The organism is Lactococcus formosensis, assembly GCF_018403745.1.
GTDB lineage: Bacteria > Bacillota > Bacilli > Lactobacillales > Streptococcaceae > Lactococcus > Lactococcus formosensis.
On the sequence record NZ_BOVP01000001.1, the window covers coordinates 173,015 to 288,357 of the forward strand.

General features: G+C 37.9%; 112 protein-coding genes, 2 pseudogenes and 1 riboswitch (2 of these 115 running past the window's edge). Of the genes and pseudogenes, 12 read left to right on the plus strand and 102 right to left on the minus strand.

All coding sequences use genetic code 11. The annotated features are described in order from the left end of the window. The 18 genes from recD2 to KJS37_RS00945 form a co-directional block, all read right to left on the minus strand. A protein-coding gene (gene recD2, locus KJS37_RS00860; RefSeq protein WP_213495457.1) for an SF1B family DNA helicase RecD2 crosses the window boundary here: on the minus strand, nt 1-2,427 show its 5' portion. The gene continues 15 nt to the left of window position 1, outside the view; the window shows 2,427 of its 2,442 coding nt (coding positions 1-2,427); it begins with the start codon at nt 2,425-2,427; the stop codon falls past the left edge of the window. Next, entirely contained in the window at nt 2,424-3,020 is a 597-nt protein-coding gene (locus KJS37_RS00865; protein WP_165711388.1) for a histidine phosphatase family protein, read from the minus strand. Before KJS37_RS00865 ends, recD2 begins: the two co-directional genes overlap by 4 nt. Next, entirely contained in the window at nt 3,017-3,502 is a 486-nt protein-coding gene (locus KJS37_RS00870; RefSeq protein WP_213495459.1) for a shikimate kinase, read from the minus strand. The genes KJS37_RS00865 and KJS37_RS00870 overlap by 4 nt, the downstream gene beginning before the upstream one ends. Then, the gene (aroA, locus tag KJS37_RS00875) at nt 3,493-4,803 is read right to left on the minus strand and encodes a 3-phosphoshikimate 1-carboxyvinyltransferase (protein ID WP_213495461.1); all 1,311 of its coding nucleotides are present in this window, start codon (nt 4,801-4,803) and stop codon (nt 3,493-3,495) included. Before aroA ends, KJS37_RS00870 begins: the two co-directional genes overlap by 10 nt. A gap of 119 nt (nt 4,804-4,922) precedes the next feature. Continuing rightward, nucleotides 4,923-5,480, minus strand: coding sequence for a GNAT family N-acetyltransferase (locus KJS37_RS00880; RefSeq protein WP_213495462.1), 558 nt, complete (start codon nt 5,478-5,480; stop codon nt 4,923-4,925). Beyond that, the gene (locus tag KJS37_RS00885; RefSeq protein WP_096368596.1) at nt 5,473-6,360 is read right to left on the minus strand and encodes a sensor histidine kinase; all 888 of its coding nucleotides are present in this window, start codon (nt 6,358-6,360) and stop codon (nt 5,473-5,475) included. The genes KJS37_RS00880 and KJS37_RS00885 overlap by 8 nt, the downstream gene beginning before the upstream one ends. Beyond that, a complete protein-coding gene (locus KJS37_RS00890; RefSeq protein ID WP_026063776.1) occupies nt 6,347-7,003 on the minus strand; it encodes a response regulator transcription factor in 657 nt (218 codons plus the stop codon). The genes KJS37_RS00885 and KJS37_RS00890 overlap by 14 nt, the downstream gene beginning before the upstream one ends. Nucleotides 7,004-7,111: 108 nt before the next feature. Then, the gene (locus KJS37_RS00895) at nt 7,112-7,330 is read right to left on the minus strand and encodes a hypothetical protein (protein ID WP_165713182.1); all 219 of its coding nucleotides are present in this window, start codon (nt 7,328-7,330) and stop codon (nt 7,112-7,114) included. Further along, a complete protein-coding gene (locus tag KJS37_RS00900) occupies nt 7,331-9,304 on the minus strand; it encodes an FtsX-like permease family protein (RefSeq protein ID WP_213495464.1) in 1,974 nt (657 codons plus the stop codon). After that, the gene (locus KJS37_RS00905) at nt 9,297-10,085 is read right to left on the minus strand and encodes an ABC transporter ATP-binding protein (protein ID WP_213495466.1); all 789 of its coding nucleotides are present in this window, start codon (nt 10,083-10,085) and stop codon (nt 9,297-9,299) included. The genes KJS37_RS00900 and KJS37_RS00905 overlap by 8 nt, the downstream gene beginning before the upstream one ends. Before the next feature lie 27 nt (nt 10,086-10,112). Further along, nucleotides 10,113-10,463, minus strand: a complete 351-nt coding sequence (locus KJS37_RS00910; RefSeq protein ID WP_096368600.1) for a YxeA family protein — start codon at nt 10,461-10,463, stop codon at nt 10,113-10,115. A gap of 131 nt (nt 10,464-10,594) precedes the next feature. Then, nucleotides 10,595-11,764: a chorismate synthase gene (gene aroC, locus KJS37_RS00915; RefSeq protein WP_213495468.1), complete on the minus strand. Its 1,170-nt coding sequence runs from the start codon at nt 11,762-11,764 to the stop codon at nt 10,595-10,597. A 1-nt stretch (nt 11,765) separates the two neighbouring features. After that, nucleotides 11,766-12,356, minus strand: a complete 591-nt coding sequence (locus KJS37_RS00920; RefSeq protein ID WP_213495470.1) for a DUF1054 domain-containing protein — start codon at nt 12,354-12,356, stop codon at nt 11,766-11,768. Between the two features lie 6 nt (nt 12,357-12,362). Continuing rightward, a complete protein-coding gene (locus KJS37_RS00925) occupies nt 12,363-13,289 on the minus strand; it encodes a DMT family transporter (protein ID WP_165714356.1) in 927 nt (308 codons plus the stop codon). Further along, nucleotides 13,289-13,774: a DUF1697 domain-containing protein gene (locus tag KJS37_RS00930; protein WP_213495472.1), complete on the minus strand. Its 486-nt coding sequence runs from the start codon at nt 13,772-13,774 to the stop codon at nt 13,289-13,291. Before KJS37_RS00930 ends, KJS37_RS00925 begins: the two co-directional genes overlap by 1 nt. Continuing rightward, nucleotides 13,771-14,832: a 3-dehydroquinate synthase gene (aroB, locus tag KJS37_RS00935; RefSeq protein ID WP_213495474.1), complete on the minus strand. Its 1,062-nt coding sequence runs from the start codon at nt 14,830-14,832 to the stop codon at nt 13,771-13,773. Before aroB ends, KJS37_RS00930 begins: the two co-directional genes overlap by 4 nt. After that, complete coding sequence (locus KJS37_RS00940) at nt 14,816-15,682, minus strand: shikimate dehydrogenase (RefSeq protein ID WP_165713177.1); 867 nt, start codon at nt 15,680-15,682, stop codon at nt 14,816-14,818. The genes aroB and KJS37_RS00940 overlap by 17 nt, the downstream gene beginning before the upstream one ends. A 68-nt stretch (nt 15,683-15,750) precedes the next feature. Continuing rightward, entirely contained in the window at nt 15,751-16,407 is a 657-nt protein-coding gene (locus KJS37_RS00945) for a VTT domain-containing protein (protein ID WP_014024359.1), read from the minus strand. A gap of 238 nt (nt 16,408-16,645) precedes the next feature. Between KJS37_RS00945 and KJS37_RS00950 the strand changes: the two genes are divergently transcribed. Together KJS37_RS00950 and KJS37_RS00955 are read left to right on the plus strand one after the other, a co-directional pair. Beyond that, nucleotides 16,646-18,790 carry an amino acid ABC transporter substrate-binding protein/permease gene (locus KJS37_RS00950; protein ID WP_017368877.1) on the plus strand — a complete coding sequence of 715 codons (2,145 nt, stop codon included), beginning with the start codon at nt 16,646-16,648 and terminating at the stop codon, nt 18,788-18,790. 13 nt (nt 18,791-18,803) lie between these two features. Then, the gene (locus KJS37_RS00955) at nt 18,804-19,541 is read left to right on the plus strand and encodes an amino acid ABC transporter ATP-binding protein (RefSeq protein ID WP_004259074.1); all 738 of its coding nucleotides are present in this window, start codon (nt 18,804-18,806) and stop codon (nt 19,539-19,541) included. Between the two features lie 87 nt (nt 19,542-19,628). Here KJS37_RS00955 and KJS37_RS00960 read toward each other — a convergent pair whose 3' ends face one another. The 37 genes from KJS37_RS00960 to KJS37_RS01140 all read right to left on the minus strand — a co-directional run bounded on the left by KJS37_RS00960 (nt 19,629) and on the right by KJS37_RS01140 (nt 58,627). After that, nucleotides 19,629-20,669: a cell division protein FtsQ/DivIB gene (locus tag KJS37_RS00960; protein WP_213495475.1), complete on the minus strand. Its 1,041-nt coding sequence runs from the start codon at nt 20,667-20,669 to the stop codon at nt 19,629-19,631. Beyond that, entirely contained in the window at nt 20,669-21,763 is a 1,095-nt protein-coding gene (gene murG / locus KJS37_RS00965) for an undecaprenyldiphospho-muramoylpentapeptide beta-N-acetylglucosaminyltransferase (RefSeq protein WP_165711400.1), read from the minus strand. Before murG ends, KJS37_RS00960 begins: the two co-directional genes overlap by 1 nt. Nucleotide 21,764: 1 nt before the next feature. Next, nucleotides 21,765-23,126, minus strand: coding sequence for a UDP-N-acetylmuramoyl-L-alanine--D-glutamate ligase (gene murD, locus KJS37_RS00970; protein ID WP_165711401.1), 1,362 nt, complete (start codon nt 23,124-23,126; stop codon nt 21,765-21,767). A 138-nt stretch (nt 23,127-23,264) separates the two neighbouring features. After that, a complete protein-coding gene (locus tag KJS37_RS00975; RefSeq protein WP_165714351.1) occupies nt 23,265-24,002 on the minus strand; it encodes an amino acid ABC transporter ATP-binding protein in 738 nt (245 codons plus the stop codon). Beyond that, nucleotides 24,003-25,574 (minus strand): ABC transporter permease subunit, encoded by a 1,572-nt coding sequence (locus KJS37_RS00980; protein WP_213495476.1) that lies wholly within the window; start codon nt 25,572-25,574, stop codon nt 24,003-24,005. Nucleotides 25,575-25,662: 88 nt separating this feature from the next. After that, nucleotides 25,663-25,830, minus strand: a riboswitch (Lysine riboswitch). A gap of 139 nt (nt 25,831-25,969) precedes the next feature. Further along, on the minus strand, nt 25,970-27,460 hold the full coding sequence (locus KJS37_RS00985) for a HAMP domain-containing sensor histidine kinase (protein WP_213495477.1): 1,491 nt from the start codon (nt 27,458-27,460) through the stop codon (nt 25,970-25,972). Between the two features lie 87 nt (nt 27,461-27,547). Continuing rightward, nucleotides 27,548-28,243 carry a response regulator transcription factor gene (locus KJS37_RS00990; protein WP_017368870.1) on the minus strand — a complete coding sequence of 232 codons (696 nt, stop codon included), beginning with the start codon at nt 28,241-28,243 and terminating at the stop codon, nt 27,548-27,550. Nucleotides 28,244-28,343: 100 nt separating this feature from the next. After that, nucleotides 28,344-28,895, minus strand: coding sequence for a YceD family protein (locus tag KJS37_RS00995; RefSeq protein WP_213495478.1), 552 nt, complete (start codon nt 28,893-28,895; stop codon nt 28,344-28,346). Between the two features lie 217 nt (nt 28,896-29,112). Further along, complete coding sequence (locus tag KJS37_RS01000) at nt 29,113-29,355, minus strand: type B 50S ribosomal protein L31 (protein ID WP_003135050.1); 243 nt, start codon at nt 29,353-29,355, stop codon at nt 29,113-29,115. 111 nt (nt 29,356-29,466) lie between these two features. Further along, nucleotides 29,467-31,371, minus strand: coding sequence for a PTS fructose transporter subunit IIABC (locus KJS37_RS01005; RefSeq protein ID WP_019292079.1), 1,905 nt, complete (start codon nt 31,369-31,371; stop codon nt 29,467-29,469). Between the two features lie 14 nt (nt 31,372-31,385). Then, nucleotides 31,386-32,312, minus strand: coding sequence for a 1-phosphofructokinase (gene pfkB, locus KJS37_RS01010; RefSeq protein WP_213495479.1), 927 nt, complete (start codon nt 32,310-32,312; stop codon nt 31,386-31,388). Beyond that, entirely contained in the window at nt 32,309-33,010 is a 702-nt protein-coding gene (locus tag KJS37_RS01015; protein WP_213495481.1) for a DeoR/GlpR family DNA-binding transcription regulator, read from the minus strand. The genes pfkB and KJS37_RS01015 overlap by 4 nt, the downstream gene beginning before the upstream one ends. A gap of 166 nt (nt 33,011-33,176) precedes the next feature. After that, on the minus strand, nt 33,177-33,575 hold the full coding sequence (locus KJS37_RS01020; RefSeq protein WP_213495483.1) for a Spx/MgsR family RNA polymerase-binding regulatory protein: 399 nt from the start codon (nt 33,573-33,575) through the stop codon (nt 33,177-33,179). Between the two features lie 148 nt (nt 33,576-33,723). Then, entirely contained in the window at nt 33,724-35,550 is a 1,827-nt protein-coding gene (dnaK, locus tag KJS37_RS01025) for a molecular chaperone DnaK (protein WP_213495485.1), read from the minus strand. Between the two features lie 77 nt (nt 35,551-35,627). Next, nucleotides 35,628-36,200, minus strand: coding sequence for a nucleotide exchange factor GrpE (grpE, locus tag KJS37_RS01030; RefSeq protein WP_269457347.1), 573 nt, complete (start codon nt 36,198-36,200; stop codon nt 35,628-35,630). Nucleotides 36,201-36,203: 3 nt separating this feature from the next. Further along, the gene (hrcA, locus tag KJS37_RS01035; protein ID WP_213495487.1) at nt 36,204-37,241 is read right to left on the minus strand and encodes a heat-inducible transcriptional repressor HrcA; all 1,038 of its coding nucleotides are present in this window, start codon (nt 37,239-37,241) and stop codon (nt 36,204-36,206) included. A gap of 138 nt (nt 37,242-37,379) precedes the next feature. Then, nucleotides 37,380-37,784 carry a hypothetical protein gene (locus KJS37_RS01040; protein WP_096368618.1) on the minus strand — a complete coding sequence of 135 codons (405 nt, stop codon included), beginning with the start codon at nt 37,782-37,784 and terminating at the stop codon, nt 37,380-37,382. A 33-nt stretch (nt 37,785-37,817) separates the two neighbouring features. Beyond that, entirely contained in the window at nt 37,818-38,603 is a 786-nt protein-coding gene (locus KJS37_RS01045) for a M15 family metallopeptidase (RefSeq protein ID WP_213495489.1), read from the minus strand. Beyond that, nucleotides 38,587-39,291: a histidine phosphatase family protein gene (locus tag KJS37_RS01050; protein ID WP_165713165.1), complete on the minus strand. Its 705-nt coding sequence runs from the start codon at nt 39,289-39,291 to the stop codon at nt 38,587-38,589. Before KJS37_RS01050 ends, KJS37_RS01045 begins: the two co-directional genes overlap by 17 nt. Before the next feature lie 113 nt (nt 39,292-39,404). Then, nucleotides 39,405-40,322: a lactate/malate family dehydrogenase gene (locus KJS37_RS01055; protein ID WP_213495491.1), complete on the minus strand. Its 918-nt coding sequence runs from the start codon at nt 40,320-40,322 to the stop codon at nt 39,405-39,407. 87 nt (nt 40,323-40,409) lie between these two features. Further along, complete coding sequence (locus KJS37_RS01060) at nt 40,410-41,198, minus strand: hypothetical protein (RefSeq protein WP_213495493.1); 789 nt, start codon at nt 41,196-41,198, stop codon at nt 40,410-40,412. A 29-nt stretch (nt 41,199-41,227) separates the two neighbouring features. After that, nucleotides 41,228-41,899: a hypothetical protein gene (locus KJS37_RS01065; RefSeq protein WP_213495738.1), complete on the minus strand. Its 672-nt coding sequence runs from the start codon at nt 41,897-41,899 to the stop codon at nt 41,228-41,230. A gap of 184 nt (nt 41,900-42,083) precedes the next feature. Further along, on the minus strand, nt 42,084-42,509 hold the full coding sequence (locus KJS37_RS01070; protein ID WP_017368857.1) for a F0F1 ATP synthase subunit epsilon: 426 nt from the start codon (nt 42,507-42,509) through the stop codon (nt 42,084-42,086). Nucleotides 42,510-42,526: 17 nt separating this feature from the next. Continuing rightward, nucleotides 42,527-43,936 (minus strand): F0F1 ATP synthase subunit beta, encoded by a 1,410-nt coding sequence (gene atpD / locus KJS37_RS01075; protein WP_004259151.1) that lies wholly within the window; start codon nt 43,934-43,936, stop codon nt 42,527-42,529. A gap of 59 nt (nt 43,937-43,995) precedes the next feature. Further along, a complete protein-coding gene (locus KJS37_RS01080) occupies nt 43,996-44,877 on the minus strand; it encodes a F0F1 ATP synthase subunit gamma (RefSeq protein WP_017368856.1) in 882 nt (293 codons plus the stop codon). A gap of 11 nt (nt 44,878-44,888) precedes the next feature. Next, nucleotides 44,889-46,397, minus strand: coding sequence for a F0F1 ATP synthase subunit alpha (atpA, locus tag KJS37_RS01085; protein ID WP_213495495.1), 1,509 nt, complete (start codon nt 46,395-46,397; stop codon nt 44,889-44,891). A 65-nt stretch (nt 46,398-46,462) separates the two neighbouring features. Further along, the gene (locus KJS37_RS01090; protein WP_213495498.1) at nt 46,463-46,990 is read right to left on the minus strand and encodes a F0F1 ATP synthase subunit delta; all 528 of its coding nucleotides are present in this window, start codon (nt 46,988-46,990) and stop codon (nt 46,463-46,465) included. A 14-nt stretch (nt 46,991-47,004) separates the two neighbouring features. Continuing rightward, nucleotides 47,005-47,511 (minus strand): F0F1 ATP synthase subunit B, encoded by a 507-nt coding sequence (gene atpF, locus KJS37_RS01095; RefSeq protein ID WP_017368854.1) that lies wholly within the window; start codon nt 47,509-47,511, stop codon nt 47,005-47,007. Between the two features lie 13 nt (nt 47,512-47,524). Beyond that, nucleotides 47,525-48,238: a F0F1 ATP synthase subunit A gene (atpB, locus tag KJS37_RS01100; protein ID WP_017368853.1), complete on the minus strand. Its 714-nt coding sequence runs from the start codon at nt 48,236-48,238 to the stop codon at nt 47,525-47,527. A gap of 54 nt (nt 48,239-48,292) precedes the next feature. Next, nucleotides 48,293-48,508, minus strand: coding sequence for a F0F1 ATP synthase subunit C (locus tag KJS37_RS01105; protein WP_003135074.1), 216 nt, complete (start codon nt 48,506-48,508; stop codon nt 48,293-48,295). A gap of 195 nt (nt 48,509-48,703) precedes the next feature. Beyond that, complete coding sequence (locus KJS37_RS01110; RefSeq protein WP_185767510.1) at nt 48,704-49,480, minus strand: alpha/beta hydrolase; 777 nt, start codon at nt 49,478-49,480, stop codon at nt 48,704-48,706. Nucleotides 49,481-49,634: 154 nt separating this feature from the next. Continuing rightward, entirely contained in the window at nt 49,635-51,845 is a 2,211-nt protein-coding gene (locus KJS37_RS01115) for a DNA internalization-related competence protein ComEC/Rec2 (protein ID WP_213495500.1), read from the minus strand. 19 nt (nt 51,846-51,864) lie between these two features. Further along, nucleotides 51,865-52,506 carry a helix-hairpin-helix domain-containing protein gene (locus KJS37_RS01120; RefSeq protein ID WP_213495502.1) on the minus strand — a complete coding sequence of 214 codons (642 nt, stop codon included), beginning with the start codon at nt 52,504-52,506 and terminating at the stop codon, nt 51,865-51,867. 57 nt (nt 52,507-52,563) lie between these two features. Beyond that, nucleotides 52,564-53,739 carry an SLC13 family permease gene (locus KJS37_RS01125; protein WP_213495504.1) on the minus strand — a complete coding sequence of 392 codons (1,176 nt, stop codon included), beginning with the start codon at nt 53,737-53,739 and terminating at the stop codon, nt 52,564-52,566. Nucleotides 53,740-53,903: 164 nt separating this feature from the next. After that, nucleotides 53,904-55,460 (minus strand): ABC-F family ATP-binding cassette domain-containing protein, encoded by a 1,557-nt coding sequence (locus KJS37_RS01130; protein WP_017368848.1) that lies wholly within the window; start codon nt 55,458-55,460, stop codon nt 53,904-53,906. 1,822 nt (nt 55,461-57,282) lie between these two features. Further along, entirely contained in the window at nt 57,283-57,786 is a 504-nt protein-coding gene (locus KJS37_RS01135) for a hypothetical protein (protein ID WP_213495506.1), read from the minus strand. 247 nt (nt 57,787-58,033) lie between these two features. Further along, nucleotides 58,034-58,627 carry a PBECR4 domain-containing protein gene (locus KJS37_RS01140; protein WP_213495508.1) on the minus strand — a complete coding sequence of 198 codons (594 nt, stop codon included), beginning with the start codon at nt 58,625-58,627 and terminating at the stop codon, nt 58,034-58,036. Nucleotides 58,628-59,163: 536 nt separating this feature from the next. On the opposite strand from KJS37_RS01140, the gene KJS37_RS01145 reads away from it, so the two are divergent. Beyond that, nucleotides 59,164-59,505 (plus strand): MmcQ/YjbR family DNA-binding protein, encoded by a 342-nt coding sequence (locus KJS37_RS01145; RefSeq protein WP_213495510.1) that lies wholly within the window; start codon nt 59,164-59,166, stop codon nt 59,503-59,505. A 41-nt stretch (nt 59,506-59,546) separates the two neighbouring features. Here the strand turns inward: KJS37_RS01145 and KJS37_RS01150 are convergent, their stop codons facing one another. From KJS37_RS01150 to KJS37_RS01185, 8 genes and pseudogenes are all read right to left on the minus strand, one after another. Continuing rightward, a complete protein-coding gene (locus KJS37_RS01150) occupies nt 59,547-60,614 on the minus strand; it encodes a LysM peptidoglycan-binding domain-containing protein (protein ID WP_213495512.1) in 1,068 nt (355 codons plus the stop codon). Further along, complete coding sequence (locus KJS37_RS01155; RefSeq protein WP_213495514.1) at nt 60,598-60,960, minus strand: holin; 363 nt, start codon at nt 60,958-60,960, stop codon at nt 60,598-60,600. Before KJS37_RS01155 ends, KJS37_RS01150 begins: the two co-directional genes overlap by 17 nt. 16 nt (nt 60,961-60,976) lie before the next feature. Next, entirely contained in the window at nt 60,977-61,507 is a 531-nt protein-coding gene (locus tag KJS37_RS01160; protein ID WP_213495516.1) for a hypothetical protein, read from the minus strand. Between the two features lie 134 nt (nt 61,508-61,641). Next, a pseudogene (locus KJS37_RS01165) lies at nt 61,642-62,958 on the minus strand (phage portal protein). A 24-nt stretch (nt 62,959-62,982) separates the two neighbouring features. Then, nucleotides 62,983-64,203, minus strand: a complete 1,221-nt coding sequence (locus tag KJS37_RS01170) for a PBSX family phage terminase large subunit (RefSeq protein WP_213495518.1) — start codon at nt 64,201-64,203, stop codon at nt 62,983-62,985. After that, nucleotides 64,196-64,701: pseudogene (locus tag KJS37_RS01175) on the minus strand (terminase small subunit). The gene KJS37_RS01170 and the pseudogene KJS37_RS01175 overlap by 8 nt, the downstream one beginning before the upstream one ends. A 160-nt stretch (nt 64,702-64,861) precedes the next feature. Next, the gene (locus tag KJS37_RS01180) at nt 64,862-66,052 is read right to left on the minus strand and encodes a glucosaminidase domain-containing protein (protein ID WP_244851278.1); all 1,191 of its coding nucleotides are present in this window, start codon (nt 66,050-66,052) and stop codon (nt 64,862-64,864) included. A gap of 395 nt (nt 66,053-66,447) precedes the next feature. Continuing rightward, complete coding sequence (locus KJS37_RS01185) at nt 66,448-66,843, minus strand: DUF722 domain-containing protein (RefSeq protein ID WP_213495520.1); 396 nt, start codon at nt 66,841-66,843, stop codon at nt 66,448-66,450. 165 nt (nt 66,844-67,008) lie between these two features. Between KJS37_RS01185 and KJS37_RS01190 the strand changes: the two genes are divergently transcribed. Beyond that, on the plus strand, nt 67,009-67,398 hold the full coding sequence (locus KJS37_RS01190; RefSeq protein WP_213495522.1) for a DUF805 domain-containing protein: 390 nt from the start codon (nt 67,009-67,011) through the stop codon (nt 67,396-67,398). A 103-nt stretch (nt 67,399-67,501) separates the two neighbouring features. Here the strand turns inward: KJS37_RS01190 and KJS37_RS01195 are convergent, their stop codons facing one another. The 12 genes from KJS37_RS01195 to KJS37_RS01250 form a co-directional block, all read right to left on the minus strand. Then, a complete protein-coding gene (locus KJS37_RS01195) occupies nt 67,502-67,783 on the minus strand; it encodes a hypothetical protein (RefSeq protein ID WP_213495524.1) in 282 nt (93 codons plus the stop codon). Nucleotides 67,784-67,891: 108 nt separating this feature from the next. Beyond that, nucleotides 67,892-68,296, minus strand: a complete 405-nt coding sequence (locus KJS37_RS01200; RefSeq protein WP_213495526.1) for a RusA family crossover junction endodeoxyribonuclease — start codon at nt 68,294-68,296, stop codon at nt 67,892-67,894. Continuing rightward, entirely contained in the window at nt 68,293-68,442 is a 150-nt protein-coding gene (locus KJS37_RS01205; RefSeq protein WP_213495529.1) for a hypothetical protein, read from the minus strand. Before KJS37_RS01205 ends, KJS37_RS01200 begins: the two co-directional genes overlap by 4 nt. Nucleotides 68,443-68,455: 13 nt before the next feature. Then, nucleotides 68,456-68,740 (minus strand): hypothetical protein, encoded by a 285-nt coding sequence (locus KJS37_RS01210; protein ID WP_213495530.1) that lies wholly within the window; start codon nt 68,738-68,740, stop codon nt 68,456-68,458. Next, nucleotides 68,724-69,530, minus strand: coding sequence for an LvrA C-terminal domain-related protein (locus KJS37_RS10380; protein WP_244851280.1), 807 nt, complete (start codon nt 69,528-69,530; stop codon nt 68,724-68,726). Before KJS37_RS10380 ends, KJS37_RS01210 begins: the two co-directional genes overlap by 17 nt. Further along, on the minus strand, nt 69,530-69,856 hold the full coding sequence (locus tag KJS37_RS01220; RefSeq protein ID WP_213495532.1) for an HNH endonuclease: 327 nt from the start codon (nt 69,854-69,856) through the stop codon (nt 69,530-69,532). Before KJS37_RS01220 ends, KJS37_RS10380 begins: the two co-directional genes overlap by 1 nt. Before the next feature lie 98 nt (nt 69,857-69,954). Continuing rightward, on the minus strand, nt 69,955-70,371 hold the full coding sequence (ssb, locus tag KJS37_RS01225) for a single-stranded DNA-binding protein (protein WP_213495534.1): 417 nt from the start codon (nt 70,369-70,371) through the stop codon (nt 69,955-69,957). Further along, nucleotides 70,361-71,041: a Sak single strand annealing protein gene (locus KJS37_RS01230; RefSeq protein ID WP_213495536.1), complete on the minus strand. Its 681-nt coding sequence runs from the start codon at nt 71,039-71,041 to the stop codon at nt 70,361-70,363. Before KJS37_RS01230 ends, ssb begins: the two co-directional genes overlap by 11 nt. Before the next feature lie 11 nt (nt 71,042-71,052). After that, nucleotides 71,053-71,451, minus strand: a complete 399-nt coding sequence (locus KJS37_RS01235) for a DUF2800 domain-containing protein (protein WP_017370187.1) — start codon at nt 71,449-71,451, stop codon at nt 71,053-71,055. 81 nt (nt 71,452-71,532) lie between these two features. Beyond that, nucleotides 71,533-71,730: a hypothetical protein gene (locus tag KJS37_RS01240; protein WP_213495538.1), complete on the minus strand. Its 198-nt coding sequence runs from the start codon at nt 71,728-71,730 to the stop codon at nt 71,533-71,535. Nucleotides 71,731-71,739: 9 nt separating this feature from the next. After that, nucleotides 71,740-72,000 (minus strand): hypothetical protein, encoded by a 261-nt coding sequence (locus KJS37_RS01245; protein ID WP_019299080.1) that lies wholly within the window; start codon nt 71,998-72,000, stop codon nt 71,740-71,742. Between the two features lie 14 nt (nt 72,001-72,014). Then, complete coding sequence (locus KJS37_RS01250; RefSeq protein WP_019335592.1) at nt 72,015-72,233, minus strand: hypothetical protein; 219 nt, start codon at nt 72,231-72,233, stop codon at nt 72,015-72,017. Nucleotides 72,234-72,532: 299 nt separating this feature from the next. On the opposite strand from KJS37_RS01250, the gene KJS37_RS01255 reads away from it, so the two are divergent. The 4 genes from KJS37_RS01255 to KJS37_RS01270 all read left to right on the plus strand — a co-directional run bounded on the left by KJS37_RS01255 (nt 72,533) and on the right by KJS37_RS01270 (nt 76,357). Continuing rightward, complete coding sequence (locus KJS37_RS01255) at nt 72,533-72,877, plus strand: helix-turn-helix domain-containing protein (RefSeq protein WP_213495540.1); 345 nt, start codon at nt 72,533-72,535, stop codon at nt 72,875-72,877. Nucleotides 72,878-72,888: 11 nt separating this feature from the next. After that, nucleotides 72,889-73,479, plus strand: coding sequence for a hypothetical protein (locus tag KJS37_RS01260; protein WP_213495541.1), 591 nt, complete (start codon nt 72,889-72,891; stop codon nt 73,477-73,479). Between the two features lie 119 nt (nt 73,480-73,598). Next, nucleotides 73,599-75,095 (plus strand): GIY-YIG nuclease family protein, encoded by a 1,497-nt coding sequence (locus KJS37_RS01265; RefSeq protein ID WP_213495542.1) that lies wholly within the window; start codon nt 73,599-73,601, stop codon nt 75,093-75,095. Nucleotides 75,096-75,217: 122 nt separating this feature from the next. Continuing rightward, on the plus strand, nt 75,218-76,357 hold the full coding sequence (locus tag KJS37_RS01270; protein ID WP_213495543.1) for a tyrosine-type recombinase/integrase: 1,140 nt from the start codon (nt 75,218-75,220) through the stop codon (nt 76,355-76,357). Between the two features lie 164 nt (nt 76,358-76,521). On the opposite strand, the gene sufB is transcribed toward KJS37_RS01270, so the two are convergent. From sufB to KJS37_RS01305, 7 genes are all read right to left on the minus strand, one after another. After that, a complete protein-coding gene (sufB, locus tag KJS37_RS01275) occupies nt 76,522-77,919 on the minus strand; it encodes a Fe-S cluster assembly protein SufB (protein WP_165711421.1) in 1,398 nt (465 codons plus the stop codon). A gap of 24 nt (nt 77,920-77,943) precedes the next feature. Next, a complete protein-coding gene (gene sufU, locus KJS37_RS01280; protein WP_096368628.1) occupies nt 77,944-78,399 on the minus strand; it encodes a Fe-S cluster assembly sulfur transfer protein SufU in 456 nt (151 codons plus the stop codon). Nucleotides 78,400-78,423: 24 nt separating this feature from the next. Further along, nucleotides 78,424-79,635: a cysteine desulfurase gene (locus tag KJS37_RS01285; protein ID WP_213495544.1), complete on the minus strand. Its 1,212-nt coding sequence runs from the start codon at nt 79,633-79,635 to the stop codon at nt 78,424-78,426. Beyond that, nucleotides 79,635-80,891: a Fe-S cluster assembly protein SufD gene (sufD, locus tag KJS37_RS01290; RefSeq protein ID WP_213495545.1), complete on the minus strand. Its 1,257-nt coding sequence runs from the start codon at nt 80,889-80,891 to the stop codon at nt 79,635-79,637. Before sufD ends, KJS37_RS01285 begins: the two co-directional genes overlap by 1 nt. A gap of 69 nt (nt 80,892-80,960) precedes the next feature. Next, nucleotides 80,961-81,731 carry a Fe-S cluster assembly ATPase SufC gene (sufC, locus tag KJS37_RS01295; RefSeq protein ID WP_213495546.1) on the minus strand — a complete coding sequence of 257 codons (771 nt, stop codon included), beginning with the start codon at nt 81,729-81,731 and terminating at the stop codon, nt 80,961-80,963. 77 nt (nt 81,732-81,808) lie between these two features. Beyond that, on the minus strand, nt 81,809-83,065 hold the full coding sequence (locus tag KJS37_RS01300) for a glycosyltransferase family 4 protein (protein ID WP_213495548.1): 1,257 nt from the start codon (nt 83,063-83,065) through the stop codon (nt 81,809-81,811). 3 nt (nt 83,066-83,068) lie between these two features. Continuing rightward, a complete protein-coding gene (locus KJS37_RS01305; RefSeq protein WP_165713158.1) occupies nt 83,069-83,752 on the minus strand; it encodes an adaptor protein MecA in 684 nt (227 codons plus the stop codon). A 247-nt stretch (nt 83,753-83,999) separates the two neighbouring features. Here KJS37_RS01305 and KJS37_RS01310 point away from each other — a divergent pair, with 247 nt between their 5' ends. Then, nucleotides 84,000-84,908, plus strand: a complete 909-nt coding sequence (locus KJS37_RS01310; RefSeq protein ID WP_213495550.1) for a diacylglycerol/lipid kinase family protein — start codon at nt 84,000-84,002, stop codon at nt 84,906-84,908. A 90-nt stretch (nt 84,909-84,998) separates the two neighbouring features. Here the strand turns inward: KJS37_RS01310 and rpoC are convergent, their stop codons facing one another. The 7 genes from rpoC to KJS37_RS01345 all read right to left on the minus strand — a co-directional run bounded on the left by rpoC (nt 84,999) and on the right by KJS37_RS01345 (nt 98,020). Further along, on the minus strand, nt 84,999-88,646 hold the full coding sequence (gene rpoC / locus KJS37_RS01315; RefSeq protein ID WP_017368839.1) for a DNA-directed RNA polymerase subunit beta': 3,648 nt from the start codon (nt 88,644-88,646) through the stop codon (nt 84,999-85,001). A 319-nt stretch (nt 88,647-88,965) separates the two neighbouring features. Further along, nucleotides 88,966-92,556 (minus strand): DNA-directed RNA polymerase subunit beta, encoded by a 3,591-nt coding sequence (rpoB, locus tag KJS37_RS01320; RefSeq protein WP_017368838.1) that lies wholly within the window; start codon nt 92,554-92,556, stop codon nt 88,966-88,968. Between the two features lie 268 nt (nt 92,557-92,824). Beyond that, nucleotides 92,825-93,151 carry an MGMT family protein gene (locus KJS37_RS01325; RefSeq protein WP_165711426.1) on the minus strand — a complete coding sequence of 109 codons (327 nt, stop codon included), beginning with the start codon at nt 93,149-93,151 and terminating at the stop codon, nt 92,825-92,827. After that, a complete protein-coding gene (gene pepO / locus KJS37_RS01330) occupies nt 93,145-95,028 on the minus strand; it encodes an endopeptidase PepO (RefSeq protein ID WP_213495552.1) in 1,884 nt (627 codons plus the stop codon). The genes KJS37_RS01325 and pepO overlap by 7 nt, the downstream gene beginning before the upstream one ends. A gap of 98 nt (nt 95,029-95,126) precedes the next feature. Then, a complete protein-coding gene (locus KJS37_RS01335) occupies nt 95,127-96,845 on the minus strand; it encodes a putative polysaccharide biosynthesis protein (RefSeq protein ID WP_017368835.1) in 1,719 nt (572 codons plus the stop codon). 111 nt (nt 96,846-96,956) lie between these two features. After that, complete coding sequence (locus KJS37_RS01340; protein ID WP_244851285.1) at nt 96,957-97,325, minus strand: hypothetical protein; 369 nt, start codon at nt 97,323-97,325, stop codon at nt 96,957-96,959. Between the two features lie 194 nt (nt 97,326-97,519). After that, nucleotides 97,520-98,020, minus strand: a complete 501-nt coding sequence (locus KJS37_RS01345) for a hypothetical protein (protein WP_165711430.1) — start codon at nt 98,018-98,020, stop codon at nt 97,520-97,522. Nucleotides 98,021-98,300: 280 nt separating this feature from the next. Here KJS37_RS01345 and KJS37_RS01350 point away from each other — a divergent pair, with 280 nt between their 5' ends. Together KJS37_RS01350 and KJS37_RS01355 are read left to right on the plus strand one after the other, a co-directional pair. Continuing rightward, nucleotides 98,301-99,188 carry a helix-turn-helix domain-containing protein gene (locus KJS37_RS01350; protein ID WP_165711431.1) on the plus strand — a complete coding sequence of 296 codons (888 nt, stop codon included), beginning with the start codon at nt 98,301-98,303 and terminating at the stop codon, nt 99,186-99,188. Between the two features lie 194 nt (nt 99,189-99,382). Further along, nucleotides 99,383-100,834, plus strand: coding sequence for a UDP-N-acetylmuramoyl-L-alanyl-D-glutamate--L-lysine ligase (locus KJS37_RS01355; protein ID WP_213495554.1), 1,452 nt, complete (start codon nt 99,383-99,385; stop codon nt 100,832-100,834). Nucleotides 100,835-100,896: 62 nt separating this feature from the next. On the opposite strand, the gene yjeM is transcribed toward KJS37_RS01355, so the two are convergent. The 8 genes from yjeM to KJS37_RS01395 all read right to left on the minus strand — a co-directional run bounded on the left by yjeM (nt 100,897) and on the right by KJS37_RS01395 (nt 110,864). Continuing rightward, a complete protein-coding gene (yjeM, locus tag KJS37_RS01360) occupies nt 100,897-102,498 on the minus strand; it encodes a glutamate/gamma-aminobutyrate family transporter YjeM (protein WP_165711433.1) in 1,602 nt (533 codons plus the stop codon). Nucleotides 102,499-102,835: 337 nt separating this feature from the next. Next, the gene (gene pepT / locus KJS37_RS01365) at nt 102,836-104,077 is read right to left on the minus strand and encodes a peptidase T (RefSeq protein WP_019292420.1); all 1,242 of its coding nucleotides are present in this window, start codon (nt 104,075-104,077) and stop codon (nt 102,836-102,838) included. A gap of 2 nt (nt 104,078-104,079) precedes the next feature. Further along, entirely contained in the window at nt 104,080-104,844 is a 765-nt protein-coding gene (locus KJS37_RS01370; RefSeq protein ID WP_213495556.1) for a DUF1803 domain-containing protein, read from the minus strand. Then, a complete protein-coding gene (locus tag KJS37_RS01375; protein ID WP_014024319.1) occupies nt 104,844-105,788 on the minus strand; it encodes a manganese-dependent inorganic pyrophosphatase in 945 nt (314 codons plus the stop codon). Before KJS37_RS01375 ends, KJS37_RS01370 begins: the two co-directional genes overlap by 1 nt. Before the next feature lie 145 nt (nt 105,789-105,933). Next, complete coding sequence (gene pflA / locus KJS37_RS01380; RefSeq protein WP_017368825.1) at nt 105,934-106,728, minus strand: pyruvate formate-lyase-activating protein; 795 nt, start codon at nt 106,726-106,728, stop codon at nt 105,934-105,936. Nucleotides 106,729-106,794: 66 nt separating this feature from the next. Continuing rightward, nucleotides 106,795-108,255 (minus strand): MFS transporter, encoded by a 1,461-nt coding sequence (locus KJS37_RS01385; protein WP_213495558.1) that lies wholly within the window; start codon nt 108,253-108,255, stop codon nt 106,795-106,797. A gap of 113 nt (nt 108,256-108,368) precedes the next feature. Continuing rightward, nucleotides 108,369-109,697 carry a hemolysin family protein gene (locus KJS37_RS01390; protein ID WP_017368823.1) on the minus strand — a complete coding sequence of 443 codons (1,329 nt, stop codon included), beginning with the start codon at nt 109,695-109,697 and terminating at the stop codon, nt 108,369-108,371. Nucleotides 109,698-109,742: 45 nt separating this feature from the next. Then, entirely contained in the window at nt 109,743-110,864 is a 1,122-nt protein-coding gene (locus tag KJS37_RS01395; protein WP_213495560.1) for an AI-2E family transporter, read from the minus strand. 109 nt (nt 110,865-110,973) lie between these two features. Here KJS37_RS01395 and KJS37_RS01400 point away from each other — a divergent pair, with 109 nt between their 5' ends. Beyond that, nucleotides 110,974-111,420 (plus strand): GNAT family N-acetyltransferase, encoded by a 447-nt coding sequence (locus tag KJS37_RS01400; RefSeq protein ID WP_096368645.1) that lies wholly within the window; start codon nt 110,974-110,976, stop codon nt 111,418-111,420. Between the two features lie 96 nt (nt 111,421-111,516). Here KJS37_RS01400 and KJS37_RS01405 read toward each other — a convergent pair whose 3' ends face one another. From KJS37_RS01405 to rnmV, 5 genes are all read right to left on the minus strand, one after another. After that, nucleotides 111,517-112,098 carry a uracil-DNA glycosylase family protein gene (locus KJS37_RS01405; RefSeq protein WP_165713143.1) on the minus strand — a complete coding sequence of 194 codons (582 nt, stop codon included), beginning with the start codon at nt 112,096-112,098 and terminating at the stop codon, nt 111,517-111,519. Between the two features lie 5 nt (nt 112,099-112,103). Then, nucleotides 112,104-112,994, minus strand: a complete 891-nt coding sequence (gene rsmA / locus KJS37_RS01410; RefSeq protein WP_213495562.1) for a 16S rRNA (adenine(1518)-N(6)/adenine(1519)-N(6))-dimethyltransferase RsmA — start codon at nt 112,992-112,994, stop codon at nt 112,104-112,106. A gap of 170 nt (nt 112,995-113,164) precedes the next feature. Further along, a complete protein-coding gene (locus KJS37_RS01415; protein WP_003134031.1) occupies nt 113,165-113,935 on the minus strand; it encodes an ABC transporter permease in 771 nt (256 codons plus the stop codon). Next, a complete protein-coding gene (locus KJS37_RS01420; RefSeq protein WP_213495564.1) occupies nt 113,928-114,851 on the minus strand; it encodes an ABC transporter ATP-binding protein in 924 nt (307 codons plus the stop codon). Before KJS37_RS01420 ends, KJS37_RS01415 begins: the two co-directional genes overlap by 8 nt. Beyond that, nucleotides 114,848-115,343, minus strand: the 3' portion of a protein-coding gene (gene rnmV / locus KJS37_RS01425) for a ribonuclease M5 (protein ID WP_213495566.1). Its footprint extends 50 nt past the window's final position; only the last 496 of its 546 coding nucleotides appear in the window; its start codon lies off the right edge, out of view; its stop codon occupies nt 114,848-114,850. The genes KJS37_RS01420 and rnmV overlap by 4 nt, the downstream gene beginning before the upstream one ends.

The following is a 115,343-nucleotide window of genomic DNA, read 5'->3' on the forward strand; positions in this document are numbered from 1 at the left end:
AAAATCTTCTTCTGTTAACCCAATCAACGGGTCAAAAGATCCAGAATTAACTAAATCTGTTGTTAAAAAAGGATTGTTCTCATATGAGGTTAATGCGAGATTTTCTTCAGGAAAAAGCGAAATTTCCTTCGCTTGGGGCTGATTGACTCGTCCAGATACCTTGCTCTTGGACTCTTCCAAAGTATTCTTCACTTTTTCGATAGACTCTGATTTACCAGAGAATCGCTCCTTCAAGTAAGTTTTCCGGTTGGCACTTTCCTTTTGCACAGCTTGTGCGAAAGCCTTTTGCTCCCCAATAAGAATCAAACTTTGTCTAGCTCGCGTAATCGCTGTATACAAAAGGTTGCGCTCAAGCATTCTGGAGTAAGATGAAACCATCGGAACCACAACTGTTGAGAATTCACTCCCTTGTGATTTATGAATAGACATTGCGTAAGCCAAAGTTATTTTATACCACTCTGCTCGAGGATAGCAGACTTCCTGGCCATCAAAATCCATTACAATTTCATCTTGCTTACTTTCTGTGTGTTTTGCTGGGATAAGTTCAACAATTTTCCCTAAGTCACCATTAAAAACATTATTTTCTGCATCATTGACCAGATGGAGAACTTTATCCTCCTCTCGAAAATGGATATCCTGATAATTAAACTCCTGACGCTGCTCAAGAGGATTGAACAATTCTTGCAACAAACCATTTAAGGTGTTTATACCAGCTACACCTTTATACATAGGGGCTAGAATCTGTAACTCGAAAGGATTATTTCCTCTTTTTTTCCACGCAGTTGCCACTTGTGTCACGAGATTAGCAACTTGTCCTGTTCCAGCTTCAAAATAGGAACGATCAGGATGACGACTTGTAAAGTCTTGAGGCAAATGTCCTTCCTTAATCTCATGAGCAAGATCAATAATCGTTGATTCTGCGCCTTGGCGGAAAATTTTATCTAATCTGACTGAAGGTACATCGGGAAGCTTAAGTAAATCTGCAAAGACTTGCCCAGGCCCAACTGATGGCAATTGGTCAGCATCCCCTACAAAGAGGACCTTCATCGACGGTGGAATAGCTTGTAAAAGTTTATTTGCCAGCCATGTGTCTACCATTGAAAATTCATCTACAATCAGGAGAGAACCTGCCAAATCATTGCTTTCCATATCTATCGCTTCATCCGTATTTAAGCCTAAATGGCGATGAAGTGTTGCTGCTGGTAAACCAGTGAGTTCATTCATACGGCGACTTGCTCTGCCTGTGGGTGCAGCAAGAAGAATGGGAAAGACATCATCATGATAATGCCCAGGATCTAAATCAATATCGTGAAGCTGTGCATAAGTTTCGATAAAACCATTGATAATCGTAGTTTTGCCTGTTCCTGGTCCACCAGTTAAAATAAAGAACTGACTGTTTAAGGCCTGAAAAATAGCTTCTTTCTGCAGCTTATCATATTGAATACCTAGCTTAGTTTCCACTTGTTCAATATTTTTCAATATCTTCTCATCTGAAAAAGATTGCGCACTGCGTCCAATAAGTTTTTTGAGGTATTCACTGATGCCTTGTTCAGCAAAATAAAGAGAATTTTCAAATATTTTGGTTTCTTCTTGTTGCATTTTACCATCTTCAAGAAGATGGTTGATTTCTTCAGCCACAATTTCTGGATTAACTTCTATCTGACGTGCTTCTTCCAAAAGTTGAATCGTTTGCTGCAAAAGGTCACGCGCTTCAATATAGGTATCACCCGTAACTAAAGGTTGTGTTTTCACTATATGCATCAATCCTGCTCTAAAACGGTCGCTACTATCGGCCGCAATACCCAATTCTTGAGCGATTTGATCCGCTGTTTTAAAGCCAATACCTTTGATATCTTCAACCAATTGGTAAGGGTTTTTAGCAATAATCTCTAAAGTTTGATCTTTATAAAGCTCATGAATTTGAAATTGAAGCTTGCTGGGAATACCATATTCTGCAAGCTTCGATAAAATCTTTTCCACGCCATGGTTGTCACGCAGTCTTTTAATAAAGGAATTTTTCTTTGCTAAGGGAAGAATGTCATCCAATTCTTCTGGCTTACTTAAGATACTATCAACTGTTTCGTCAGGAAAAAGAGCCACTATTCTTTCTGCAGTCTTTTTACCAATCCCAGGAAATTTATCAGAAGAAAAGTATTTGATTAGTCCCGCAGCACTGGTCGGCACAGCTTTTTCATAAGTTTCAACTTGAAGTTGTTCCCCATATTTAGGGTGTGTGGTGAGCTTGCCATAGAAAGTATAGCTATCGCCTTCTATTAACTCTCCAATTGTTCCGGTCACAACAATTTCGTAATCTTCATAATCACTATTGGTATCATCTACTTCTAGTAAAAGTACTTTATAAAAATTACTGGGATTACTAAAAAAAATAGCTTCAATTGTTCCGGTAAAATATATTTTTTCCGTCATAACACTTTATTCCAGTGCGTCATCTCAAAACTTTGGCCATTCGTTTCTAAAACCGTCACACTATTATTAGATAAGCCCCCAGCTGTACGTAGCTCTTGTACCGGAAAGCCAGCTAAGTGTCGCATCCCAGCTGTACCTGAGGCACCATGACCGACCAATAAAATATTTTCAGCCTCCTGATTTTTGAGGTCACTTGCTAAACTATCAAAACGTGCTAAAACATTAGCAACTGTTTCGGCTCCAAAATGGCGCCCATCAAAATTTTGCAATTCATTACGAGAAGCAAACATTTCATCTGGGTACTTCAAGAGTGCATCTGCAACCAGTTGTCCTTCCAACTGACCAAAGTTCCATTCAGAAAGACGAATATCTGTATTTACAGGCAAAGCAGTTAACAATTTTGCGGTCGTCACTGCTCGCGGTTGTGGACTAGAAATGACTTTATCAAATTGCACCATTTGTCCCAGTCTTTCATTTACCCGAGCTATTGCCTCATAGGATTCCGGCAAAAGAGGCGAGTCGCCTTTTTGCCCTTGGAGTCTTTTTTCAAGGTTCCATTGTGTTTTACCATGTCTTACAAAATAGATTTTCATTTTAATTCCTGAATTTCTTTAATTATTTCTTCTGGTTTTTTACCCTTAGTTTCAATGATAATATCCGCTACTTCCTCGTAGAATTTTTCGCGCTGTATAAACAATTGCTCTACGGCTTGCATTGGTTTCAGAGCCAATGGGCGCTTATTCTTTTGATCGGAAAGAATACGTTCGTAGAGCGTTTCAAAATCCGCCTTGAGATAGACAACATTTTTCAGCTTTTTCAAACAATCACGATTTTCTGCAAGTTGAACAATGCCTCCACCAGTAGCAACGTTAAATCCTGAAAGTACGGCTGCTTCAAGTGTTTCTCTTTCAATTTGTCGAAATTTAGCTTCGCCATAATCCTGAAAAAATTGCAAAATGGGCATTCTAATCTCTTGTTCAATGACTTGATCAAGGTCAATAAAATTTTCCTGATCAAGAGCCCTTGCGATCGTCGATTTTCCTGCGCCCATAAACCCAATCAACACTACTGCCATTGTCCTTCCTCCTTGTTTGTTCCAAGTAAATCTTTCAGATCATCAAAGAAAGTTGGATAACTTGTTTGAATGGCTTGACTTCCTTCTAAAACAACTTCTCCTTCGTGTACAAGAAGCGCTGCAATTGCTGTCATCATACCGATACGATGGTCTCCGTGCGTATCGATGACCTTATGAGGCGCGTGAAGGTTTGTCTTTCCTCTAATCCTCATCCCATCCGCTGTGGGGGTAACTTCAGCTCCCATCGCTTTTAAGATATCCGATACTACTGAGATGCGGTCCGTTTCCTTGACACGGAGTTCTTCCGCATCTGCAATAACCGTTTCGCCCTCAGCTTGTGTAGCCAAAAGAGCAATAATCGGCAGTTCATCAATCAATCTTGGAATCAAATCCCCCGATATTCGGGTTGATTTTAATGTACTATAACGAATCTTGAGCGTAGCAGCTATTGCAGTTTGATTATAAATTTCAACTTTTCCACCCATAGCTGTCACAACATCAAGTATTCCTGTTCGTGTGACATTGATACCGACATTTTGCAGCTCAACATTGCTTCCTGGAATGATTAAAGCAGCAACAATCCAAAAAGCTGCTGAGGAGATATCTCCAGGCACTGTAACTTCTCGACCTTCTAACTTTTGTCCCCCTCTTATTCGGATACGCTTTCCCGATACTGTAAGTTTTCCACCAAACTGCTGAAGCATTTCTTCGGTATGGTTTCGTGTCAACTCTTTTTCCACAATTTCTGATACTTGATTGCTCTTTGTTTGGAGTGCGGCAAAAATCAAAGCTGACTTCACTTGTGCAGAGGCTACAGGCAGCTGATAGTTAATAGCCTGAAGATGTCCTCCTTGTATCTTTAAAGGCGGTAAGCAAGCTTCTCCTTGACCAGATATTTTTGCACCCATTAATTTTAATGGGTCCGCAACCCGATCCATCGGACGACGAGAAAGTGAAGCGTCACCAATCAATTTTGTTTCAAATTCTAAACCAGCGAGAATCCCCGACATTAAACGCATTGATGTCCCTGAATTTCCCATGTCTAAGGGCTTATTCGCAGGTTTTAAGCCCTCAAAACCTTGACCCTGAATATAGATTATCCCATCCTTATCGTCAATTTTGACACCCAAGGATTGGAAAGCCTGTATCGTAGCTGTAACATCCTCAGCACGTAAAATACGGTTTACCTTCGTCTGACCATGTGAAATCGCCCCAAACATTATGGAGCGGTGAGAAATTGATTTATCCCCAGGAACAGTAAGTTTACCTGTGAGTGATTTTGCCTTTGTTTCGAGTTTCATTGTGATTCAAACTTTCTTCTCTACGATTTATCTTCTATTATAGCACAAGTCAAGCAGTACAATATTGTATTGTTTTTCTTAATCCGCTAACAAAAAAACCACTGCGCACAGGTGGTTTTTCAGTTTTTAGCTTTTAAATATTCCTCTTTCGTCAATGTCCAATAGTCACACAGGACTGAATGTTCCACTTTTGCCATGTATGTATAAACTTGGCCCATTTTTCGCATCCCTATCTTTTCCATTACACGTCCTGATTTTGGATTCTCTGCATCATGTTCTGCAATAATCACCTTTACATCAAGCACGTTAAAAGCTAGATCCCTGAGCGAAGCTGCAGCCTCTGGCATTAGCCCTCTTCCCCAAAAGTTACGGTTAAGTACCCAGCCAAATATAGCTTGATCTCCGTCTAGCCTTAAATCAATGGTACCAATCATTTTTTGGCTCCGCTTGTCCACTATCGCCCAGCAAAATAAACGCTGTGGAATAAAGTAGTCTACAATGCTTTCCTCTGTCATAGATAAATCTTTGTGCACAGGAAATGAAACATAGCGTGCAACTTCTGGATCGCTCGCGTATTCGAAAAGGTCTTCTTTATCCGCAAGTTCCACTTTTCTAAAAATTAAACGTTCGGTTTCAAATTTTTGATGTTGTGCAAGCAGCACCAGTTTATTATTCATTTTTTTCCACCTCAACGGATGTTCCTACGCCTAACTCTGAGCTTATCTTAATACTAAAGTCAAGACGATCTAAAATAAGTTTTGTTAAGTACAGTCCTAGACCAGACGCTTTATAATGTCCGCGACCATTATAGCCTGTAAAACCATGCTCAAATATTCGTGGCAAATCTTCGGGTAAAATCCCTATTCCTGTATCGCTTAACACAATTTTATCTTCTTCGATACTAATTGTTAAACTGCCTTCATCTGTATATTTTATAGCATTATTGAGTAATTGCTCTATTGCCAAACTAAACCATTTGCGATCTGTGGTAATTTCCCAATCCCCTGAAATAGTGACGGATAAATTCTTCTGAATGAAGAAGCTACTGTATTTTTTAAGTAGTTCTCGCAAAAGCTGGGCAACAGAAAATTTTTCAAAATGAAAATCTGTTGAAATATTAGATATTCGTTGGTATTCCAATAACATCTTCAAATAATTATCCAAAGCGAAAGTTTGATTTTTTAATTCGATCGGATTTATCTCTGTTTGTGCCATTAAATCAATCGCTGCCAAAGGTATTTTCATTTGGTGAGACCAAACCTTGATAATATCTTCTGTTTCCTTAATGTGCTTTTCTTTTGCTCGTAGATTCTCTTCCAAATCCCAAAGCTCATGTTTCAAATCGCATAAGATTGCTTCTCTATTCGCCCATCTAAAATATGAAGAAACCAAGTAAATCACAAAGACAATCAAAGCAAGGATAGTTGCATTGATGAGAGATTCAATCGGAAGATGCCAGAGTAAAAAGTTACTCACAAAGATAAAAAGCATCACCAGAAACACACCGATTTGGGCAATTTTTGTCTGTAAAAAGCGTTTTATTTTACTCCAAGGCATAGCCTACACCTCGCTTCGTTACCAAATGTGCAAATCCAATTTCTGCCAGTTTTTTACGTAAACGTGTCATTTTTACATTTAATGTATTACTATCGATAAACTCATCTGTTTGCCATAGCTCTTGGAGAATGGCTTCCTTGCTTACAACAGCTCCATTGGCCCTAAAAAGAACACTCAGAATCTTGTTTTCGGAAGGTGTGAGATCAATCTGACTTTCTCCTGATTTTACCATGTTGTCAGATAAAATGAAGCCAGCAAATTCTAATTTCTCAGGACCAGAAAAGTTATAAGAACGACGCAGCAATGCCTTAATTTTAGCCTGTAAGATATCCAAGGAAAAAGGTTTTGTTACAAAATCATCAGCCCCTTGATTCATAGCTGTTACTTGGTTCATATCATCACTCATAGACGAGATAAAAATAATCGGAATTTGTGAAACTTTGCGTAACTCTGTTGTCCAATAAAAACCGTTATAAAATGGTAAACCGATATCCATCAGTACTAAGTCCGGATCTGCTTCCAATATTTCCTGCTTAACTGCCCGAAAATTTAAAACAGAATAGACCTGAAATTCACTTTTTAAGACATTAGTCAACATTTTAACAATTGTTTTATCATCTTCCACAATAAAAATTTTGGGCATTTTTTCCTCCCGAACTTTCGAATCAGCTATTTTTTGTTCGTTTTTTACTATCAAATTTTCTTTCTCCTATTATAACATATAAAAAAACCAGATGATTCCATCTGATTTTTAGTAAAATGTTGTAAAGCCATAATAGCCTAAACCAACAATGATAAGAAGCGAGAGGATATGTAAACCTATGGCTAAGGACTGTAAAAGTCTGATGTCCTTGCACGACTTAATCTTTCTTTGAACAAATTGAATGATTCCCCAGACATACCAGGCACAGAAAGTAAGAACAGTAAGTGAGCCACCAAGGACTAGTAAGTAATAGGGTATTTTTTCCATTTATTTTTTCTCCACGATATTGTAGTACACGCGGCTTGTTCCTTTGTAGATTAACCAATAAACAAAGGCTAAAGCAGCAATGGTTCCTAAGCTGACCCATAGAATTAATTGGCTATCCATGATTCCGAATATTTCAATAAGCTTACTGATCATGATGTAAGCAAAGCTGAAATGTACGATTGTCATAGCAATTGGTAATAAGAAAATCATGCTTACTTGTGACTTGATTGTCTTAGAGACTTGTTCTTTTGACAAACCTACTTCTTGTAGGATCTTGAACGAACGTTTATCTTGTACACCTTCTGATAACTGTTTGTAATAGATAATTAGAGCAGCACCTAAGATAAAGCTAATACCAAGAACTAAGCCAATAAAGACAAAGGCACCAATACCAGTTTTAACTTCTTTTAGCTCATCCGAGCGGAAACTAATCGTATGATCGCCATCATTATTTTGGAAGATTTTTGTTAATTTTTCTTGATCTTTTTCGGCAATATCAAAGTTAACTGTCACAGATGGTGTCGCTTGATAAGATTGGTCTCCATCATTGTTAGCTTTATTATAAGCATTAAGAGCTTGATGTAGGGCTTCATCATTTGGGAAGATAAGAAGGAGCGGTGTTGCTATATTCATCATAATAGGATAATTTTTCAAATCCTGACTAGCCATGATGTCATTCACTTCATACTTAGTTCCAAACCAGTTAAATTCTTTTAGTTTTGGATAAGCGCCTAAGTAATCAACTATATTAATTTGATTATCAGAAAGCTCCGCAACGTTTTCATTCAAGTTTTTCAATGTTTGTAACGTTGTCATTGAAAACTGAACGGCTGTTTTTTGGTCACCTGTTGGAGAAATATTTAAAGTATTTTCTCCTGCTTTTTGACCATCACCCATTAAAAATTCAACACTTAAAGCTGTTGAAATATTTGATACATCTACGCCAGCTTGGTCCGCTTTTTCTTGTAAGTTTTGAGCCAGCTGATTGCCTGTTTGTGCTTGCGAATAAACTGTATATTGGCCCTCTTTTGGAAACGAACGTTCTACAGTTTGCGTTGTTCCAAAGAAAATACCAATTGTAACCACCAATGTCACTAAAGTCATTGACAAAAGAATGGTGATATTCGCTAAACCAACGGCATTTGCTTTCATACGGTAAAGCATTGAACTAATCGTGATAAAGTTTTGAGGCTTATAATAAGAATTACGTTTTTTACGCCATTTTAAATACCAAACAGTAAAGCTAATATAGAAAAAGTATGTTCCCAAAATTACAGAAAGGACTGCAAGGAAGAAAGTTGACAAAGCTTTAACTGGATTGTCAACATTTAGAGCTAGACCATAACCAACAACAAGTAAAACAATACCAATCAAGGCCATGAAAATATTTGACTTAGGTTCTTTCTCACCTTTAGATGCTTCTCTTAATAAGTCAAGACTTGATGACTTCCAAATGATAAATGTACCAATAACAAGAAGAACGGCAAAGAAGAGTAAGAAAATTGCTGCCACCGTTAAAATAGAAGCTGGGGTAATTGCCAAGTTAAAATTACTTTCACCAATCATATTGATAAAAATGAGGAAAAGAAACTTAGAGAAAGCAATTCCAACGATTGTACCAATAATAACGGTCGCAATATAGCTCATCACAAGTTCAAAGAAAGAAACAAGAGCAATTTTCTTCTTACCCAGCCCTAAAATATCGTAAAGGCCGAATTCACGTGACCGTTGCAACTGTAGGAAACGATAACTATAAATGAGAATTATCCCGCCAAAGATAGCCAAAATCCACATCGCAAAAGACATCATCTGCCCTACTGCTGCACCACCCTTCATTTTTTCCAAGGAAGGAGATTGCGCAATTGATGCAGTAACAAAGAGTAAAACAAACATCGTCACACTCGCCACAAGGAAAGGCGCAAATGATTTCAACCCTTTTTTCAGATTTTGGACTGCCAGTTTAAAACTAAGCATTATTCGCTACCTCCGTTTCACTTGGATCTGATGAAGCACCCAAGAATGAAGTCATGGACAAAGTAATTTCTTTTGCAAACTCTGTTGATGATTTATCACCACGGTAAAGCTGATGATAGAGCATTCCGTCTTTAATGAAAAGAACACGTTTTGCGTGACTTGCAGCTAAGCTTGAGTGAGTAACCATGATAATTGTTTGACCAGCATCATTGATATTTTCGAAAAGTTCGAGCAGACTCTCTGAGTTTTTATAGTCCAAAGCAGCTGTTGGCTCATCTGCCAAAACGAGATCTGGCTGAGAAATCAAAGCACGCGCCACAGCCACACGTTGTTTTTGTCCCCCAGATAATTCAAAAGGTTGTTTTTCTAAAAGGGTCTCGATATTTAACTTAGGCGCTAAGCTTTCCAGACGTGCTTTCATTTTTTTTACCGGTGCCTTAGAAAGTACCATCGGAAGATAAATATTATCCCTTACAGATAATGTATCCAAGAGGTTGAAATCTTGGAAGACAAAGCCAAGATGCTCACGACGGAAAGCTGAGATATCTTTGTCTTTAATGGCTGTAATGTCACGGCCTGAAAGTAAAACTTGACCTGCTGTTGGTTTTTCCAAGGTTGATAAGATATTCAAGAGCGTTGTTTTACCTGAACCTGATTCACCCATAATAGCAATGTATTCACCTTCTTCAACAGAAAAATAAATATCAGCAAGAGCAGTTGTTTCTTCCTTTGAAAAGCGTGTTTTGAAAACTTTTTTGATATGTTTAACTTCTAATAGCATTTTTTCTCCCTTATAACATTTGAATGATTAATTTAATTTATCTTTTGCTTTACTTGGCAAGTCATTTTTTTGAACTTCTTCCCAATTTGTTATGCCTTTTGTTTTATTGTCTGTCACTTTAAGATAAGCCTCTTTACGTAAGTTATGGGTTGCTGTGAATGAAACATCTTTAGCTTCACCATTTTTGTCATAAGAAGGGAGTTTGTATTCATAGGACACTGTACGATCACCTGAATCACTTTTCCCAACTTTTTTCGAGCCGTCTTGTGTGATTTTCACGTAACGTTCTGTTCCTCCGTAGCTTGATTTGTACCATCCATACCCCAGACCACCAATAACTACTGCAAGAGCAAGTAAGCCAAATAATACTTTTTTCATATTTTTACCTCTTTCCTACTAGGTTTTTTCTTAACCCTACACTTTTATTCTAACAAATTATATTTTCTGCAAACTTACACTTTTGTAATAAAAAAAACTAGTCCTTATTTTTAGGACTAGTTTTTATTTCATCAGTAGTTTTTTATGCGTTCCTTATAATTTTGAAAAGCCTCATGTAACTCTCGAAAACTATCGCTTGAAAATTTATCACAGATTTCTTGTGCTAATATTGTAGCAACAACATTTTCCATTACTACTCCTGCCGCTGGCAGAGCGGTCGGATCAGAACGTTCGACATTCGCTTTATAAGGTTCATGCGTTTGAGTGTTGACAGACATGAGAGGCTTATATAGGGTCGGTATCGGTTTCATGACACCACGAATAATAAGATCCTCACCATTCGTCATGCCCCCTTCAAAGCCACCAAGATTATTACTTTTTCGGCTATAGCCTGTTTGCTCTGACCAAAGGATTTCGTCCATGACCTTACTCCCTTGACGTCGACCTGCTTCAAAACCAAGACCAAATTCTACACCCTTAAAGGCATTAATAGAAACAACAGCAGCTGCAATTTTCGCATCTAATTTACGATCAAAATGTACATAAGAACCTAGACCTGCTGGTACATTTGTGGCACGCACCTCTACAATTCCGCCTATCGTATCACCAGCTCTCTTTATTTCATCAATATAAGAACGGATTTCCTCAGCTCTCGAAGTATCGACAATGGATAAATCATTTGCACCAGCTTTTGCTTTGATTTCGCTCACAGAGAGCTCTGGAAGTTGTGCGACGACATCTTTGCCTCCAAAGTTAACCACATGATAAGCCAAATCGATATCAAGCTGTTTCAATAATATTTTAGCAACAGCGCCTACAGCTACCCGCATCGTAGTTTCACGTGCAGACGAGCGTTCTAGCGTATTCCGTAAATCCTCAAATTCGTACTTCATACCTCCTACTAAGTCGGCATGACCCGGTCGAGGTTTTGTCAATTTTCTTTGTCTCTTCACTGAATCATCGACTTCTTCTGAAGCCATAATTTCTGTCCAATGTGAAAAGTCACGATTGGTCACATTGAGTGTAAGCGGACTGCCCAAAGTTTTTCCATGACGTAGCCCACTGGTAATTTCTACTTGATCAGACTCTATTTTCATGCGACCACCGCGTCCATATCCCCCTTGACGACGCTTCAACTCAATATTAATATCAGAAGCTTGAAGCGGAAGCCCCGCTGGCAAGCCTTCAATAATGGCAGTCAAACGTGGACCGTGTGATTCACCTGCTGTAAAAAAGCGCATCTTAAGCCTCCATTATTTTTTCATAGATTGGTAGTAAGTCATCGATGGTTTCAAGCATTTCTTGTAATATTACATCGTCTTGCTGCCCATCAAAACGTTCAGCTTGCCAAACTCTACCAATCTCTAACTCTGATTTTTTTACATTTTTCAAACGGGTAACGAATTCTTCAAAATGATTATTTTCATAAAATTCAGGCTTGGTGTGATCTTTAGATAGAACAAAATCCTTGGGTAAAGCAATCTTCGAACTCATTTTTTGAGCATAGATTGCTTGTCTTTTGGGTTGATCGATGATCGAAAGGTAGATAAAGACATAATCTTTCCAGATACCTAATTGGAAATGGGGCTCCATTTTATAACCACGTTTTTGTGTTCCAATAGCTGACCATGTATTCTCAGGAGCATTGCTTGTCCGACGACGATGCTGTGCAATGTGCAAGTAAAACTCCTGTTCTGGGAAAGATTGGTTCACTCTTTCTTTTAGCTGTTCTCCTATATCCATAAAAATAGGTTGAATTTCAGCACGCACTCCTTGCATACGCATTTCTAATCCTTCTATATCGAAGATTTCAAACGATTCTTTTCTAAACATATTTCCTCACAAAAATTTTATACAAATAATCCCTAGCAACATTATAGCAACGCCAACAACTTGGATAAGACGTATCGGATACCGATCTGAGCGCCACCATCCAAATTGTTGCACCAACATTGAACCAACGATTTGTCCAAGTAGTGCCATCATTATATTTAAGCCAGCCCCTATTTTTGGCACTGCTAAAACGGCGCCAAGAACAAAGAAGGCTCCCCAGATACCTCCCAATATATTCCATTTTTTTATCTTACCTAATTCAACTTTTGTAATTAAGCGACGTTCAATCACTAAAGTCACGCAGACAATAGCAATCAGACCAATGAAGAAAGACATAAACGAGGCCTGAAATGGTCGATGAAGTAATGTCCCCAAATGTCCATTAATAGCTTGTTGAACCGCAGTAAATGCGCCAGATATTATCGCCCAAAGACGCCACAGTATCAAATTTGGCTCGGCGTCAACTTGTCTCGTTTTTTCACGTAGGCTGGGTAAGACAACAGCAACAAAGAGTCCAAGTATAGTGACAATAATTCCCAATACACGAATAGGACTCATCGGTATTTGGACCGCATAAAACCAACCACAACTGTCAATTACAACTCCGGTCAAAATTTGTCCCAGAATGGGTAAGATAACAGTCTGCACAGCACCCAACCTTGGAAATAGAAAGACATTAGATGTGACATAGACAGGGCCCAGTAAACCACCAATCCATATCCAGGCCGGATGAGACTGGACAAATTCAGCAGAGGGGAACAAATCACCGGTCAAAAGTAATGAGATTGTACCTAAGAAAACAACCCCAATAATTTGAGAAATTGTTGACGCCCAAAAAGGGGAATTAACATTTTTGCGAAGATCGGCATTAATCGGGTTTTGGTTTGCTAGTAAAAAACCCGCAAAAAGTGCTATTCCAAGATAGACAAACATTATAATTTTTTAATTATTCTCTCCATTGTATTGATATTACGGCTTGTAAAAAGATCCTTATAGGCTTTTTTTCCTAAAATTCTACCAAAAGCTGTTGTTAGAGTCGATTCCTTTGGTACCTTCCAATAAAAGCTATCCGCTCTAACGAGCCCCTCTTCTCCACCTGTTTTCACTGAATTAAACTCGCTTTGAGCAATTTGCGCAAAAGCTTTTTCTGCAACAAAGACATAAAGATGATAATTTTCATCTGGTTGAAAAGGATTATTTTTAATAATTTCTCTTACTTGTTGCTCAGTTTTTATAAAACTTTGCACAGGCAAAAAAGATAAATCAGGCAAGGTTTCGCTACTAAAAATGACATTTCCTGTTGCTAAAACAGTGACAACGTCTGTAAAACCAGCTGTTTCAAACTCTTTTTTTAAGTCTGCCATTTTGATTTTAATTCCACCCACATTTATTCCGCGAAGAAAGGCACAGTATCTCATTTCAAATACTCCTTCATTTCTTGAAGGCTTATCTCATGAATTTTGGCCTGTCCAATTTCGGGAACAAGTACGGTCTTAATCCTCTTGCCACGCGCTTTTTTATCATGGGTTAGAATTTCAAACAAGGCTGTCTCGTCCCATGGCTCATAAGTTTGGGGAAGTTGAAACTTTTGGAGTACTGCTTTGATTTGAGTGACTAGTCCTTTAGGCATCAAGCCTTTACTTTCAGCCACTTTACTTATTTGGACCATTCCAATTGCTACAGCCTCTCCATGCATGACCTGCCCATAGCCAGCATAAGCTTCGACAGCATGTCCAATTGTATGACCAAAATTCAAATAAAGGCGAGTCCCCTGATCAAACTGATCTTCCACAACAAGTTTACGTTTGACATCACAAGCCGCCCGAATAAAATACTCCGCTTCTTGTAGAAGTTCATCGGCGTCCTTGATTTCATTCAAACGGATCCAGAGCTGTTTATCGGCAATCAAGGCACACTTGACGATTTCACCAATGCCCTCACGGAAATCCCGTTTCTCTAGGGTTTTCAGTACCTCAGGATCGATTAGAACGCCATCTGGCTGGGCAAAAGTCCCAATCATATTTTTAGCATAATGACTGTTCACTCCCGTTTTTCCACCGATAGAACTGTCGACTTGCGCCGTTAAACTTGTAGGTATTTGAAGGAAGTGAATACCTCTCATGTATGTGCTGGCAGCAAAAGCTGCTAAGTCGCCAACAACGCCTCCACCTAGAGCAATAATCCCATCGGAGCGCGTCAAACCTTCTTGAGCACAAAAATCCCATAGTCTCTCTACGGTAGATAAGTTTTTACTTGCCTCTCCTGCTGGAAAAGTAAAAGTAAAAACTTCAAATCCTACATTTCTTAACTGGGAAGCTACCTCTCGCCCATAAAGAGAGTCAACGTTGTCATCGGTAACGAGCACAACTTTTTGTTGGTGCCAGAGTTGTGAAATCCATTGTCCCACTTGCGACAAGCTCCCCTTCTTGATAATGATATCATAAGGGTGCTCTGGAAGATTAACATTTAACCTCATCTTTTCCCTCCAATTCCTGACTTATCTGTTCAATAGGCATCTTCTTTCCTGTCCACAACTCAAAAGAAGCTGCGGCTTGATGTATAAGCATGCCAACACCATTCATCGTTGTTATCCCCTGTTTTTTTGCCCATTTCATCAGCGGTGTTTCTCGCACTTTGTAAATCGTGTCTACCACCAGAATTCCTGAAGGCAAAAGAATCGAAGAAGGGAGGGGCATTGCTTCGCCAGACATTCCTACAGGTGTCGCATTAACCAGTAAGTCTGAGGCCGTGATTTCTTTTTGCAATCGTGAAATATCAGCTAAATCGTAAAGTTTTATTCTAGCTTTTGTTTGATGTGATAACTTCTCCAAACGTTGCTCTAAACGTGCATAAGAGGGTGATTGTCTAGCAAAAATCGTGATTTCGCTCATTTCAAGCAAAGCAGCCTGAACAATTATCGAAATCGCAGCGCCTCCGCCACCGATGAGCGTTATTTTTTTATGGTGTGGTTTAAAATTTAAGGCGTTGAAGAAGCCTTGACCATCCGTATTGTAACCTAATAACTTTCCGTTTTTATTGACAATCGTATTGATTGCTCCAATTAACTGTGCCTCCTCGGATAATTCATCAATAAATGCCACCGCTTTTTGCTTATAGGGCATTGAGATGTTGAGCCCAAACATGTTCAAGGTTCTGACATTGTTAATCGTTTGTCCGAGTTTGTTTTCATCCCCCAAATCCCAAGCTAGATAAACAGCATTTTCATTGGTCAGCTCAAAAGCTCGATTATGAATAAAAGGAGAAAGACTATGCTTAATGGGAGTGGCTAACACAGCAGCCATCCGAGTGTATCCATTTATTTCCATCGTTCACCTGTCTTCGTTTTTTTATATAAAAAAATAGTATTAGTTTTCTAATACTATTATAACTTATTTTAAGCTGCTTTGCGCCCTGCGAAATACCGCTTAGCAACGCCGATTACTGCTGGAAGTAGAGATACGGCAACGATTGCAAGCATAACTAGCTCAAAGTTTTTCTTGATGAAAGGCACTTGTCCAAAAAGGAAACCTGCACCTAAAGCTACGATGACCCAAGCAAAACCACCTAAGAAATTATAAAGAACAAATTTTTTATGTGGCATACGACTTGTCCCTGCTGTAAAAGGAACAACCGTACGAATGATTGGCATAAAACGTCCAAGGAAGATTGCCCAAGAGCCCCATTTAGCAAAGAATTGCTCTGCTTCTTCAATGTACTCTGGCTTTAAAAATTTAGACAGCGTTTTATGTTTTGGAATAACATCTCCAAATTTACGACCAATTTCATAATTGAGAAGATTGGCCAGAAAAGCTAAACTTCCCATAATCAAAATAAGAAGAGGCATTGATAATTTATCTGGATACATGGCGGCCATTGATCCTACAAAAAAGAGAATTGAATCCCCTGGTAAGAACGGAAAAATAACCAGCCCTGTTTCAATGAAGATGATGGCTCCTAAGAGGACATAGACCCAAACATGTGCGCCTGGCGCATTCAAGAAACCAGAAATCCAGTCATTGAAGAAGCCAAACATCGAAAGTGTTGTAAACATATTTTTATATTTTCCTTTTGCTATGCTAATACTGCATTTTTCATTTTACACTAAAAACTTGTCTTTATCAAATTCTCATTAGCCTATTTTTTTAGACAAAACTATTATTTTTATTTATTGGAGTCGTTTTCCATGTCACATTTTATAACACAATTTATTTTTTTCATCCCCGTTTTATGGTATACTGACAAGTATATAATTGTTTATATAATTAATGAAACTTAGGAGAAATAATGAAATGAAGAAATTATTCCTTACATTATCTTTAATATTCGCCACGATTACTGGAATGTCCTTTGCGACTGCTCATAATGTTAGCGCTCAGGAAACCGTACGTATCGCGAGTGATAATGCTTATGCCCCTTTTGAATTCCAAGATTCAGATAAAAATTGGGTAGGTATCGATGTCGATATCATGAAGGAAGTCGCTAAAATCAATGACTGGAAACTTGAAATGACTTTCCCTGGATTTGATGCTGCTCTTCAAAACTTAAAAGCTGGAAAAGCTGATGCAGTCATCGCGGGGATGACAATCACAGACGAACGTAAACAAGTTTTTGATGTTTCAGATCCTTATTATACTTCAGCTATCACTTTAGCTACAACCAAGTCTTCTACACTTAAGAGCTATGATGAACTTAAAGGTAAAGCTGTTGGTGCTAAAAAAGGGACAGCTTCTTATGACTGGTTGCAAAAAAACCAAGATAAATACGGCTACACAATCAAAACTTACTCTGACGGTGTACATATGTTTGCATCATTGGCAGCTGGAAACATTGTAGGTGCAATGGATGAAGCTCCTGTCATTTCTTATGCCATCAATCAGGGGCAAGACTTGGCAATCAACCTTCCTTCATTCTCACTTCCTGGAGGTTATGGTTTTGCTGTAATGAAAGGTGAGAACTCTAAACTCATCGATGGCTTCAACAAAGCTTTGACTCAAATGAAAGCCAATGGCGAATACGACAAAATCGTACAAAAATACACTGGTGGTAAGAAAGCAACTCCTAAAAAAGATGTTTACACTATTGCCTCAGATAATAGCTTCGCCCCATTTGAATTCCAAAACACAGATAAAAAATTCACAGGTATTGATGTAGACTTGCTTAATGCTATCGCTAAGCAACAAGGCTTCAAAATCAAATGGAACCACGTTGGTTTCCAACCTGCGGTAGATGCAGTTCAAGCAGGACATGCTGACGCTATGATGGCGGGTATGTCAATCACTGACGCACGTAAAAAAGTCTTTGACTTTGGTGATGCTTATTACGATTCCAATCTAACACTTGCTGTTTCTAAGTCAAATGACGACATCAAGAAATGGGAAGATTTAAAAGGTAAGCAAGTAGGTGCCAAAAATGGGACAGCTTCTTATGATTACTTAACAAAAAACGAAAGCAAATACGGTTACACTTTAAAAACCTTTACCGACGCTACTTCAATGTATTCTTCATTGAACAATGGTTCAATTCAAGCCTTTATGGACGATGAGCCTGTAGTAAAATATGCCATTAAACAAGGGCAAGAATTTAAGACACCTTTTGAAGGTATCCCAACTGGTCAATACGGGTTCGCAGTGAAAAAAGGAACTAATCCTGAGCTTATCGAAATGTTCAACAACGGCCTTTCTTCACTACGTGCCAGCGGTCAATATCAAGAAATTATTGATAAATATTTAGCTTCAAAAACTGAATCCTCAACGGAATCAGAGACAGAAAGCACAATGCTTGGTATCTTGAAAAACAACTGGAAACAATTAGGTAAAGGACTTTGGATCACTATCCAACTCGCTTTAGTTTCCTTTGTTTTAGCAATGATTGTTGGTGTCATCTTCGGTCTCTTCTCAGCTAGCCCATCGCCAGCTCTACGTACAATTTCACGTATTTACGTCGACCTTAACCGTTCAATTCCACTTTTGGTATTAACAATTTTCATTTTTTATGGTATCCCAAATATGTTGCAACTCCTCACAGGTCATCAAAGTCCTCTTAATGAGTTTACAGCCGGTGTTATTGCCTTAACTCTTAACGAATCAGCCTATATCGCTGAAATCGTTCGCGGTGGTATTGCTGCTGTTCCAACTGGCCAAATGGAGGCCAGCCGCTCTCTTGGTATCCCTTATGTGAAAACAATGCGGAAAGTAATCTTGCCACAAGCTGTTAAGATCACCATTCCTAGCTTGATTAACCAATTTATCATTACTCTTAAAGATACAACCTTGGTATCTGTTATCGGATTGGTTGAACTCTTACAAGCAGGTCAAATCATCGTTGCACGTAACTTCCAAGCCTTCCGTGTCTACGGTTTGATTGGTCTGATTTACATGGTTGTTTTGCTTCTCTTGATGTGGGCAGGACGTCGCATCGAACAAAAAATGAAATAAGGAGATTAAAGATATGTCTGTACAAATCGAAGTTACTGATCTTCACAAAACATATGGTAAAAATGAGGTCCTCAAAGGTATCTCTGCAAAATTCAACAAAGGAGATGTTGTTTGTATTATCGGCCCCTCAGGTTCTGGTAAATCAACATTCCTTCGTACATTAAACGGTTTAGAAGACGCAACAAGTGGTGATGTCATTATCAACGGGTACAACCTTACAGATAAAAACACTGATATCAATTTAGTTCGCCAACATGTCGGCATGGTTTTCCAGCACTTCAACCTTTTCCCTAATATGACTGTTTTAGAAAATATCATGTATGCTCCTGTTGAGCTTAAAAAGCTTACAAAAACAGAAGCAAAAGAAAAAGCATTGCGTCTGCTTGAAGCTGTGGGGCTAGAAGAGAAAAAAGATACAATGCCTGAGATGCTTTCAGGTGGACAAAAACAACGTGTAGCTATTGCCCGTGCCTTAGCTATGGATCCTGATGTTATGCTCTTCGATGAGCCAACTTCAGCACTTGACCCTGAGATGGTTGGGGATGTCCTTGACCTTATGCGCCGTATCGCGGATGATGGTATGACCATGCTTATTGTCACACACGAGATGGGCTTTGCACGTAAAGTTGCCAACCGTGTCATGTTTACAGATGCAGGTGTTATCCTTGAGGATGGCAAACCAGAAGACATCTTTGAAAACCCTCAACATCCACGTCTGCAAGACTTCTTGTCTAAAGTATTGAATGCGTAAAAAGAAAACGTTTGTCTCTTTGAAAGAAACAAACGTTTTTTTAGTAAGATAATATAACAAAACTGAAAGGCTATCCTTTCAGTTTTGTTATTGGGTTGCTGTAATTTCAGTTGTATTTTCTGAGGATTTTTTATTTCCTTCAGGATTTTTTAGATCAGCCAGATAATCTTCTTTTGGCTTTGCATAAATTCCTGCTTCCATATCAATCACTTGTGGCGCTTGAAGTTGCTTCGCAATGCTTGGATAGTAAGGAACCTTTTCTGTAATTTGACTGAGAGAAACCCGTACCTGATTTCCATCTGACATATCCAAAGCAATGAAGTCTTTGGTTACTTTAGTCGGCGTCTTTGTAACTGTCGTAATCAATCGACGTATCTCAGACTTCAGTTTCATATAGGCTGTAATAAACTTCTCTACCTCTTCATCGGAAAAGTTTTTGAGCACCGGAAGGCTAGAAATTTTATCCTTAGCTACTTCTTGGTCTTTGAGGATATAACCACTTTCTAGTACTTGATAAGTTTTACCTTTTTGTTCCACATAAGCAACTTTTTCGAACTCTGTGACCTTTGCTTCGATATTATTGGGGAAGCTTACGTGTAAATTAACGGCTTTGACACGAGGAAATTGCTGAACAATACTATTTTCAATAGCTCGTCTATTTCTAAGTACTCCATAAATCCTATCTGTTGGCTTCAAACGTGAAGCCTGTACGATAGATTCAAAAGACTCATTTTTGTTACCTGATACCGAAAATGTTCCAATTTTACTTATCGGAGATACCGCATAGATCGAAGTTAAAAACAATACGATTGCCAAGAGTAAGACGGGCCACATCTTCTTAAAAACTTCGAAACTCCCTTCAAAAAAAGAAGGCTCCGGTTCTTGCTCTTCACCAAAATCCTCCACAAAATCATTTGAGTATCCTTGCTCAAATTCTTCTGCTTCTATAAAAGATTCTTGATGCTCAATTTTTTCCTGAGCTTCGGTAGAATCATCTTCATTATCTTCTTTTTTCTTTAAAAACTTCCGTTTTTTGGGTTCTTCAGACTTTTCTTGATTTTCAGCTGCTTTACGGCGCTGGTATTCAAGATTTTTCTTTTGCCAAGGCGTAAGGTTTTCTTCACTCATTATTTTTTTATTTCTTTCACAAGTTGATAGAGTCGGTCACTAGCATCAGGTACACCTGCTTTTTTGCTGGCTATAGACATAGCTTGATAAAGCTCTTCGTCAGAAAAGATTTCAGAAATACTCGCAAGCATTGTATCTGCTGTAAGTTCCGCATCTTTAATCATCTTAGCAGCACCAATGTCCACAAGGGCTTGGGCATTCTTTGTTTGATGATCTGCTGTAACGTTTGGACTAGGTACAAAAATCGTCGGCAAGCCAAGTGCAGTAATTTCAGCAATTGTCGTCGCACCTGCACGACACAATATTAAATCTGATGATGCAAGAACTTCGAGCATATTCGAAATATAAGGACGAATCGCAATATTTGTAGCATCGGCATATTTTGCAAACTCTTCATGGTCTTCATCAAAATAGATTTGTCCTGAAGCATAGACAATTTGATAATCTGCTCCCGCAAACTTTGGTAGAGCAGCTTTTACTGCCTCATTAATTGTTTGGGCACCGCGTGACCCACCAAAAATAACTACCGTTTTCTTATCTTTTTGGAGCTGATATTCTGTTTCCAAAATATCGGTAGCTTTTAAAGTTGCAACTTCCTGAGCGCGTGGGTTACCAGCAAAAACTGTTTTGGCTTCTGGGAAGAAAGGCTTGGCTGCTTCAAAAGCAACCGCAACTTTATCCACATATTTACTCAAGAACTTATTTGTTATCCCTGGAATTGAGTTTTGTTCATGAACAATAGTTGGAACATTGAGCTTAGCTGCTGCGTAAAGTACCGGTCCAGCCACATAGCCTCCTGTTCCAATAACCACATCAGGTTTAAAATCCTTAACAATTTTCTTCGCATCTGATGTAGATTTCAGGAACTTGTAGATTGTCTTAAAGTTATTTAAAGAAAGGCTACGACGAAAACCTTGTACATCTACGGTTTTAAAAGGCACACCTGCTGCAGGTACAATCTTGCTCTCCAAGCCACGTTCGGTACCTACATAAAGGATCTCTGAATTCGGCTCTATAGTCTTCAGATGATTTATAAAGGCTAGTGCAGGATAGATATGACCTCCCGTTCCGCCTCCTGTTACAATAATTCTCATACTATTTCCATTCACCTTTCAATTCTTCGAAAGCTTTGATAAACATGTCTCCTCGTTCTTCAAAGGTCTTATACTGATCCCAGCTGGCACAAGCAGGACTAAGTAAAATCGTATCTCCATCCGCTGTTTTTTCAAAAATTTCTTTCAGTGCAGTTGCAACATTTTCACTGTGGAGCGTTGGAATTTGTAATTGGTCAGCAAGCTCTTGCAGCTTCGGTGCAGTTTCCCCAAAGAGAACCATACCTTTAATTCCTGTTACAGAATCCGCGAGTTCTTCAAAGCCATTTCCGCGGTCTAATCCGCCAGCTAAGAGCCATAAGCGACTGTTTTCAAAACCTGACAATGCTTTTTCTGTAGCCAGTATATTCGTGGCTTTACTGTCATTGTAAACTTTACGTCCTGCAAGTTCACCGAGATACTGCAAACGGTGCTTCACACCTGAAAAACTGGTTAATACTTCAATAATTGCCTCATTTTTAGCACCCGAAAGCTTAGCAACTGCTATTGCAGCCAATGCATTTTCAAGATTATGCTCTCCAGGTAAAGCCAAGTCTACTGCTTCCATGATGAATTCATCACGGAAATAAAGTTTACCTTCCAGCGAATAAGCGCCATTAACTTTATTTTCCGTCGCAAATGGCACAACTTGAGCTGCTGTATGCTCTGCTAGAGTACGACATTTATCCTGATTAAAGTTGAGAATAAGGTATTGCTCAGAAGTTAAGTTTTCTTGAATCCGCCATTTTGCAGCTTCATAAGCTTCCTGTGAGCCATGGTAATCTAAATGCGATGAAAAGATATTAGTAATGAGAGCGATTTGAGGCTTGAAGTCTACAATTCCCATCAGTTGAAAACTTGAGAGTTCCATCACCAAAGTATCTTGAGCAGTCGCATGGGCAGCTACTTCAGAGGCAGGAAAACCAATATTTCCTGCTAATTTTGCAGATTGCCCGTCTGCATTTAAAATATCTGCTATCAGCGTTGTTGTTGTTGTTTTACCATTGGTTCCAGTAATCCCAATAATTGGGGCTTCCGAAACAAGATAAGCAAGTTCTACTTCCGTAATAACTGGAATCTTTTTATCCAATGCTTTATTTATCATTGGGTTATCATAACGAATACCTGGATTTTTTACCATAAAATCAAAATCTTCGTCTAAAAGTTCAAGGGGATGGCTACCACAGATAACTTCAATGCCTTCTTCCAAAAGGGCTTGTGCGGCAGGGTTTTCTTCAAAAGCCTTTCCGTCATTTACAGTTACGTGTGCACCTAGAGTATGAAGCAAGCGGGCTGCAGCTTCTCCTGATTTTGCTAATCCGAGGATGAGTACTTTTTTTTCTTCAAAAGTTTTGATTTTTTTCATTGTTCCTATTCTTTCTACTTCCCTCTATTTTACCGCTATTTACCTATTTTTTCAATATAGAGTTTGTATTTGAAAGTTTTACTATGAAAATAAGATATCTTTTGCAAAGAAAAAAGAGCAAGTTTATGCTCTCTTTATTTAATCTTTCAAGAAGCGTGAAAGAAATGCACGCGTCCGTTCTTCTTTCGGAGCTCCGAAGATTTCCGCTGGTCGTCCTTCTTCAGCGATAACCCCTTTATCCATGAAAATTACACGATCACTTACATCACGCGCGAATTCCATTTCATGAGTAACGATAACCATTGTTAAGCCTGTTTCAGCCAGTCCTTTCATTGTCTGTAAGACTTCGCCTACCATTTCAGGATCAAGTGCTGAAGTCGGCTCGTCAAATAAAATCACGTCTGGATTCATGGAAATCGCCCGAGCAATTGCCACACGTTGTTTTTGTCCGCCGGAGAGTTGTGCAGGTTTGGCATTAGCAAAGCTTGCCATCCCCACTTTTTCTAGATTGTCGAGTGCAACAGATCGAGCTTCTTCTTGGCTTTTTTTCAATACTGTAACTTGCCCAGCCATAACATTTTCGATAACATTCATATTGTTAAACAAGTTGAAACTTTGGAACACCATACCAAGATGCGTGCGATACTTTGGAATATCAAAGCCTTTTTCTAAAACATTTTCACCTTTATAAATTATTTCTCCACCAGAAGGTTTCTCCAATAAATTAATCGAACGAAGTAATGTTGATTTACCACTTCCAGATGAGCCAATAATCGAAATAACTTCGCCCTGATTTACCGTCAAGTGAATATCTTTCAACACTTCATTACTACCAAATGATTTTTTTAAATGATTGATTTCTAAGATTGCTGTCATTTAAGCGTCCCCCGGTTCTTGTACTTGCATTTGATTTTGGATTGGGACATATGCATCTGGTCCATCCATTTTTCTTTCTACGAAGCGTAGAATACGTGTCACTGTAAATGTTAAGACAAAGTAAATTGCACAGATTACAGCAAAGGTTTGGAAATACATAAAGTTTTGTTGCGCCACTGTTGTCCCTTGGAAAAAGAGCTCTGTTACTGAAATTACAGACAAGACTGATGTATCTTTAATATTAATGACAAATTCATTTCCTGTTGCGGGAAGAATATTTCGTAAGACTTGTGGCAGAACAACTTTACGCATAGTTTGTCCATGAGTCATACCAATAGCTTGTGCAGCTTCGAATTGCCCTTGATCAACAGAGAAAATTCCGCCCCGTACAATCTCAGACATATAAGCACCCGTATTGATGGACACAATAATGAGTGCAGCTAAAGTCCGATCTAAGCTCAATCCGAAAGCTAGAGCGGTTCCGTAGTAAAGCACCATTGCTTGAACAATCATTGGTGTTCCACGGAAAATTTCAATATAAGCTGAAATGAGCCAGCCGAATACTTTATGTAAAAAGGCTAAAAATTTATTACTGATTTCTGGAATAGTACGATAAACACCAATAAGAAGACCTAATATCGTACCAATAATCGTACCAATCAGAGAGATGAATAAAGTCATCCCTGTACCATTAAGAAACTGTTTACCGTTATCTCTTACAATACTGATAATTTGATCATACCAAGCGCCTTGTGTTTTGGCTTCTGGCTGGGCAGCAATCATTTCATCCATCAGATCTTTTTGATCTTGAGGCGTAAAACTTGTCAAAAAGCTGTTAATCACAGGCAAGTTGGGGTCATTTTTACGTAAACCTACTGCGACTGTTGTATCATCAGAGTTTGTAACAAAACCTTTTCCTTCGCTAAATTCAATCATTTTGAAGTCTGGGTTTGCTTTTTCTGCTGTCACTCCTTCTGGACGTTCAGCCACATAACCATCGATAGCTCCACTCTGTAAAGCCACTCGCATGCTTGAAAAATCTTTCATTGCTGTTTGCTTATTAACACTTTCAATCTGGTCAATCATGTTATAGTGGAATGTCCCCAGCTGGGCAGTAATTTTTGCACCAGAGAAGTCTGCTAAGCTCGATGCTTGAGCAAAGGGGCCGCCACTTTTGACCATCATTACAAGGTTAGATGTATAATACGGCTCTGAAAAGGCAATTTGTTCTCTGCGTTCAGCAGTTGGTGACATCCCTGCGATAATGCCATCAATCTTCTCAGATTTCAGTGCAGGAAGCAAACCATCCCAGCTTGATTTTACAATCACCAATTCTTTATTTAACTTGTCTGCAAGTTTTTTTGCTACTTGTACATCGTAACCATTTGCCCATTGACCATCCACACCATCAATAGGGACAGCACCGTTGCTATCATCATATTGTGTCCAGTTAAAAGGGGCATACGCAGCCTCCATTCCGACACGGAACTGATCTGCACTCACTTTTGAACTCCCGATAAATAATGCCGTAAACAACGTCGCGACAAGTAAGAATAAGTTTTTTCTTCTCATAATACTCTCTCTTTCATTTTTCCAAATAAAAAGCAACCTTTACACAGAGAGGTTGCTAAACGTTGTACGTGATTCATATTATCAGTAAGTAACGAATAGCACTCCGCAAAACTGCGACAGTTCAGCAAGTATCCCTTGCTGCCCCAACGAACTCACCTGGACGAGTGAATTCATTTCGGCAATGTCTCCTCCGTTTTACTTCAACGCTTGTCCAGCTCAGTAAAACTTCCTATTCATTGCGACCTCTATCATTTTATTTGTATATTGTAATTTAAATCTTAACCTTTTTTTAAATGAATGTCAACAATTTTCTCTAATTATCAAAAAACTCGAAAAATAAGAGCAAGATTAAAAGCCTAACAAGTACTTTTAGATACCCACTAGACTTTTTAAGTTTATTTAATCTTAGGAATTTTTAAAGTAAATTTTGAACCCTCTCCTACAACGGAAGTCACGCTAACATCCCCCTCATAGTTCTCCACTATACGTTGAATAATAGATAGCCCAAGCCCAGTGCCTCCTATATCTCGATTTCGTGCTTTATCCGCACGGAAGAAACGTTCAAATACATGTTTTAAATCTTCTTGGCTAATACCATAACCACGGTCCTCCACAGTTGTAATGATATATTCATCATCTTCTTCAAGATGTATCTTGACTTCTTGACGATCTTCAGGCGAGTATTTTATCGCATTATCAATCAATATTTTCAAACCTTGCTCATAATGGTTGGGATATATATGTGCTAATCTTCCTGATGGCAAGTCATTTTCAACAGTTAACTTTAAATCAGGATGGATGAGTAGAAAATTTTTCTTAAGAAAATTCGAAACTTCTGTCGGATCACAGATTAGGTCTTCATCTTGAAAATCAATGCTTTCAAGACGCGCCAATGCGAGCATCTCTTCCAACATCGTTCTCATCGTACTAACTTCTTCTATACTGGCCTGTAAAGACTCCTCAAGCACTTCAGGATCATTTTTCCCCCAACGATTCAAGAGATTCAAATGCCCATCCAAAACTGCAAGTGGCGTCCGTAACTCATGACTGACATCGGAAACAAAACGTTTCTGCTGATCAACGTAATCATTAAGCTTGATCATCATATCATTATAAACTGTTGCAAGTTCCTCAATTTCATCCCCTGTCTGAATAACGACAGGTTTGAAATCTGCCTTCAAATTATTGGCACGTGTAGTGATTGCATCGTGCAAATGTTCCAAAGGCTTGATATAGCGACTCGCCATAAAGTAACCAACAAACTGAGCTATAAAGAGAGCTATAATTTCTAAGATAATCAAGGCAACAAGTAGCTTTGTACGCACACTATAATAATAGCTCATATCATAAAAAGCCTGTACATAGCCGATCAGTTCACCCGTTTTTTTGGAGTGCACAGGTCGCTCAACCAAATAACCAGAATATTCGCCAAATGTACGTACAGCTTGCGATGAATCACCCACATCTTTCCTTAGAGGAAAACCATACGAATTGGTCGAGTAAATCAGGTTCTCACCTACATCGAAGACATAAAAGGATTTTCTTGAACCAATCATACTTCCTAGTGTTTCAAGTTCATTTTCTCTTCCCTGACTGGAGGCTGTGTAGTCTTTGGCATAAGCCAAATAATTCGCAAGATTTTCTTCTGACAGTTTGTTTACCGATTGGGACAGACTTTGTTCAACATTATTTAAAGCCCTCATCATATCCTCTTTTTCAGAATTGATGAAAGTAGTTATCGTTAGTTGATAAACCAATACTGTAAAAATAGTGAAAGTAATAAAACAAAAAATCGTATTTGCAAATGCCCAACGTAGCATGATGCTCCGCTTACGCTCGGGAAGACTTTCTGTTTTTTTCTTCTTAGAATCAAAAAATTTTACCATGTCGCATTTTTCTATTTCTTTTCAGCGCCATAAAAGGAATAAATCTAGTGGCAAAACCACTAGAAATCTTCTTATGTATTCTCTATGTTATTTGCGGTCACGCATGACATATCCCATGCCACGAACAGTTTGGATATAACTTTCACGGCCTTCGACATCAATCTTGTTACGTAGGTAACGGATATAAACGTCAACAACGTTTGTTTCTGTACCTTCTTCGTAACCCCATACTTCAGAAACCAAGTATTCGCGTGTTACGACGTCCCCCACATTTTGCATCAAAGTCAAGAGTAAGTCGTACTCACGACGTGTAAGGTCAATGACTTTTTTACCACGGTGTACTGTGCGGTTTGTTTTATCAATTACCAAGTCACGGAATGAAGTGTTGTCTGACTTTTCAACAGTATGGATATGATCTTCACGACGGAAGAGTGAACGCACACGTGCTAACAACTCTTCAATTGCGAATGGTTTTGTAATATAATCATCCGCTCCAATATCAAGACCAGCAACACGGTCCATTGTTGAATCACGTGCAGTCATCATGATAATGTGTGTATCTTTTTCACGGCGTAAGCGTCGTGCAACTTCAAAGCCATCCAGCTCTGGGAGCATTAAGTCAAGCAAAATCAAATCATAATCTTTTGACATCGCTTCTTCAAGACCTTTACGACCATTGTCTTGAACCGCAGTTTGATACCCTTCGTGTTCAAGCTCAAGTGAAACAAATCTCGCAATGTTTTTATCGTCCTCGATAATTAAAATACGTTTAGATGAATTCATAGTTTAGCCTCATTAATATCTTTTCTTTTAATTTTATTTTCTCTATAATGAAATTATAATATAATTGTAATTTTGTTGCAAGTGTTTTATGAGATTTTTATTAATTCTTTTCTTCAGAAAAGAGATCTGCCAACCCTGCAAAAGGGGATTTATTTTCTTTGTCTGCCTCTTCTTCTTTTTGCTTCTGATAGTCTGCTTCAGACAAGACAGCCCAGTTCTTACCAGAGGGCAAACTTGCTGCACCAACTTTCTCATCTTCTGCTAAAATCTGTAGCGGAATTTCTAAAAGAATATTATCAGCAACTGATTCTGACAGACTAATCCAATCTGCTTCCAATGTAAATATCATGTCACTATCCAGTAAATCTTCATTCTTTTTAAGAAATTCTTCAGTTGTGAAAGCTTCATTAACGGCGATTGACATGAGGTACTCTACGGGCTTTAAACTGCGTGATGAGGGCAAAGTCAAATACACTTCCAGAGTATAATCCAAGTAATAGATGCCGTCATCATAGGCGATTTGCCCTTGAACCTTTACAGGCTTTGCATCAAGGATCTCTTCTGAGCGTTGCTTAAGCTCTTGTGTTAAATCAAGTTCTTCCTCAAATTTAATTGTTTTCTTTTTTGATACTTCTAAAATAGACCATTTCATATTTCATTTTTCCTTTATCTTTATAGTAAGTTTAAAATAAGGCATATTCAAGCATGCCTTTAATTTTATATGTGTGTACTATCTGTTTCTATTATATGATATTTTTTTTAATTTTTATAGCCCAATGAACTAAAAGACATTTAGAATTTACTCCTTATTCTCCTTGATTGAATTTAGAAAATTAAAACGATAATAAAAAAGCGCCGAAGCACTTTTTTTATTTTCCATATTTCTTGTTGAAACGAGCGATACGTCCGTCCGCTGCTTGGAATTTTTGACGGCCAGTGTAGAATGGATGTGAGTCAGAAGAGATTTCCACACGAATCAATGGATAAGTGTTTCCGTCTTCCCATTCAACAGTTTCTTTCGAACCTTTAGTTGAACCGCTCAAGAATTTAAAACCAGTAGTTGTATCCAAGAACACAACAGGTTGGTAATTAGGATGGATGTCTTTTTTCATTTTGCAAAATTTCCTTTCTGCCTTGGACTGTTTGCCAGACCAAAGTTTGTTAGACCTTAATATTCTAACAGATTTGTTGCTGAAATTCAAGCTTTTTTGTTATTTAAAATACTATTTTTCTTTTTTCAAATAACCGAACATCAAACCAGAAACAAGAGCACCAATCAAAACAAAGAGAAGGTATAAAAGTGGGCCATTTGTTAGAGCTAAGACGAAGATACCCCCGTGTGGTGCCATCAATTTAAGACCTGCCGCACCAACGAGTCCACCTGCTAAGGCTGAACCAACAACAAATGAAGGAATAGCACGTGCTGGGTCAGCAGCACCAAATGGGATGGAACCTTCTGTAATAAATGAAAGTCCCATAACAATATTTGTTAAACCTGATTGACGTTCTTCTTTTGTAAATTTATTTTTGAAGAAGAGGACGGCAACTGTAGTTGCAAGAGGTGGAACCATACCACCAGCCATAACCGCTGCCATAACGACTGAGCCACCAGTAGCAACACTTGCGGCCAATGTTCCTGTACCGAAGATATAAGCAGCTTTGTTAATTGGTCCACCAAGGTCAACTGCCATCATACCACCAACGATAATACCAAGAACTAAAGCTGATGCTCCATTAAGGCTGTTCAAGAAGTTTGAAAGGCCTGTATTGATTGCTGCCATCGGAATATTGATGAAAAGCATGAGCAATCCTGTGATGAATGTCCCTAAAAGTGGGAAAATCAAGATTGCTTTAATCCCATCTAACGATTTAGGCAAGACAGTCAAGAGCTTACGCAAGAGGATAATAACACCACCAGCAATGAAACCACCAACTAAAGCGCCAAGGAAACCTGATGGAATCATTGTAGCTGGATCAAGTTTACCAAAGGCAAGACCAGAGGCAGCCATTGAACCCGCAACGAAACCTGCAACTAAACCAGGTTTATCTGCAATTGAGTTGGCGATAAAACCAGCTAGGACTGGAAGCATGAAAGCAAAGGCTGCGCCCCCGATATTTTTAAAGTAAGCCGCAATCGGATGATAAGAACCAAGGTTGGCCAATTGATCTTTAGGAACACCCATTGATTGGTCTATCAAGAAGGCAAGAGCAATCAAGATACCACCACCAACAACGAATGGTAACATTGCAGATACACCACCCATAAGGTGTTTGTAGAAGGCTTTACCAATACCGCCAGAGCTTTCTTCTTTTGCCTCATCAGCGGCATCAGCTTCAAATTTTGGTGCATTACCAGAAACTGCCTTATTAATGAGTTCTTCGGGTTGACGAATAGCGGCAGCGACAGGAACTTGCACCATCGGTTTCCCTGCAAAACGATTCATTTCCACTTTCTTATCCGCTGCAACGATGATACCGTCAGCTTTTTGAATATCTTCAGCAGTCAGCTTGTGGTCAATCCCACGCGCCCCATTTGTTTCAACTTTGATGGCGATGCCCATTTCAGCAGCTTGTTTTTTAAGTGCTTCTTCAGCCATATAAGTGTGTGCAATACCTGTCGTACATGCTGTTACGGCTAAAACATAATGCTCGCTATCAGTGACTTGCTCAATTTCTTCTGTATCTTCAGAGAAAAGCTCTAACACTTGACGCGGATATTTTGCTTCTTTTACTTTGTCTGTAAATCCAGCTTGCAAGAGGAACTTAGAAAGTTGTGCTAAAGCTTCCAAGTGTGTGTCATTTGCGCCTTCTGGTGCTGCAATCATGAAGAAAAGATTGACAGGTTGTCCGTCTAGGGCTGCATAATCCACACCTGCATTTGATTTTGCAAACAGGACAACAGCTTCGTTAACTGCTTTGTTCTTGCTGTGTGGCATGGCAATACCATCGCCCAAACCAGTTGAAGTTTGTGCTTCACGAGCCATAATTCCAGCTTTAAATGTATCAAAATCACTGACGTAACCTTCTGCGACTAACTTGTTTACCATTTCATCCACGGCAGCTTCTTTAGTCGTTGCTTGAAGGTCCAAAATCATGACTTCTGTTTTGAGTAAATCTTTGATTTCCATAATCTTCCTCTTTTCTAATCTTCGTTTATTTTTTCGATTGTTACTTTTTCAAAGCATTCTTTTAAGAAGCTTTCACTCGGCATGTCTTCTGAGAAGACCTTAGCTGTACCACAGGCAACACCTTGTTTAAAGGCAGCTAAAGTATCCTGGCTGCGGCTCCATTCCGCAAGGAAACCTGCAACTGTTGAATCTCCTGCACCGATAGAGTTTTTCAACTCTCCTTTGATTGGAGCGGCAAAATAAGTTTCCTTACCTGTGAAGAGTAAAGCACCATCACCTGCCATAGAAATCATGACATTTTGTGCCCCTTCTGCTAAAAGTTTTTGACCATAAGGGATAATATCTTCTTTGGATTTAAACTTAACAGAATAGATTTCTTCCAATTCTTCACGATTAGGTTTAATGACGAGTGGCTCATGTTTCAATGTTTTCAGCAACTTTTGTCCGTCAACATCAATAGCAAACTGTGCGCCTCTGGCTTTTACTTTCTCAATCAAGACTTCATAGAAATCTTCCCCTAAAGCTTTAGGGATAGTACCAGCAAAAACGACAATGTCATCACTTTGCAAGGCGTCAAATTTACTTAGGAAGGCCTGAATTTCAGCATCTGATAAGTCTGGTCCAGCAGCATCAAAGGAGGTTTCCTCTTGCGCATTGACTTTGATTTTTGTATTAATACGTGTTGTTCCTGCAATTGGAGTGAAATCGGACTGACTTCCGATATTTTCAAGATAATCTTGAATGAATTTCCCAGGGAAACCACCAAGAAAACCAAGAGCCGTATTTTCTACCTTTAAAAGGGACATCATGCGACTTTCAACAATCCCTTTACCACCAGGAAGCATACGCGTTTCTGTCGCTCGGTTGACTTGTCCAAGTTCAGCCTGATCAAAATCCATGAAATAATCTAATGCTGGATTTAGTGTTACTGTGTATATCATAATTTCTCCGTTATAAGTTTTATTTGGTCACTTTCTGCAAACTTAACAAAGCTTGTTTGACCGATTTTACTACTGTCCAGGAGGAGATAGCTTGTCCGGCTTTGACGAATGGCCTGTGTCTTAATCGCAGCTTCTTCACTGTCCGGTGTCATAGCCCCCAGCTCTTCATCAAAAGCATTGGCTCCGATAAATGCAAGATTAAAACGGTAAGTACTAAGTTGAGCGATGGCCGAACTGCCAATGATGGCATCAGTTTGACGTTTCACTCGACCACCAAGCAAATAAACGATGAGGTTTTCACTGGTTAATTTTGGTAAATGGCTAATCGAATTGGTCACGATAGTGACACGTTTGCCCGACTGATTAAGCAAATGGCAAAGTGGCGCAACTGTAGTTCCAGCATCCAAGTAAATAATGTCGCCTTCTTTTATCTTTTCAAAAGCTATAGCTGCGATTTTTTCTTTTTCTTGAACGTTTTTGGAAGATTTCTCAAAGATAGATAACTCTTCTGAAAGATCTTGTTGGAGTTCTGCGCCTCCATGAACACGACGTAAGGCATTTTCTTCTTCAAGCTCATTGAGATCTCTTCTTAAAGTCGACACAGAAGCTTGAGTTATTGTTGAAAGTTCTTCTAAAGTCGCTGTTCTTTGCTCTTTGAGCAAGCCCATTATTTTTTCCTTGCGTTCTGTCGCGAGCATATGATCCTCCTCCTGAATTCGTTTACATTTATATTATACACCATTTTCTTTCAAAGTCAATCAAAAACTTCCAAAAACTACAAAAAAATTTATATAGATTTCCTTCATATACTATTCTTAAATAAAAAAGAGCCAGGAATTGCGATTCCTTTGCTCTTTAGAGAACCTAGCCTGTTTGCATTTCTTGCTGTTCTATGTCAGTAACTTTTTTACTTGGCTTTTCTAAAAACCTTTGCATCTTTTCTTCATCAAAACCGATTTGAAGTTGTTTTTCATCCAACATAAGTGGAACTTTCAATAGAGTAGCATTTTCTTCTAACAGCTCCATAAAATCTTCTAACTTCAAGTCATTGAAATTAAGGTTCAAACGTGTGTAAGCCCGAGTTTCTGTTGCGATAATCTCTTCAACTCCATGTTCAGTTAAAGAAACAATTCGGAGAATTTCCTCAGTCGAAACCAGTTCTTTGAGAAGATCAACTTCGACAAACTTGACTTTATGGGCATAGAGCCAGCTCTCTACTGCTTTCGTCTCCTGATTAGAGGAGATGGTATAAATCTTAAGCATGCCAACCTCCTTTCTATCACGTCCAGGTTCTCTTTCTTATTTTTATTATCCTATTTTATGAGATTGAAAACAAATGAAATGGTTTTCAGAAAAAATAAAAAAGCCGAGCATCAATATCTCGAACTTTTTTATTTTATGAACTACGGTTTTATTTAACTTCTTCAAAGTCACCATCAACAGTATTGTCATCTTTAGGACCTTCTTCTGATCCAGCTTCTTGTCCTTCTGCTGCTGCTTGTTCAGCACTGGCTTGTTCGTAAAGTTTTACTGCGAGATTTTGCGCAATTTCGCTAAGTGCTTCTGATTTAGCTTTGATATCGGCAATGTCTTCACCTTCAAGAGCTTTCTTCAACTCTTCTTTAGCATCTTCTGCTTTTTTAACTTCTGCTTCGTCAACTTTACCTTCAAGTTCTTTGATTGTTTTTTCAGTTTGGAAAACAAGAGCATCCGCTTCGTTACGTGTGTCTACTTCTTCTTTACGTTTTGCGTCAGCATCAGCATTTGCTTCAGCATCTTTCATCATTTTATCGATTTCTTCGTCAGAAAGACCTGAGTTAGATTTGATAACGATTGTTTGTTCTTTTTGCGTACCCAAATCTTTTGCTTTAACAGATACGATACCGTTTTTGTCGATGTCGAATGTGACTTCGATTTGTGGCACACCACGTGGTGCGGCAGGGATATCTGTCAATTGGAAGCGACCCAATGATTTGTTATCTGCTGCCATTGGACGCTCACCTTGAAGGACGTGGATATCTACTGCTGGTTGGTTATCTGCTGCAGTTGAGAAGACTTGTGATTTAGATGTTGGAATTGTTGTATTACGTTCGATAAGTTTTGTAAATACAGAACCCATTGTTTCAATACCAAGTGAAAGTGGAGTTACGTCAAGAAGGACAACGTCTTTAACGTCACCAGTGATGACACCACCTTGGATTGCTGCACCCATAGCAACAACTTCGTCTGGGTTAACAGATTTGTTTGGTGTTTTACCTGTTTCTTTTTGAACAAGATCAACAACTGCTGGGATACGAGTTGAACCACCAACAAGAAGAACTTCATCGATATCAGAAGTTGAAAGACCAGCATCAGAAAGGGCTTGACGTACAGGTTCGCGTGTTGCTTCAACCAATGAAGCAGTCAATTCGTCAAATTTAGCACGTGTAAGTGTCATTTCCAAGTGAAGTGGGCCAGCAGCGCCTGCTGTGATGAACGGCAATGAAATTTGAGTAGAAGTTACACCTGAAAGGTCTTTTTTCGCTTTTTCAGCTGCATCTTTCAAACGTTGAAGGGCCATTTTATCTTGTGAAAGATCAATGCCGTTTTCTTTCTTGAATTCTGCGACCATGTAATCAATGATGGCTTGGTCAAAGTCATCACCACCAAGTTTGTTGTTACCTGCTGTTGACAATACATCGAAGACACCATCACCTAATTCAAGGATTGAAACGTCAAATGTACCACCACCAAGGTCAAAGACAAGAATTTTTTCATCTTTGTCTTGTTTATCCATACCGTAAGCAAGAGCTGCTGCTGTTGGTTCGTTAACGATACGTTCTACTTCAAGACCAGCGATTTTACCAGCATCTTTTGTGGCTTGTCGTTGTGCGTCGTTGAAGTAAGCTGGAACAGTGATAACTGCTTTGTCAACTTTTTCACCCAAGTATGCTTCTGCTGTTGCTTTCAAGTTTTGAAGAATCATTGCTGAAATTTCTTGAGGTGTGTATTCTTTCCCACCGGCAGAAACTTTTTCACTTGTACCCATTTTAGATTTGATAGAGATGATTGTATCTGGGTTTGTTACTGCTTGACGTTTTGCGGCATCACCGACTTGAATTTCACCATTTTTAAAAGCGACAACAGATGGTGTTGTACGGTTTCCTTCTGGATTTGGAATAATTTTTGCTTCAGTTCCTTCAAGGACTGCTACTGCTGAGTTTGTTGTACCAAGGTCAATACCAATAATTTTAGACATATGCTTTACCTCTTTTTTTATTTTATTGTTTTTATCTATTCTTATAGTTTAAGGACATTTCGGTCACTTCTTGTTTCTTATTGTGCAACAACGACCATTGCTGGACGAAGGATACGATCATGGATCTGATAGCCTTTTTGGAAGACTTGAACGACATGATCTGCAGGATGTTCATCATCAGCTGGAACTGTTTGTACAGCCATATGGAAGTTTGGATCAAAGGCACCGTCTGCTTTGACTTCTGTAACGCCTTCTTCTTTAAGTGCGTTAATCAAGCTCTCGCGTGTCATCTCCAAACCTTTTTTAACATCTTCTGTCAACCCTTCAACTGCAAGAGCACGCTCCAAGTTATCCAAGCTTGGCAAAATCTTTTTCGCCAAATCTTGTGAACGGTATTTCAGGATGCTTGTACGTTCTTCGTTGGCACGGCGTTGAATATTTTGGATTTCTGCACTAATGCGGAGAAATTTATTTTCCCATTCTTCAGCCTTTGCTACAGCTGCATCAAGCTCAGAAACTTCTTCTTCGACGATATCTTCAAGTGCTTCTTCAGTAAGCTCTTCGACAACTTCTTCTTCCTGATCTTTTTTCTTCAATTCTTCTTTATTTTCTTCAGCCATATTGTTTCCTTTTCTTTTAAATAATTTCATATATTAACTTATCTCGTAATGGTTACCATCAAGGTAACGGTAGTAGTCCATGAGTTTCATACTTAGGACTTTTGCAAGTAAGTCTAGTGTACTCAAGGTTTTTTGATAATCTTGTTCTACAGGACCAATGACTGTCAGCGTTCCTAAACCACGATATGGAATAGCAAACTTTTGACTTATCAACGTCAGGTTGGCAAAATAAGACATATTATCAATGACAACCGAACGCATCTCATCTGTACTTGTTAATTCTCGTATTTCTTGAGCCATACGTGTGTCGTCGCTTAAAATTTTATAAAGCTCAGAAAGATTGTCTGTTGCAAAGTCAAAGACATACTCACGTCCGCTACTTGTCAAATGCTCTGTGAATAAGTCTGCAAAGACTGATTCAAAGAGTTCCAAGACATCGCCTGTTGTTTTAAAGTAACGCTGTACTATCTGCGGGATGTCCGTTCTCAATGCATAATGTACATCGAGAACTTTCTTACCTACTAGGCGTTCTTTAATCAACTTTGTAAAGACTTGCAGGTCATGTTCACTCATGCTTTTTGGAAGTACAAACTGATTTGTCCTAAGTTCACCTGTCGCTAAGGTCATCACTGTCAACATCGAATGATTATCTAAAGTGACAAGTTCAAAGGACTGCAAGACTTGCTCTTTCTGGGGAACATTAAGCACGAAGGAAGTTAAGCCCGTCAATCTTGAGAGAACCTCGCTTGCTCTTTCAAATAAATCAGATAAACGATAAAACTCACCGTCAAAAGATTTCATAATCTGAAAAAGATCATTTTGTGTAAATTCTTCCAGGCGTAATACATTTTCTACAAAGTATTTGTAACCTGAAATACTAGGAACACGTCCACTTGATGTATGTTCTTTTTGAATGAGTCCAAGATTTTCCAATGCTTTCATATCATTTCTGATTGTCGCACTCGAAGCTTTAATCTGTTCTAATAAAGCTTTAGAACCTACAGGTGTATGCTCTTTCGCGTAAAGTGAGACAATCAAATCCAAAATCTGCTGTTGCCGTTCTGTAATCATTTTGTCTCCTTTCTCCACCTTTAGCACTCAACACCCTCAAGTGCTAACAATATTATTATAACCCTTATCTCCTATCTTGTCAAGCAAAAAAACCAAAAATTAGCACTCTTTTTTATAGAGTGCTAATTTTTGATCCTTTTAAATAAATCCCACTTCTTTTGCAATGAAACGAATGCTAAAGAGGCTAACAAGCATGACCGCTAGGGGAAATAATAGTGTTAAATTTTGCTGATGTATGAGATATTGATAACCCCAATCAATGAATACCAAGACAGCTGCTATCTCTAAAACCCACAACCCCACATTGAAAAAGCGAAGTATGAGTAAGATAAGGAGGAACACTAAGAGTATTTCTATTATATTCTGCCATTGGGCTACGGGAGCCAGAGTTTTATTGATAAAACCTGTTACTGTACGGCTTGTATTTTGAAAAACAGTCGTAAAAGTATTGGGTGATGCTAAAAGTCGCTGTGTAGTAATCATCAAAGTGTAGAGAAACAAGGCAATATTAGCATATAAAATCAAGTAAGCTTTATTCAACATTTGTGTGTGACTCCTTTTAAGTCCCTTTATTTTTTACTGGGGTAATAACTTCAAGTATTCTTCGAGGGTAAGGTTATGTTTCGCCATATACTTGGCATTATCCACACCTACATAGCGAAAATGCCAATCCTCATAATCGACACCGGTGGATGATTTTCCACCTTCTGGGAAACGAAGTACAAAACCATATTCGGGCGCGATTTTCTTCACTTGTGCAACTATGTCTTCAGGACTTTGATTTAAAGCGTCCACTGTCGACATATCCACAGCTAACCCTGTTTGGTGTTCTGAGCTACCCGCGGGCTGTGAATAAGTTTTAACATTAGTTTCAGCTTCTTCACGAGATATGGGTTGCCCAGTGTTATTCACTGATCCTGCAGCTCCAATCATTTCATTTTCCACATAAGTGTTAAAAAGTTGCTCTTGATAAGCTACAGAGCGATACGCTGAAATCAAGTGTTCTGAGGGATCAATAGCTTGCGCTGCTGCCAAAAATTTAACAAGAGCATCTGCAATACGTTGATCAACCTGTACACTGCCAACAGTCGTAAGTTCTGGGGAGAGTTCCTCTTTTGGATTTTCCCTATTTACTAGAACCAAATTCCAGTCAGAACGATGAGCCTTAGGTAAATCGGTGGTTTTACTTTCAGCTGTCGAACTTGAAGATGAAGTCTGGCTTGATTCAGCTGTTTGCTTCGTCCCTTGTGGTTTAAGCTTACTCACAGCAAATACACATAGTCCAATGAGAGCCATGAGAATGATAAAACTTCCAATGACTCTTCCTTTTTTTAGTTTTCTTTTTTTAGTTCTTCTTTGCATGTTCTACAATCTCTGCTCCAAGTTTACGATACTCCATTGACCCGATATCTCCCACTTCAAAATTGCCATTTTCAAAAGTAAGATGTGTCACGGAACCATTATCCAAATTATGAGGGCGTTCTTTATCTGGTTGAAGCATCTTGATATAGCTTGCGATAGTCATACCATGACTGACTATGACGATATTCTTAGCTCCAGCAGCTTCTGCTTCAGTGGCCATATCAGAAAAGCCATTCATAATGCGGCCAGAGAGCTCTTCCCATGTCTCTGCCCATCCAGCTGTATCTACTTCATAGATTGCACGCGCCAGTTCTTCATCTGAAGGAAATTTCCCTGACTCTTGCATACCTTTTTCAGCAAATATAATAGGAAGAACGCCATCAAAAAGTTCTCCATCATAGCCCCCATCAAAAGAACCAAAGCACCATTCCCGAATACGTTTATCCATCTTATAAGGAATATCCTTATTCTCAGAGTATTCCAAGATAAAGCCCATCGTTTGTATCGTTCTCCCAGAGTCAGAAGAATATGCACGATCAAACTTCAAACCTTTGGATTTGAAACCCAGTCCCAACTCCATAGCGCCGCGCTCACCTTCTGCAGTGAGGGGCGTATCCGACCAACCTTGGGCTCTACCGATTGTATTAAACATTGTTTTTCCGTGTCTTACCAAATAAATCTCAACCATGAACTCACCTTGTCTTCTATTATATATATCCTTAATTATACTTTATTTCAAAGCAATTGAACAGAGAAAAAAACCTCTTCCTACGGAAGAGATTTTCTATCTATGTAGTATTCTTAGCTAAATTTTTTAATCTTCTCTTGAATCTCACGTGCTGAGTCTTTCAACTTATCAGCTTCTTCTTTGGTGATACTATCAATAAATCCTGGGTAAGCTTGTGCTCCATCACGCCCAACAAGTGCTGGCGTTGACAAATACGCATCCAATTCAGCATCGTAGTGTGAGCAGACTACAGCTGCTTTAGCATCAGATAAAATGAGATTCATCAGACTCACTGAAGCTGCAGCAATAGCGAAGTTCGTATAGCCTTTTCCTTCATAAACAATGAAGCCGCCATGACGTGCTGAATTTTCAATTTTTTCAAGGTCAAAATTGTTTGTTGCTGCAGTTTTTTCAAAGGGTACACCGCCAATGTTTACTGTTGACCATGCTGCAAATTGTGAATCCCCATGCTCACCGAGCATATAACCATTCACACTTCTCGCATCTACGCCAGCTTCTTCAGCAATATAGCGGTGTAAACGTGCAGAGTCCAGATATGTTCCTGTTCCAAAAACTTGGTTTTTTGGTAAGTTAAGAGCTTGTGAATAAAGCTGTGCAATCACGTCGTTAGGGTTAGTTACGATTAAGAAAACACCATTAAAGCCTGAAGCATTGATTTCATCTGCAACTGCTTTAACCATGGGTGTATTAATTTTCAACTCTTGGAAACGATCTTGAGCATCGAGAGCTTTGATGTGACCCAAGGCAGAAATAACGACTTCTGCATCAGAGAGATCTGGATAATCACCGACTGTAATCTTAGTATGACTGTTGAGTAGACTAGCTGCATCAAGCATATCAAAAGCTTCAGCTTTAGACTTGGCAGTATTTTTATCAATAAGGACTAATTCATCAACATAGCCTGCTTGAACAATCATTTGAGCGATCATTGCTCCGACATTCCCTAACCCAATTATACCTACTTTACGCATCTGAATCTCCTTTAAATTATAGAGGGTTCTCCTCATTGTTTGTTTCATTGTATCAAAAAAAATCCCTTTTTTCAGAGATTTTTTCTTTTATTTACCCAAGAACTGTTTTAGCCAACTTGCTTTTTTTAGGATTCCTAAAAGTAATACAGATGTTCCAACTCCTGTTACTACACCTCCCGTCCCAGCTGCATGCACAGCTATAGTATGTTTACGCTCTTCGGCCTCTTTATCAGCATTTACTGCTGAATTAGTAGAAAAATACTGTGGTGTCCATGAAACATTAGTTTCTATCCCTGTCTGCGGAAGGCGAAGAACTTCCTCTTGAGTAGAAGTTTTAACTACTGTATCTTTAGCCTCTGTCGTGGCAGTTTCTGTTTCCACCTTTTTATCATGGCTATTTGTTTTCCGATTATTTGTATCCTGAGATTTTGCTGAAGTCTCTTCTGTTTCTGGTGTTGGGAGTGACACTGTAGGAAGGCTAATATCCGGCTGCTCTGGTATTATTGGTGGTGCTGTAGGGATAATAGGAACGGGTTCGCCCACAGTTACCAAGGGAAGAGTATTGTCTGGCTTAATTGGCACTGTCGGCGTAATAGGAACAGGCTCGCCTATCGTTACTGGCGGAAGTGTGATATCTGGTTTTTCTGGCACAAGCGGAGGCATCGTTGGCGTAATGGGCTGTGGATTTTCAGGCGTTGTTGGTACTACATCTGTATTTGATCCTTCAGTTATAGAACTCCCAATATTATTATCCTGCAGCATCTGAGATTGCACACGTGCCACTGAAGCAGAATATACTTTACTCGGATTAGGAATGATGATTTGCCCTAATAATATCATGGTTGCTAAGAGCATGCAATATCTTTTCTTTCTCATTATCTTTTCCTCCTCTCTCATTATTTTTGTTAAACACCCTTTTCAAACTCCTGCTGATTTGCAATCGCTTTTTGCGCTCGAAGGGTGCTTGGTTCAGCAAGCAAGCTCTGCTCCACACGAGCATTTTTTATCTCTAACTCCAACAGCTTAACTGCTTCATATAAAGTTCGAGCATCCTCTACACTTAAAGCTTCAATAATATACCCCAAGCTCTTGGCGTTCAGATACTTTTCAGGAACATCAGTACTTGTTAATGTCTCACATGCTAACGCCTCTTTTAAGCTTTCAATCAATAATTGCCTTTTTTCATTGTATTTAGGGAAAAGTTGCTTAACTAAAGCTTTTCGACCGATAGGAAGAGTATTACTTCCGAATATTTTTTTAAAAATATCATTTAAGAAAATCCCAAGTGCACACAATGCAAAGCTTAGCATGAATGTGATTAAAAACGTCTCTAAAACCGAACGTCCTAACTGTTCATGCCCCTGTACAAATGAGAAATCATTTATAATATAAAAAGCCAAGATAAGGACAGGGAAGCTAAAAGACAATAATGCCGAGCGATGATTAATTTTGTTCTGAATTTCTTGATGAAATTCAATGTTTATAACTTCAAGCTGATGGAGCTTTTCTTCGATTGTTTCGATTGTTTCCATCAATTCTTGACAATGATCCAGCGCCACACTCTCCTCCTTTCCCATAGTTTCCTTTCTCTCTATCATTAGATTTCCAAAACATTCCAATTTTCTATCTCATGTAACCTTTTGTACACCAAAAAGTAAAAAAAGACTTATTGTTTACATTTTAACATTTTAATTTGCTGTTTTTTGTTACATTTATGTTAAATAAACAAAAAAAAACATCCAAAGGATGTTTTTTGATTTATTAATTATGTTTCGATACATTCAATCGGTTAATCGCACGATGAAGCGCAACTTCTGCACGTTTAGCTTCATCAGTCCTATGGGCTGCTTTAGCTTCTTCAAGCTCTTTTTCAGCTCGAAGTTTTGCACGTTCCGCACGTGGAACATCGATATCACGATTACGCTCAGCAGAATCTGCAATCACTGTAATCATGCTATCTTTTACTTCGATGATACCGCCATTGACAGCAATATAATCAACGTGCTTCACATCATCAGGACGGCGCACTTTAAGTTCACTAATTTGTAAACCAGCAATTGTAGAAATCATGTTGGGTAAAATCCCCATGTCCCCACCAATCGTATGCGCAAGAATGTAGGTTGCATGGTGATCATAAATAACACCCGCAGGAGTGATGACTTGAATAGCCATGACATTTTCACTCATTTCAGCAACCTCCTATCTTAGTAACCCATTTTTTTAGCTTTTTCGAGAACATCTTCGATTGGGCCTACACCACGGAAAGCATCTTCTGGGATTGAATCGTATTTACCATCAAGAATCGCTTTGAAATCTTCAACAGTTTTTTCGATTGGTACATATGATCCAGGTACACCAGTAAATGTTTCAGCAACGTTAAAGTTTTGTGAGAGGAAGAATTGGATACGACGTGCGCGATTAACCAATACTTTTTCATCATCAGATAATTCATCCATACCAAGGATAGCAATGATATCTTGTAATTCTTTATAACGTTGGAGCACACGTTGTACTTCCATAGCTACTGCATAGTGTTCTTCACCAACAATTTCAGGTGTAAGAGCACGAGATGAAGAAGCCAATGGGTCAACGGCTGGATAGATACCCATTTGTGTCAAACGACGTTCCAAGTTTGTTGTTGCATCCAAGTGAGCGAAGGCTGTTGCTGGCGCAGGGTCAGTATAGTCATCGGCTGGGACATAAATCGCTTGGATAGATGTTACAGAACCTTGTTTTGTAGAAGTGATACGTTCTTGAAGTTGACCCATTTCAGTTGCCAATGTAGGTTGGTAACCAACAGCTGATGGCATACGTCCTAAGAGGGCAGATACTTCTGAACCAGCTTGGGTGAAACGGAAGATATTATCAATGAAAAGCAAAACGTCTTGTTTTTCCACATCACGGAAGTATTCAGCAATTGTCAAACCAGTAAGAGCAACACGCATACGTGCTCCAGGTGGTTCATTCATTTGACCAAAGACCATGGCTGTTTTTTCAATAACGCCTGATTCTTTCATTTCCCAATAAAGGTCATTACCTTCACGTGTACGTTCCCCAACACCAGTAAATACTGAAATACCACCGTGTTCTTGGGCAATGTTGTGAATCAATTCTTGGATAAGGACGGTTTTACCAACTCCGGCACCACCGAACAATCCAATCTTACCACCTTTAAGGTATGGAGCAAGCAAATCAATGACTTTAATCCCTGTAACGAGGATTTCATTTGCTGTTGAAAGTTCATCAAAAGATGGGGCTTTTTTATGGATCGGGCTACGTTCTGCATTTTCAGCAAATGCTTCGCCTCCATCAATAGCATCTCCAAGTACATTGAAGACACGTCCAAGTGTTTCTTGACCTACAGGAACGCTGATAGCTTTACCTGTATCGAGAACTTCAAGTCCACGTGTCAAGCCATCAGTTGATTCCATAGCGATAGTACGTACAGCACCATCACCAAGTTCCAAAGCAACTTCAAGGACGATTTTAGTTTTAACGCCGTCTACATCTTTGTAAACGATAAGTGCGTTATTAATCTCAGGAAGAGTCGCGCCTGACGCAAATTCAACGTCGACAACGGGCCCAATGACCTGAGTAATTTTACCAGAACTCAATGTTTTTCCTCCTAGTTTATTTTTCTGTCTTTAATTCTTTAAGAAAGGTTACCGTGTGTTTAAAGCGCTGAGGCTCCTGCAACAATTTCTGTAATTTCTTGTGTAATTGCTGCTTGACGCGCACGGTTATATTGTATTGTCAGATCGTTAATCACTGTCTTAGCATTATCTGTAGCTGTACGCATTGCCGACATACCTGCAGCATGTTCAGCTGTTTTAGCGTCAACAATCGCACCGTAAATCATGCTTTCGGCATACTGAGGTAAAAGCTGATCTAAAATAGCTTCACGGCTTGGTTCCAGTTCGAAACTCACCAATGATACTGGTGTTTCTTCTTCTGGTTCCTCTGATTCATCAAAAGTAATCGGAAGCATTTTTTGCATGCGAGCTTCACTTGTCAATGAATTGATATGGTGATTGTAGCAAACATAGAGCTGATCAAATTCTTCATTTTGATAGCGAGATACAGCCTGACGTACAATTTCACGAACTTCTTCAAAACTTGGTTGGTCAGTCAAACCACGTAATTCATAAGATAATTCTACATTACGTGAGCGGAAAAAATCAGCTCCTGTTCCACCTAGGGCAAGAATACAATATTCATCTGGCCCTTGGTGTTTTTCACGTAATTTATTCATGACTGACTTCAAGATATTGGAGTTGTAACCTCCCACAAGGCCACGATCCGAAGTGATAACTAAATATCCTGTTTTCTTAACTGGACGTTTTGTCATCATTGGATTTTTAGAGGGGCCACGATCTGCAGCAACCAAGTCGGTTGTCACTTGACGCACCTTATCTGCATAAACCTGATAAGTTTTCGCAATCTTTTCTGATTTTTGCAATTTCGCTGCGGATACCATTTGCATGGCGCCAGTGATATGACTTGTTTTTTCTGTTGAAGCAATTTTTGATTTAATTTCGCTAAGTGAAGCGCCCATAATGAACCTCCTTATTTAACGTAATTTGTAGTTTTCTTGAAGGCTTTGATTGCATCGTCAAGTTTTGCTTCATCTGGCAAATCTTTAGTATCTGTGATGACTTGTAAAAGTTCAGCATAGTTGATATCGAAGAAATCAAACATTTTTTCTTCAAAATCAAGAATATCTTCTACAGGAACATCATCAAGGTGACCATGTGTCAATGCATAAAGAATAAGAACTTGTTTTTCAACTGCCAATGGCTTATGTAATGGCTGTTTCAAAACTTCAACTGTACGACGTCCACGGTTCAGTTTAGCTTGTGTTGCTTCGTCAAGGTCAGAACCAAATTGTGTAAATGCTTCAAGTTCACGGAATGAAGCCAAGTCCAAACGAAGAGTACCAGCAACTTTTTTCATTGCCTTGATTTGCGCTGCACCACCAACACGGGATACAGAAGATCCGGCATCAATGGCTGGACGAATACCTGAATAGAAAAGATCGTTTTCGAGGAAGATTTGTCCATCTGTGATTGAGATAACGTTTGTCGCGATATAGGCAGAGATATCTCCGGCTTGTGTTTCAATGAAAGGCAAAGCTGTCATTGAACCACCACCTAGGTCATCGCTCAATTGCGCTGCACGTTCCAAAAGACGTGAGTGGAGATAGAAGACATCCCCTGGGTAAGCTTCACGACCTGGTGGACGACGGAGCAAGAGTGAAAGTTCACGGTAAGCCACGGCTTGTTTAGATAAATCATCGTAAACAACAAGAACGTGTTTTCCGTTGTACATAAACTCTTCACCCATAGCTGCACCCGCATAAGGTGCGATATAAAGCAAAGGTGATGGCTGTGATGCTGAAGCTGTTACAACGATTGTATAATCCATAGCTCCAAGTTTACGGAGTGCTTCAACTTGTGTACGAACTGTAGATTCTTTTTGACCAATTGCAACATAAATACAGATGATGTCTTTACCTTTTTGGTTAAGAATTGCATCGATAGCTACGGATGTTTTACCTGTTTGGCGGTCACCGATGATCAACTCACGTTGACCACGACCGATTGGTACAAGTGCATCAATGGCTTTTAGTCCAGTTTGAAGAGGTTCTGAAACTGATTTACGTTGCATAACACCTGAAGCTGGAGCCTCTACAGGACGTGTTTTACCTGTATTGATGTCGCCTAAGCCATCAACGGGTTGTCCGAGTGCATTTACAACACGGCCGATGAGTTCTTCACCGACTTGGATTTCCATGATTTTACCTGTACGTTTTACTGTGTCTCCTTCGCGGATGCTAAGGAAATCACCAAGTACGATAATACCAACGTCTGTACTGTCTAAGTTTTGCGCCATACCATATACGCCGTTATCAAACTCGACAAGCTCACCGCTCATCGCATTTTCAAGGCCGTAAGCACGGGCGATACCGTCACCAACATAAGTGACGACACCAGTTTCAGCAACTTCAAAATCTGGTGTAAAATTTTCAATTTGTTGTTTAATCAGTGAGCTGATTTCATTCGCTTTGATTGCCAAATGTATTTTGCTCCTTTCTGAGTTTTCATGTTAAATGGCTGAGAATTATTTCTCAAAGGAGATTCTTAGAGAATCTCTTTGGCAATTTTTGCCAATTGTGATTTGACAGAAGCATCAATGATTTTTCCACGTGAATTTACAATAAATCCACCGACAATCTTTTCATCTACTGTGTTCACGATTGTTACTTCGTTCAAATCAAATTTTGATTTAGCGAGAGCAACAAATTTTTCGATTTGTGTTTCGGTTAATTTCACGCTTGAAATGACCTCTACGTCAGCAATCCTAAACATATCGTCTGCCGTATTTTTAATTTCAGCAAGAATTTCTGATAAATCAGCTAATCGTCCGTTTGCACGAACAGTATCAAGGAAATTTTTCATCAGTGGTGATGAATTTTCTTTGATACTGTCAATAACTTCAGATTTTGCTGTTGTAGAGTATACTTCTGTTCCGAAGAAAGAAGCAAGATCATCTTCTTTAAAAAGTTGTGTCAGTTCGTTAACCTCAGAAAGAATAACTTCCAATTGAGATTGTTCTTCTGCAACTTCAAGCAAGGCTTTACTGTATTTTTGAGAATTGACTGTTGTCATTTACAACCAACCTCCTATTCGCCAAGCTTAGCAATATAGCTGTCAATAAGTTCTGATTGTGCTTGTGAATCCAAAGATTGACCGATGAGTTTTTCAGCAATTTGTACTGAAATATCAGCAACGTCCCCTTTAACTGAACTAAGCGCTTCTTTTCGTTCTTGTTCAATATCTTCTTGGGCGCGTTTTTTAACATTCGCTGCTTCTTCGTTGGCTGTGGCCAAGATGTTTGCACGATTTTGTTTAGCTGTATCATTGGCTGTTTGGATAATGCTTGCAGCTTCTTCTTTAGAACCTGCAAGTTCATTTTCACGTTGCGCTAATAATGTTTCTGCTTCTTTTTTTGACAGTTCTGCAGTTGTAATATCGTTATTGATTTTATTTGCACGTTCTTCAAAGATACCTGTAATGGCACCCCACGCAAATTTACGAACCAAGATCAGCAAGATGATGAATGCACCGCTGACAACGATAATGTTACCAAGAACTGTATTCGGAGCAGTTTCTAATAATGTAGTAAGCATTTCTACTCCTTTCCTAGTGTTCTGCTAAAATTTTGTGGCTAATGTAAAGATTTGTCAAAAGAACAAAAACATAAGCCTGAAGAGATGAAATAAAGATTGAGAATGCTATCCAAGCCATTGCTAAAATCCATGTCACAGGAAGAATAAACCAGCCAGAATCAATCATTCCAGCAATAATTCCCAGAAGAACTTCACCAGCAAAGATATTACCATAAAGACGAAGTCCCATAGAAAGGGCATTTGTAAATTCTTCCATAATAGTCATCGGAAGCATTGCTTTAGGTTCTTTCCAAAAGGCATTTTTAAGATAGCCTTTAAAGCCAAACTGTTTCACACCAAGAGTATTGGCGAGTACAATGACCAAGACTGCTAAAGTCAAGTCAACTGTTGAGTTTGCTGTTGGAGAACGCCATAAGCTGATGTCACCCGGTGCAGTGATTTTAGTAACTAGCCCAATAATATTCGAAATCAAAAGGAAAGAAAAGAGTGTAAAACTCATGAGGGCATACTTTGGTGACTCTTTAGCACCTAGATTTTCACGTCCGATGCCGTTAATAAAGTCAACTACCCACTCAAGGACGTTTTGCTTACCTGTAGGCTTAAGCTGCATATTGCGACTTGCCCAATAAATCAAACCAAAGACAATTAAAACGGTCAATGCCGTCATATATAGGATGACACCGTCAAAAGTCACTGGTCCAACATTAAAAGTCCATGTTGATTCCATAGCTAGTCTTCCTTTCTAAATAATTGTTGAGTATAAAAGTTAAATCAACGATTTTTAGAACAAGAAAGCCATAGCTAAGGCGATGAAGAATGTACCTTCGGCAAAGGCAACACCAAGGAACATACTTCCGCGAAGTTTTCCTTCCATTTCTGGTTGGCGTGCAACAGCATTAATAAATGCTGAAACAATAAGTCCATCACCGATAGCGGCACCAAGTGCACTAATACCAATAGCTACTGCTTTAAGAGCTTCAATTGAGATTGTTGTCATTTAATGACCTCTTTCTATGTGCGATTTTTCGCAAATTTTTATTACTATGAAATTATAGTCCTATTCAATCCGTTTGTCAAAACTTAACCTAAGATTATCAAACATTTTTCTCTAAATCGTTCGGCCTTTTTAAAGCAAACGTTTTCTTTAGGATTTATTTAAGTTTCAAGGTTTTATATTTTAATTTTAAGCTGTTTAACTTAGGCGTTCTTCTTCCTTATAATCAATAGGAAGCCATTTTAAAACGGTCTCGATTTGTTTTGTCCAATAGTACCACTCATGTGTACCTGGTGCATTCTCATAGCGCAGCTCAAAGCCTTTTTCCTCAAGAAATTGAGCCGCTCTATTATTTCCGGAAATAAGATAATCCTGTTCACCACACCAGCTGTAGAGCTTTGGCTTTTCACCTGTATGGTGTTCTGCAAGATAGAGGATACTGTTTTCGCTGTCGTTAAAGTGATCAAGATCGCCAAAAATTCCTGTCCAATAGGCTTCGTTCTCAGCGCTCTGTTCTTTTAGGTCAGTCATATCCAATGCTCCTGATAAGCTTGCTGCATAACTAAATTTTTCAGTCGCCAAGGCCAGCTTAAATGCGCCATAACCTCCCATAGATAAGCCTGCGATGAAGTTCTTTTCCCTCTTAGTACTTAAGTTAGGAAAGAAATTATGAACCACCTGTGGCAGTTCCTTGGCGATCGCATCAAAATATCTCATCCCGTAATTGGTATTCGTATAGAAGCCCAAATCGGTTGAGGGCATAACAATCGCAAGTTGGGTATGACGAATTAAACGATCAATCCCTGTTCTTATAAGCCATGAATCTTCATTTCCAGACATCCCATGCAACAAATAAAGCACTGGAATGTCATTTCCATCTTTTACTCCCGTCTTGCTGGCTTCTGGGTAAATCACGTTAAACTTACGATTCATCCCCAGTACTTCGGAGTAATATTCAATATTTATAATAGCCATCTTTCCTCCCATCCCGTTTACTTTTATGATTCAAGTAAACGTTTCCTACTATTATAACATAAGAATTATTACATATCGCCTTATTCTCATTGCTATTCAATCAAAAAGCCAGACTGTTTTGTCATATAGTATGTAACATTTTTGTACCCCAAACTTACTTTACTGTTTGAATTTGCCAGCTGCCTTTTTTATATAGGAGACGGATCGCTCCTTGCTGGTCTGTCCGATAAATTTTTATTCCTCGTGCAGTTAATTGGTGAAGCGTCTCTTGACTCGGATGTTTATATCGATTATTTTTTCCAGCAGAAATAAGAGCAATCTTAGGCTTAATCGCTTCTAAAAAACCTTCCTTTGTAGAAGTCTTACTGCCGTGATGTCCAACTTTTAGGATATCAACCTCTAAATGTGGATATCCTTTCTGGAGTTTAGCCTCTCCCTCTTCTTCTAAGTCACCTGTAAAAAGAAATTTCTTCCCATAAAATTCACCAAATGTCACTAAAGAATTATCATTATCGCTTTTTCCTTCACCTCCTGTCGTTAAAAATCGGAGATAGCTGTTAAATATGGGAATCTTGTCTCCCTCTTGCACAATGTGAATCTGACTTTTTAAGCTGCTTAGTTTTTTCACAAAAATTTGCTTCTCTAATGCACTAGCTGAGACATAAATATTTTTTATTGGTACTTTCTGAGCTACACTCTTCAAGTCTCCAATATGATCCTCATCTGGATGTGTCACTATCAGGGCATCTATCTTACTCACTCCACGCGCTCTCAGATAAGGGAGAAGTGTACGCTCCGCATTACTTTTATAGCTTCCTTCCCTCCAGTGCTCATCAGTTCTTATCTTTAATCTACCGCCAGTATCTATTAGGATATTTTTACTGTTCCAGCTGTCCTGCAAGAGAATACTGTCTCCTTGTCCCACATCCACCATTGTAATACTTGGGTGTTTAGGATTCTTAACCAGAAAAAAAATACAGAAAAGAACAAGTATTATGACTAAATTCCAATTTCTTTTTTTATAAAAATCCAGTATAAGTCCACTCAGAATAAAAAGTAAAAGTAAAAATATAACATCTGGTTTTCCAAACACAATTGGTTTGTCGAATAAATTACCAACCAGCTTTACTACTGATTCTAAAACAACAAAAAAAGGATTAAGTAATGTCAGATTAATACCAAGTAAAGAAAGGAGAAAAACAAAAAGCAAACCAGGTAAGAGTAAAAAATCAAAGATCATACTGAATAGTAAAGTCAATATTATCGATAATGGCTGAAAACTATGGAAATGAAAAATCAAAAGCGGAAGGACTCCTACAGCTAAAACAGTAGAATCAAGTAAAGACTTTTTTAGCCCTTTCACTTCTTTGAATTTTCGCGATATGAACGTGATTAAGAAAGAATAGAGCATCGTCAATTGTCCCCCTGTAGTCAGTAGAAAATATGGACTGAACACTATTAAAAGAAGAAAAGTGATAGAAAATCTATCGCTTGGATTTTTAAAAGGGATATTTTTTTGTAGGAGCGCACGTAAGATTGAAAGAGATAAGCCTGTAAGAAATGCATAAAATATCGAAAAGGGAATCTGGATAAAAAAGACTAACTTTCGTGATAAGCCTAGTCTTAGTAAAACATTTCGAAGGAGTTCAATAAAAAAATTCACTTGCATACCTGACAAAGCAAATAAATGGATAATACCGAGACTAGTGTAGAGCTCCTCCATTTCTTCAAAGTCTTTATCTAGCCAACCAAACAGAAGTCCTGTCATATAGGAGGACATCGGTGCTGGAAAATGTTCCTGTGTCCAAAGGATAGCTCTTCTACGTATAAGACGTAAATCAAATTCATATGTTTGTTCAAAGCCATGAATTTTTTCTATTTCGAGAAGTCGATAAATACCTTGAGTTCTTAAATACTTTCTATAATCAAAGCCAGTAAAGTTTCGCTGTCCCTCTGGAATCTCCAAAGTACCTTCAAGATATAATGTCCCCTTTACGGCAAGATTTTTAAAGTATTCTTTCTCTTTTTCAGAAGACAACGTGTAAAAAGCTTGATAATCTCTTCCATCTACTTCACCTCTAAAACTGAGCCTACTTCCATTCACTTGAAGAGTATCCATGTAGGGTGTGATTTTAGAAATCTTTGCTGGTTGTTTATTTTCTTGTAATTCATCTTCTTTTTTAACCATGTGTAAGAACAAGCTAAAGCATAGTAAAAGAGCTAACAAACCATAATATTGACGATATAAAGCAACAATAATACTGAAAAGGCTAAAAACAATGATAGGCCATGAAAAACTAAAAATAAGAAAATAAACCAAAACCAAGAGATAAACTAAATAGATAAGCGAAAATTTTTGTTTCATCTGACTAACTGTCTCTCTCCTAATCTACTGTGATTGCTTCTTTCAATTTTTCTAATGTTTTAGGGCCAAATCCGCTCACCTTAGTCAATTCTTCCACTGTCTGAAAGGAACCATTTTCAGAACGGTAATCCAGTATATCTTGTGCTTTTTTTGCTCCCACACCACTAAGTTGCTGCAATTCAGTTAAATCTGCTGTATTAATATTAATTTTTGCTTTTTCGGCGGTTTTGTTGGTATTTTCTGTGTTTTCTAACAAGTGATTTGTATCTGCTTCCCCTCGCAAAGGAACATAAACTTCAGCTTCATCTTGCAACTTTTTTGCCAGATTTATTCCTTTTCTCTCCGCTTCTTCCGTAAAACCACCAGCACTTGCTACTGCATCGGATACACGGTTTTTTGAAGACAATTTGTAGATACCAGGTTTTTTAACAGCGCCTTTAACATCAACAATGATTTCATCCTCATCTACCTTTTCAGTATTTTTCTTCTCTGAACCGTCTTTTTCCTTGCTTCCCTCTACCCACTCAGGTAAACCTTCTTCTTTCTTAGGCAGATCAGGAACTTTTTTATTCCAGTAAAATATACCTAAAATAGTCAATGCTAAAACAACTCCAACAATAGTTTTTAAATTTTCATTTATATATTCTGTTATTTTTTTCATAATTCTAAGTACGAAAAAACATGCAGTTTTTCACTACATGTTTTTACAAAACTATTTTTAAATTCCAAAACTCACAATGATTAAGCCCACAACTACTAAAACAGCTAGGAAACCTGCATTTACGAGAGCAAAGTATTTTACAAATCCTGCCGTTTCACCACGTGCTTGAACGCGAATGATTTTATAGGCAATCAATGTTGCCATTGAAGCAACCATTGTGCCTATACCACCAATATCTGCACCTATAACAACAGAAACAGCATGGGGTGTAAAAGGTGATATAAGAATTGGTGCTGCGATATTAGAAATAATTTGACTCATAAATACCGTTCCTAAGAAGGACATCTGTGGGTCAACAAAGGTATTGCTAATAAAGTCCGTAAGTACTTGAATATTTGCGATATTTCCTACAATTAAGAAGAAGAAAACAAAGGTAAGAAGCAAATGGTAATCTACACCCTTAAAGAGTTCTGGACGATAGAAAAGAACAATTACAGCTACGATAGCCACAGCAAGATAAAAATTAACATAACCAAAAACAGCTGCTGCCATTAAAATCATCAAGGCAATAAAAATTGAGGTTTCTAATCGATTAAACTTATTCACCTTTGTTTCAATTACCAAAGGTTCATTGTCAATAAATTGGCAAGCCAAGTTTAAGAGTAGAAAGCCTGCAAGCCAGAGTAATCCTGTTCCTTTAAAGAATTCCAAATTTGTCAATGATTGACCCAAATGATGCACTGGATTTTGATAAAAAGAATACAAATAAAGATTGTGTGGATTTCCTTGAGGCAAAAGACTCGAACCTGTATGGCAGGCAGGTACAATCATCGCCGCTCCAATATAAACAGACTTACGATTTTTTATTTCTCGAGTAATCGTCAAGTAGAGTGGTAAAATCGTCAATATGGTGAGGTCATTAGTAAAAAATACGGCAAAAAAGAAGGCCAGCATTGTGGTAAATCGTACAAGCTGACGCGTTGTCTTACTTCTTTTAACTAATGTTTGACCCATGTAGGACAAAATACCAGTAGATCGAAAACCAGCAATAACTAACATTAAACCAAAAACGGTCACTATGACTTTGTTATCAAAAAATTCAGTTTGTATGCCGCCCATGCTCACTGAAATAACGGCGATAATAAACGATACAAGAAAGACCTTATCAACAATAAAAAACTGGGTCAACTTTTTGAAAGCAGTATCTGGCTTTCTTGTGATTTGCTGTTCCATGTTTTCTCCTTAAAAAACTGATTAATTGCACTCCTACAATTATACAACTTTTTTCCATGAAATTACGAAAAAGATTATAAAAAAAACGATTTTTTTTTGGAAGTATAAATACAGCAAGGAATATCGGTTCTAAAAACTTACTTTAAACAAATAAAAAGTACTGTTTACAGTACTTTTGTAGTCCAAGATTCACAATTCCAAGTCTCAGTTGCAACATCTTGGTAGAATTCTGGTTCATGGGAAATTAAAAGAATCGTTCCCTTGTATTCTTGCAAGGCACGTTTGAGTTCATCCTTGGCATCCACATCCAAATGGTTGGTTGGTTCATCAAGGACAAGAACATTGCTTTCAGCATTCATTAATTTGCACAAACGGACCTTGGCCTTTTCGCCACCACTTAGCACAGCAACCTTACTTTCGATGTGTTTTTTAGTTAAGCCACAACGTGCCAACGCAGCACGAACTTCCGCTTGGTTCATTGCTGGAAAAGTATCCCATATCTCTTCCAAACAGGTTTTTCCATTATCGCTTTTGACTTCTTGCTCAAAGTAGCCAATCTCTAACTTTTCACCTTTTTGAACCTCACCATCAAGTGCTTGTATTTCGCCTAGGATACTCCGCAATAGTGTTGTTTTACCGATTCCGTTTGCACCAGTGAAAACAATCTTCTGTCCACGTTCAGCTCGCAAGTTAAGCGGGCGAGATAAAGGTTCAGTATAACCAATAACTAAATCCTTCGTCTCAAAAATAAGTTTGCTTGAAGTTGGACCTTTTTTAAAGTCAAATTGCGGTTTTGGTCGTTCTGCACTTAACTCAATCATATCCATTTTATCTAGCTTTTTCTGACGAGACATTGCCATGTTACGTGTAGCTACACGTGCTTTATTTCGTGCCACAAAATCTTTAAGGTCTGCAATTTCTGATTGCTGACGCTTGTAAGCAGCCAACTCTTGTTTTTTCTTCATCTCATAGACAGATTGAAAGGCCTCATAATTACCAACATAGCGATCTAAAGAGCCATTTTCCATATGATAAATGATGTTGATAACCGAGCTTAAGAAAGGTATGTCATGCGAAATCAAGATAAAGGCATTTTCATAGTCTAAGAGATACTGCTTAAGCCATGCAATATGTTCTTCATCCAAATAGTTTGTTGGTTCATCCAGCATCAGGATTTCGGGTTTTGTCAGCAAGAGTTTTGCTAAGAGGACTTTCGTACGTTGTCCGCCCGAAAGGTCTTCAACATCTCGCTCAAAACCGATTTCATGAAGACCAAGCCCACGTCCGATTTCTTCCACTTTAGAGTTAATTTGATAAAAGTCACTTTGTTCCAGAATATCTTGCAGTTCACCGACTTCTTCCAAAAGTTGATCCATTTCTTCTGGAGTCACATCTCCCATTTTCAAATACAGATCATTAATTTCCGCTTCAATATCAAAAAGATACTGAAAGGCACTTGAGAGAACGTCACGAATCGTTTGTCCTTTTTGTAAGACTGCATGTTGATCCAGATAACCAACACGAACTTTTTTAGACCATTCCACTTTTCCTTCATCAGGTTGCAAGGCTCCTGTCACGATATTCATAAAGGTTGATTTTCCTTCACCATTCGCGCCGACAAGTCCAACGTGTTCTCCTTTAAGGAGGCGGAAAGATACATTTTCAAAAATCACGCGCTCACCAAAGCCATGGGATAAATTTTTTACATTGATAATACTCATATTACTGCTCTTTCTTTTACATACTGTTTAATAGTTTAACACAAAAAGTTAAAAGTAGGAAGTTGTGTTATTTGTTCAGGAAATCTGATACATATCTGAGTTTCTGGTTAGAATAGCCCCTTGTAATTTAAAAAGTATAAAATAAATATGCCCCTCATAAATCACAAAGGGCATATTTACACTTATAATATTTTTTCATCGGAAAACCTGTGCCATATTTATTACCCGATACAAGCGAAGATTTTCTTACGAAAATCTCCGTTTGCTGATTCAATCGGGAAAAAGCCTTGCTTTTTCTTTAACCGATACGAGCGAAGATTTTCTTACGAAAATCCCTATTTACTGATTCAATCGGGAAAAAGCCTTGCTTTTTCTTTAACCGATTGAACCCTCCAATCTAATTTTTCTACTATTATAATAGTATAAAATTATAAAAGTTGATTATATAAAGCTCTGTAAATATCAAACTTTTTCTACAAGTTGTGGAAAATATACTAAAGTTTTATACTTATGCCCCTTTTTTGCCCCCTAAATTAAAATCCCTACAGAGTGCAGGGATAAATTGGAATAACTAAATTGTGTACTTAGAGTATAACAAAAAACTCCTCGAAAATTTGAGGAGTCTTTTGTAATTATTATCTTATGCCTTTGATATTATAACAAAAATAGTTTTACATGCATAGAGTAATATTGGTTCTCCTGTACCTTTCTAGACAATTTTTATATTCTGTTAATATTATAAAAAAGCGCCCATAACTTTTATAGGCGCTCATATAATTGTAATCTGATTCCCGGAACACAAATATTATATTGAAAAACACGCTGGCAACGTGTTTTATATTCAGGAAATTTTTCTACTTGCCTTAAACAGTATAGCATTATCAAGTGTTCTATGCTAAAAATTTGTTTATAACAACCACTCAGTAATTGGCTAAGTGTATAATTTTGAATAATTTTTTATAGCATATTGTTGTATTTGACAACAGTAAAAAAGCCCCCCAGTATAACAGTGGGGGACTTGTATTTGTCATATATTTATCCTTGGAGGACCTAACCATTCTAACATTGTTTGATTCTCAAACAAAATGAAAAAGTTTAAAATAATAGCATTTTTGAACATAGAAACATCAATTGTAGAGTCCACTTTTCTACTACTTGACAATTCATATCTAATTCTTTTTAAAAAAAAAGACCTTGATATTATATACCAAAGTCTTCGGAGTATTTTTATGAAAAAGTCCTAACCGGACTGTATCAGTATACCATTATTTGGTTCCCGAACAAAGTGAAAAACTTAAAATAGCAGTGTTTTTATACAAATAATTCCTGATGTCAAGAGTAATATTAGTACAGACTGAGAAGGGTCTAATTACTCATTTTCTTTCTGAAACAAAAAATCTCTGTCTTAAAGCAGAAAAGTCAGAGTGGTTTTTAAGAAAGACTCTTAAACATAGCTATTTTAATATTGTTTGGCAACCAAATGAAATAAAAATACTTAAAAAGTGAATAACAAAAACCACGCTGGCAAACGTAGTTAAGATAATGAATAGTGTATTTATCTTTTCAATTATTTTTTTCCTTTGCAATTTTAACATAGTTTGATTATCAAATAAATTTTTTTGTTTAAAAATAATATTATAGTTATATATAAAAAATCCCCACCGAAGCAGGGAATAACCTATTAAGAACAGGTGTTTATTGCTTGTACTATTCTGTTTTTTGATATAAAAATAGGTAAAATAAAGCATCTGTTATTATCACCTCTTAAATTTTTTTAGAGAGACTCATTTCAACGACAATAGAACAAGTTACTATTGGAAGTTTACCCCTCTGCTATAACTATTTTTAAAGCCTCTTCAACAATATCCTCTTCCTTAGGATTTTCTATTTGTAGACGAGTTGCTTCACCAATTGCTGCACTGTCAGCAGTTTGCACAGATTGTTTTATCTTAGGGTCATTAATAGAATTTATATATGCACTTTGTTTTTCTTTAGCATTTCGAATTAATGTTTTGTAATGTTCTAGTTTATTTACTCTTTCTTCACTTTGTGGATTTTCTGTACTATTTTTCTGTCCACTATAACTAGAATTATTTTGACTTCCAACACCTTCTATTGTAGAACTATTAGTGGTTGTCTGCTTCCCTTCAGATATATTGCCTTCCATGACAGCTTCTGACGAAATGGTTTTATTAGATTTTATTTCTTTACTTTTTTCCTCACTCTTTGGTTCAGTCTTTTTCTCATCTTCTTGCTTATTTGACGAACAAGCTATAAGTGAAAAAGAAGATAAAAGCAGTATGGATAATAGTGTTATTTTCTTCATAAATCCCTCCATTCTTATTTTATTACAAAATCAGATAAATTGGAACTAGCGCTTATCCTTATCAATCAATTTTTACAAAAAAACCCCAAAATTCCCCTATGAATAAAAAACGCCCACACAAGGCGGACGTATTAGATGAATACCCTATTTATGGGCAAAATAATTATATCAGCTCAATTAAGTTTTGTAAATTGATAATAAAAGTCACATTGGTAAGACTTTTATTATAGAATGCACTCCATCTCTTTTAATATCTTTTCAATTTGTATTTTGCATTCTTTTGCAGATATTTCAGTTTACCATTTTCTGGATCTTCCGTATAAATAGCTAATACTTTTTGACCATCAGGAATAATTTTAGACTTCAGATTTAACACAGTATTCGGATAATAAATCTGATCATCATCAGAATATTTAAAACCAATTGCTAAAAGAAGACGACTAGTTCTGATTGAAGCATCAAACGTTAATTTCTCAAATTTCCCGTTTCCTGTAAGAAAACAGGGTTTAGTAAACAAATCCTCAAAACAATGAAGAGCGGATAATTTTTGGAAGGTGGTCCCATCTGCTTTTATAAGCATATTTCTAGTAGAAAGTCTTTTTCTCTTAAAATCTTTCCAAAGAGCTTTCCCACCTCTATCGTAGTGTATTCCTAGCAAGTGAGGTATATTTCTTGTCTCAATTTTAAACGAAATTTCAGTTTTCTGTGTACAAATAATTATATCTTTACCGATTAACTCAGAATCAATAAAAGATAGCACGGACTTTATAGTCAATAACTCTTTTTGTAAAATTAAAAACTCTGAATTTGTAGGTTTCTTAAATCCTATTCTCTTTTCCATGCTACTCCAATAAAAAATAAACACCCCGATTAGGGGTGTGATAATTCCTGTGGGGAATTTTTATGGTGTCCGCCACCTCTCGCTACGTAAAGTAGCCACAAACAGTATCGAGTTATCGTACTCGCAACGGTACTCAAGTTAATGAGTGAAATCTTCGAGATTATAGTGTTCCCCATCACTTTAGAAAGGAGGTGATAAATGAAACCAGATAAAGCAATTTGAACAACTGAGCTTTTAATCCGTATTTATTACCTTAAAAGTATTATAACAAATTTTTGTAGTATTTCAACAAAAAATGCAACTTTTTTCGTACTTTTTGATACTTTTTCCGTATTTTTTGACGTTTTTTTCGTGCTTTTTATATTGGTTATATAATACTTTTTACACAAAAAGTAGTTCAAAACATAACGCTCTCCTTATACTTTAACCCAAATTTTTGAATTCTTCCATGGAGAAACAACAAAAACACCCGTTCAATCAACTGAATTCTATCACTTAACTTTGTGATACAATAACTTTAATAGAAAGGAAATCAGATGACACGAGAAGAATTAATTAATTTAGTTTTAAAACAAACAACTTCATTTGAGGATTACCCATTTAACAATAATATCCGAGAAAAAATCCTATGGACAACAATCAGACAAAAATCGAATAAAAAAATTATTGTCTTAATTTTTGAAAAAGACAATGAACTATTAATTGATTTAAAACTTACTCCAGAGCATGGTGAAGAAGCTCGACAAATCCGTGGTGTATTCCCAGGTTATCATATGAACAAAACACACTGGAATACTGTAAGTATAAACAATACCGACCTTACACCAGAGGGACTTATTCAGATGATTAAAGAAAGTGACACTCTTACTCAAAAATAACAAAAACACCCCTAACCGTTATGGCTAGGGGTGTTTTTATATTAATAATTTAGAGTTTGACCTGCATAAATCAAGTTAGGGTTTTGAATGCCGTTACTTGAAACAAGATGCTGTACAGTTGTGCCTAAACGTTGTGCAATAACAGAGAGATTGTCTCCGTATTGTACAGTATAAGATCCACCTGTCGCCGCATTTGAGCCACCTGAATAGCTAATTGCTTGTCCTGCATAAATAAGGTTAGGATTACTCAAAGCGTTCTGACGTGCCAATTCTTGCCAGCTTGTACCCCAACTATAAGCAATGCTGCTCAATGTGTCGCCATATTGTACAATGTGAGTTTTATTGCTTGGACTCGGTGCTGGAGTAGGTTCTGGAGTTGGATTTGGTGTTGGTGCTGGATTAGGTACTTTTCCATCATATCCATTATCCGTGACACCTGTAAGGTCAATATTACCATCTAATCCCCCTGCCACATAAGTGGAAGTAAATTGGAAAATACCAATATCATCCATGCTTGGGAAGAAATTCCAGTTTGGTGTTGGAGTTACTTCATAGTTTGGATATTCCGCAATCCAAAGTGATCCAGGAAACTCTTTAATAATGCGTTTGTAGTCCACATTTGCAATTGTGTAAGGCTTATAGCTGTAATACATTGGTGTATATCCTGCTTCTTTCACACGGCGCATTCCGTAAAGAATAGCATCTGTGTTCGCCTGCTTACTTCCACTCGCCCCACTCTCATAATCAAGAGCGACAATAGAGCCTTTAGGTGTAGCAATTTGTGGCAAGTATCGATCAAGAACTCCTTTTGAAAGTTCAATGGAGCCACCTACTTGATACCAAATATATGTGTGCGCTCGTTTTCCTTGTGCCAGAGTATTTTGAACTTGACTGTTATAAGTCAACTGGTCCACGTAATATCCGCCATAAGTTCCCCCAATTTGTGCAATAGAGAATTCATCACTGGCATAACCAAAGTTTCCTTGATATCCGTTATATTTTGACCAGTCCACTCCTTGGTCACCTACTGCTGCGAAGGCATGACTTGTTGCTCCAAAACTTGTCAGAGCTATAATTGCAATTGCCGCTGCTTTAATAATTTTTTTCATTTTCATCTCCTATTTTCTTTTCGTCAATGTTTTCTATCTTTAACCCTTTAGACTTTAAATAGGCAAAGAGTTCTTGAAACAATGGATTAATTTGACAGATCAACTGAACCATCCGTGCAAAGAAAAACACTAGCGATCCATTGATCACTAATGCTATTTCGTTGTTGTATTCTTTTACCCCAGAAAAGTTATAAAACTCAAATACTCCCCAGAATAATGCAATTGTCACTAAATCAATGACAATCCTTTTTTTCAATGGGGGGGCCATTTTTTCTCCATCCTTAAGCCATGTTAGACCCAGAATGATTAAAATTAATGCTGAGATTCCCAGCAAGTTATATTCCAATATGTTTCCCCTTTTTCTAATTTTCTGCTGGATAACACATAGAGAAACTCCCATATTTTTCTCCAGTTTCTGCACTGTTAACCATTAAATCTCCACCAGTTGTGATAAAGGCAGTCATAAATGATTGCCCGCCTTGACTAGCCATTCCTGCATGCCAATCAACTGGTGGACGAAAGCCCGTTGGAAAAGTTCCTTTTTTGACATTCACATTTGCGGTTCCCCAATTCCCCCAATTTCCTGCTCCTGTTACATAGACAACACCATTCTTCTTCATGTAACTTACTTTTGCAGTAGGTGCCTCTATTGCGTTATAAGTTGATACTTTAGCATCATCAGAACTCTTCACTTTTGAGAAAATAGTCTCTTCTGTAAATGTCTTTTTACCTGCAATTGTTTCATCCGTGTAAGTTCCAATATATGTTGGATAATCCTGTGAGGTAACCTCACTTTCGTGTGGCATCCAAGGTGTGGCTATCTTCCCATGCTCAACCTTAATTTCTCTCCACCATGATTCATAATCTCCACTTGATTCACTATTGTATGGCAAAATATCTAAATATCCATCTGCAATAACTTTTATTGTAAAATTGAATCTCTTAAATTCATCAGTATTTTCTGTAATTCCAAATCTTTAAAATACTTAATTTATAGATTAAACGCTGCTTAACAATGGCCTCCACTTTAATTTTGCTCATTACTTTCCTCCGTCACTTTTTTATCAGTATCAAACACTGGATTATCAGCTTTTTCTTTATTAATTCGTTCTATTTCTGTCTTTACATCAGGAACAACAGATAAAACACTTAAAGCAGTTTCTTCACTTGTCACTCCCATGAGAAGTGTAGCTGTCTCAGCTTGTTCTTTAACATCCTTAGGCTCATTACGAGTAAAGGAGTACTCAATATCTTTCCACGAGTCTTTCCCGGTTTCGTTAGTTGTTAGACTACAAAATAATCTATAACGCTTGTTGAGTGAAGATTAAAATTTACGTTGGAAAGATAAAGCAAGGTTACTCATAGCTTGTAGCTTATAAGCCAATGCAACACCGCTTGATGATCCAAAAGATTCATCTGATATATTAGCAACTATTGTTATTTGAAAGATAAGTTTTGTTAAACGATCCAATAAATTTTCTGTTTGAGAGTCACTGTCAGGTTTCTCTAAGAACCTCACATCAATATTTCCTTTTTCGTTTTCTCTCCCATAATAATTAATCACACGATTGCTGCGAATGTTCTTCAAATCTTCTTCATCTACTTCCGCACCTAAGAAAGCCAGATATTGATCACTGAAATAATCTACATCATTTGCTTTCTCACTGATTGCTTTATTAAAAGCGTTAACCAATGGTATTACAGATTCAAAGATGCTCATTCTCTCTTCGTTAAAATAAAACTCAACAACAGGCAGTTCTGGATAAGGATTATAAGTTCTTTCTCCAAAACTTAATTCACTGACCTTACCGCTAATTTCAATTGTTTCCAGTAGAGTATAAATTTCTCCTTTGAGATTATCATCTTCATCAAATCCATATCTTACAGCAAATAACGGTTCTTCTTTGATGGAATCATCATAAACCATAAACATATTTTCAGGACTGTTATAAACAACATTTGTTTGTGTAACTTCATCTTGATAAAGTAACTCAAAAGCTCGTCCATAAATACATGCCATCTTAGCAAGTTCCGACTCTTCATCTTCCATATCATTTAAATTATCAAATGACTGCAGCTTTTCTAACACTTTAGAATCTTTGTGAGACTTCTTAACGGGTATCCCATTAAAGTAACCTGTAAAAGTGTCAACAATATATTTTGGAAAATTCACAGCTAACCGATTATCCGGCTTCCAAGTATCCTTTTCTTTCTGAGAAGCGATATCCATAATGCCTTTATACATGTTTATTAGATACTGATAGCGTGCAATTTCTTCTTTGTGTTTTTCTATAAACTTTTTCACTACCTCAGGAGTAATTTCTCCATCTTTTGAAAAAGTCATTAATTCAATTGGCTTAATATCCAACTATAACCCCCTCTTGAATGATTTAATTTTCGCCTTCGGTTTACTTTGGTTGTAAATAGCATATCGAACAGCATCAAGAACATCATCAAATTCTTTGATTGGTTCACCTTTTTTCTTATCCCAGATATATTGATAAATTTCAGTTTTGAATTTTTCTACTTTATCTTGGCAAATGAATAGCTTCTCTGTCTTAAAACGTTTGGCAACTGCTTCTACACCACTTAGTCGGGCTTTGTCTGCGTTAAAAGCATTTATTCTTTCCCTTTGGAATCTGGCAACATGTTCTGGACGAGCTGAATCACACCAAAAAGGAACTTTTTTCCCATACCTCTCTTGAATTCCTTTAGCAACTTCTACCCAGTAGTCAATTTCTTCAAACTGTGCAGCGTGTTCCTCAATAAGATATGCTGTACCATCATCTGTTTCCCCAAATACAACAATAGAACCCCAGTGTTCATAACCCCAGTCAACACCACAATAAAATGTGGATAAGCTTGGCAAATCTTTAGAGTGAATGTAGTGCTTGCTCGCATCGAAATCTTGATAAACAACACCATCAGCAGAAACCCATAGTCCATTAATATCTCGATCATAAAACATGCCACTTGGTGTTGCTGCCTTAATATTTTCCCTATAACGTTGAGACAAGAAAGTATTATCATCCAGTTGGAATTGAAAAGATCTAACATTTTCGTTTTTCTTATCTATATATTCCTTTTTCAACCAATGCTCTGGACTATCTGGGTTGGTATCAGCTAATATTCTAGCTCCAGTACCTGAACAGCGAGAAACAATCTCCCCAAATACTTCTTGCCTTGCTAATGAAGCTTCATTAACATAAGCTCCGTGTGCAGTCATACCACGAATTGCACCTACACCTCCAATATTTCCTGTATATGCTTGAACAACTTTGACACCAAAGAGTTTAAAGTTACCGTGTTTATCAAATTTCGGCTCAATATTATACATGTTATAAAGTTCTTGCAAGATATTTTTCTGAATCGTACTCGAAGAAACACCAGCCAATATATACATGGGCTCTTTTATTCCTTCTTCATCTGCAATCTTTCTCACACGTCTTAATTCAAATAAAAAAAGATCGTTATTGATCTTTGTTTTTCCAGAACGTTTAGCACCATGAAGCAATGTAATAAACCAATCTTTATTTACCGTTTGTCTCAATACTTCAATCTGCTTCTTTGTATATACGTCGCTAATCATCTAATTCACCGCTTATCTTACCGAGTAATGTATCAAGTTTTTCTTCCACAGTTTCATTAGAGGAATTTTTAGCTGACTCTACTTTAAGTTCTGCCATATCAGCCTCAGCAGTAAGTTTTCTAAGCTGTTGTTCCAAAAGTTTATCATTACTTGGATACCGTTTAAGAAGTTCTTTCATAGCTTGTATTTGCACTTTAAAGTCAGGAGGCTTCTCAACTTCCGAATAACCCTCTGCGTTAGCTACTACAACCGTTTCTGTTATCTCTGCACTAGCAGACTAAGTCTTTCAAGTATCTCCTGTGCGCTCATAATACGCTCAGAAGCTAATTGAGCCATCCGTTCGTCAATATATTTTTTTAGGTCAGGTTTAGTAAGGTTTTCAGCTCCTATAGATTTTGCCGTTCTTTTACTATATCCAGCATTTATCGCTGCTTCCTTCGCATTACCTAATTTAATATACTCATCACAAAATTTCTTCTGTTTTTCAGTTAGTTTCATACCTCCCTCCTTTAGATATGCAAAAAGCCGCCATTTCTGACAGCTTCAACAGGATAGTGTTTATAAGTATTTTCTAGAGTCAGGCACTCCCTGTAAGTACCTGATATAACCAATCAAGGAATCGAACCTTGACTACGAGACCACCTTTAGCTACTTAACTTTATTTATTATTTTTATGTGATGGGAATAAAGAGCACAATACTTGATACTCCCCAGTACTAATATCATCATAAATTGGATTAATTTTCCCTGTTGATTCCATTAGTGTCAATTTATGGTAAACAACATTAGAATCGCCTGTCGCACCACCGACAATAAAGCGACCGTTATAAAGATAACCCTTTGTACCTTTTGCTCCACCGTCAATAACTTTAAATTTAATCATTTCGTCTTCTTCTCCTTCTTGGTTATTATTATCGTCATTACTTGAATCTATTAATTGTAATTTCCCTAGATTTTGTTGGTTGATTGCATTATAAGTCGGTACAAGCATTGAGAGATAATGTTCATAGCCACTTGCTGCATAATCAGCATTTGCGCCACCTACTCTAAACAATCCCTTACAATATGCTTCAATAGTAGTCGCACCTTCTACATTGTATAAGCCATTACTTTTTGACAATATGAAACTGTATGCTTTAAAGAAGTCTCCCATTGTTGTAAAGTGAACATAATAGCCTCCCTCATTAGAAGGACGAGCAGTCCCACGACTCATTGAAATACCAAGTTCTGCTGGAGCACGAAATGGTTCAGAAATACCGCTCCAGTTATTATCAATAGAACCCACTGCAGAAATGTTTGGGTTACCCCAATGGCTTTCTACAAACATTTGTGCAATGAGAAAACTAGGTTTAATATTATATTTTCTTGCAGAACTAATAACTAATCGAATATTATCTTGCGAAATAGTATTACCTGCATTGGTTAATGACCCACCTGTGTACTGGCCTCCTGGCGAAGGAGTAGATGAATTACCTTTTTTACGAACTATGCCATCAAATCCACTATAGACAGACCATGAATTTTGATTGGGCATTTTTTGAACTACTCTTACTCCCGTATAGTTTTGTTCAAATGTCGTAATGTTATTGTTATAAGTATTAGCTACAATACCCGTATGTCCTGACCATATCCCTGTTTTTGCAGGAGATGTAAAGAACATATCCCCTTCCCTTACTTGAGAAAACGAGGGGTTGTCAATTTTTTCAAAACCTATTGCACCCCAATTTGTCGTCGTGTACACAGTCCATGCACTATCAGGAATTGTCCCAGGTGGCAACTGTCCTCCTCCAGGTTCTCCTGCCCATTGATATTTACCGCCCGTCATACGAAGCATGTAGTCACTAGTCAATGCACCACATTCTCCGCTACCAACCGTGCTTCCTACTAAGGGATCATAAATTTTTTCAACTTCTGTTGTCATATCTCCTTCTTTCTCATAGGTTATTTATGTTTCATTATATTCGCAAGTGTTATCGTCATCTCACTTACATTTCCTAAATAAACATACAGCTGTAATTCCATTAGGAATGACTTCAAGTTGGAATCGAACCAACGACTTTTTATAGTCTTACCATTTTTGAAGTCATAAGATAATCTATATTAATTTATTATCTTAATGATTATGAAACAATTTCAGTACTTTTTACTCAACCGAACATGTTATTTGTGTTTTACTGAATTGTTCATGTTACTATTATCTCACTTAAAAACGGCACTGAACGGACAGAAAACGGACACTGATTTCTATACTAAATCACACCATAGAGAATCTCTAAGTAGGCTCTTCAAGTTCTCATATTTTCTTCTTGCAGTCCGTTCATCAATGTAAAGTCTAGCTCCAATTTGCCACCATTGTTTTTTATCTTTGAATCTTAGAGTGATAATTGTTCTAATTTCAGGACTTACAGTTCCCATCAATTCATTGAGCACTCTTTGCTGATCAATCATTTGTTGAAGTTTATTATCTTCTTCAATAATCATCATCCTTCGTTCCTGAGGTGCCGTATTTTCACTTGTTCCACTACTTCCAATTCGTTCTTCCTTTTTCTGACGAGTGATCCATAATTCACGAGAATTTATCTTCACTTGAAGCATACCCGTCATAAAATCACTAATTAATAAATCTAACTTATCTGCCATGTATTAGTCCCCCTTTATGTTCTAATTTAGATAGAATAACTCATTTATTAAGCCCATCCCAATGAGCTTTTTTATTTTGGTTAAAACGGGTTATTTTTATTACACTTTTGTAAGTGTTATCTTCTATCTTGGAAAGTATAATAGACTTATAGAAAGTAGGTAAACATGAAAAACACATATAAAACATTTTGGAAAAAATTTTCCAACTTTAAAGATGAATGTAATGTAGGTGATTTTTGGAAAATCATACTTACTCACTTTATCATCTATACTGCTCTATTTATTACTCTGATAATCGGCGTTGGTATTCGTCAAAGTAATAGCACAGGTATAACAGATGATATCCTTGTAATGGGAAGCATATATCTGACAGCTCTATATTTTTTGTTAACGTTCATACCTACACTTACAATCACAATCAGAAGACTGAATAACGCTGGCCTTCGTTGGGGAACTTTATTCCTCTTCCTTGTCCCGTATGCAGGACCTTTTATACTCGCCTATTGTTTAACTCTTCCAGATAAAGAAACTCAAATGAGTTATAGTTATAGATAAATTTTAAACCCTAGCCTTATGGCTAGTTTTTTATTTTACTCAACTAACTCATCAGCGGAGCGTTTATAACATCCGTTTCCGCTGTCAAATAAAGCCCAAACTATCATTCTTCCACCTCAACCTGATCATAGCAAGACTTACAGAGTAATTTATGGTCCACTGTTGCCATTGCTGTATTTTCATGGCAGTTATCACATTTAACTGTTTTTCTATAAGGAGTTGCTGATGATCCTTGAAGCTTGGTGAGTTGTTCTAATACTTCTGTAGCTTTATCCCCTTGTCTTTCATGATATCGACGTGCTTTATTAGCTCGGATTGCACACCATGTGTAAGACACAATTGATACAGTCAAAATTAAAAATAATGTTCCTATTTCTTTTGTCATTTCTCCTCTTTCTTATACGCTTGTATTTCGCTCTCTCGTACGTTTTAAATGTACAAGGCACAATCCCCTATCCAAAACATATTTAAGTAGCGAAATTAGCATGATTTTTTAGTTTCCTGAGCTATCTAACTCAGTTATTTCTATTTCAATTTTATTTTTGTTTCCATAAAATTTTCTTGCACAGAGAACCACTATCTGACTGTCGTCGGCGTAGTATCCAAATTTAGTCATATAATCCTGTAGATTCTTCATGAGATTATCTAAATCGGGCCTCGTTTGTTTATACTCGCCCCACAACTTCTTCTGTTTGATTGCATACGTGAAGACAACATCTAGAATAAGCGGTGTACCTTTTGGGAAAGGCAGCTTAGGTGCTGCTTTTTTTAATGCACCTTGTAACTCATAGTTTTGAGTTCCTTTTCGGTTATAAAATACAGGATTACCGTTTTTATAAGAAACGCCTTTCTGCTGTGCCGTTGTTGGCATCTTCTGCAGCTCAAAAGAAAACTTCATTTACCTAATCTCGCAATCTGTTTACGAAACTCTTTGTGAAAATACTTAGTTTCTTTATTATTTTCTCTAGCTCTTTTCATGGCGGCCATCTCTTCCTTAGAAACTCTGTCCTGGACTAATTTTTCTGCTTTTGTTGGTTTTGACATTGTTTACCTTTCTCTAATTTTTGGTAATCCATCGATCTACTGGTAGAACTTCTATTTTCCCCAAAGTTTTATCTTGCCGTATCTCGTTGAGCTGATCCACGCTATAAATAGAACGAGTAATATACAAAACAAAAGTCATATAATTCAATGCTATTTTACGTGACTTTTCAAAATACCAATCTGTAAACTTTCTATAATGCTCTGGTGTTACTCCAGTACAACAATCCTCTGCAGCATTAATAAATGAGTCAACAGCTCGTTGGGTTTTAAGCCACTGTGATTTAGTCCTTAAAGACATCTGCTATCTCCTCATCAGTATATTCTGGTTCTTGATATCCAGACCATTCAGGAGCTGGCTTCACGATTTTATTATTCGCTGTGAAGGCTTGTTGTCTAGGTGTTGTGTCATAATCATCTTCCCAACCTTTACCGTTAAACCACGTACTCCCATGTTTGATATAATCTTTTGAAGTCCCCTTTGCACTTATTTCTGCTAAATAGTTTTCAATACCAGTTTGAATCTCTTTATCAGTTACACCAGATTTAACAGCCTTTTTATATGCTGTTAATGCTTTTGGTCTTCCTTTTTTATTTGGATACATTTTCCAAAGCAAAGAAAATCTATTTTCTAAATCAGATTCTTTATCGGACTTGTCCGATATATTATCTTTATTAGGATTAGTATTTTGTTTATCAGTAATTGGTTTATTAGTATTTAGTAGCTGCCCTTTTCCACATTGTGGGTTTCCCACTTCTGGGTTTGCCACATGTGGCTTTTGGTAATCTGGGTTTTTAAAATCAGAAACTTCCTTTTTCCATTGCTTAACTTGTTTGTTTTCAGGATCTACTACTCTTGTTGTTTTAGCATATCCTTGTTCTTCAAGTTCTTTCCATGCTATACGAGCAGCTTTAGCACTGTCTTTATGATGATTAGCAACTTCTTCAAAGTAAATTTTCCAATCATCAGGTAAGCTAAGAATGTATGCAAGTAATCCTTTTGCTTTAAGAGATAAGTTTTCATCTCGCAAGAATTCATTACTAAGAATTGTAAAATTATCTCCAGCACGTTTTCTCTTAATACTTTGCATCAACTTGCCCACCTTAAATTTCCGACATAATTATTAGTTTTATTCCCATCTATGTGTTTTACATTTGGCAACCCTTCTGGATTATCAATAAAAGTTTGAGCCACAAGTTGATGCATAAAAGGCATTACTCGTTTGCCATTGTCTAATACAAAACTATATCTTGGACGTTGGTCTGAACTTGTGTTTAATTTCAAATTTCTACGGATATTATCTGTCAATACTTGACGAATATTTCCATAATTACTAATTTCATATTCTCCAACAATTTTTCCAACAATTCGTGGAGAGTTAATGTATTCTAATTTTTTCCATGTTTCTTGAGTCATATATTCCTCCATAAACAATAGGTTAACGCTGGGTCTCCCTGAGTACATAGCGCCCGACTTACTCGGTCCTTCCTGCACCGAAGCCTAGTGTCTGTCATTTAGAATGGTAAATCATCATCTGAGACTTCCATTGGTGCCCCGGCAAAAGGATCTTTATCTTGTTGAGATTTAGTTTTCCCTTTTTCTGTTTTATTTGAATTACTTTCCAACATTTGGAAATTGTCAGCCAGTACTTCAGTAACATAAACACGTTGACCTTCTTTGTTCTCGTAATTTCTTACTTGTATACTTCCAGTAATACCAACTAATGCGCCTTTTTTTGCCCAATTTGCTAAGTTTTCAGCAGGCTGTCTCCAGATAACACAGTTTATAAAATCTGCTTCTCGTTCACCCTGAGCATTTTTAAAACGGCGATTTACTGCTAAAGTGAAAGTAGCTACTGCAGTATTCTGAGGGGTATATCTTAATTCTGGTTCACGGACAATACGTCCGACCAACACAACATTATTTATCATTTATATCTTCTTTCTCTTTTAGTAGCTTGAGGGTTTCACCCTTTTTAATAACAAATTCTTTAGTAGCTTGTTTTTCCGCTTGAGGCAACATATTCCAATATTTTTTAATGGCATCTGTTGTTTCTAAAGCATCTATTTTTTTCTCGTGTTCTTTTACCTTTTTCTTAAAGTCTGCAGCTTCTTTTTCTTTTGCTTCCTCATCTACTTCTGGAAGGTCTTCCCCTGAATAGATATAAAGTCCAAGGCCGAACATAGCTAAATTTTTAACTAAACAACGCATTATAGTTTTATTCGCATCAAACATTGAAGCAGCTTCAACTGACTTTTCTCCATTGTATTTAGTCATATATTTATATGGTTTTGATTTCATGGCTTTATTTGCCCCATCCATAACTGGAAGCCACATTTCATGAGTTAGTCCATCAATCGTGACATTTGTAAAAACCATATAACCTGTATTTTCATCATAAATATAAGGTCTCTTTGTGCCATCTGGAGCTTCAAATTTCTCAATTTCATACGTCGCATTAGGAAATCTTTTTGCAAATTCTGCCCATGCCCAGGTCCAACTTAGATAGGATAATGTCGTTTTTCCTGATTTTTTTGTCTCCACATTATTGCTTACGTCGATATAATAAAGCGTTTCAAACGGAGTTTTATTTTCTACCATAAATTATTCTCCTATTTGTCCCATTCAATTTTTGCTTTCTTAGGTTTTTGGATGATAAACTGTTCAATATCTTTATAAATATCTTCACCATATTTCTTTTCCAATTTAGCAACTGACAATGGCTCGACACTATCCAGCCCATATTTTCTAATAAGCGCTGTTTTAGCAGTATTATCCATAACAATTTCTCTGGTAAACTGTTGCTTCCCATAAGATAAACGAGTAAAGTTTTGACCCTCATCAAGGCGCTTCTTAACTTCTTTCTCCGCCTCTTTCTTCATCTTATCTGCAGCCTTTACTGCTTCTAAAAATGCGGTTAAATCGCTATTATCCAATTCTTTAATCATTGATGGACGAAACTCAAGCACCTCACCAGTTTCTCTGTCCATTGGTATTAGCTGTAAACTCATTTTTAATTCCTCCAATTTTTGTTATAATTAGAGTAGAAACATTGCAAAAATTTCTACTCAGCTTCTGGTTGCCGCCAGGAGCTATTTTTTATTTTTCAAATTATTATTTAATATTTTGAGTCTTGCTATTTCATTCTTCAATTCTTGAACTTCATTATTAAGTCCTTCAGCATAGATTATCCATTCATCTAATGCTTCTTCACAGTTTACTAATGATTCTGCTAAATATTCATTTTCTTTTTCAAGCTCTTTTTCTCGAGATGATTTTACTCCGAACATTTTAACTCCTTATTTTTTGTAACTTCTATACCGAGTGGCTTCTTTCCATTGAACAAATTCTTGAAAAACTTCTTTGTTAATAAAAACTATTTTGTGCGTAGGATTTAAGACTCCTTTTTTAAATTCTGGCCTTTCTCGCATTTCTTTTAGCCAAGCAGTAAGTGTTGGTTTACTTAACCCTTCCCACTTCTGCATGAGGTGTTCTTTGTCACACCATTCAGCATCTTCATTCTTATCAACTGGAAGGTATGTTATTTTTGCATATGGCATTTTTCTTACCCCTTCTAAACATCCAAATCGTAGATAAAGGCAATATCAGCTAAAATTACTAATGCTGCTTTTCCGTTTTCCTTACCACTCATAACATTTGACATACGACTAGCAGGAATTTTAGAATCTGCTTTCTCTGAAGCGATACTTGCTAGAAAAGCATTAGTGTACCCTTTCTTCTTTTTCAACTCCTCTACAGCTTTACGATAGCGCTCAAATTTTTCTTGTGTCATAATCTCCTCCGTTTTCTCAAAATATAGTTTTTGTAAAGAAAATTTAGTTTTTAATCTATTTTATCCTTGACATATGAGTATCAATAATCTATAATAAAAGCATAATTAAAGAGCCTATAAAACACTATATAAAACTTGCTTGGCGGCGTTGTTAATTTAGTATTTATTTAGGGTTTCTTTATTAAAAATACAATTTATTTTTACAAAAACTATTATAGACTATCGATACGTATATGTCAACTATAAAGTATCTTTATTCTACAGTTATTTTTTGTATTACCTCTGAAAGGTTGATACTAATGGATTTGTACGAAAGAATAAAAGAGCTTGCCGCTCAAAAACATATTTCGATTCGACAACTTGAAGAAAAGCTAGGAATCGCAAATGGTACTATAAGACAATGGGGGAGAAAAAATCCCGGTGTTAACAATGTTAAACTAGTAGCTGATTACTTTCATGTCACCGTTGATTACTTGCTAGGTGGAAAAAAGAACACAGTAACTAAAGAACCTGTAGATCTTGCTGATTTAGTAGATGAAAGTAAAGTTGATTGGGATGAATGGGTTTCTTTTGATGGTAAACCACTAACTGATGAAGTTAAAACAGCATTAAAACTTATTTTAGGTAAACGTCTTGAAGACTAATCGGGGGCTCTATGAACGAACAGGAACTAATAGAGCGTATAATCCTTGAAATAGAAAAATATGGAATTGAAGTTATCGGGGACAACTCTTTTCCTTTAGACGCTGTAACAAACAATAGAAAAAAGATAACGATATTTAATCCCACAACTGTTAAAGCTTTCAAATTATGTCATGAATTAATGCATATTAAAAATAATGACAGCTATCGACTTGGAGAGTGCGATACAACTAGCTCACAAGAGAAGCGAACGAATAAAGAAGCAATTCTCTTTTTATGGAATATATTCATAACTGAAGGAGGGAACTTTGAGCTTTTTCAAAAGTTTATTGAAATATCTGGCTGTCCTTGTGACACTTCTTTTTCTCTTCTTTGCAAAGTAAACGCAGAAGTTATAAAAGAATTAAACAAAGAGGATAGCCAGATAAAAGACTATAGCAAAATGTCACTAAAGGAATGTGTTATTGACTATATTTCGCATTTTGATGTTGTGGAACAAATCAATACTTATCAATTTCTTGAAGCATATAATTTGCCATACGAAGAGTATGATGCAGCAGTTGAAATATTTAAAATAGTTTTGCAACTAGATTATGCATGTTGATAAGATAAAATAATAGGGAATATTTTCTGACAAAGGAAACTTTACTTGTCAGAATTCCAATATTACTTTGAAAACCAAGTAAAATAATTCCCACATTTACGAGAAAAATTTAAAAACAGATGAATATATTTAAAAAATTAAAACAACTAACTACGCTAAATAAAGATATTGAGGAAAAAAATAGATATTTAGTTAAGCTCAAGCTTCAGTTAAACACTATTGAAATAAATCTTGAAGATAATCAAAAATTAATTGATGATCAAGAGTTATTAATCAGAAAAGTTTCTGAAGAGTTTGCTCAAAAAAACGAAAATTTAAGATTAGAAATAATTAATTCAGCGAATAAAGATAGTGAAAATATTCGAAAAGAAGCCGAAATATACGTATCTAATCTCACAGAGCAATACCATCAAACAATCAAAGAGAATGAAACTCTAATTGAAGAAAACACCAAACTATTAAAGGAGAATAATCGCCTAAAAACACAAGGTCGTAAGTTCCGTTCTGAACTTCAACTTATCAAAACTCTCCATAAAGAATATCCCTATTATGATAATGAAGCAATTTATGAAAATATAAAGGAAGTCTATGCTAAAGATGGATTGATAGATACTGTTTCAAATCTACATCTTCACTCAGAAGATTCAAAAGAGCTCAGAAAATTATCAAGAGCTACAAGTAAAGAAATCACAAATGTCCTCAAAAAATATGAAAAGAATTATACTACTAAGTCGAATATGACCATATACTCTTTAATGATTATTGGTCTACAATCTGAGATAAAGATTTTAATGTATAATTTATCATTTAATAAGTTATCAGATTCAAAAGATAAATTAAAAGAAATAATAAATAAATTCCTTATTATTGCAGGAGATGGTAATCAAACAATTTTACCTACAATTACTAAATTCCTTCTTGAAATAGAGCCTCTTTATAAAGAACTACTCGACATAGAGTATAAATATTTTATTTACCGTGAACGTGAAAAAGAAGAACAGCGTCAGCTTAAAGAACAGATGAAACAAGAAGCCGAAGAACGAAAAGCGATGGAAGCTGAGAAAAAGAAACTATCAATTGAAGAAAGTAAATATAAAACCGAGATTGAAAAGAATTCTCAATTACTTGAAAATGAAACAGATACAAATAAAATTGAGCAACTTAGAATTCGTATTTTAGAATTGCAAAATCAGTTATCCTCTGTTGAAACGAAGAAGGAAGAAATTGCTAAGCTCTCCTTAGGTAAAGCTGGGTATGTTTATATTATTTCTAATCTTGGCTCATTTGGTGAAAATATATTTAAAATAGGTATGACAAGAAGGTTGGAACCTCAACAAAGAATTGATGAACTAGGTAGCGCATCAGTTCCATTTAAATTTGATGTCCATGCTTTTGTATTCAGTGACGATGCTGTTGGTTTAGAGAATAAACTACATCGTATGCTTACTAATAATCGCGTGAATAAAGTAAATCTTCGTAAAGAATTTTTCAAAGTTGATATTAATCAAATAGAAAGTATTATAGAAGAAATTGATCCAACTGCAAGTTTTAACAAAACGATACTTGCCCAGGAATATAACCAATCATTAGCAATGATGGAAAATGCAATAGCTTAAAAAATAAAAAAGCCGCCCAAGTTTGGCGACTGTGGGGCGGCTTTAGATCTAGTACAGAAACAACACGAATTACGTGAAGTTTTCTTGTACTCTATTTTACAGAAAAAAGGAGTAGAAATCAAATGTGGGTAGAAGCTTTAGAAAACGGTAAATATAAATATTTTGAGAGATATCGTGACCCTTTAACCGAAAAGTTAAAGAAAGTGTCAATTACACTCGACAAAAATACTTCAAGGGCGCAAAAGGAGGCACAACGTCTTCTCCAAGAAAAGATTGATAAGCACGTAAAAGATGCTGATGTAAGTAATATTACTTTTTGGGAACTATATGAAGAGTATTTCAAGAACTGGTCCCCAACAGTTAAAGATTCTTCAAAGCGTGGTCTAATTGCTCACGATAATAGAATAAAGGATAATATTCCGAAGTCTACACCGGCAAGAAATATTACACGTAGAACAATTCAAAAGTTAGTTAACGAAATGATGGATGAGGGCTATGCTTATAGTTACTATAATGGTTTCAAAAAACGATTCCATTCTATTCTTGATTTCGGTGTACGTATGGGGTATCTTGATAAAAATGAAGCAAGTTATGTTAAATCACCAAAAAAAGTAAAATCATTTGAAGAAGTCCAAGAAAAAAGAGAGAGTTACCTTGAATTAAGCGAAATAAAACAATTATTAAAAATACTTAGGATTACTCCAAGAGTAGATCATTTAGCAAATTTCGTAGAATTTATGGCCTATACTGGAGCAAGATATGGAGAAACTGCTGCTTTAACTACTAAAGATATTGATTTAGAGAATGGTCTCGTAACAATAAATGGAACATATGATCGAGCATTGAAGATAAAAACAACTCCAAAGACAGATTTTTCCTACAGGACAATAACGATTCCAGATAATATTATTAAAATAATTGAATCACAACTGGAGTTACTGGAACTTAATAGATCAGTCAAAGGGAAAGATTTCAATAAAAATAATTATATATTCTTTAGTGTTAATGGTTCAGCAATTGATTTAGATACTTTAAATGTAGTGATACGGCGAGCAGCAGAAAAAGCAAAAATCAATAAACATTTAACTTCGCATATTTTTCGTCACTCACATGTTGCCCTACTTGCAGAATTAGGTATCCCGCTGAGTGCTGCCATGGAAAGAGTAGGACATACAGATTATAAAACTACTCTAAGCATTTACTCACATGTTACCAAATCTGTCAAAGTTGATATAGTTAAAAAGTTAAATGAACTAAAATAAAAAGTGCCCCTCATAAAATTAAAGGGGCACTTTTTATAATTGTAGGATTCATTGATAGCACTATATTTTACGCTTTTTATTTTCATGCCCCTTCTTTGCCCCTTTGTTTTCTTGTAATAAAGAAAAACAACCGTAAAGCCAGTTATAAAGGCACTAAGAAACAATTAACCGATTGAACCCTCCATGCTATAAGAAATCAATCTGTTAAGTTCTACTGCGTACTCCATTGGAAGCTCTTTTGTGAAGGGTTCAATAAAGCCCATCACAATCATATCAGTGGCTTCTTTTTCTGTTAAACCACGGCTCATCAGATAGTATAACTGTTCTTCTGAGATTTTAGATACTTTAGCTTCGTGTTCCAAGGCAACTTGTGAGTTATGAATTTCATTAAATGGAATTGTATCTGATTTTGAAATATCATCCATAATAATCGTGTCACATTCAATATGTGATTTAGAATGTGCAGAGTTTTTATTGAAGGTTACTTGTCCACGATAGTTTACGGCTCCACCAGATTTAGAAATGGATTTAGAAATAATTGATGAGCTTGTATTTGGTGCATTATGAATCATTTTGGCACCTGTATCTTGCTCTTGATTTGCGTTAGCAAAGGCGATTGAAAGCATTGTACCACGTGCGCCAGGACCGTCTAAATAGACAGCTGGATACTTCATAGAGACACGTGAGCCTAAGTTACCATCAATCCATTCCACGGTCGCATTTGCCTCTGCCTTGGCACGTTTTGTTACCAAGTTATAGACATTATCTGACCAGTTTTGAATGGTTGAATAACGCATATATCCACCTTCTTCACAGAAGATTTCCACAACAGCAGCGTGTAAGCTGGCTGATGAATATGTTGGTGCAGTACAGCCTTCCACATATTGAATAGAAGCTCCTTCATCAACAATGATTAAAGTACGTTCAAACTGTCCTGATTTTTCGTTATTGATACGGAAATAGGCTTGGATAGGAATTTCACATTTTACCCCTTTAGGCACGTAAACGAAGCTTCCTCCTGACCAAACTGCTGAATTCAAGGCGGCTAATTTATTGTCTGTTGGAGGGACAAGTTTTGCAAAGTATTTTTTGAAAAGTTCTGGATATTCCTTCAGAGCAGAATCCGTATCGGTGAAGACGATACCGAGCTTTTCAAATTCTTCTTTCATGTTGTGATAAACAACTTCTGATTCATACTGTGCCGAAGCTCCTGCCAAGTAAGCACGCTCTGCTTCTGGGATACCAATTTTTTCAAAGGTTTCCTTAATTTCATCGGGAACTTCTTCCCAAGTACGTGCTGGTTTATCGGTGGGTTTTTGGTAATACACTACATCATCAAAATCAATGTCTGATAAATCAGGTCCCCATTCTGGAAGCTCTAATTTTTTGAAAGCTTCGAAGGACTTGAGGCGGAAATCCAGCATCCATTCTGGTTCTTCTTTTGCGGCCGACATTTTACGAATCACATCTTCTGTCAGACCTGTTCCTGTAGACATAACTAACTCAGCATTATCATGAAAACCAAATTTATATTCTTCTAATACTGGAACTTCTTCTGTCATTATTTTCCTCTCTTTATATGCATTCTAGTGAGTTTCAGATACAGTAGCAGTACCATCTGTCTCAATCGCTTTTTTCAGGGCATTCCACGCCAGAGTTGAACATTTTACCCGTTGCGGAAATTTAGAAACTCCTGCAAGGAATTGAGCGTCTCCAAGGCGCTCTTGCACAGGATCTTCGTGACCCGTCACCATTTCTGAAAAAATCCGTGCCAATTCCAAAGCTTCTGCTTTTGTCTTGCCAATAACAGCTTCCGTCATCATTGAAGCAGATGCTGTTGAAATTGTACAACCGTGCCCACTAAAGGCAATATCGCTAATCTTATCTTCTGTAAACGCAACAGTCAAGCGAATGACATCACCGCAGGTTGGATTGTTCAAATCAACAACACAAGCCTGCTGGAGTTCACCTGCATGGCGCGGAGCAGAAGAGTGATCAAGAATTACTGCACGGTATAAATTATCTAATTTTGAAAGTGCCATTCTTTTTCTCCGTTTTTCTTAATACTATAAGCCGAAAAACTCTTTTGTCTTTAAAAGAGCGTCCACAAGTTTATCGCAGTCTTCCTTCGTATTATAAATATAAAAACTTGCGCGTGCAGTTGATGATTGCCCAAGGGAATGCAGCAAAGGCTGTGCGCAATGATGACCCGCGCGTACAGCAACACCCTCCATATCCAAAGCCGTTGCTAAATCGTGAGGATGAAGACCTTGAATATTAAAAGCAATCACACCACTTCGCTCTTCTACTGCTTCTGGTCCATAAATTTCTAAACCGTCAATCGCTTTTAGTTTAGGCATAACATAGGCCACAAGCTCTTGCTCATAGCGATGAATAACGTCCATTCCTATTGTTTCAAGGTAATCAATGGCTGCACCAAGCGCAATAGCACCAGCAATATTTGGCGTGCCTGCCTCAAATTTCCACGGTAACTCTGTCCATGTCGAATGACTTTCATAAACAAAATCAATCATTTCCCCACCAAACTCGATAGGGTTCATTTGATCCAGTAAAGCCTCTTTTCCATAGAGAACACCAATTCCTGTTGGACCACACATTTTATGACCCGAAAAAGCAAAGAAATCCACATCCAAGTCTTGGACATCAATTTTCATATGCGGGACAGATTGGGCGCCATCGACAACAAAGTAAGCACCGTAGTGATGAACCAACTCAGCAACTTCCTTAATCGGAGTAATCGACCCTAAAACATTTGAGGCGTGGGTTAAACTTACAAACTTTGTTTTGGCAGTCAGTTTTTCCTTTAAGTCATCAATGTCCAAAGCACCGTTTTTCAGATAAACAATCTTCAAAAGAGCCCCTGTTTTTTCAGCGACTTGTTGCCATGGGACAAAGTTTGAATGGTGCTCCGCAACAGAAATAATAATCTCATCACCTGCTGTTAAGACTTGCTCTGCAAACTTTGTAACCCAGTTTAAGCTCGTTGTTGTTCCACGAGTGAACAATACTTCTTTCGTAGACGCAGCATGAATAAACTTTCGAACCTTCTCACGTGCCGCCTCATAATCTGCAGTTGCACGCTCTGCAAGGGTATGAACCCCGCGATGAACATTGGCATTATCATGCTCATAATAGTTTGTCAAAACATCCAACACCTGCTGTGGCTTTTGGGTGGTGGCTGCATTGTCCAAGTAGACTAATGGTTCATCATTAACTTTTTGATTAAGAATTTTAAAGTCTTTTTTTAAGTCAATCATTAGATTGCCAACTTTCTCTCAATAATAGAGATGAATTCATCACGAACAGCTTTAATTGGAATCTCAGTCACAACTGCACCGAGGAAACCTCGAATAACAAGACGTTTGGCTGTTGTTTCATCTAATCCTCGACTCATAAGATAGTACATATCCTCAGGATCGACCTGACCGATAGAAGCTGCGTGTCCAGCAGTTACGTCATTTTCCTCAATCAGCAAAATGGGATTTGCATCACTACGAGCACGGTCTGAAAGCATTAATACTCGGCTTTCCTGTTGCGCATCTGCCCCTTTAGCCCCACGCATGATTTGACCTATTCCGTTAAAAGTCAATGTGCCTCGATCAAGAATAACACCATGTTGCAAGATATGTCCTACTGAATTACGGCCAAAGTTTGTCACACGAGTATCAATCCCTTGGATTTGTTTTCCCATAGATAATCCAACAACTTTGATTTGTGAATGACTGCCATCACCTTTAAGATCGCTATCAAAGTCACAAATAACGTTGCCATCATTCATTGTTCCGATAGACCAATCGATTGTGGCATTATTTGCTAAATGACCGCGGCGACTGATATAAGCTGTCACATGTTCCCCTAAACGATCGATTGCAGCAAATTTTACTTGTGCGCCTTCAAGGGCAATGACTTCGATAGAAATATTTCCTGTAACCTTAACATTTCCGTCACCGATACTTTCTAAACGTTCCAAATAATCAAGCTTACTGTTGCGACCAGCAATAATTAAGATGTGCTTATTGAAAGGCAAATCTGACTCAGAATCTTGATAGAACTTTGCTTCTACAGGGACCTCAATTTCGACATTATCCGGAATATATAAGACTGCACCAGAATTAAAACTGGCAACATTACTTGCTGCTAAGCGATCTTCTTTATAACTCACAGCTTTGCCGAAATAAGTTTCGACTATCTCAGGAATTTCTTCCATTGCTGAGGCAAAATCAGTGAAAACAACACCTTGTTCAGCCAAATCTGGGCGCATTTGTTCCATAACATTTTGACTTCCCACTTGTACCAAAAGTGGATGGTTAGGCAATTCTGTAAAGCTTGGTACGTTTCCACTTGGCTCAGAATCCCCTATCTCTGTATTATCCAAGCCCCAACGATTGAATTTCACGCGCTCAATATTAGGCATATCTAACTCTGTCATAGCCTCAAAAGCTGTTTGACGGAGTTCTGATAACCAACTTGGTTCAGCATGCATGAGCGAGAAATTTTTTATTTTTTCATTCATTTAATTGTATCTCCATGATGTGTTTGGTCATTTAAGACTTTCTGTCCTAATAACTTACACGACCTCAACTTATGCTTCTTCCTTATATTCAATCCCTAATTCTTCAGAGATTTTAGCATAACCTTCTTTTTCAAGACGTTTTGCAAGTTCGGCTCCACCTGTCATAACGACACGGCCTTCCATCATGATGTGGACAACATCTGGAGTAATATAGTCGAGTAAACGTTGATAGTGGGTGATGATAAGAGCACCAAAGCTATCACCACGCATAGCATTCACACCTTTTGAGACGACTTTAAGGGCATCAATATCAAGCCCAGAGTCAATTTCATCCAAAATAGCAAAAGTTGGTTCTAACATCAAGAGTTGGAGGATTTCATTTCGTTTTTTCTCTCCACCAGAGAAGCCTTCATTGAGGTAACGCTCCGCCATCTCTTCTTTCATGTTAAGTAATTCCATATTTTCATCCAATTTTTTAATGAAATCCATTACAGAAATCTTGTCATCTTCTGCACGTTTAGCATTGATGGCTGCACGCATGAATTCAGCGTTTGTAATACCCGGGATTTCTGACGGGTATTGCATCGCAAGAAACAATCCGAGACGAGCACGTTCATCGACTTCTAGTTCAAGGACATTTTCGCCGTCAAAGAGAATTTCTCCCTCAGTAACAGTGTAACTTGGATTTCCCATAATTGCAGCCGATAAGGTTGACTTACCTGTACCATTTGGGCCCATGATTGCATGTACTTCATTAGTGTTAATTGTAAGGTTTACACCTTTAAGGATTTCTTTATCTTCAATACTTACATGAAGATTTTTAATTTCTAAAGTTGCCATTCTAACTCCTTCAATTCATAAGTAAAATATCTTTTACACTTCACCCTCCATTATAACAAAAAAAACAGACGAAAAGCTCATTTCCGTTCTGTTTTGTCATGTTTATATTTTCTTTTGCGTTTCTTGTTTATAACTTGCTCTCGATACTCAGAACTCCCAATAAACCGCAAAACATTAAGGAAAGGTTGACGATCTTTACCAAGTATACCGACCAAATCAATAAAGAGCCCTAATCCAAGCAGTAATGCAATAATTAAGAATATTCCACCAACCCGACTTGAAACTTGTAGGATCAATGAAATAAAGGCAAAAATTCCAGCTATACCATAAATGACTAATACGGCACCACGATGTGTAAAGCCAATGTACATCAAGCGATGATGTAGGTGCATTTTGTCAGCACTGGAAATTCTTTGGTTGTTCAATTTCCGGCGAACCATTGCGACGATAGTGTCTGTTAATGGTACTCCTAAAATCAAAAGTGGAGTCAAGACAGCTACAGCCGTCGCATTTTTTAAACCTTGCAGCGATACAACCGATATCATAAAGCCAAGAAATAAAGCTCCAGTATCTCCCAGATAGATAATCGCTGGATGATAGTTATACGGAAAGAAGCCCATAATGGCCGCAACTAAGGTAAAAATGGTAATAGGTAAGAAGATGCTTGATCCTGGTAAAAAGAAGTAAGACACAATGCCCATGGTAAAAAGCGAAATCACAGAGACACCACTAGCTAAGCCATCTAGTCCATCAATCAAATTAACCGCATTTGTAATCGAAACAATCCAGAAAACGGTAAAAATAAAGGATAGCCAAGTAGGGAACTCAAGAAAAGGGCCTCCAAAAGGGATTTTAAGATTATCAAAGCGTGCATGGGTAAAAAACCATGTGATTGACGCAGCGAGAAGCAACCCAGCCATCTTCATCTTGGGAGAGATTTCTTTAATGTCGTCAATGAGTCCTGTTATGACGACAATACCGCCAGCTACAATAAAAGGTGCAATGTAGCTAATATAAGTCACTAAATGAGGCTTGATTCCTTCAGTCACCTGTTTGGGACTCATTAGCGGAAGCTGCGGGTAAACAATCATCGGAAGGATAAAAAGAGTCGCAATTGCAAAGGATGCAAAAATAGCTAAGCCACCTGCTGAAGGCATTATCTTCGTATTGACACGTCGCTTATTGGGCTTATCTACTGCTCCTATCCGGCGTGAAACAAAGGTCATCAATGGGGTAAAAACCAGGGACATTCCGAATGTCACGAAGAGCACAATGAAGAACTCAACTGTGAAGGGAATTCCCTTAATCGGGATTTCTTTTATGGTATCTATCATATCTTAAATTTTTGAGAGAACTTCCAAAGCACGAGTGTTGATCAATATCTCGCCATATTCTTGTAGTGTTTCGCGACTGTTGACCGTTTCCTGTCCGTACTCTAACATTCGGGCACGCATGGAACTTACAGCTGTCTTTCCTTTTGATTTTTGATTATCTAAAATAATCAAGTAAAACTTGTCTTGATAGCTATAAAGTTCAGACTCTTCTGCATCGATTTTAACATTTTTTACTGCCATCAAAAGTTGAGACATATTTTCAAATTCTAGGGAATAGAAGACAAAATCTGGGTCTGGTTTGTTTTCTACTTGTGTTTCTTTAGTTTCAGTTGTACTTGTATCTGTCATTGCTCCGCCATTTTGTTTTAAATCTTCCACACGTCCAAAGAAATCCGTCATGAGCTGCTCAAATTCTTCAGGATCATCTGGAAGATTATTGGGATCAATATCGATGTTTTCTTCAGTAACAATAATATTCACCCCTTTAGGGAAAGGTTGAATTTGGAAGGTTAAAAGTCCTGACGAGAAGCGTTCCTCAAGTCCTAGCTCTTCTACCAACTCATAAAAAAGATTTTCCACCATTGATTGGTTAGTAAAAAAATCAGAGAGTTTGACATCATGATCAACCAAATCTTGGAAGGTTAGGCTAATCTTTATTGTTTTTTCGTTTATTTCTTCGTATTGCATATTTTTTAACCTATTATTCTTAATTCTTCCCAATGAAAACCATAACCTTTAATTTTCATTGCAGAATTATTTTTACTTATATTTAACTGTTTCTTCTAATTATAACATATAAAAGGCTGTTCGCGTTTTTTGCCATTTCATCAGAAAATTTTTTCTTCTCCTTTGTTACTCTTACGAAATTTTTTGTATCATTGGAAATTATTATGTTATTTACCTCTAAAATATATTTTTTTGATAAAATAGTGATATGATTTATTACATTCTTGCCAATCCCAATGCCGGCTCACGCAAAGGGGAGCGTTCATTGAAACTTTTATTGCCTTTTCTCGAAAAAGAGGGCCTCTCTTACAAACTCTTTGCGACCGAACATACTGGGCAAGAAGCAGCTTTTATCCAAAAAATCCTGGAAGAGAAAACAACAGATGACCAGCTTATCATCTTAGGGGGTGATGGTACCATTTCTTTGGCTCTCAATGCTTTACCTGTTGACCTCTCCTTTGGCTATATCCCTTCAGGTTCAGGTAATGACTTTGCCAGAAGCTTAGGGCTTTCTCTTGATCCTATTCAAGCCTTCAAGAATATTCGCCACAACAAGACTAGAGACTTTTACGTTATGCACTATAAGTCTCAATCATTCTCCGGTTATGCGCTTAATAATGTAGGAATCGGTTTAGATGCAGCCATTGTCAAGGCGACTAACGAGGGACGTATGAAAACCATCTTGAACTCCCTTAAGCTCGGTAGACTTTCTTACTTTCTGACTGCCCTTCATGTTTTATTTACCAAGAACCCCTTTGAAATTAGTGTTTATAACATGAAAAATGCTTTTAAATTTGATAATGCTTTTCTCCTAACTTTTACTAAGCACCCTTATTTTGGTGGCGGTATTCAAATTGCACCAGAAGCAACTAATCTTAGTCAAGAAATTCATTTGGTCGAGTTGGACAGATACGGTATTCCCAAAATATTTTCGCTAATCCCTAGTGTGCTTAAAGGCAAACACTTAGAGAATAATCTTTTTCACCATAGTGTTTCCACAGTAGCCGCAGTAACCTCACAGTCCGTTCAGCCTGTTCAAATTGACGGAGAGTCCTTCACGATTCAAGCCAACGACACTTTGACTCTAACTTCTGAAAAACGCAAGATTATTTGTTAATAATAAAACGGAAGAGAAACTCTTTAAAAGAGTTTCTCTTCCGTTTTTCTTTACAAAAAAATAGCGATATCATCATCGCTATTTTTTATTTTATTTTACTTCTTCAATTTCAGTTTCTGAGACAGTTACTTCAGGAGCATTTGACAAATCTGACAACGGTTCAAGATTACGGTAACGGAACATACCTGTACCAGCAGGAATAATCTTACCGATAATAACATTTTCCTTAAGACCGAGTAAGTGATCTTCTTTACCGTGGATTGCAGCATCAGTCAAGACACGTGTAGTTTCTTGGAAAGATGCGGCAGACAAGAATGAATTTGTTTCCAATGATGCTTTAGTAATACCCATAAGTACAGGACGCGCTGTAGCTGGTGTTTTACCAGAAAGGAGAGCTTCTTCATTGATTTTTTCAAAGTCAGAAATATCCATAAGTCCACCAGGTAAGATATCAACATCACCAGTATCCATTACGCGGACTTTACGAAGCATTTGGCGAACCATAACTTCGATGTGTTTATCCCCGATTTCAACCCCTTGTGAACGGTAAGTTTTTTGAACTTCACCGAGCAAGTAAGTTTCAACAGATAAAGCATCACGTACTTGGAGCAAGTGCTTAGGTTCAATTGAACCTTGGATCAATTGGTGACCACGGTGGATAAATTCACCTTCTTCAACCATAAGTACATCGGCCATTGATACTGTGTATGAACGTGTATCTGTTTTACCTTTAACTGTGATTTCACGTGTACGTGTCGCAGCGTCTTCCACAATAGATTCAACCGTACCAGTAACTTCGGTAATGATTGCTTCCCCTTTAGGATTACGTGCTTCAAAGATTTCTTGTACACGAGGCAAACCTTGAGTGATATCTGAGCTTGACGCAACACCACCCGTGTGGAATGTACGCATTGTCAACTGTGTACCAGGTTCACCGATTGATTGAGCGGCGATTGTACCAACAGCTTCACCAACTTCAACGGCTTCACCTGTTGCCAAGTTTTTACCGTAACAGTGTTTACATACACCATGTGGTGTTTTACATGTAAATACTGAACGGATTGTAACTTCTTTGATACCCGCAGCAACGATTTGCTTCGCGATATCTTCTGTAATCAATTGATCATCGCCAATAATTACTTCACCAGTTTCTGGATGTACAACTGTTTTACGTGTGTAACGTCCTTCAAGACGTTCAACCAATGGTTCTACCATTTCTTTACCAGTAGCAATATCAGAAATCAAGAGTCCACGGTCTGTACCACAGTCGACTTCGCGGATGATAACGTCTTGAGCGACGTCAACCAAACGACGTGTAAGGTAACCAGAGTCGGCAGTCTTAAGGGCTGTATCGGTCATACCTTTACGCGCACCGTGAGTTGAGAAGAACATTTCCAAGACAGAAAGACCTTCTCGGAAGTTAGAAATGATAGGCAATTCCATGATACGTCCGTTAGGAGCAGCCATCAAACCACGCATACCGGCCAATTGTGAGAAGTTGGAAATGTTACCACGGGCACCAGAGTCCATCATCATAACGATTGGGTTAGTCAAATCTTGTTCTTCAATCAAGCGTTTTTCAAGTGTATCTTTTGCACCACGCCAAACATCAGTAACCGCATTGTAGCGCTCATCATCAGTAATCAAACCACGACGGAATTGTTTAGTAATTTGTTCTACACGTTTGTGTGCTGCACCAATGATTTCTGCTTTTTCAGGAACCACTGGGATATCCGCAATACCAACTGTTAAACCAGCCAATGTTGATTGGTGGTAACCTAAGTTCTTGAGCAAGTCAAGGAACTCAGATGTTGTTGTTGTACGATAACGTTTGAAGACTTCAGCGATAATATTACCCAAGTGTTTTTTCTTGAATGGCAATACTGTGTCAATCTCAGCTAAACGTTTGTGAATATCTTCACCAGGTTCCATAAAGAAACGGTCATCCGTTTGAGTAGTGATATTCTCGTCGGTATTTTCGTTCAAGTAAGGCATACCCTCTGGATAAATTTCATTCCCTTCTGGCATGATTGCGTTAAACATTACTTTACCAACCGTTGTAATCAAGATTTTACCTTTTTGGAACTCTGTCCAAGGTTTATTCATTGATTGAGTTGCAATACCGATACGTGTATGTAAGTGAACATAACCATTACGCATTGCAATTTCAACTTCTTCAGGATTAGAGAAGATCATACCTTCTCCTTCACGTCCTTTTGCTTCCATTGTCAAGTAGTAGTTACCCAAGACCATATCTTGAGAAGGTGTAACGACTGGTTTACCATCTTTAGGGTTAAGGATGTGTTCAGCAGCAAGCATCAGCAAACGTGCTTCAGCTTGCGCTTCTTCTGACAATGGCACGTGAATCGCCATTTGGTCACCGTCAAAGTCGGCATTGTAGGCTTCACAAGCCAGTGGGTGCAAACGCATTGCACGACCATCAATAAGTACTGGCTCAAAGGCTTGAATACCTAAACGGTGAAGCGTAGGTGCGCGGTTAAGGAGAACAGGGTGTTCTTTAACAACTTCTTCAAGGACATCCCAAACTTCAGCATCTTGGCGTTCAACTTTACGTTTAGCCGCACGGATGTTGGCAGCCATTTCACGTTTAACCAGTTCAGACATTACGAATGGTTTGAAGAGTTCGATCGCCATTTCACGTGGGACACCACATTGGTACATTTTAAGTGTTGGACCAACTGCAATAACTGAACGACCAGAGTAGTCGACACGTTTACCCAACAAGTTTTGACGGAAACGTCCTTGTTTACCTTTCAGCATATGGCTGAGAGATTTAAGTGGACGGTTACCGGCACCTGTGATTGGACGACCACGACGACCATTGTCAATCAATGTATCAACAGCTTCTTGCAACATACGTTTTTCATTTTGGACGATAATATTAGGGGCATTAAGCTCCATCAAACGTTTCAAACGATTGTTACGGTTGATAACACGACGGTAAAGATCATTCAAATCAGATGTGGCAAAACGTCCACCATCCAATTGAACCATTGGACGAAGATCTGGTGGAATAACTGGAAGGACATTGAGCACCATCCATGCTAATTTGTTACCAGATTTTTTGAAGGCTGTTAAAACATCCAAGCGACGGATGATTTTCACACGTCGTTGTCCGCTAACATTTTTCAATTCTTCTTTAAGTTCAGCAACTTCTGCGTCAATATCAACATCGTTAAGCAAATCTTGAATAGCTTCTGCACCCATTTTTGCAACAAATGAACCAAAACCATTTTTCAAAAGTTGTTCACGATATTCACGTTCTGTCAAAAGTTGTTTCTTTTCAAGATCTGTTTCTTTAGGATCAATAACGACATAGCTTGCGAAGTAAATAACTTCTTCAAGAGCACGTGGACTCATATCAAGTGCTAGCCCCATACGTGATGGAATCCCTTTGAAATACCAGATGTGTGAAGTTGGTGCTGCCAACTCGATGTGTCCCATACGTTCACGACGTGATTTAGCTGTCGTTACTTGAACACCACAGAGTTCACAGACTTGGTTTTTGTAGAAAACGCCTTTAAGCTTACCACAAGCACATTCCCAGTCCTTTTGTGGACCAAAGATACGCTCATCGAAGAGACCTTCGCGTTCAGGTTTTTGCGTACGATAGTTGATGGTTTCTGGTTTTTTGACTTCACCAAATGACCAGTAACGAATTTTTTGTGGAGATGCGATACCAATTCGCATGCTCTCAAATTTATTTACATCGACCAATGTTTTCTCCACTTTCTTTGTATTTATTTCTTTTCTGTTGAATGTTTGTCCGTTGACATAACATTCCTGTGAAGACCGCTAGCTGTGTCTTTTTCAACACAACTTTGCCCGCAAATCTTGAATTAGCAGACAGAAACTCGTGCATTAGGCAGCAATGTAGAACTTATTTTTAAAATAGAAGTTATCCATCAAAATACAGTTCTACATTACCGCCTAGCACACTTGCACAGCGGTTTACCTTAAAAGGTTTTTATCTTAAATTTATTCCGAAAAGCTATTTCTTATTCCAAATAAACTTCGTATTCACAGAAAAGAACAATTATTTTTCTTCTTTTGCTTCGCTAATCAATGCTTGTTCAGTTTCCACTGCTTCAGTAACAATTTGCTCCTGAGCTTCAAGCATTTCTGGCGTAATGTCAATATTTTCTTGACGAACTTCAATTTCATCATCAAGTTCACGAAGATCAAGGACATTTTTCTCACCATCAAGGACTTTAAGATCCATACCAAGCGCTTGTAATTCTTTTACAAGGACACGGAATGATTCAGGAAGACCTGGTTTGGGAATACGTTCACCCTTAACAATAGCTTCATAAGCACGTGTACGTCCAATAACATCATCTGACTTGTATGTCAAGATTTCTTGGAGGACATTTGCCGCACCATAAGCTTCAAGGGCCCAAACTTCCATTTCCCCGAAACGTTGTCCACCGAACTGTGCTTTACCACCGAGCGGTTGTTGTGTAACAAGTGAGTAAGGACCAACGCTACGTGCGTGAAGTTTATCATCAACCATGTGGTGAAGTTTGATCATGTACATGACACCGACAGAAATACGGTTATCAAAGGCTTCACCCGTACGGCCATCGTAAAGGACTGTTTTGGCATCATCAGCCATTCCAGCTTCTTTAACTGTATCCCAGATATCTTCATCACTCGCACCGTCGAAGACTGGTGATGCAATGTGTATACCTAATGTACGGGCAGCCATACCCAAGTGGAGCTCCATAACTTGTCCGATATTCATACGAGAAGGGACACCAAGTGGATTCAACATGATGTCGATTGGTGTACCATCTGGTAAGTAAGGCATATCTTCCATAGGAACGATATTTGAAACGACACCTTTGTTACCATGACGACCGGCCATCTTATCCCCAACGTGGATTTTACGTTTTTGTGAGATGAAGACACGAACCAACTTGTTCACACCTGATGGCAATTCATCACCATTTTCACGTGTGAATACACGTACATCGTGAACGATACCGCCACCACCGTGAGGCACACGGAGTGATGTATCACGAACTTCACGTGCTTTTTCACCAAAGATAGCACGAAGAAGGCGTTCTTCAGGAGTTGGATCAGTTTCACCTTTTGGTGTTACTTTACCGACGAGCAAGTCCCCATCTTCAACCTCAGCACCGATGCGGATAATACCGTCTTCGTCCAAGTTTTTAAGGGCTTCATCACCAATATTTGGAATTTCGCGTGTGATTTCTTCAGGGCCAAGCTTTGTATCGCGTGTTTCTGACTCGTACTCTTCAATCGCAATAGATGTATAAACGTCATCTTTGATCAAACGTTCAGACATGATGATGGCATCCTCGAAGTTATAACCTTCCCAAGTCATATACGCCACAAGTGGGTTTTGACCGAGCGCCATTTCTCCATTTTCCATTGATGGGCCATCACCGATGATATCGCCAGCTTCAACCTTATCCCCAAGTTCAGCAAGTGGACGTTGGTTATATGAAGTCCCTGAGTTTGAACGACGGTATTTCATGATGTTATAGATATCAAGCTCACCTGATGTACGACGTACACGGATCTCGTCAGCATCTACATATTCAACAGTACCATCATGTTTAGCAATCACAGCAGCACCAGAGTCACGGGCTGTTTGATGTTCCATACCTGTACCAATCCAAGGTGCATGCGGATCAATCAATGGAACGGCTTGACGTTGCATGTTGGCACCCATGAGGGCACGGTTGGAGTCATCGTTTTCCAAGAAAGGAATACAAGCTGCAGCTACGGCAATAACCTGCTTAGGTGAAACGTCCATGTAATCTGCAGTTGAAGCATCAACTTCGATATTGTTACCAACGTGACGGGCCATTACTGTTTCATTGACAAATTTATTGTCATCAGTCAATGGTGAGTTAGCTTGGGCAACTGTATAGTTGTCTTCTTCGTCAGCTGTTAAGTATTCAACTTCATCTGTAACAGTCCCTGTTGCGCGATCAATACGACGGTATGGTGACATGATGAAACCATATTCATTGATTTTGGCATAAGAAGACAAGTTATTGATCAACCCGATATTTGGTCCCTCAGGTGTTTCAATCGGACACATACGGCCATAGTGAGTGTAGTGAACGTCACGTACTTCATATGAAGCACGGTCACGTGAGATACCACCAGGACCTAAGGCAGAGAAACGACGTTTGTGTGAAAGCTCTGACAAAGGATTGTGTTGGTCCATAAATTGTGACAACTGTGAAGAACCAAAGAATTCTTTAATTGCAGCTGTTACAGGACGAATGTTAATCAATCCTTGAGGTGTCATATTTTCATTTTCAGAAGATGACATACGTTCACGGATAACACGTTCCATACGTGAAAGACCGATACGTACTTGGTTTTGAAGCAATTCACCAACTGAACGGATACGACGGTTTCCTAAGTGGTCGATATCGTCAACCTTACCAATACCTTCAGAAAGACCTAACCAGTAGTTGATATTAGCAATCACATCTGCTGGCATCAACACACGGTTTTCAGCAGGAATTTGACCGTTAGAAATCAATGTCACGACACGTTCTGGATCTTTTGGAGAGTAAACTTTCAATGTTTGAAGTTCAATTGGTTCAGGGATAACAGCATCGTCAGATGGTTGATAAACTGTTGTATTGAGACCATTATCCAAAAGATTTTCGATAGAATCCAATACATCACGTGTTACGAGAGTATCAGATTCAACAAGAATTTCGCCTGTTTCAGGATCAACGATTGGTTCTGCCAATGTCAAACCAAGGATACGGTTTTTAAGGGCAAGTTTTTTATTAAATTTATAACGACCTACAGGTGCAAAGTCGTAACGACGTGGGTCGAAGAAACGTGCAATTAAAAGTCCACGAGAGCTGTCCGCTGTTTTAGGTTCACCAGGACGGAGGCGATCATAGATGTCTTTAAGCGCTTCTTCAACACGAGTGTCTGATGGGTTTTTGTGAACATCTTTACCCAATGTTGTATTGAGGAGTTCACTTGGTCCCATAAGTTCAAGGATTTCATCGTCACTACCAAAACCAAGTGCACGCAACATTGTTGTAAATGTCAACTTACGTGTACGGTCAATACGTACATAACCAACACCTTTAGCGTCTGTATCTAATTCAAACCACGCACCACGGTTAGGAATAGTTGTATGACCATAAGATTCCAAACCATTTTTATCTGTTTTAAGGTGGAAGTATGAACCTGGGCTACGTACCAACTGGCTGACGATCAAACGTTCAGAACCGTTGTTGATGAATGTACCCATTTCAGTCATAAGTGGGAAATCACCGAAGAAAACTTCTTGTGTTTTCAATTCGCCTGTTTCTTTATTTACAAGGCGGAAAGTCACATGGATTGGTGCAGAATAGTTTGCATCGTGAGCACGGGCTTCATCCACAGTGTATTTAGGGGCTTTCATTTCATATCCAACAAATTCAAGCTCCATTGTGCCCGCAAAGTTGTCAATTGGAAACATTTCTTTGAAGACGTTAGCCAAACCTTCGTCAAGGAAGTTTTGATAACTTGCTGTTTGAACTTCGATCAAGTTCGGCAAACCAATTACTTCTTTGATTCGTGAAAAACTGCGTCTTGTACGGTGTTTACCGTATTTTACGTCATGTCCTGCCAAGTTGATTCTCCTCATTCTATTTTTCCAGTTTTTCTGGATGTGTTATACAAGATTTGTCGTTTTTAAGTTTCTTATGAAAAATTCTGAAAAGTCAGTAGTTTGTCTTTTTCATTACTTTTTAGATTTTTTACAGTTCAGAAACGGCAAAAAAGCAACGAAAACTTGACGTTTCGTTGCTTACAAAACCCGTGGGGACAATATTTCCCACAGAATTTGTCGACAAACCATTACCCTATATTATATCATTTATCGACTGTATTTACAAGGTCTAAACACCTTTGAAATACTTTTCTTTCGGTCTAACTTTGCCTTTGTCCGACACTTCAACACCTTCTAATTTTAACAAACGAATTTGTTCTAGACGTCCCTCACCGTGCAAGCCTATAGTGCCATCCGATCTGATGATTCGCCACCAGGGTAAGCGATGTCTCTCTGATAAACCATGAAGCACTCTTGCAACTTGCCGCGCACCATTTATAAGGCCTGCCCGCAGTGCGATATCTCTGTAGGAGCTCACTTGCCCGTAGGGAACTGCTTTGATTTCCCGAAGTATCCGCTGGGTTTCTGGCTTAAGATCTGCAAATTCTTTTACCATATTTTCACACGTTGGTCAGGTGCGCGGTACATCCCATCACTTTCTTGCACATCAAATGTCTGATAAAATTCTTCTAAGTTTGTCGGTGGAATATTTGCACGCAATTTCGCTGGAGCATGGACATCCATTGAAAGAAGCATTTGTTGAAATTCTATACTGGCTTTCATACGCCATATCTTACCCCATTGGCTAAAGAAATCTGTAAGATTAACATCTTCTTCTTTTTGCGCAGCAGTCATCGCTGCCGTGATTCCTCCTTGGTCGGCAATATTTTCTGAAACAATCAACTTACCGTTTGCTGGGCCAGCTTCGGTCGCCACGCCATCAAAAGCTGCAATCATTTCTTCTTGTTTCTTTTCAAAAGCCTCATAATCTTTGTCTGTCCACCATTTATTGAGGTTACCATACTTGTCAAACTGCGCCCCGTTATTGTCAAAAGCATGCGAAATTTCATGTGCAATTACTGCACCAATACCGCCATAGTTTTGACTGGATGACTGTTCAAGACTATAGAAGGGTGCCTGTAAGATAGCTGCTGGAAAAACAATCGTATTGCTGTCGGGACTATAATAAGCATTAACCATATGAGCCGGCATATGCCACAAGCTCTTATCAACTTCTTCGCTAAATTTTTCATAGTGACGTGCAGTGAGCAATTCATCGAAATGACAGGCATCTTCGTAGAGACTCCCATTTCCAACTTTAAAACGACTATATATTTCTGGAAGTTTGTCCGGGTAGCCTATGAACACAGTAATTGCACTCAATTTTTCAATAGCCTTATCAATCGTTGCACGACTAAGCCATTCATTTTTATCTAAGCGTTCTTGGTAAACTTTAATCATCTCAGAAGTCATGTGCTTAACGTCTGACTTAGCTTCTTCTCCAAAATATTTTAGACCGTAATAAAGGCCAATCACTTGACTGAAATAACTCTCCGTTATATCGAGTTGATGTTTTTCTTGACTCCTTGCCTCTGATACATTCGATAAAAAACGTCCATATGCAGACCCTAAAAGTCGTAATTCATCTGAAAGTAAGCCGGTTGCCTTACGCGCGATTTTCACCAGCATCCAAGCTTTAATCAGGGGCCAATTTTCTTCGTTAATAATCTCGTCAAAAGAATCATAAAAACGATTTTCAAAGACAACTATTTTCTCAGGTTCTGTGTTGACCAAACCTTTGATAAATGAATAAAAATCTATATTTTTTAAATGCTTTACAAATTCTTTAAAAGGAATTGGATTGTATAGTTCCGCATATTTAGCCCATTCTTCTGCTGTATTTGCTGATTCCACCAAAAGACTATCAAAAGCTACAGCTTTAGCTGCGATTTCTTGTGCATTTTTTTGCCCAAAATGTTCTAATATTTCTTTGGAGTTCTCTTGCCAAAAGTTCAACAGTTCTGCTTTACGAGGATGATTTTCTTCATAATAAGTAGTATCAGGCAAGATAAGCCCAGGACCAGTGAAGCCCAAAGAGTGATGCACTGCATCCTTCATATCTGCATCAACGCTGATTGAGAAAGGCAAAGGTGCTTGTGAATGGAAAATTAAATCAAGTAAATGTGTGCGAAAATCCTCGAACGAATCAAGACTTGTTATCTTATCCATTTCTCTAATAACGGCAGAGAAATCATTTTTATTACGACTTTCCCAATCCCCCGCTTTATTGTAAAACTTTATAGCTTCTAACAGTTCAGGATTATCTTCTGGAAGATCTACAGACATGTGCTGCAAATCAGCTGTTAAGTTTTTTTCATTTTCTAATACCAATTCATCAAAAGCAGAGATACGTGGTTTATCAGTTGGTATCTGCGCCTTTTCAAGCCATTCGGCATTTACTGTTGCAAATAAATCATCTTGTATTCGTGTCATTATAACCTCCTGAAAACGTTTTTTATATTATAACATAAAAGAAAAAGCAAACTTCCGAACAGCTCTGCATTCTGAAATTTGCTTTATTTAGATTTTTATTAAATATGAAGTTTTTGACGAAGTCTTGTACCTCGGCTCCCCATTAACTTTTCAAGTAAACCTGCCTTGGCTGCAATATAAATGTAGGTGAAGAAACCACCGCCTCCAGCTATAGCTACTACAAGTAAAGCTTTGAAATGCCCAGGAGCAAGGGGAAGTAAGATTAACGACATCAATCCATAAAGGACAAATGTAACAACAGCCATGATTGCTGTAATAATCGAGATTCCAATGATTCCTTTTAATGTACTTTTCACACGGAAACCTGTAACTTCATGAATCTTACGAATGATAATCCATGTTCCATAACCAAAAGCAATCGTTGTTGCCACAAGTGGACCATAAGAGTGGAAAATCATAATTGATGGTATTTGCAAAATCAATTTAATTACCAATGTGATAATGAAATAACGCATCGCTACCTTAGAATAATGCAAAGCTTGCAAGATTGGGGCAACCATCGTGTACAGGGCCAATAAGAAACTTTGGAGGACGGCCCAGATAAAGAGTGCAAGCTGTAAACTGTTTACCGAACCATAGAAAAGTGTATAGATTGGGGCAGCCAAAATCGTCATTCCTAAGACTGCAGGCAACATAAAGGCCACAAACAGTTGAAAATCATAAGAAATCAAATGCGCTGTTTCTTTGTAGTTTTTCTTTACAAAGTTAGAAGCAATAAGTGGTAAGGCCACAGCGCCTAAAGTCATCGCTTCACCAATGAGAATCATTGTCAACTTATCGGTATTAGCAGAAAAGTATGAGAAGAAAACCAAAAGCTGTGTATCACTATAGTCTGATACCCAACGCATTACCGTAACAAAGGTCGCTTGGTCAATAATTTTAAAGATTTGAATGGCTGAGCCAATAACAACAAACGGAATAGCTTGATAGATTGTTTGTGAAAGCAGGCGCCAAGCACTAATCTTTGTAATACTTGGGCCCGGATTAATGATCTTACCGATCATATTGTTTTTGATCAAATACCAAAGCAAGACAGCACAAGAACCGAGCATACCGATAAAGGCCGCTGTTGTAGACTGGACAACTGCTTGTGTCCAATCTCCACCTGAAAAGCCAAGCTTCATAATCATAAAGGTGAATACCAACATCCAGATTACACGGACGACTTGCTCATAAATCTGACTCAATGCTATCGGCTTCATGTCGTTTAAACCTTGGAAGTATCCCCGAATGACCGACATAGCCGGGAAAATAAGAATGGCTAGAGAAAGTGAGCGCATCACCTCTGTCAGGTTTTCTCCCCCACCAGACATGACTGCTAATGCGGGCGCACCAATATACATCACACCAGCTGCTACAACACCAAGCCCAACCATGAAAATAAAGATTTGACGAACTAAGCGGTTACTCAGATTTTCATCTCCCATCGCGTTATAGTGAGCTACTTCACGCGCAATAGCTACAGGCAAACCAGCAGTTGAAATCAAAAGAAAAAGTGCATAAATATTATACCCCATTGAGAAAAGGGCATTCGCTTCATTATTATGTTCTCCCATCCATGCAAACCACGGAATGATGTAAATTGCACCTAAAAGACGAGATAAAATATCTGCTAGTGTAAACCATAAGGTCCCACGCATCATTGTATCTTGCTGTGCTGCTTTATTGTCTCGAATCTCTTTACGCTTGGTTTCTGCATCCATTTGCTGGAGCTTTTCTTCCATGCTGAGATTATCAGTCATTTCTGTACTATTCATTTTTCTATTTTACCATGAAGTAGGCTTTTTTGACAATAAAAGTTTATAACATATCTAGGATAGACAAGCTCTATACCACGGGAAAATTTCAGATAGAGTAGTTGTGTACGTTTATTTACTTGAATCGTGATCTACAATTCGTTTAAAATTCCAGAATGTTCGACTCAAAAGAAGCATTGAAAAAAATGCCACAGTATAACGATTAAAGCAAGTTGTCAGAAGAATGAAGGCAAAACCCAAAATTCCTTCAAAAAGATAATCCTTTATCTGTCGTTCGACCTCCATTAACTTTAATATGCGAGCACTGGCAAAATAAGCCCGGATTACAGCATTCGTCACTATCAAGAAGACCGTTGTCAGGACTACAGTTAAATCCATGGACAAAGCTACAGTAAAAAAAGATAAAGCCATCAGGTAAGAAAGAGTCTGAATTTTTGGCAGTTGTTTTTTGTAATAGCTTAACTCCGCTGTTCTTTCCATGAATGCCACGTTTTGGAAGATGAAGATACCAATGTAATTCAGAATGAAACTGCTCTGAATTATCAAAAGAAGCCCTAAAAGCGAATCCAAATTCGTGAATACACTTTCCTCTGAAACAATGATAAGAAAACTAGCACCAAGGAAAATTAGAGCGCTAAAAATATAAGTTTGGTTATTTTTATTCATAAGGATGATTAATAAAAAAGCCGGAAATTCCCCATTGTATAGATAGCTGCACCTGCTGAAACACCTATCACAGCACCAAGTGCCCAATTCCATGCTGCAACAGTCGCTATTTTAGACGCAATTGCGCCATAACTATAGACATAAACACCACGCGCGAGAGCCTTAATCTGTGTCCAACCAAACCCTACCGCCGTTAAAGCCCTGCGCATCCCTGATGAACGATGCCACAAGCCTTCCAAATTCCTTCCAACCATTCGGATAGAAAAAGCACGCGGTGCCAATAATGGCACGTTTTGACTTGCCATCAATTCTTTTTCTTTTTGTTGTAAAAAAGCCAAGTCAGATTCGTCAAAGGTAATCTGTTCAAGCGAATCCCAAATTTCACTTTGTTGTTGACTTACTTGAATATCATTCGCTTGTACTAGCCCTGTCACAGACGGTCCAACTGTCGAAAATAAGAGAGTGAGCGCAATCATACCAACTATCGCTTTTTTAGTTTGTCTTTTCATTAAATTTTCCTTTCTGTGGCTATGATATTTTATGTGTGAATTTTTCAGCAAAGATACGAATAATAGTTGAAGCACTTAATCAATCCTATCCATTTATATCGCTTATAGTTAGTCTATAACAACATTACAGCTAAAGACAGTTATAACTTAGGCTTAAATTACTATATATTGACAGTTCTTTGTTAACTTAGTTAATGGAGAAATTGCCATAACCAAGCGTTTTATTGTTAATTTACCTCAGTTTTAAAGCATAAAAATATTAAAATTCTAGGAGTCATTTATGAAAAAAACATTACCCATAGGAGAAACATATCGCTATTTTCGTACTTCTAAAAATTTCGCACTTAAGGAAGCGGCGAAGGACTGCATCTCCATTTCTCAACTTTCTAATTTTGAAAACGGACGGAGCCATGTTTCCTGTCTTGTTTTGCTCTATCTCTTGAATAACATAAACGTTTCTCCTCATGAATTTTTCCATCATCTCAATGTCCAACTCAATCCCTGGGACTGGTTTGAAGAACGTCATATGGCTCACCTAAACAGTAATATGCTCCATCTTCAAAAAATTATCCAAAGATATGAAAAATCACTTATACAAAGCTCGCCTTCCACTCAAAGATTAGAATTTGATAAATTCCGATTAGAGGCGACCATGAAGCAGCTAGATTCCCATTACCACCTCTCTCCTAAAAGTCTTACTGTTATTAAACACTACTTAAAGAACATCAAAATATGGGGCGAATATGAATTTGATTTGTTGAGTGACATAGCTGTATTTCTTGACTTAGGTACCTTATCAAAGTTTAGCCATAAAATACTTAAAACAGCGCGATGCAGAAACATTCACCCTCTCACTCAAAAAGCACAATTAAGGTCCGTAATAAACGTCCTCGAGATTTTTATAAAAAAGAGGCAGAAATACTTAGCGGAAGAACTACTGTATTTTATTAGCACTTTAAATATTCCAGAAGATGATCTTTTTGATAGAGTAAATTTCATATATCAAAAAGCGTTTTTTGAAGTAAGTTTTGGAGATACAAGCGCTGTAAAAACAATGAAAAAATGTCAATATTTTTTTGAACTGTGCGGATCCTATCAAATTGCTCAGAAGCTAGAACAAGAAATTAAAAGCTTAGAGACTTTAATAAAATCAAGAAAGCCAAGATAAATACCTCCTGTTAGGGTATAGTCCCCTGTAAAAGAAAATACTAAAACGTCTACCAAGTGAGAAAAACACAAGTGAAAATGGTATAATTAAGCCTACGTATAAGAAAAAAGCACCTAACCACACTTAAGTGAAGTGCCTTAAAATTTAGCTCTCTCCAGAGTTAAATGGTGTAAATAAAGGAGGCAGAAAAGTCCATGATCAAAATACATGATGTTTTAGAAATTCTGAAAAAAGATGATAACTTTCACGAAATCGTCTTCGAAAAAGAATATTACTATAACTGGGAGGAAGAATTAACCTTCGATCAACTAAGCTATGATAGCCGAAATACTTCTGCATCAACCCTGTTTTTTGCAAAAGGGTTAAATTTTAAAGCGGAATATTTAGAAAACTTAGCGGCACCGTTCTACATTTCAGAAACAGACTATGAAGTGGAGATTCCTGCAATCATTGTTTCCAATGTCAAACGCGCAATGAGTCTCCTCGCCCAATCCTTTTATGATTATCCACAAAATGAACTCAAAATTTTAGCTTTAACTGGTACGAAAGGAAAAACAACTTCTGCTTACTTCGCTAAATCAATCTTAGATGAAATGAACGGGCAAAAAACAGCTTTGCTTTCTACAGCAGAAACAACTCTTGATGGGAAAAATTTCTTCAAATCTGAGTTGACTACACCCGAAAGTCTTGATTTACTCAAAATGATGCGCCAAGCTGTGGATAATGGAATGACACATCTTGTGATGGAAGTAAGTTCACAAGCTTATAAAACCGAACGTGTCTATGCTATTAACTTCGATGTTGGCGTCTTCCTTAATATCTCTCCCGACCATATTGGCCCCGTGGAACATCCTACACTCGAAGATTATTTTTACTGCAAGCGACAACTTTTACATCATTCGGATTACTTTGTGGCCAACAGTGAAATGACCCACTTCAATGTGATTAAACAAGAATTAGAAGAACTCGAAATCCCGCATGATTTTTACGGCGAAATGTCTGACAATCAAATCATCGCTTCTCATGCACACGATTTTACAACAAGTGGTAAAATAGCTGACCATTTTGACATTCGTTTGCTTGGAAAATTTAACCAAGAAAACGCCTTAGCTACAGCTTTAGCAACCCAACATCTAGGAGCAACAATCGAACAAATTAAAAACGGCTTAGCGAAAGCCGTTGTACCTGGACGCATGGAGATGTTAACTACAAAAAGCGGTGCAATAATTTATGTCGATTATGCTCACAATGGCATTAGTTTGAAAAACTTAGTATCTGTTGTTGAACCACATCATAGCGGTAAAATCGTCTTGGTTTTAGGAGCTACAGGTAATAAAGGTGAAAGTCGCCGTAAAGATTTTGGCCAAGTTATCGAAGCACATGAACGTTTAGAAGTGATCCTCACGCAGGATGATTCTAACCACGAAGATCCTAAAGCTATTGCTGATGAAATCGCAAGTTATGTTTCTCGTTCTTGTGATTTCGAAAGAGACCGAGCAGAAGCTATAAAACAGGCTATTCAACGTGTAACAGATAAAGATGATGCTGTTATTATTGCCGGAAAGGGTGCGGACAAGTTCCAGTTAGTCAATGATAAGCGAGTACCTTATCCTGGTGATAGAGCCGTAGCTGAACAATTTCTTTAAAAAAATGCCTCATCGGCATTTTTATGTTTTCCAATAAAAAAAGCAGCTTAAGCTGCTCTTTTTTATTTGGCATTATGTAATTCATCTTCAGAAAGATCTGTTAATGAAGCATATTCTGCAGGGTAACGTTTTTTGTAGCGGTTCATCATGAAGAAGGCTACCAAACCAAAGATAACTGGACCAGCAATCATTGATACCACTGTTTGGATTGTATCGCCAAGAACTGCTGAACGTTCAGCAACTGGCAAAGCAAAGTAATCTGTGATTGGTTGGATTACTGTGAAGGCATTTGCAAAAGCAACAACTAGAAATGTTACCGTTACAGCCGCCATCGCTACACCTTTAGATTTGTAAAGTGTGAATGGTTTTTCGATGTTGTCATTGAGTTTGAATTTTGCATAGGCAATGACGATAAAGAGGTAAGGTAATGTCATTGCAACATTAGCCATGTTTGTCAAGATTGCAAAGAATTTCGCTGCTGCTTCTGCACCACCACCAAGGTTAATAAGCATATTCAATAAGATGATGACAAAGACGATGACAAATTGGATAACCATCGCAAATTTAGGCATACCTGATTCTTTATCAAGTTGTCCATAACGACCTGGCCAAAGTTTATCTGGTGTACCAGAAATAATTTGTTTAACAGGGCTGTAGATCAATGTAAAGAAAGCACCCATCAATGAAAGCAACATTGCAAGACCCATGTAACGGGCAAGGATTGAACCGATAACTACCGCACCTGAATGGCTCATACCAAAGGCAGCTCCAAGCGCTTCACCAAGATATTGCATTGTTACATAACCCGCATTACCAAGGTTGATTGTTCCAGCTTTTACGCCTTCATAGAATGCGCCGCCTGTTTGGTAGTTCATGAAGAAACCAACACAGAGAATCATTACAGAATAACCAATGGCAATGATAAGTGCTGATGTTACAACACCACGAGGGAAGTTTTTCTCAGGTTGGTCTGTTTCATCAACCAAACCACCAACAGCTTCAACACCACCATAAGCAAAGATGGCAAATACCATGAAGGCAATAAAGCCAATCGCTGAACTGTTATTGAAGTTAGGGTTAAGGCTGGTTACAAAAGCTTCAGCAGTAATTGGTGTTGTTGGATGTCCATTAAGAACAAGAACTAACAGAGCACAAATCAGGAGAATCGCATTCAATGAAAGAACAGCTATACCACCAAGGGTAGCGAATTTTTTAACCGCATCTAAACCACGAAGTGCAAAGAAAGTGATTGCAGCAACCCAAATCATAGCAATGATTGAGAGAATCCATGGATCTGGTACATGAAGCGAGTTACCAAAAATCATGTTTGTGATGGGTACCATGATACCATTTGAAACGTTGACCATCCACACCAAATATGAAGCGTACCACATAAATGTTCCGACGAAGGCGAAAGTTGGACCAACTGCTTTCTCCATCCAAGAATAGATCCCACCTTTTTCTTCTTTGAACGCTGAACCAAGTTCAGTTACCATGAAGGCAAAGGGCAGGAAGAAGAATAATCCTCCTACGATATACCATGGAATCGCAGCATAACCCATCATGTAGAATGCACGTGGGATGTTGTTAAATCCATATACTGACGTGAAGATCATCAGGCATAAGCCGACAAGAGAAAGTTTCCCTTTTGCTTTATCAGACATCAAATGTCCTCCTTTTTTTATAATCAGATTGACTGATTGAAAATATTTGTAAATCAAGTAGCTTAAAGCACTTGTATAATTACCATAAGTAAAGGCGAGCTAGTCATTCTACCATAAATCTCAACAGTGAATTATACTGTCTTTTATAAAAGATAGAATAGAACAATCATAACTAGAATTCGTTATAATTGTGCGACAATTTTAAGAAAAACCTAAAACAGGCCGCCAGAAGGCGACTTGTTCATAGATTTATTTATTAGAAAACTGTAGTGCTCAAAAATTAACTTGTGGAAAGATAACCCTTCCAACCTTAAGAACTATTTTAGCTTATTATGCCTTATTTTTCAACTTTATTATTGAGTTTGAGCATTTCGAGAAGTACGTCAACTGCTTTTTCCATAGTTTGTAAGCTTACAAACTCAAAACGGCCATGCATGTTTTCACCACCCGCAAAGATGTTTGGTGTTGGCAAGCCCATGAAGGAAATTTTAGAACCATCTGTACCACCACGAACAGGTTCAATTTTTGGTTCAATATCCAAGTTTTTCATTGCTTCTTCGGCAAGATCAATGATGGACATGTCTTTCTCGATAACTTGAGCCATATTGTAATATTGATCTTTGATTGTTGCTTTTACGCGTTCAGAACCAAGTTCAGCATTCATTTTATCAGCAATTTCTTGCATCAAGGCTTTGCGCTCATTAAATTTATCTTCTGCATGGTCACGAATAATATATTGTGCGCGTGCTTCTTCGACAGTTCCGTCTAATTTCAAAAGGTGGAAGAAACCTTCACGTCCTTCTGTTTTTTCAGGACGATCAAATTCTGGCAATTGCGCATGGTAATCCATTGCTAATTGCAAAGCGTTAACCATTGTATTTTTGGCTGTACCTGGGTGAACATTTTTACCTTGGAATTCCAAAACAGCACCAGCAGCTGAGAATGTTTCATATTCCAATTCGCCAAGCGGTCCACCATCAACAGTATAAGCAAAGTCAACATTGAAGTCTTCAACATCGAAACGATCAGCCCCTGTACCGATTTCTTCATCAGGACCAAAACCAATCCGGATTTCTCCATGTTCAAAATCAGGATTAATATTGATTAAATAATCAGCCAAAGTCATAATTTCAGCGATACCAGACTTGTCATCAGCACCCAAAAGTGTTGTGCCGTCTGTATGGATCAATGTTTGGCCTTTGTAATTTTTCAAGTTTGGGAATTCTGCTGGATCAAGACTGAAACCAGAATCACCAAGCTTAATAACAGACTCTCCATCATAGTTTTCAAGGATTTGAGGATTGATACCTTCTGCATTAAAGTCTGCTGTATCCATGTGAGAAATCAAACCAATTTTACGGACATTTTTATCTGTTGTTGCTGGAATAGTTCCTACAACATAACCGTTTGATTCAAGATAGTGTACATCTTGGATACCAATTTCGCGCATCTCATCCGCCATTTTATGAGCAAAATCGACAAGAGCAGGGACAGATGGAACTGTTGTTGAATTTTCATCTGAACGTGTGTTTACTTTGACGTAATCAAGGAAACGGGGTAACAATTTTTCGTATTTCATTTTTATCCTCCTATGGAAATGAAGTTATTTAATACCTTTGTTTGTTGGATTTGAGCAGTGATGAAGTCTTTAGGGGAATCAAAATAAATTTCTTCTAGTTGGAGTGTGTCGTCAAACGCAAGATTTGACGCAAACTCTCGTTCACCTACTGCGGAGATATAGCCGTATTTTTCTAAAGCCCTGATAAAAATATCTGGTCGCGCTTTAACAACATCTTTACGTGTAAACTTGAGCAAAAAGCTAGTCATGTATTTCAGAGCATACTCCGGATCAACATCTCCCATAAGCTGATAGACTTCTTGTTCAAGCATTGTGAGAGGCAAATGATGCGCTACCTTGTAAAAATAATTAAATAAGCTATCTGTGGCCAAATCATACCGACTTGAAAAATGTAACGTAATAGTGTTGGTTTTATTTTTCAGCTTTTGCTGGACAATTGACTGTTCAAGCCTCTGCTCCACTTGACTTCCAGCTGCCACAAAAAATGGCGCTTCATAGATATTAACAGCTATAGGCATTATTTTTGAAGAAAGATCAAAGTCAGCATCAGTAAAAACCTTAAAATTATTGCCATAACGTTTATCTTTACGCCAGATAAAGCCAGCAGCTATGAAGCTGTCAAGCTGGCGATCTAAGTTTCTCTCTTGCTCAAAAGCCTTATGAATTTGACGCAACGTTACATCTTCATGTACTTGCAGATAATTAATCAGTTTTAAGAAAAAAGGCTGACAGGTCAGCCTATTTTCATTAAAAACGCGAATAGGCATTATTTGTTAAACTCTTCAGTAAGTTGTGGTACAACTTGCTTTTTACGTGAAACGGCACCAGCTAAGAAAGCATGGTCGTCTTCCAACGTAAAGTGGAAAGCTGCTTCAACTTTATCTTTGTGACTCCCGATTTCGACAATTTCTGAGTTAGAATTTACGATATCTGTAATCATGAAGACAAAGTCATCATAATGTTCAACTTCCATTGCTTTCTTGATGGCAACTTTGACATCATGTAAGCGAGAAAGTACATCTTGAATTTCAACTGTGTTTACTTGAGCGATACGGATACGGCTGCCATTAAGTTCAAATGTTTTTGCATCAATATCAATGAGTTCATCTGCTGACTTGTTGTCCAAGTTTGTACCAGCTTTAAGCATAGCCATACCATATTCTTGGAGGTCAACACCAGCAATTTTTGCCAATTCTTCTGCAACTTTGTGGTCAGTTGCATGTGTTGTTGGTGATTTCAAAAGCAATGTATCTGAAATCAAACCTGAAAGTAAGAGTCCAGCCACTTCACGTGGAATCTCAACACCTGCTTCAAGGAATTTGCGGTAAACAATTGATGAAGCTGATCCAACAGGTTCAATTGTCATAAACAAAGGAGAAGCAGTGTTGAAGTTTGCCACACGGTGGTGATCCACAACGCCAAAGATATTTAATGAAGCGATATCTGCGATTGATTGTTGGAATTCATTGTGATCCGTCAAGATAACTGTATCCACGCCTTCAGCTGCTGCTGATGTTACGACACGTGGTGCTTCCACACCAAAATAGTCCAAAGCAAACTGTGTTTCTTCATTAGGTGTACCTAATGCAACACACTCTGTATTCAAAGCTCCAACTGGACGATGGTTGCTCAAATATGAGAAACCATAAGATGATGCGATTGCATCTGTATCTGGTTTTTGATGGCCAAAGACAAAAATTTTATCTGACATTTCTTTTACCTCATTTATATATTTATATTCGCTTCATTATATCAAAAAAAGAGGATTTACGCACGCTTTCAATCTATTACTGGAAGTGTTCTTGCCTTAATCTTGGCACTGAAAAAACTTGAAAGCCAAATATGGCCTTCAAGTTTTATCTAATTCTCTCTAAATATTCTTGATAAGTTTCTGTACCCATGATTGATTTTGCATTGGACACACGTTCTTTTGTCGGTGGTTTAACACCAGCAAGTGGATATTTCCAGCCTAGTTCACGCCATTTGAATTCCCCCATCGTATGATAAGGTAAGATTTCAAATTTCAGCACATTATCCAAGGTCTTAACAAATTCCCCTAACTTTTCTAAATCTTCGTCAATATCCGTTTCACCTGGTACAAGCACGTGACGGATCCACATGGCTTGTCCTTTATCAGAAAGGTAGCGGGCAAATTCTAAAATATTTTCATTAGGATGTCCCGTCAAAACCTTATGACGTTTTGAATCAATCTCTTTCAAGTCCAGCAAGACAAGATCTGTAACATCAAGAAGCTCATCAATACGAGAAGTAATATATTCGTCTGTTCTAAATGGACGAGCCGAAGTATCTAAAGTAGTATGAATACCTAAACTTTTAGCATATTGGAAAAGAGCGATGACGAAGTCAATTTGCAACATGGCTTCACCACCCGATACAGTAATTCCACCTTTTTCACCCCAAAAACCCCGGAAACGAAGTGCTTCGTCCATCACATCTTCTACCGTACGTGTCGTTGCTTTTTCGTTTTTCAACGCCCACGTGTCTGGGTTATGACAGTATTTGCAACGCATTTGACAACCTTGCATAAAAACAATAAAACGTACGCCTGGACCATCTACAGAACCAAAGGATTCTGTGGAATGAATTAGGCCGGTTACTTTTTTGGCTTCTTCAATATTTGTATCAGTCATAAGCTTTTCCTCTTCTTCAGTATGCTTTTATCATACCTCAAATCTTACTTATTATCAACTTCTTTTCTAAGCTCTTAATTTTCCATCATCAAACAGATTTACCACAAAAGTGATTATGCAAAGAAGTAAAGCTAAGAAGAAAACATTGTGTAGAGCCCCCAGAACGATTTGTTCTAATTGCCCATGAATTTTATCTGGAACAACTGCATTCGAAGCTGTACTGATAAACTCGTTAACATTTTTAAAACTTACTTCAGGAAATTTACTTAGTCCTGCATTAATGCCTAAGGAAAATGCTAGCCCCAATATCCCGGTCATCATTGCCTGACCTAAAGTTCGTCCTAACACAACGAGAGAACTTGCTTGACCAACCATTTCAGCAGGCACCATTTTTTGCGCCAAAAGTGTTGTTGTTGAGAGTATAACACCCATGACACTTCCTGTGAAAGCTGAAATAATGTAAAAACCTTCGATTGGGAAAGCAACACTTGAAAGAACTAGGGGAATGTAGACAAGGATAAGAATACCTACTAAAACTGTATAAAGTCTCTTCGGCGCAAAACGTCGTAAAAGAAAACCAACAAAGAAACTGGTTACCATCCAAAACAATGATGTAGGTGTTAATGCAAGACCTGCAACAAAGGCTGGAACGCGGTAAATGGCTTGTAGCCAAATAGGAAAATAAATATTGAAAGCAATCAAGCAACCACTTAAAAGCATTGAAATAATAATCTGAATACTGAAAGTCCTTGTTTTAAACATTTCTAAATTAAATAAAGGATCGACTGCTTTTTTCTCTGTGCGAATAAAAATGATGCTGGCCGCAACAATCAAAAGGAGGAGCACAAGCTCTAATAGCCAATTGATTGTGGAAGCTGACATTTCTTGAAACATCAGTAATAATGAAACTAAAAGTACAGATAGAGAGACAATACCTGCCCAGTCCATCGGTTGTTTTGCTGTTTTTTCGTGTACATCCTTATAACCAAAAATTGTAAGCAAAAGTGTGATCAATCCCAAGGGCACATTGATGAAGAAAACCCCGTGCCAACCCAACGTATCAACAATCCATCCGCCAAGTAACGGGCCTACTAAAGCTGAAATCGCCCAAGCTGTATTATTCAACGCCATAATTTTTGCACGCTCTTCAAAATCAAATAAATCAGCTATAATTGTGAATGTCAAAGGCATAACCGCTCCGGCCCCCACACCTTGAAGCGCTCGAAAAATAATAAGGAATAGCATATTGGGTGCGATACCACAAAGTACCGAACCGATCACAAAAGAAACAAGGCCAAAGATAAAAATATTTTTCCGTCCCAGATTATCCGCCAACTTCCCATAGATTGGTGTGGCAATAGCTGAAATCAGTAAATAAATAGCAAAAACCCAACTTTGTAATTCTAGACCTTTCAACTGTGAAATAATCGTTGGCATGGCTGTGGTCACAATTGTAACCTCAACAGATGTCATAAATGTTGCAATAAAAATAGCTATAACAATAGCCAGATGTTCTTTTCTTTTCATATCTCCTCCTCTGTTCTATATCTTTATTTCTTTTACATTTTATCATAGTTTTTTTGAGAAAGTCAGGACAGTAAAAACAAAAAGATAGATTAAAGCTAATCTATCTTTGTTTTTTATTCAGGAAGCTCTACATCGAACTCCACACGAAGTTTTAATATACGATTTCCATCTACTTCTAAACTTGTGAGCGAGAAATGATCTTCTAAGTTATCAATCTTACACATCACTTGTTGACCTTTTTCTGGTATTTGCCCTGTTTCTGAAAGGAAGAAACCAGCCATTGTGTCTACATCTTTGTTGACCAAATGTGTGCCAAATTCATCATTAAAGTCATTGATGGTCATTTTACCTTGAACCACATACATGTTCTCACCAATCTTATGAACTTCTGCTTCTGCGATATCAGTTTCGTCTTCAATCTCTCCAACGATTTCTTCAATCAAGTCTTCAAGTGTGACGATACCTTCAACGCCCCCATATTCGTTCAACAAAATAGCCATTTGATTTTGGGTATTACGCATCTGAAGCATCAAGTCATCGACGAAGACGGTTTCTGGAACAAAGAGAGGTTCTTGCAACATCTCACGGAAATCAATATTATCGAAACCGTCAGCAAAGCCTCGAGCTAAGATACGTTTGGTGTGAATAATCCCTAAAATATTGTCTTTGTCGTCGTCATAAACAGGAACACGAGAGTAAGACTCGCTGAGCATTTTCTCAATATTTTCTCGTGGATCATCATTGATATCAATCATGAAGGCATCCGTACGTGGAACCATAATTTCCCGTGCTACAAGTTCATCAAGACTGAAAACACCTGTAATCATTTCACGTTCAGAATCATCCAAGGCAGTTTCATCGGTATGCACGAGATACTCAATCTCATCACGTGTCATGTCATCATCACTGCTGTCAAACTTGATTGGGAAGATTCTTGCAAGCCCATTTATCGTAATGGTCAACAACCAAATGAACGGTTTTAAAACCACACCAATCGCCATCAGAGGACGAACCATTTTCAAGGCTGCTTTTTCTTTAAGGGCCTGTGCGATACGTTTAGGGAAAAGCTCACCAAATACAATAGTAAAGAAAGTCAAAATAACCAAGATAATGATTTTACTTAAGGTTTGGGCAAAGCTTGTGTCACCAAATAGCGGTGCAAGCTGAACAGCTAAAGTATCAGCCAAACTTGCACCCGCCACGATATTCAAGAAGGTAATACCAACTTGAACAGTTGACAGGAAGTGTGTCGGATTATCGATTACACTTAGCAAGTATTGATACTGCTCATCGCCTTCACTCGCTTTTTGCTCTACACGCGATCGCGATAGAGAAACGAGTGCCATCTCACTTGCTGAGAAGAATGCGTTCAAAGCCGTAAGAAAAACAAGTAATAAAATCTGTAAAATTATCGAGGTGCTCTCGGGGTCAGGGTGTGCCATTTTTACTCCTATTTTTTAGTAATATGAAAACTATTATATCATAGTTTAATCGTTTTGAAATATTTTTTTCTTTTCTTGCTCACGATGATTGTGCCATAGCCCAGCAAGGAACTTCACAATTTCTTTAACCAATGAGTAGACAGGTACGGCAATAATCATACCTAGAATCCCATACAAACTTCCTGAAACCAGCATTAAAACCATGACTGTCACAGGATGGACGCGAACAGCATTCCCTACAATCTTAGGATAAACTAGATTGCCATCAATCTGTTGTAGAATCAAAACATAAGCGACAGCAAGTACAGCTGTCCAAGGTTGTGTAAACGCCAGAGTGAAAATTACTGGTAAAACGCCAATATAAGGTCCTGCATAAGGAATCAAGTTGGTAATAGCTGAAAAGCTAGCAAACAAGAAGGCATAAGGAATACCGAACAGCATATAACCTACAAAGACAAAGATGAAGACCAAAAGTGAGTCCAAAGCAACGCCCGAAATATAACGAGAAATTGTCGCATTCATCTTCTCAAGAAGTTCAACGAATCCAAGTGGATCTTCACGAAAAATCGTGCGTTTCAAAGAAGGAAGTAACTTTTCACCATCTTTTAGCATATAGTAAAGTAGGATAGGAACTAAGATAGCAACCATAACTACCGAGGAAATGATACCTACGATACTTCCAACACTGTCCGTCAAATTTTTAAGCAAGTTGTTCAGGATATCGGTATAAGATACATTAATATTGCTAATCATACTATTAATATCCAACTGGTGGTAAATGTGAGCAAATCGCGGATCGTTTTGCAAAGATTCAATCCAATCACGAAACTCAGGAAAAGCTTTTGTGCTGGCATCAATCAAGCTGCTTAACTGAGAAACGACATTAGGAATAATGGACGCAATACTCCAAACCACAAGCCCGAACAAGGTAAATAAGACAATCAAAATCGCAAAGAAACGTTTAATTTTCCAACGGGTTTCCATATAAGTCACTACGGGTTTGAAGATGTAGTAAAGAAAACCCGCGATGATGAAGGGAATAAAGAGCAGGGCCAAAAGAGTTTTGACCGGTTGGAAGAGAAATTCCAGTTGCATGAGCATAAAAATAAGCAGGGTCGCTGCTAAAATTTCTACTGTCCAAAAAAATAATTTACTGTTTTTAAACATAATATCCTACTAATAAGGGCAAAAGGCGCCCTTTCTTTTTTTTTAAAGCTATTTATATTATAATTGAAATAAGATTTTTACGCAAATTCAAGATTTCGGGAGGAAATTTATGCAAGTCAAGCAAACCCGCGACACCATGTCGGAAATATACTGTGATGCATTACGTATTCGTAATACTGTTTTTGTGAAGGAGCAAGGTGTTCCTTTTGATTTAGAAGTCGGCAGTCCTATTGATGAGGCACATTCCGTGCACTTTGTAGGTTACGAGGATAGTAAAGCCTTAGCAACTGTTCGTCTTTTGGTGGATAGCGAGGATAAGAAACACGCTGTGGTCCAACGAATGGCCGTTCTAAAAGAGGAACGTGGCAAAGGCTATGCAAATGTCCTCTTACAAAGTCTTCTTGACTTTTGTAATCAAGCTGGGATTACACTTTTAACTTTGCATGCGCAACTCAGTGCCAAAGGTCTCTACGAAAAATTCGGCTTTCAAGCACAAGGCGATACCTTCACAGAAGCTGGAATCGATCATGTCACCATGTCTTTTGAAATTAAATAAAAAATAAGCGCTCACCTATTCACCGTTGGAGAGCGCTTTCCTTTATTTATATGCATTATATTAACAATTCCTTAAACAAAACTAAACCTCCTTGCTTCAATCAAGGAGGTTGTTCACTCTTATTTTCAACTCTGGCAATACTTCCGTTTCAAACCATGGATTTTTACGCAACCAAATATTATTTCGTGGTGAAGGATGTACCAGAGGAAAATATTCCGGTAGATACTGCTCGAAATTACGAACAACATCAGTAATTCGTGTCTGTTTCGGGACATTAAGGTAGTAAGGAATAGCATAAGAACCAATTAGGATAATCAGCTCTAGCTGAGGCATCTCTGCAATTAATAAAGGATGCCATTTTTCCGCAAAGCCTTTTCTTGGCGGTAAATCACCAGACTTTCCTTTTCCTGGAAAGTAAAAGTCCATAGGTAAGATGGCAAGCTTGGATGAGCTGTAAAATTCTTCATAAGAAATCCCAAGCCACTCACGGAGACGATCCCCAGAAGGGTCATTCCAAAAAAGGCGAGTCTCCTGTGCCCGAATTCCTGGTGCTTGACCTACAATAAGTATTTTTGCTTCTTGATGTACGGCGTAAAGTGGGTCAATACCTTGTGCCGTATATAGAGTATTTTGCGGATCTTCTTTTATCGCTTGAAAAATTTTTGACAGCTTATCCATTTTATTTATTCTCCTTCTTTGAGAGGAAGTAAAGCATCTGCTAAGCGTGCAAATTCTGGTATTGAGAGTGCTTCAGCACGAATGGTTGGCGAAATCTCAGCTCGAGCCAAAAGTTCAGTAATTTGTGGTTTTTTATCCTTACCAAAGGCAGATTGTAAGTTGTTCATCAAAGTTTTACGGCGGTGAACAAAGGTTGAGTGCATGGTTTTAAAGAAGAAATCTTCATCTTTCACAGCAACCAACGGCTGCTCACGGCGTGTCATCTTCAAGATAGCAGAGTCTACATTAGGCGCTGGCACGAACACTGTGCGAGGTACAGTGAAAGCGACCTGTGCTTCCATATAATATTGCACCGCTATCGAAAGCGAGCCATAAGCCTTTGTACTTGGTTTAGCTGCGATACGATCAGCGACTTCTTTTTGCATCATCACTACAAACTCTGTAAAAGGAATCTTGGATTCAATCAAGTGCATGAGGATAGGCGTAGTAATGTAATAAGGAAGGTTCGCTACAACTTTTATAGGTAAGTTAGGATTTTTGAAGTTCTTGATATGCTCACGCATATCAACTTTCAAAACATCAGCATTCACAAGTTGAAAATTATCATAAGGTGCCAAAGTCTCTTCCAAAATCGGAATCAAAGTTTTGTCAATTTCAAAAGCCATCACTTCTGCGGCCTCTTCAAGCAAATACTGCGTGAGCGAACCGATACCTGGTCCAATCTCGATCACATTGACTTGATCTGAAAGTTCTGCAGTAGCTGTAATCTTTGTCAAAATATTATGGTCTGTCAAAAAGTTTTGACCAAATTTTTTCTTAAAGTTAAAGTCATGCCGACGTAGAATATCCTGCGTGCGGATGACGTTTGAGATACGATCTATATTTGAAGTTATCATAGCTTTATTATAGCAGAATTACTGGAGCAACTCTAGGTTAACCTTATCTACTGAAAATATATGTTGACAGGACAACTCCTCACTCTGTATTCTGCTGAACTTTTATGATATTAACAAAACTTCTTAACTAAAAAGAAGCTAGCTTTCAAGAACTAGCTTCTTTTTAATTTTCAAGACCTCAAACCACGACCACGCTCGATAAAGTAATAACAAATTGCATAGAGCACAATGACAAAACCAAGTAGCACAAGTAAGCTAATCCAAAGTGCCACATCTTGGACGCCTAAAAAACCATAACGAAAGCCCGAAATCATATAGACGATAGGATTGACTTTAGAGATATCCTGCCAGATCGGTGGCAACATAGAGATAGCGTAGAAGACGCCACCAAGATAAGTCAAAGGCTGCAAAACAAATGTTGGCACGATTGAGACATCATCAAAAGAACGCGCAAAGACACCGTTAAGAAGCCCAGCCAATGAAAAGAGAAATGCTGTCAACAATAAAGTTACAATAATCACGAGCCAAGATTTCACGACTAAAGGAACAAAGAGTAGCGAAATGATCGTCACCAGTGTTCCGACAAAAATACCTCGAAGACTTCCGCCAGCTACAAACCCTAAAATAATCACATGCGTTGGTACTGGGGCAACAAGCAGTTCTTCAATATTTTTTTGGAATTTTTGCGAAAAGAAACTTGAAGAGACATTGGCGTAAGAGCTGGTGATAACAGACATCATGATGAGACCAGGCACGATAAATTGCATATAAGAAAAACCGTGCATATCACCAATTCGTGAACCAATCATTTTACCAAAGATAATAAAATAAAGTGTTGTCGTAATCACTGGTGGAACAAGAGTTTGCACCCAAATACGCATAAAACGTGTGACTTCCTTAATAGCAAGAGATTTTCCTGCGGTCCAGTAGAGTTTAAACATTTTTTTCCTCCTCATGAGTAAGCTTAACAAAAAGCTCTTCTAGACGATTTGATTTATTGCGCATGGAAAGAACTTGAATGCCTTGGGCAGTCAGTTGCTCAAAAGCAGCATTGATGCCCTGATTGCGTTCAATCTTAAGCTCCAAGGTCTGTGGGTCCACCAAGTTAATCTCGTATCCAGCAAGTTCTGGCGTTTGTCCTTCAGCTTTAATATCAAGAATAAATGTTTCCAATTGTAATTTTGATAATAGGTTTTTCATACTTGTATCTTCAATCACTTGTCCAGACTGGATAATTCCAATATTTCGACAAAGCATTTCAGCTTCTTCCAAGTAGTGCGTTGTCAGAATAATCGTTGTGCCTGAGGCATTGAGCTGTGCGAGAAATTCCCACATTGAGCGGCGCACATCAATATCAACACCTGCTGTCGGCTCATCCAAAATCAAGAGTTTAGGCTCGTGCATCAAGGCACGCGCAATCATCAAGCGACGTTTCATCCCACCAGAAAGACGTCCGGCACGGTCATTACGCTTTTCCCAAAGCTCCAACTGTGTGAGATATTTTTCAGAACGCTTGAGTGCTTCCTTACGAGGCACACCATAGTATCCTGCCTGATTGACTAAGATTTGTTGAACTGTTTCAAACTGATTAAAGTTAAATTCTTGCGGCACAAGTCCGAGTTGTTGTTTGGCCTGTACCAGATTTTTATCAATATCGTAGTCAAAAACTTTAACTGTTCCAGACGTTTTATTCACTAACGAAGTAATGATACCAATAGTTGTTGATTTCCCTGCTCCATTAGGACCAAGTAAAGCATAAAAATCCCCTTCTTCAACCGCTAAATCAATGCCTTTTAAGGCTTCTGTGCCAGAATCATAGACTTTTCTTAAATTTTTTATTTCAAGTGCTTTTTTCATTTATAGCCCTTCATTATTTCTTCTATTTGTTGGAGCTCAATTCCAAACATATTGAGTCTTTTGAGGATTTGTTTGCCATTAGCATAACCTATCCGAAGTTCTTCACAGAGATATTCACGACGTTGGCGGCTGTCTGAGCGAAGAATAAGACCAAAAGCGATAAGATCTGCTTGCGTGACAGTCGGCTCGATATTTTTACCTCCTGTCAAATGCCCTAAAGCTTTTTTCAAGTCTTCATATTTTGCATGCTCTACTCCGAGAGAACCTTTCCCTTTAGGACGTGCTTCTTCTCGCTTCAAAAAAGCATGCTGCGCCTCGGGAATAGCTTGCATAATAATCTTACGGATGCGCTCCCCTTGAAAATCTGGGTCCGTAAAAACAACAAGTCCACGTTTCTCTTGAAGGACCTTTAACCGCTCGATATCGGTCGCGTCTATACTGCTTCCTCCAGTTTCGTAGGTATCCAAATCATAAAAATGTTTCAGGTTTCTT

Excerpts from the sequence above, each read along its gene's own strand:
- KJS37_RS00865 (WP_165711388.1), bottom strand. The coding sequence starts at position 3,020 with ATGAAAATCTATTTTGTAAGACATGGTAAAACACAATGGAACCTTGAA.
- KJS37_RS00870 (WP_213495459.1), bottom strand. The coding sequence starts at position 3,502 with ATGGCAGTAGTGTTGATTGGGTTTATGGGCGCAGGAAAATCGACGATC.
- aroA (WP_213495461.1), bottom strand. The coding sequence starts at position 4,803 with ATGAAACTCGAAACAAAGGCAAAATCACTCACAGGTAAACTTACTGTT.
- KJS37_RS00880 (WP_213495462.1), bottom strand. The coding sequence starts at position 5,480 with ATGAATAATAAACTGGTGCTGCTTGCACAACATCAAAAATTTGAAACC.
- KJS37_RS00885 (WP_096368596.1), bottom strand. The coding sequence starts at position 6,360 with ATGCCTTGGAGTAAAATAAAACGCTTTTTACAGACAAAAATTGCCCAA.
- KJS37_RS00890 (WP_026063776.1), bottom strand. The coding sequence starts at position 7,003 with ATGCCCAAAATTTTTATTGTGGAAGATGATAAAACAATTGTTAAAATG.
- KJS37_RS00895 (WP_165713182.1), bottom strand. The coding sequence starts at position 7,330 with ATGGAAAAAATACCCTATTACTTACTAGTCCTTGGTGGCTCACTTACT.
- KJS37_RS00900 (WP_213495464.1), bottom strand. The coding sequence starts at position 9,304 with ATGCTTAGTTTTAAACTGGCAGTCCAAAATCTGAAAAAAGGGTTGAAA.
- KJS37_RS00905 (WP_213495466.1), bottom strand. The coding sequence starts at position 10,085 with ATGCTATTAGAAGTTAAACATATCAAAAAAGTTTTCAAAACACGCTTT.
- KJS37_RS00910 (WP_096368600.1), bottom strand. The coding sequence starts at position 10,463 with ATGAAAAAAGTATTATTTGGCTTACTTGCTCTTGCAGTAGTTATTGGT.
- aroC (WP_213495468.1), bottom strand. The coding sequence starts at position 11,764 with ATGCGCTTTTTTACAGCAGGTGAATCACACGGTCCACGTTTGACTGCC.
- KJS37_RS00920 (WP_213495470.1), bottom strand. The coding sequence starts at position 12,356 with ATGTTTAGAAAAGAATCGTTTGAAATCTTCGATATAGAAGGATTAGAA.
- KJS37_RS00925 (WP_165714356.1), bottom strand. The coding sequence starts at position 13,289 with ATGTTTGTCTATCTTGGAATAGCACTTTTTGCGGGTTTTTTACTAGCA.
- KJS37_RS00930 (WP_213495472.1), bottom strand. The coding sequence starts at position 13,774 with ATGAGATACTGTGCCTTTCTTCGCGGAATAAATGTGGGTGGAATTAAA.
- aroB (WP_213495474.1), bottom strand. The coding sequence starts at position 14,832 with ATGAGGTTAAATGTTAATCTTCCAGAGCACCCTTATGATATCATTATC.
- KJS37_RS00940 (WP_165713177.1), bottom strand. The coding sequence starts at position 15,682 with ATGGAAATAAATGGATACACTCGGATGGCTGCTGTGTTAGCCACTCCC.
- KJS37_RS00945 (WP_014024359.1), bottom strand. The coding sequence starts at position 16,407 with ATGTTTACAACACTTTCGATGTTTGGCTTCTTCAATGACTGGATTTCT.
- KJS37_RS00950 (WP_017368877.1), top strand. The coding sequence starts at position 16,646 with ATGAAGAAATTATTCCTTACATTATCTTTAATATTCGCCACGATTACT.
- KJS37_RS00955 (WP_004259074.1), top strand. The coding sequence starts at position 18,804 with ATGTCTGTACAAATCGAAGTTACTGATCTTCACAAAACATATGGTAAA.
- KJS37_RS00960 (WP_213495475.1), bottom strand. The coding sequence starts at position 20,669 with ATGAGTGAAGAAAACCTTACGCCTTGGCAAAAGAAAAATCTTGAATAC.
- murG (WP_165711400.1), bottom strand. The coding sequence starts at position 21,763 with ATGAGAATTATTGTAACAGGAGGCGGAACGGGAGGTCATATCTATCCT.
- murD (WP_165711401.1), bottom strand. The coding sequence starts at position 23,126 with ATGAAAAAAATCAAAACTTTTGAAGAAAAAAAAGTACTCATCCTCGGA.
- KJS37_RS00975 (WP_165714351.1), bottom strand. The coding sequence starts at position 24,002 with ATGACAGCAATCTTAGAAATCAATCATTTAAAAAAATCATTTGGTAGT.
- KJS37_RS00980 (WP_213495476.1), bottom strand. The coding sequence starts at position 25,574 with ATGAGAAGAAAAAACTTATTCTTACTTGTCGCGACGTTGTTTACGGCA.
- KJS37_RS00985 (WP_213495477.1), bottom strand. The coding sequence starts at position 27,460 with ATGGTAAAATTTTTTGATTCTAAGAAGAAAAAAACAGAAAGTCTTCCC.
- KJS37_RS00990 (WP_017368870.1), bottom strand. The coding sequence starts at position 28,243 with ATGAATTCATCTAAACGTATTTTAATTATCGAGGACGATAAAAACATT.
- KJS37_RS00995 (WP_213495478.1), bottom strand. The coding sequence starts at position 28,895 with ATGAAATGGTCTATTTTAGAAGTATCAAAAAAGAAAACAATTAAATTT.
- KJS37_RS01000 (WP_003135050.1), bottom strand. The coding sequence starts at position 29,355 with ATGAAAAAAGACATCCATCCTAATTACCAACCTGTTGTGTTCTTGGAT.
- KJS37_RS01005 (WP_019292079.1), bottom strand. The coding sequence starts at position 31,371 with ATGGAAATCAAAGATTTACTCAAAACAGAAGTCATGATTTTGGACCTT.
- pfkB (WP_213495479.1), bottom strand. The coding sequence starts at position 32,312 with ATGATATACACAGTAACACTAAATCCAGCATTAGATTATTTCATGGAT.
- KJS37_RS01015 (WP_213495481.1), bottom strand. The coding sequence starts at position 33,010 with ATGCTCGCGACAGAACGCAAGGAAAAAATAATGGGCTTGCTCAAAGAG.
- KJS37_RS01020 (WP_213495483.1), bottom strand. The coding sequence starts at position 33,575 with ATGCTTAAGATTTATACCATCTCCTCTAATCAGGAGACGAAAGCAGTA.
- dnaK (WP_213495485.1), bottom strand. The coding sequence starts at position 35,550 with ATGTCTAAAATTATTGGTATTGACCTTGGTACAACAAACTCAGCAGTA.
- grpE (WP_269457347.1), bottom strand. The coding sequence starts at position 36,200 with ATGAAATTATTTAAAAGAAAAGGAAACAATATGGCTGAAGAAAATAAA.
- hrcA (WP_213495487.1), bottom strand. The coding sequence starts at position 37,241 with ATGATTACAGAACGGCAACAGCAGATTTTGGATTTGATTGTCTCACTT.
- KJS37_RS01040 (WP_096368618.1), bottom strand. The coding sequence starts at position 37,784 with ATGTTGAATAAAGCTTACTTGATTTTATATGCTAATATTGCCTTGTTT.
- KJS37_RS01045 (WP_213495489.1), bottom strand. The coding sequence starts at position 38,603 with ATGCAAAGAAGAACTAAAAAAAGAAAACTAAAAAAAGGAAGAGTCATT.
- KJS37_RS01050 (WP_165713165.1), bottom strand. The coding sequence starts at position 39,291 with ATGGTTGAGATTTATTTGGTAAGACACGGAAAAACAATGTTTAATACA.
- KJS37_RS01055 (WP_213495491.1), bottom strand. The coding sequence starts at position 40,322 with ATGCGTAAAGTAGGTATAATTGGGTTAGGGAATGTCGGAGCAATGATC.
- KJS37_RS01060 (WP_213495493.1), bottom strand. The coding sequence starts at position 41,198 with ATGAGAAAGAAAAGATATTGCATGCTCTTAGCAACCATGATATTATTA.
- KJS37_RS01065 (WP_213495738.1), bottom strand. The coding sequence starts at position 41,899 with ATGGGAAAGGAGGAGAGTGTGGCGCTGGATCATTGTCAAGAATTGATG.
- KJS37_RS01070 (WP_017368857.1), bottom strand. The coding sequence starts at position 42,509 with ATGAGTGAAAATGTCATGGCTATTCAAGTCATCACTCCTGCGGGTGTT.
- KJS37_RS01080 (WP_017368856.1), bottom strand. The coding sequence starts at position 44,877 with ATGGGCGCTTCACTTAGCGAAATTAAATCAAAAATTGCTTCAACAGAA.
- KJS37_RS01090 (WP_213495498.1), bottom strand. The coding sequence starts at position 46,990 with ATGACAACAGTCAATTCTCAAAAATACAGTAAAGCCTTGCTTGAAGTT.
- atpF (WP_017368854.1), bottom strand. The coding sequence starts at position 47,511 with ATGCTTACTACATTATTAGAAACTGCTCCGAATACAGTTCTTGGTAAC.
- atpB (WP_017368853.1), bottom strand. The coding sequence starts at position 48,238 with ATGGAATCAACATGGACTTTTAATGTTGGACCAGTGACTTTTGACGGT.
- KJS37_RS01105 (WP_003135074.1), bottom strand. The coding sequence starts at position 48,508 with ATGACAACAATCTCAATTGAAGCTCTTAAAGCAGTAGCTATTGGTATT.
- KJS37_RS01110 (WP_185767510.1), bottom strand. The coding sequence starts at position 49,480 with ATGGCTATTATAAATATTGAATATTACTCCGAAGTACTGGGGATGAAT.
- KJS37_RS01115 (WP_213495500.1), bottom strand. The coding sequence starts at position 51,845 with ATGAAACAAAAATTTTCGCTTATCTATTTAGTTTATCTCTTGGTTTTG.
- KJS37_RS01120 (WP_213495502.1), bottom strand. The coding sequence starts at position 52,506 with ATGAAAAAAATAACAGAATATATAAATGAAAATTTAAAAACTATTGTT.
- KJS37_RS01125 (WP_213495504.1), bottom strand. The coding sequence starts at position 53,739 with ATGGAACAGCAAATCACAAGAAAGCCAGATACTGCTTTCAAAAAGTTG.
- KJS37_RS01130 (WP_017368848.1), bottom strand. The coding sequence starts at position 55,460 with ATGAGTATTATCAATGTAAAAAATTTATCCCATGGCTTTGGTGAGCGC.
- KJS37_RS01135 (WP_213495506.1), bottom strand. The coding sequence starts at position 57,786 with ATGAAGAAAATAACACTATTATCCATACTGCTTTTATCTTCTTTTTCA.
- KJS37_RS01140 (WP_213495508.1), bottom strand. The coding sequence starts at position 58,627 with ATGGAAAAGAGAATAGGATTTAAGAAACCTACAAATTCAGAGTTTTTA.
- KJS37_RS01145 (WP_213495510.1), top strand. The coding sequence starts at position 59,164 with ATGACACGAGAAGAATTAATTAATTTAGTTTTAAAACAAACAACTTCA.
- KJS37_RS01150 (WP_213495512.1), bottom strand. The coding sequence starts at position 60,614 with ATGAAAAAAATTATTAAAGCAGCGGCAATTGCAATTATAGCTCTGACA.
- KJS37_RS01170 (WP_213495518.1), bottom strand. The coding sequence starts at position 64,203 with ATGATTAGCGACGTATATACAAAGAAGCAGATTGAAGTATTGAGACAA.
- KJS37_RS01185 (WP_213495520.1), bottom strand. The coding sequence starts at position 66,843 with ATGGCAGATAAGTTAGATTTATTAATTAGTGATTTTATGACGGGTATG.
- KJS37_RS01190 (WP_213495522.1), top strand. The coding sequence starts at position 67,009 with ATGAAAAACACATATAAAACATTTTGGAAAAAATTTTCCAACTTTAAA.
- KJS37_RS01195 (WP_213495524.1), bottom strand. The coding sequence starts at position 67,783 with ATGACAAAAGAAATAGGAACATTATTTTTAATTTTGACTGTATCAATT.
- KJS37_RS01200 (WP_213495526.1), bottom strand. The coding sequence starts at position 68,296 with ATGAAGTTTTCTTTTGAGCTGCAGAAGATGCCAACAACGGCACAGCAG.
- KJS37_RS01205 (WP_213495529.1), bottom strand. The coding sequence starts at position 68,442 with ATGTCAAAACCAACAAAAGCAGAAAAATTAGTCCAGGACAGAGTTTCT.
- KJS37_RS01210 (WP_213495530.1), bottom strand. The coding sequence starts at position 68,740 with ATGTCTTTAAGGACTAAATCACAGTGGCTTAAAACCCAACGAGCTGTT.
- KJS37_RS10380 (WP_244851280.1), bottom strand. The coding sequence starts at position 69,530 with ATGCAAAGTATTAAGAGAAAACGTGCTGGAGATAATTTTACAATTCTT.
- KJS37_RS01220 (WP_213495532.1), bottom strand. The coding sequence starts at position 69,856 with ATGACTCAAGAAACATGGAAAAAATTAGAATACATTAACTCTCCACGA.
- ssb (WP_213495534.1), bottom strand. The coding sequence starts at position 70,371 with ATGATAAATAATGTTGTGTTGGTCGGACGTATTGTCCGTGAACCAGAA.
- KJS37_RS01230 (WP_213495536.1), bottom strand. The coding sequence starts at position 71,041 with ATGGTAGAAAATAAAACTCCGTTTGAAACGCTTTATTATATCGACGTA.
- KJS37_RS01235 (WP_017370187.1), bottom strand. The coding sequence starts at position 71,451 with ATGAGTTTACAGCTAATACCAATGGACAGAGAAACTGGTGAGGTGCTT.
- KJS37_RS01240 (WP_213495538.1), bottom strand. The coding sequence starts at position 71,730 with ATGTTCGGAGTAAAATCATCTCGAGAAAAAGAGCTTGAAAAAGAAAAT.
- KJS37_RS01245 (WP_019299080.1), bottom strand. The coding sequence starts at position 72,000 with ATGCCATATGCAAAAATAACATACCTTCCAGTTGATAAGAATGAAGAT.
- KJS37_RS01250 (WP_019335592.1), bottom strand. The coding sequence starts at position 72,233 with ATGACACAAGAAAAATTTGAGCGCTATCGTAAAGCTGTAGAGGAGTTG.
- KJS37_RS01255 (WP_213495540.1), top strand. The coding sequence starts at position 72,533 with ATGGATTTGTACGAAAGAATAAAAGAGCTTGCCGCTCAAAAACATATT.
- KJS37_RS01260 (WP_213495541.1), top strand. The coding sequence starts at position 72,889 with ATGAACGAACAGGAACTAATAGAGCGTATAATCCTTGAAATAGAAAAA.
- KJS37_RS01265 (WP_213495542.1), top strand. The coding sequence starts at position 73,599 with ATGAATATATTTAAAAAATTAAAACAACTAACTACGCTAAATAAAGAT.
- KJS37_RS01270 (WP_213495543.1), top strand. The coding sequence starts at position 75,218 with ATGTGGGTAGAAGCTTTAGAAAACGGTAAATATAAATATTTTGAGAGA.
- sufB (WP_165711421.1), bottom strand. The coding sequence starts at position 77,919 with ATGACAGAAGAAGTTCCAGTATTAGAAGAATATAAATTTGGTTTTCAT.
- sufU (WP_096368628.1), bottom strand. The coding sequence starts at position 78,399 with ATGGCACTTTCAAAATTAGATAATTTATACCGTGCAGTAATTCTTGAT.
- KJS37_RS01285 (WP_213495544.1), bottom strand. The coding sequence starts at position 79,635 with ATGATTGACTTAAAAAAAGACTTTAAAATTCTTAATCAAAAAGTTAAT.
- sufD (WP_213495545.1), bottom strand. The coding sequence starts at position 80,891 with ATGAATGAAAAAATAAAAAATTTCTCGCTCATGCATGCTGAACCAAGT.
- sufC (WP_213495546.1), bottom strand. The coding sequence starts at position 81,731 with ATGGCAACTTTAGAAATTAAAAATCTTCATGTAAGTATTGAAGATAAA.
- KJS37_RS01300 (WP_213495548.1), bottom strand. The coding sequence starts at position 83,065 with ATGATAGATACCATAAAAGAAATCCCGATTAAGGGAATTCCCTTCACA.
- KJS37_RS01305 (WP_165713158.1), bottom strand. The coding sequence starts at position 83,752 with ATGCAATACGAAGAAATAAACGAAAAAACAATAAAGATTAGCCTAACC.
- KJS37_RS01310 (WP_213495550.1), top strand. The coding sequence starts at position 84,000 with ATGATTTATTACATTCTTGCCAATCCCAATGCCGGCTCACGCAAAGGG.
- KJS37_RS01325 (WP_165711426.1), bottom strand. The coding sequence starts at position 93,151 with ATGGTAAAAGAATTTGCAGATCTTAAGCCAGAAACCCAGCGGATACTT.
- pepO (WP_213495552.1), bottom strand. The coding sequence starts at position 95,028 with ATGACACGAATACAAGATGATTTATTTGCAACAGTAAATGCCGAATGG.
- KJS37_RS01335 (WP_017368835.1), bottom strand. The coding sequence starts at position 96,845 with ATGAATAGTACAGAAATGACTGATAATCTCAGCATGGAAGAAAAGCTC.
- KJS37_RS01340 (WP_244851285.1), bottom strand. The coding sequence starts at position 97,325 with ATGGAAAGAACAGCGGAGTTAAGCTATTACAAAAAACAACTGCCAAAA.
- KJS37_RS01345 (WP_165711430.1), bottom strand. The coding sequence starts at position 98,020 with ATGAAAAGACAAACTAAAAAAGCGATAGTTGGTATGATTGCGCTCACT.
- KJS37_RS01350 (WP_165711431.1), top strand. The coding sequence starts at position 98,301 with ATGAAAAAAACATTACCCATAGGAGAAACATATCGCTATTTTCGTACT.
- KJS37_RS01355 (WP_213495554.1), top strand. The coding sequence starts at position 99,383 with ATGATCAAAATACATGATGTTTTAGAAATTCTGAAAAAAGATGATAAC.
- yjeM (WP_165711433.1), bottom strand. The coding sequence starts at position 102,498 with ATGTCTGATAAAGCAAAAGGGAAACTTTCTCTTGTCGGCTTATGCCTG.
- pepT (WP_019292420.1), bottom strand. The coding sequence starts at position 104,077 with ATGAAATACGAAAAATTGTTACCCCGTTTCCTTGATTACGTCAAAGTA.
- KJS37_RS01370 (WP_213495556.1), bottom strand. The coding sequence starts at position 104,844 with ATGCCTATTCGCGTTTTTAATGAAAATAGGCTGACCTGTCAGCCTTTT.
- KJS37_RS01375 (WP_014024319.1), bottom strand. The coding sequence starts at position 105,788 with ATGTCAGATAAAATTTTTGTCTTTGGCCATCAAAAACCAGATACAGAT.
- pflA (WP_017368825.1), bottom strand. The coding sequence starts at position 106,728 with ATGACTGATACAAATATTGAAGAAGCCAAAAAAGTAACCGGCCTAATT.
- KJS37_RS01385 (WP_213495558.1), bottom strand. The coding sequence starts at position 108,255 with ATGAAAAGAAAAGAACATCTGGCTATTGTTATAGCTATTTTTATTGCA.
- KJS37_RS01390 (WP_017368823.1), bottom strand. The coding sequence starts at position 109,697 with ATGGCACACCCTGACCCCGAGAGCACCTCGATAATTTTACAGATTTTA.
- KJS37_RS01395 (WP_213495560.1), bottom strand. The coding sequence starts at position 110,864 with ATGTTTAAAAACAGTAAATTATTTTTTTGGACAGTAGAAATTTTAGCA.
- KJS37_RS01400 (WP_096368645.1), top strand. The coding sequence starts at position 110,974 with ATGCAAGTCAAGCAAACCCGCGACACCATGTCGGAAATATACTGTGAT.
- KJS37_RS01405 (WP_165713143.1), bottom strand. The coding sequence starts at position 112,098 with ATGGATAAGCTGTCAAAAATTTTTCAAGCGATAAAAGAAGATCCGCAA.
- rsmA (WP_213495562.1), bottom strand. The coding sequence starts at position 112,994 with ATGATAACTTCAAATATAGATCGTATCTCAAACGTCATCCGCACGCAG.
- KJS37_RS01415 (WP_003134031.1), bottom strand. The coding sequence starts at position 113,935 with ATGTTTAAACTCTACTGGACCGCAGGAAAATCTCTTGCTATTAAGGAA.
- KJS37_RS01420 (WP_213495564.1), bottom strand. The coding sequence starts at position 114,851 with ATGAAAAAAGCACTTGAAATAAAAAATTTAAGAAAAGTCTATGATTCT.